Annotated in this window: 96 protein-coding genes, 1 tRNA gene and 31 pseudogenes (2 of these 128 cut by a window edge); 87 read left to right on the forward strand and 41 right to left on the reverse strand. The window is 48.1% G+C overall.

Annotated elements, in window-relative coordinates:
* The 4 genes and pseudogenes from JCM17471_RS01930 to JCM17471_RS13260 form a co-directional block, all read right to left on the reverse strand.
* Positions 1 to 70: the beginning of a sugar phosphate isomerase/epimerase family protein gene (locus tag JCM17471_RS01930; protein WP_054776603.1), read on the reverse strand. 674 nt of this gene lie to the left of the window's left edge; the window shows 70 of its 744 coding nt (coding positions 1-70); its start codon is at positions 68 to 70; its stop codon lies beyond the left edge, outside the window.
* A 224-nt stretch (positions 71 to 294) separates the two neighbouring features.
* Positions 295 to 555 carry a substrate-binding domain-containing protein gene (locus tag JCM17471_RS16350; RefSeq protein ID WP_082395160.1) on the reverse strand — a complete coding sequence of 87 codons (261 nt, stop codon included), beginning with the start codon at positions 553 to 555 and terminating at the stop codon, positions 295 to 297.
* A pseudogene (locus JCM17471_RS13830) lies at positions 494 to 1,084 on the reverse strand (substrate-binding domain-containing protein); the annotation flags it as partial. The pseudogene JCM17471_RS13830 and the gene JCM17471_RS16350, both read right to left, overlap by 62 nt.
* On the reverse strand, positions 1,027 to 1,197 hold the full coding sequence (locus JCM17471_RS13260) for a LacI family DNA-binding transcriptional regulator (RefSeq protein ID WP_082395162.1): 171 nt from the start codon (positions 1,195 to 1,197) through the stop codon (positions 1,027 to 1,029). The gene JCM17471_RS13260 and the pseudogene JCM17471_RS13830, both read right to left, overlap by 58 nt.
* 170 nt (positions 1,198 to 1,367) lie before the next feature.
* Here JCM17471_RS13260 and JCM17471_RS01940 point away from each other — a divergent pair, with 170 nt between their 5' ends.
* Positions 1,368 to 2,018, forward strand: a complete 651-nt coding sequence (locus tag JCM17471_RS01940; RefSeq protein WP_054776605.1) for an MIP/aquaporin family protein — start codon at positions 1,368 to 1,370, stop codon at positions 2,016 to 2,018.
* Between the two features lie 72 nt (positions 2,019 to 2,090).
* Here JCM17471_RS01940 and JCM17471_RS01945 read toward each other — a convergent pair whose 3' ends face one another.
* From JCM17471_RS01945 to JCM17471_RS01955, 3 genes are all read right to left on the reverse strand, one after another.
* Positions 2,091 to 2,525 (reverse strand): LPXTG cell wall anchor domain-containing protein, encoded by a 435-nt coding sequence (locus JCM17471_RS01945; RefSeq protein WP_054776606.1) that lies wholly within the window; start codon positions 2,523 to 2,525, stop codon positions 2,091 to 2,093.
* On the reverse strand, positions 2,500 to 3,342 hold the full coding sequence (locus JCM17471_RS01950; RefSeq protein WP_054776607.1) for a hypothetical protein: 843 nt from the start codon (positions 3,340 to 3,342) through the stop codon (positions 2,500 to 2,502). The genes JCM17471_RS01945 and JCM17471_RS01950 overlap by 26 nt, the downstream gene beginning before the upstream one ends.
* Positions 3,343 to 3,416: 74 nt before the next feature.
* Positions 3,417 to 3,749 (reverse strand): hypothetical protein, encoded by a 333-nt coding sequence (locus tag JCM17471_RS01955; RefSeq protein WP_054776608.1) that lies wholly within the window; start codon positions 3,747 to 3,749, stop codon positions 3,417 to 3,419.
* Positions 3,750 to 4,039: 290 nt separating this feature from the next.
* Here JCM17471_RS01955 and JCM17471_RS13835 point away from each other — a divergent pair, with 290 nt between their 5' ends.
* The 5 genes from JCM17471_RS13835 (at position 4,040) to JCM17471_RS01975 (ending at position 6,277) form a co-directional block, all read left to right on the forward strand.
* Positions 4,040 to 4,213, forward strand: a complete 174-nt coding sequence (locus JCM17471_RS13835) for a hypothetical protein (RefSeq protein ID WP_156321554.1) — start codon at positions 4,040 to 4,042, stop codon at positions 4,211 to 4,213.
* Positions 4,210 to 4,503: a hypothetical protein gene (locus tag JCM17471_RS01960; RefSeq protein WP_054776609.1), complete on the forward strand. Its 294-nt coding sequence runs from the start codon at positions 4,210 to 4,212 to the stop codon at positions 4,501 to 4,503. The genes JCM17471_RS13835 and JCM17471_RS01960 overlap by 4 nt, the downstream gene beginning before the upstream one ends.
* Before the next feature lie 44 nt (positions 4,504 to 4,547).
* The gene (locus JCM17471_RS01965; RefSeq protein ID WP_263849377.1) at positions 4,548 to 5,192 is read left to right on the forward strand and encodes an alpha/beta hydrolase; all 645 of its coding nucleotides are present in this window, start codon (positions 4,548 to 4,550) and stop codon (positions 5,190 to 5,192) included.
* 133 nt (positions 5,193 to 5,325) lie between these two features.
* Positions 5,326 to 6,051, forward strand: a complete 726-nt coding sequence (locus JCM17471_RS01970; RefSeq protein WP_054776611.1) for a hypothetical protein — start codon at positions 5,326 to 5,328, stop codon at positions 6,049 to 6,051.
* Positions 6,014 to 6,277 carry a hypothetical protein gene (locus tag JCM17471_RS01975; RefSeq protein ID WP_054776612.1) on the forward strand — a complete coding sequence of 88 codons (264 nt, stop codon included), beginning with the start codon at positions 6,014 to 6,016 and terminating at the stop codon, positions 6,275 to 6,277. The genes JCM17471_RS01970 and JCM17471_RS01975 overlap by 38 nt, the downstream gene beginning before the upstream one ends.
* Before the next feature lie 88 nt (positions 6,278 to 6,365).
* Here JCM17471_RS01975 and JCM17471_RS01980 read toward each other — a convergent pair.
* Positions 6,366 to 7,719, reverse strand: a pseudogene (locus JCM17471_RS01980) (APC family permease).
* 236 nt (positions 7,720 to 7,955) lie between these two features.
* On the opposite strand from JCM17471_RS01980, the gene JCM17471_RS01985 reads away from it, so the two are divergent.
* The 3 genes from JCM17471_RS01985 to JCM17471_RS01995 all read left to right on the forward strand — a co-directional run bounded on the left by JCM17471_RS01985 (position 7,956) and on the right by JCM17471_RS01995 (position 11,141).
* On the forward strand, positions 7,956 to 8,657 hold the full coding sequence (locus tag JCM17471_RS01985; protein WP_054776613.1) for an ABC transporter ATP-binding protein: 702 nt from the start codon (positions 7,956 to 7,958) through the stop codon (positions 8,655 to 8,657).
* Between the two features lie 85 nt (positions 8,658 to 8,742).
* Entirely contained in the window at positions 8,743 to 9,408 is a 666-nt protein-coding gene (locus tag JCM17471_RS01990) for a hypothetical protein (RefSeq protein ID WP_054776614.1), read from the forward strand.
* A complete protein-coding gene (locus JCM17471_RS01995) occupies positions 9,405 to 11,141 on the forward strand; it encodes an ABC transporter permease (RefSeq protein WP_054776615.1) in 1,737 nt (578 codons plus the stop codon). The genes JCM17471_RS01990 and JCM17471_RS01995 overlap by 4 nt, the downstream gene beginning before the upstream one ends.
* 439 nt (positions 11,142 to 11,580) lie before the next feature.
* Here JCM17471_RS01995 and JCM17471_RS02000 read toward each other — a convergent pair.
* From JCM17471_RS02000 to JCM17471_RS02010, 3 pseudogenes are all read right to left on the reverse strand, one after another.
* Positions 11,581 to 12,020, reverse strand: a pseudogene (locus JCM17471_RS02000) (OsmC family protein).
* A 72-nt stretch (positions 12,021 to 12,092) separates the two neighbouring features.
* Positions 12,093 to 13,591 (reverse strand): annotated as a pseudogene (gene abc-f / locus JCM17471_RS02005) (ribosomal protection-like ABC-F family protein).
* Between the two features lie 553 nt (positions 13,592 to 14,144).
* Positions 14,145 to 15,313, reverse strand: a pseudogene (locus tag JCM17471_RS02010) (iron-containing alcohol dehydrogenase).
* Between the two features lie 185 nt (positions 15,314 to 15,498).
* On the opposite strand from JCM17471_RS02010, the gene dhaK reads away from it, so the two are divergent.
* The 5 genes and pseudogenes from dhaK (at position 15,499) to JCM17471_RS14845 (ending at position 19,948) form a co-directional block, all read left to right on the forward strand.
* Entirely contained in the window at positions 15,499 to 16,491 is a 993-nt protein-coding gene (gene dhaK / locus JCM17471_RS02015) for a dihydroxyacetone kinase subunit DhaK (RefSeq protein ID WP_054776616.1), read from the forward strand.
* The gene (dhaL, locus tag JCM17471_RS02020; RefSeq protein WP_225354081.1) at positions 16,488 to 17,072 is read left to right on the forward strand and encodes a dihydroxyacetone kinase subunit DhaL; all 585 of its coding nucleotides are present in this window, start codon (positions 16,488 to 16,490) and stop codon (positions 17,070 to 17,072) included. Before dhaK ends, dhaL begins: the two co-directional genes overlap by 4 nt.
* Positions 17,069 to 17,436: pseudogene (gene dhaM / locus JCM17471_RS02025) on the forward strand (dihydroxyacetone kinase phosphoryl donor subunit DhaM). Before dhaL ends, dhaM begins: the two are co-directional and overlap by 4 nt.
* A 105-nt stretch (positions 17,437 to 17,541) precedes the next feature.
* Positions 17,542 to 18,693, forward strand: coding sequence for a glycerol dehydrogenase (locus JCM17471_RS02030; RefSeq protein ID WP_054776618.1), 1,152 nt, complete (start codon positions 17,542 to 17,544; stop codon positions 18,691 to 18,693).
* A 309-nt stretch (positions 18,694 to 19,002) separates the two neighbouring features.
* Positions 19,003 to 19,948, forward strand: a pseudogene (locus tag JCM17471_RS14845) (dihydroxyacetone kinase subunit DhaK).
* Here JCM17471_RS14845 and dhaS read toward each other — a convergent pair.
* The gene (gene dhaS / locus JCM17471_RS02045) at positions 19,900 to 20,550 is read right to left on the reverse strand and encodes a dihydroxyacetone kinase transcriptional activator DhaS (RefSeq protein WP_369395776.1); all 651 of its coding nucleotides are present in this window, start codon (positions 20,548 to 20,550) and stop codon (positions 19,900 to 19,902) included. The pseudogene JCM17471_RS14845 and the gene dhaS sit on opposite strands and share 49 nt — an antisense overlap.
* Positions 20,551 to 20,679: 129 nt before the next feature.
* Here dhaS and JCM17471_RS02050 point away from each other — a divergent pair, with 129 nt between their 5' ends.
* A complete protein-coding gene (locus tag JCM17471_RS02050; protein ID WP_054776622.1) occupies positions 20,680 to 21,387 on the forward strand; it encodes a TIGR00266 family protein in 708 nt (235 codons plus the stop codon).
* A 64-nt stretch (positions 21,388 to 21,451) separates the two neighbouring features.
* Here JCM17471_RS02050 and JCM17471_RS02055 read toward each other — a convergent pair whose 3' ends face one another.
* The 6 genes and pseudogenes from JCM17471_RS02055 to JCM17471_RS02080 form a co-directional block, all read right to left on the reverse strand.
* A complete protein-coding gene (locus JCM17471_RS02055) occupies positions 21,452 to 21,631 on the reverse strand; it encodes a hypothetical protein (RefSeq protein WP_054776623.1) in 180 nt (59 codons plus the stop codon).
* 27 nt (positions 21,632 to 21,658) lie between these two features.
* Positions 21,659 to 22,624 (reverse strand): ferrochelatase, encoded by a 966-nt coding sequence (hemH, locus tag JCM17471_RS02060; RefSeq protein ID WP_439646738.1) that lies wholly within the window; start codon positions 22,622 to 22,624, stop codon positions 21,659 to 21,661.
* A 163-nt stretch (positions 22,625 to 22,787) separates the two neighbouring features.
* Positions 22,788 to 24,188 (reverse strand): annotated as a pseudogene (locus tag JCM17471_RS02065) (amino acid permease).
* A gap of 83 nt (positions 24,189 to 24,271) precedes the next feature.
* Positions 24,272 to 26,246, reverse strand: a pseudogene (locus JCM17471_RS02070) (cation:proton antiporter).
* 203 nt (positions 26,247 to 26,449) lie between these two features.
* Positions 26,450 to 27,364, reverse strand: coding sequence for an NADP-dependent oxidoreductase (locus JCM17471_RS02075; protein ID WP_054776624.1), 915 nt, complete (start codon positions 27,362 to 27,364; stop codon positions 26,450 to 26,452).
* Positions 27,365 to 27,470: 106 nt separating this feature from the next.
* Positions 27,471 to 28,412, reverse strand: a complete 942-nt coding sequence (locus JCM17471_RS02080; RefSeq protein ID WP_054776625.1) for a Dyp-type peroxidase — start codon at positions 28,410 to 28,412, stop codon at positions 27,471 to 27,473.
* Between the two features lie 124 nt (positions 28,413 to 28,536).
* Between JCM17471_RS02080 and JCM17471_RS02085 the strand changes: the two are divergent.
* Positions 28,537 to 29,204: pseudogene (locus JCM17471_RS02085) on the forward strand (MgtC/SapB family protein).
* A 60-nt stretch (positions 29,205 to 29,264) separates the two neighbouring features.
* Here the strand turns inward: JCM17471_RS02085 and JCM17471_RS02090 are convergent.
* Entirely contained in the window at positions 29,265 to 30,299 is a 1,035-nt protein-coding gene (locus JCM17471_RS02090) for an NmrA family NAD(P)-binding protein (RefSeq protein ID WP_054776626.1), read from the reverse strand.
* Between the two features lie 284 nt (positions 30,300 to 30,583).
* On the opposite strand from JCM17471_RS02090, the gene JCM17471_RS02095 reads away from it, so the two are divergent.
* The 15 genes and pseudogenes from JCM17471_RS02095 (at position 30,584) to JCM17471_RS02155 (ending at position 43,091) form a co-directional block, all read left to right on the forward strand.
* Positions 30,584 to 31,477, forward strand: coding sequence for an alpha/beta hydrolase (locus JCM17471_RS02095; RefSeq protein WP_054776627.1), 894 nt, complete (start codon positions 30,584 to 30,586; stop codon positions 31,475 to 31,477).
* 12 nt (positions 31,478 to 31,489) lie between these two features.
* Positions 31,490 to 32,948: pseudogene (locus JCM17471_RS02100) on the forward strand (PTS transporter subunit EIIC).
* 9 nt (positions 32,949 to 32,957) lie between these two features.
* Entirely contained in the window at positions 32,958 to 33,302 is a 345-nt protein-coding gene (locus JCM17471_RS15770; protein ID WP_263849380.1) for a MupG family TIM beta-alpha barrel fold protein, read from the forward strand.
* A gap of 35 nt (positions 33,303 to 33,337) precedes the next feature.
* Complete coding sequence (locus JCM17471_RS15775) at positions 33,338 to 34,027, forward strand: MupG family TIM beta-alpha barrel fold protein (RefSeq protein ID WP_263849381.1); 690 nt, start codon at positions 33,338 to 33,340, stop codon at positions 34,025 to 34,027.
* Positions 34,020 to 34,918, forward strand: a pseudogene (gene murQ / locus JCM17471_RS02110) (N-acetylmuramic acid 6-phosphate etherase). Before JCM17471_RS15775 ends, murQ begins: the two are co-directional and overlap by 8 nt.
* Positions 34,919 to 34,946: 28 nt before the next feature.
* Complete coding sequence (locus JCM17471_RS02115) at positions 34,947 to 35,813, forward strand: MurR/RpiR family transcriptional regulator (protein ID WP_054776628.1); 867 nt, start codon at positions 34,947 to 34,949, stop codon at positions 35,811 to 35,813.
* Between the two features lie 12 nt (positions 35,814 to 35,825).
* Positions 35,826 to 36,218: a PTS sugar transporter subunit IIA gene (locus JCM17471_RS02120; RefSeq protein WP_225354082.1), complete on the forward strand. Its 393-nt coding sequence runs from the start codon at positions 35,826 to 35,828 to the stop codon at positions 36,216 to 36,218.
* 292 nt (positions 36,219 to 36,510) lie between these two features.
* Positions 36,511 to 37,394, forward strand: a pseudogene (locus tag JCM17471_RS02125) (metal ABC transporter solute-binding protein).
* 308 nt (positions 37,395 to 37,702) lie between these two features.
* Positions 37,703 to 39,325: pseudogene (locus JCM17471_RS02130) on the forward strand (ABC-F family ATP-binding cassette domain-containing protein).
* Positions 39,326 to 39,605: 280 nt separating this feature from the next.
* A complete protein-coding gene (locus JCM17471_RS02135; RefSeq protein WP_054776629.1) occupies positions 39,606 to 39,968 on the forward strand; it encodes a DUF805 domain-containing protein in 363 nt (120 codons plus the stop codon).
* A 137-nt stretch (positions 39,969 to 40,105) separates the two neighbouring features.
* Complete coding sequence (locus tag JCM17471_RS13840) at positions 40,106 to 40,282, forward strand: DUF805 domain-containing protein (RefSeq protein WP_156321557.1); 177 nt, start codon at positions 40,106 to 40,108, stop codon at positions 40,280 to 40,282.
* Positions 40,251 to 40,688: a DUF805 domain-containing protein gene (locus JCM17471_RS14860; protein WP_225354097.1), complete on the forward strand. Its 438-nt coding sequence runs from the start codon at positions 40,251 to 40,253 to the stop codon at positions 40,686 to 40,688. The genes JCM17471_RS13840 and JCM17471_RS14860 overlap by 32 nt, the downstream gene beginning before the upstream one ends.
* On the forward strand, positions 40,669 to 41,046 hold the full coding sequence (locus tag JCM17471_RS02145) for a DUF805 domain-containing protein (protein WP_054776631.1): 378 nt from the start codon (positions 40,669 to 40,671) through the stop codon (positions 41,044 to 41,046). The genes JCM17471_RS14860 and JCM17471_RS02145 overlap by 20 nt, the downstream gene beginning before the upstream one ends.
* Before the next feature lie 18 nt (positions 41,047 to 41,064).
* A complete protein-coding gene (locus tag JCM17471_RS02150) occupies positions 41,065 to 41,958 on the forward strand; it encodes a DUF805 domain-containing protein (protein WP_054776632.1) in 894 nt (297 codons plus the stop codon).
* 275 nt (positions 41,959 to 42,233) lie between these two features.
* Complete coding sequence (locus tag JCM17471_RS02155) at positions 42,234 to 43,091, forward strand: DMT family transporter (RefSeq protein WP_054776633.1); 858 nt, start codon at positions 42,234 to 42,236, stop codon at positions 43,089 to 43,091.
* A gap of 327 nt (positions 43,092 to 43,418) precedes the next feature.
* Here the strand turns inward: JCM17471_RS02155 and JCM17471_RS02160 are convergent, their stop codons facing one another.
* Positions 43,419 to 43,919: an HAD-IA family hydrolase gene (locus JCM17471_RS02160; RefSeq protein ID WP_225354093.1), complete on the reverse strand. Its 501-nt coding sequence runs from the start codon at positions 43,917 to 43,919 to the stop codon at positions 43,419 to 43,421.
* Between the two features lie 448 nt (positions 43,920 to 44,367).
* Between JCM17471_RS02160 and JCM17471_RS02165 the strand changes: the two are divergent.
* The 10 genes and pseudogenes from JCM17471_RS02165 to JCM17471_RS16355 all read left to right on the forward strand — a co-directional run bounded on the left by JCM17471_RS02165 (position 44,368) and on the right by JCM17471_RS16355 (position 54,153).
* Positions 44,368 to 45,480 (forward strand): annotated as a pseudogene (locus tag JCM17471_RS02165) (exonuclease SbcCD subunit D).
* Positions 45,480 to 46,252: pseudogene (locus tag JCM17471_RS02175) on the forward strand (AAA family ATPase). Before JCM17471_RS02165 ends, JCM17471_RS02175 begins: the two co-directional pseudogenes overlap by 1 nt.
* 143 nt (positions 46,253 to 46,395) lie before the next feature.
* Complete coding sequence (locus JCM17471_RS02180; protein WP_054776636.1) at positions 46,396 to 46,593, forward strand: hypothetical protein; 198 nt, start codon at positions 46,396 to 46,398, stop codon at positions 46,591 to 46,593.
* A gap of 1,421 nt (positions 46,594 to 48,014) precedes the next feature.
* Positions 48,015 to 48,581, forward strand: a pseudogene (locus JCM17471_RS16730) (SbcC/MukB-like Walker B domain-containing protein); the annotation flags it as partial.
* 86 nt (positions 48,582 to 48,667) lie between these two features.
* On the forward strand, positions 48,668 to 48,811 hold the full coding sequence (locus JCM17471_RS14535; protein ID WP_164479304.1) for a hypothetical protein: 144 nt from the start codon (positions 48,668 to 48,670) through the stop codon (positions 48,809 to 48,811).
* A 381-nt stretch (positions 48,812 to 49,192) separates the two neighbouring features.
* A complete protein-coding gene (locus JCM17471_RS02190) occupies positions 49,193 to 51,025 on the forward strand; it encodes a DNA topoisomerase (protein WP_054776638.1) in 1,833 nt (610 codons plus the stop codon).
* 12 nt (positions 51,026 to 51,037) lie between these two features.
* Positions 51,038 to 51,199 (forward strand): hypothetical protein, encoded by a 162-nt coding sequence (locus JCM17471_RS13850; protein WP_156321559.1) that lies wholly within the window; start codon positions 51,038 to 51,040, stop codon positions 51,197 to 51,199.
* Between the two features lie 718 nt (positions 51,200 to 51,917).
* Entirely contained in the window at positions 51,918 to 52,424 is a 507-nt protein-coding gene (locus tag JCM17471_RS02195; RefSeq protein ID WP_054776639.1) for a P-loop NTPase fold protein, read from the forward strand.
* 159 nt (positions 52,425 to 52,583) lie between these two features.
* On the forward strand, positions 52,584 to 53,789 hold the full coding sequence (locus tag JCM17471_RS02200) for a hypothetical protein (RefSeq protein ID WP_054776640.1): 1,206 nt from the start codon (positions 52,584 to 52,586) through the stop codon (positions 53,787 to 53,789).
* Positions 53,790 to 54,069: 280 nt separating this feature from the next.
* Positions 54,070 to 54,153, forward strand: coding sequence for a putative holin-like toxin (locus JCM17471_RS16355; RefSeq protein WP_225354094.1), 84 nt, complete (start codon positions 54,070 to 54,072; stop codon positions 54,151 to 54,153).
* A 539-nt stretch (positions 54,154 to 54,692) separates the two neighbouring features.
* Here the strand turns inward: JCM17471_RS16355 and JCM17471_RS02205 are convergent.
* The gene (locus JCM17471_RS02205) at positions 54,693 to 55,328 is read right to left on the reverse strand and encodes a hypothetical protein (protein WP_054776641.1); all 636 of its coding nucleotides are present in this window, start codon (positions 55,326 to 55,328) and stop codon (positions 54,693 to 54,695) included.
* A gap of 248 nt (positions 55,329 to 55,576) precedes the next feature.
* On the opposite strand from JCM17471_RS02205, the pseudogene mutY reads away from it, so the two are divergent.
* From mutY to JCM17471_RS02230, 5 genes and pseudogenes are all read left to right on the forward strand, one after another.
* Positions 55,577 to 56,664: pseudogene (gene mutY, locus JCM17471_RS02210) on the forward strand (A/G-specific adenine glycosylase).
* Between the two features lie 97 nt (positions 56,665 to 56,761).
* Positions 56,762 to 57,553: an alpha/beta hydrolase fold domain-containing protein gene (locus tag JCM17471_RS02215; protein WP_054776642.1), complete on the forward strand. Its 792-nt coding sequence runs from the start codon at positions 56,762 to 56,764 to the stop codon at positions 57,551 to 57,553.
* A 138-nt stretch (positions 57,554 to 57,691) separates the two neighbouring features.
* Positions 57,692 to 58,369, forward strand: coding sequence for an NAD(P)H-dependent oxidoreductase (locus JCM17471_RS02220; RefSeq protein ID WP_054776643.1), 678 nt, complete (start codon positions 57,692 to 57,694; stop codon positions 58,367 to 58,369).
* Positions 58,366 to 58,545, forward strand: coding sequence for a hypothetical protein (locus tag JCM17471_RS02225; protein ID WP_054776644.1), 180 nt, complete (start codon positions 58,366 to 58,368; stop codon positions 58,543 to 58,545). Before JCM17471_RS02220 ends, JCM17471_RS02225 begins: the two co-directional genes overlap by 4 nt.
* A gap of 93 nt (positions 58,546 to 58,638) precedes the next feature.
* Positions 58,639 to 59,151, forward strand: a complete 513-nt coding sequence (locus tag JCM17471_RS02230; protein ID WP_054776645.1) for a DUF308 domain-containing protein — start codon at positions 58,639 to 58,641, stop codon at positions 59,149 to 59,151.
* A 202-nt stretch (positions 59,152 to 59,353) separates the two neighbouring features.
* On the opposite strand, the gene thiD is transcribed toward JCM17471_RS02230, so the two are convergent.
* The 5 genes from thiD to JCM17471_RS14875 all read right to left on the reverse strand — a co-directional run bounded on the left by thiD (position 59,354) and on the right by JCM17471_RS14875 (position 62,212).
* Entirely contained in the window at positions 59,354 to 60,175 is an 822-nt protein-coding gene (gene thiD / locus JCM17471_RS02235) for a bifunctional hydroxymethylpyrimidine kinase/phosphomethylpyrimidine kinase (protein WP_054776646.1), read from the reverse strand.
* Positions 60,176 to 60,248: 73 nt separating this feature from the next.
* A complete protein-coding gene (locus JCM17471_RS02240; protein ID WP_162208331.1) occupies positions 60,249 to 60,698 on the reverse strand; it encodes a hypothetical protein in 450 nt (149 codons plus the stop codon).
* Positions 60,680 to 61,384: a hypothetical protein gene (locus JCM17471_RS02245; protein WP_054776648.1), complete on the reverse strand. Its 705-nt coding sequence runs from the start codon at positions 61,382 to 61,384 to the stop codon at positions 60,680 to 60,682. The genes JCM17471_RS02240 and JCM17471_RS02245 overlap by 19 nt, the downstream gene beginning before the upstream one ends.
* Entirely contained in the window at positions 61,377 to 61,853 is a 477-nt protein-coding gene (locus tag JCM17471_RS14870; protein ID WP_225354083.1) for a hypothetical protein, read from the reverse strand. Before JCM17471_RS14870 ends, JCM17471_RS02245 begins: the two co-directional genes overlap by 8 nt.
* 50 nt (positions 61,854 to 61,903) lie before the next feature.
* The gene (locus tag JCM17471_RS14875; protein ID WP_225354084.1) at positions 61,904 to 62,212 is read right to left on the reverse strand and encodes a hypothetical protein; all 309 of its coding nucleotides are present in this window, start codon (positions 62,210 to 62,212) and stop codon (positions 61,904 to 61,906) included.
* Between the two features lie 193 nt (positions 62,213 to 62,405).
* On the opposite strand from JCM17471_RS14875, the pseudogene JCM17471_RS02255 reads away from it, so the two are divergent.
* From JCM17471_RS02255 to JCM17471_RS02370, 26 genes and pseudogenes are all read left to right on the forward strand, one after another.
* Positions 62,406 to 63,052, forward strand: a pseudogene (locus JCM17471_RS02255) (NAD(P)H-binding protein).
* Between the two features lie 329 nt (positions 63,053 to 63,381).
* Positions 63,382 to 64,558, forward strand: a pseudogene (locus tag JCM17471_RS02260) (MDR family MFS transporter).
* Positions 64,559 to 64,677: 119 nt separating this feature from the next.
* A pseudogene (locus JCM17471_RS02265) lies at positions 64,678 to 66,656 on the forward strand (KUP/HAK/KT family potassium transporter).
* Between the two features lie 191 nt (positions 66,657 to 66,847).
* Positions 66,848 to 66,973, forward strand: coding sequence for a hypothetical protein (locus tag JCM17471_RS15780; RefSeq protein WP_263849382.1), 126 nt, complete (start codon positions 66,848 to 66,850; stop codon positions 66,971 to 66,973).
* A gap of 285 nt (positions 66,974 to 67,258) precedes the next feature.
* Positions 67,259 to 68,887, forward strand: a complete 1,629-nt coding sequence (locus tag JCM17471_RS02270; RefSeq protein WP_054776649.1) for a peptide ABC transporter substrate-binding protein — start codon at positions 67,259 to 67,261, stop codon at positions 68,885 to 68,887.
* Between the two features lie 120 nt (positions 68,888 to 69,007).
* A pseudogene (opp3b, locus tag JCM17471_RS02275) lies at positions 69,008 to 69,932 on the forward strand (oligopeptide ABC transporter permease).
* Positions 69,932 to 70,929, forward strand: a pseudogene (locus tag JCM17471_RS02280) (ABC transporter permease). Before opp3b ends, JCM17471_RS02280 begins: the two co-directional pseudogenes overlap by 1 nt.
* An 11-nt stretch (positions 70,930 to 70,940) precedes the next feature.
* The gene (locus tag JCM17471_RS02285; RefSeq protein WP_054776650.1) at positions 70,941 to 71,993 is read left to right on the forward strand and encodes an ABC transporter ATP-binding protein; all 1,053 of its coding nucleotides are present in this window, start codon (positions 70,941 to 70,943) and stop codon (positions 71,991 to 71,993) included.
* Entirely contained in the window at positions 71,990 to 72,946 is a 957-nt protein-coding gene (locus tag JCM17471_RS02290) for an ABC transporter ATP-binding protein (RefSeq protein ID WP_054776651.1), read from the forward strand. The genes JCM17471_RS02285 and JCM17471_RS02290 overlap by 4 nt, the downstream gene beginning before the upstream one ends.
* Positions 72,947 to 73,504: 558 nt before the next feature.
* Positions 73,505 to 74,803: a preprotein translocase subunit SecA gene (locus JCM17471_RS16360; protein WP_369395773.1), complete on the forward strand. Its 1,299-nt coding sequence runs from the start codon at positions 73,505 to 73,507 to the stop codon at positions 74,801 to 74,803.
* Positions 74,800 to 75,891, forward strand: coding sequence for a preprotein translocase subunit SecA (locus JCM17471_RS16365; protein ID WP_369395774.1), 1,092 nt, complete (start codon positions 74,800 to 74,802; stop codon positions 75,889 to 75,891). Before JCM17471_RS16360 ends, JCM17471_RS16365 begins: the two co-directional genes overlap by 4 nt.
* A 162-nt stretch (positions 75,892 to 76,053) precedes the next feature.
* A pseudogene (locus JCM17471_RS15785) lies at positions 76,054 to 76,608 on the forward strand (preprotein translocase subunit SecY); the annotation flags it as partial.
* Positions 76,609 to 76,663: 55 nt separating this feature from the next.
* Positions 76,664 to 77,134: a hypothetical protein gene (locus JCM17471_RS15790; protein ID WP_263849384.1), complete on the forward strand. Its 471-nt coding sequence runs from the start codon at positions 76,664 to 76,666 to the stop codon at positions 77,132 to 77,134.
* Positions 77,135 to 77,159: 25 nt separating this feature from the next.
* Complete coding sequence (gene asp1, locus JCM17471_RS15795; protein WP_054776655.1) at positions 77,160 to 77,486, forward strand: accessory Sec system glycosyltransferase Asp1; 327 nt, start codon at positions 77,160 to 77,162, stop codon at positions 77,484 to 77,486.
* A 46-nt stretch (positions 77,487 to 77,532) separates the two neighbouring features.
* Positions 77,533 to 78,390: an accessory Sec system glycosyltransferase Asp1 gene (gene asp1, locus JCM17471_RS02320; RefSeq protein ID WP_054776656.1), complete on the forward strand. Its 858-nt coding sequence runs from the start codon at positions 77,533 to 77,535 to the stop codon at positions 78,388 to 78,390.
* Positions 78,387 to 78,704, forward strand: a complete 318-nt coding sequence (gene asp1, locus JCM17471_RS02325) for an accessory Sec system glycosyltransferase Asp1 (RefSeq protein ID WP_263849386.1) — start codon at positions 78,387 to 78,389, stop codon at positions 78,702 to 78,704. The genes asp1 (JCM17471_RS02320) and asp1 (JCM17471_RS02325) overlap by 4 nt, the downstream gene beginning before the upstream one ends.
* On the forward strand, positions 78,704 to 80,266 hold the full coding sequence (gene asp2 / locus JCM17471_RS02330) for an accessory Sec system protein Asp2 (protein ID WP_054776658.1): 1,563 nt from the start codon (positions 78,704 to 78,706) through the stop codon (positions 80,264 to 80,266). Before asp1 (JCM17471_RS02325) ends, asp2 begins: the two co-directional genes overlap by 1 nt.
* 2 nt (positions 80,267 to 80,268) lie before the next feature.
* Positions 80,269 to 81,000, forward strand: coding sequence for an accessory Sec system protein Asp3 (asp3, locus tag JCM17471_RS02335; protein WP_054776659.1), 732 nt, complete (start codon positions 80,269 to 80,271; stop codon positions 80,998 to 81,000).
* 234 nt (positions 81,001 to 81,234) lie between these two features.
* Complete coding sequence (locus JCM17471_RS02340) at positions 81,235 to 82,536, forward strand: glycosyltransferase (protein ID WP_369395775.1); 1,302 nt, start codon at positions 81,235 to 81,237, stop codon at positions 82,534 to 82,536.
* On the forward strand, positions 82,526 to 83,146 hold the full coding sequence (locus JCM17471_RS02345; RefSeq protein WP_156321561.1) for a hypothetical protein: 621 nt from the start codon (positions 82,526 to 82,528) through the stop codon (positions 83,144 to 83,146). The genes JCM17471_RS02340 and JCM17471_RS02345 overlap by 11 nt, the downstream gene beginning before the upstream one ends.
* Positions 83,119 to 83,379: a hypothetical protein gene (locus JCM17471_RS13855; RefSeq protein ID WP_156321562.1), complete on the forward strand. Its 261-nt coding sequence runs from the start codon at positions 83,119 to 83,121 to the stop codon at positions 83,377 to 83,379. The genes JCM17471_RS02345 and JCM17471_RS13855 overlap by 28 nt, the downstream gene beginning before the upstream one ends.
* Positions 83,380 to 83,711: 332 nt before the next feature.
* The gene (locus tag JCM17471_RS02355) at positions 83,712 to 84,512 is read left to right on the forward strand and encodes a KxYKxGKxW signal peptide domain-containing protein (RefSeq protein WP_054776662.1); all 801 of its coding nucleotides are present in this window, start codon (positions 83,712 to 83,714) and stop codon (positions 84,510 to 84,512) included.
* The gene (locus JCM17471_RS13860) at positions 84,464 to 84,640 is read left to right on the forward strand and encodes a hypothetical protein (RefSeq protein ID WP_156321563.1); all 177 of its coding nucleotides are present in this window, start codon (positions 84,464 to 84,466) and stop codon (positions 84,638 to 84,640) included. The genes JCM17471_RS02355 and JCM17471_RS13860 overlap by 49 nt, the downstream gene beginning before the upstream one ends.
* Before the next feature lie 157 nt (positions 84,641 to 84,797).
* Positions 84,798 to 85,247: a hypothetical protein gene (locus JCM17471_RS02360; protein WP_054776663.1), complete on the forward strand. Its 450-nt coding sequence runs from the start codon at positions 84,798 to 84,800 to the stop codon at positions 85,245 to 85,247.
* A complete protein-coding gene (locus JCM17471_RS02365; protein WP_162208333.1) occupies positions 85,247 to 86,071 on the forward strand; it encodes a hypothetical protein in 825 nt (274 codons plus the stop codon). Before JCM17471_RS02360 ends, JCM17471_RS02365 begins: the two co-directional genes overlap by 1 nt.
* A complete protein-coding gene (locus tag JCM17471_RS02370; protein ID WP_082395170.1) occupies positions 85,984 to 90,732 on the forward strand; it encodes a beta strand repeat-containing protein in 4,749 nt (1,582 codons plus the stop codon). The genes JCM17471_RS02365 and JCM17471_RS02370 overlap by 88 nt, the downstream gene beginning before the upstream one ends.
* Positions 90,733 to 90,867: 135 nt before the next feature.
* Here JCM17471_RS02370 and JCM17471_RS02375 read toward each other — a convergent pair whose 3' ends face one another.
* The 5 genes and pseudogenes from JCM17471_RS02375 to JCM17471_RS02395 form a co-directional block, all read right to left on the reverse strand.
* Positions 90,868 to 91,491 (reverse strand): glycosyltransferase, encoded by a 624-nt coding sequence (locus JCM17471_RS02375; protein ID WP_162208334.1) that lies wholly within the window; start codon positions 91,489 to 91,491, stop codon positions 90,868 to 90,870.
* The gene (locus JCM17471_RS02380; protein WP_054776667.1) at positions 91,401 to 91,925 is read right to left on the reverse strand and encodes a glycosyltransferase; all 525 of its coding nucleotides are present in this window, start codon (positions 91,923 to 91,925) and stop codon (positions 91,401 to 91,403) included. Before JCM17471_RS02380 ends, JCM17471_RS02375 begins: the two co-directional genes overlap by 91 nt.
* A gap of 31 nt (positions 91,926 to 91,956) precedes the next feature.
* Positions 91,957 to 93,027 carry a glycosyltransferase gene (locus JCM17471_RS02385; protein WP_500778358.1) on the reverse strand — a complete coding sequence of 357 codons (1,071 nt, stop codon included), beginning with the start codon at positions 93,025 to 93,027 and terminating at the stop codon, positions 91,957 to 91,959.
* Positions 93,028 to 93,210: 183 nt separating this feature from the next.
* Positions 93,211 to 93,707: pseudogene (locus JCM17471_RS02390) on the reverse strand (GNAT family N-acetyltransferase).
* A gap of 502 nt (positions 93,708 to 94,209) precedes the next feature.
* A tRNA-Ala gene (locus JCM17471_RS02395) sits at positions 94,210 to 94,282 on the reverse strand.
* Between the two features lie 550 nt (positions 94,283 to 94,832).
* Between JCM17471_RS02395 and JCM17471_RS02400 the strand changes: the two genes are divergently transcribed.
* From JCM17471_RS02400 to JCM17471_RS02410, 3 genes are all read left to right on the forward strand, one after another.
* Positions 94,833 to 95,213, forward strand: a complete 381-nt coding sequence (locus tag JCM17471_RS02400; protein ID WP_054776668.1) for an iron-sulfur cluster biosynthesis family protein — start codon at positions 94,833 to 94,835, stop codon at positions 95,211 to 95,213.
* A gap of 46 nt (positions 95,214 to 95,259) precedes the next feature.
* Positions 95,260 to 95,916, forward strand: a complete 657-nt coding sequence (locus tag JCM17471_RS02405; protein ID WP_054776669.1) for a TatD family hydrolase — start codon at positions 95,260 to 95,262, stop codon at positions 95,914 to 95,916.
* Positions 95,917 to 96,004: 88 nt separating this feature from the next.
* A complete protein-coding gene (locus JCM17471_RS02410; protein WP_054776670.1) occupies positions 96,005 to 96,430 on the forward strand; it encodes a GNAT family N-acetyltransferase in 426 nt (141 codons plus the stop codon).
* 64 nt (positions 96,431 to 96,494) lie between these two features.
* Here JCM17471_RS02410 and JCM17471_RS14885 read toward each other — a convergent pair whose 3' ends face one another.
* The 3 genes from JCM17471_RS14885 to JCM17471_RS02420 are packed head-to-tail and all read right to left on the reverse strand — an operon-like array spanning position 96,495 to position 98,474.
* Positions 96,495 to 97,229 (reverse strand): sensor histidine kinase, encoded by a 735-nt coding sequence (locus JCM17471_RS14885; RefSeq protein ID WP_225354087.1) that lies wholly within the window; start codon positions 97,227 to 97,229, stop codon positions 96,495 to 96,497.
* Positions 97,220 to 97,786, reverse strand: coding sequence for a hypothetical protein (locus JCM17471_RS14890; RefSeq protein ID WP_225354088.1), 567 nt, complete (start codon positions 97,784 to 97,786; stop codon positions 97,220 to 97,222). Before JCM17471_RS14890 ends, JCM17471_RS14885 begins: the two co-directional genes overlap by 10 nt.
* A 1-nt stretch (position 97,787) precedes the next feature.
* Entirely contained in the window at positions 97,788 to 98,474 is a 687-nt protein-coding gene (locus tag JCM17471_RS02420; RefSeq protein ID WP_082395175.1) for a response regulator transcription factor, read from the reverse strand.
* A gap of 187 nt (positions 98,475 to 98,661) precedes the next feature.
* On the opposite strand from JCM17471_RS02420, the pseudogene JCM17471_RS13865 reads away from it, so the two are divergent.
* The 7 genes and pseudogenes from JCM17471_RS13865 to JCM17471_RS02455 form a co-directional block, all read left to right on the forward strand.
* Positions 98,662 to 99,026 (forward strand): annotated as a pseudogene (locus tag JCM17471_RS13865) (GtrA family protein); the annotation flags it as partial.
* Positions 99,015 to 101,150: pseudogene (locus JCM17471_RS02430) on the forward strand (ArnT family glycosyltransferase). The pseudogenes JCM17471_RS13865 and JCM17471_RS02430, both read left to right, overlap by 12 nt.
* Before the next feature lie 17 nt (positions 101,151 to 101,167).
* Positions 101,168 to 102,136, forward strand: a complete 969-nt coding sequence (locus tag JCM17471_RS02435; protein WP_054776672.1) for a glycosyltransferase family 2 protein — start codon at positions 101,168 to 101,170, stop codon at positions 102,134 to 102,136.
* Positions 102,137 to 102,558: 422 nt separating this feature from the next.
* Positions 102,559 to 102,852: a hypothetical protein gene (locus JCM17471_RS02440; RefSeq protein WP_054776673.1), complete on the forward strand. Its 294-nt coding sequence runs from the start codon at positions 102,559 to 102,561 to the stop codon at positions 102,850 to 102,852.
* Between the two features lie 8 nt (positions 102,853 to 102,860).
* A complete protein-coding gene (locus tag JCM17471_RS02445) occupies positions 102,861 to 103,244 on the forward strand; it encodes a hypothetical protein (RefSeq protein WP_054776674.1) in 384 nt (127 codons plus the stop codon).
* Positions 103,245 to 103,274: 30 nt separating this feature from the next.
* Positions 103,275 to 103,541 carry a hypothetical protein gene (locus JCM17471_RS02450; RefSeq protein WP_054776675.1) on the forward strand — a complete coding sequence of 89 codons (267 nt, stop codon included), beginning with the start codon at positions 103,275 to 103,277 and terminating at the stop codon, positions 103,539 to 103,541.
* 253 nt (positions 103,542 to 103,794) lie between these two features.
* Positions 103,795 to 104,208 (forward strand): helix-turn-helix domain-containing protein, encoded by a 414-nt coding sequence (locus JCM17471_RS02455; protein WP_054776676.1) that lies wholly within the window; start codon positions 103,795 to 103,797, stop codon positions 104,206 to 104,208.
* 370 nt (positions 104,209 to 104,578) lie between these two features.
* Here the strand turns inward: JCM17471_RS02455 and JCM17471_RS02460 are convergent, their stop codons facing one another.
* Entirely contained in the window at positions 104,579 to 105,049 is a 471-nt protein-coding gene (locus JCM17471_RS02460) for a hypothetical protein (RefSeq protein WP_054776691.1), read from the reverse strand.
* 8 nt (positions 105,050 to 105,057) lie between these two features.
* Complete coding sequence (locus JCM17471_RS02465; protein ID WP_054776692.1) at positions 105,058 to 106,170, reverse strand: AI-2E family transporter; 1,113 nt, start codon at positions 106,168 to 106,170, stop codon at positions 105,058 to 105,060.
* Positions 106,171 to 106,328: 158 nt separating this feature from the next.
* Here JCM17471_RS02465 and JCM17471_RS02470 point away from each other — a divergent pair.
* A pseudogene (locus JCM17471_RS02470) lies at positions 106,329 to 106,723 on the forward strand (hypothetical protein).
* 138 nt (positions 106,724 to 106,861) lie between these two features.
* Positions 106,862 to 107,047: a hypothetical protein gene (locus JCM17471_RS02475; protein WP_162208335.1), complete on the forward strand. Its 186-nt coding sequence runs from the start codon at positions 106,862 to 106,864 to the stop codon at positions 107,045 to 107,047.
* Positions 107,048 to 107,413: 366 nt separating this feature from the next.
* Here JCM17471_RS02475 and JCM17471_RS02480 read toward each other — a convergent pair.
* From JCM17471_RS02480 to JCM17471_RS02490, 3 genes and pseudogenes are all read right to left on the reverse strand, one after another.
* Positions 107,414 to 108,444, reverse strand: a pseudogene (locus JCM17471_RS02480) (PTS sugar transporter subunit IIC).
* 18 nt (positions 108,445 to 108,462) lie between these two features.
* The gene (locus JCM17471_RS02485) at positions 108,463 to 109,458 is read right to left on the reverse strand and encodes a D-2-hydroxyacid dehydrogenase (RefSeq protein WP_054776693.1); all 996 of its coding nucleotides are present in this window, start codon (positions 109,456 to 109,458) and stop codon (positions 108,463 to 108,465) included.
* A 10-nt stretch (positions 109,459 to 109,468) separates the two neighbouring features.
* Complete coding sequence (locus JCM17471_RS02490) at positions 109,469 to 110,644, reverse strand: aminotransferase class I/II-fold pyridoxal phosphate-dependent enzyme (RefSeq protein ID WP_054776678.1); 1,176 nt, start codon at positions 110,642 to 110,644, stop codon at positions 109,469 to 109,471.
* 376 nt (positions 110,645 to 111,020) lie between these two features.
* Between JCM17471_RS02490 and lexA the strand changes: the two genes are divergently transcribed.
* The 3 genes and pseudogenes from lexA to JCM17471_RS02505 all read left to right on the forward strand — a co-directional run bounded on the left by lexA (position 111,021) and on the right by JCM17471_RS02505 (position 114,160).
* The gene (gene lexA, locus JCM17471_RS02495; RefSeq protein ID WP_054776679.1) at positions 111,021 to 111,650 is read left to right on the forward strand and encodes a transcriptional repressor LexA; all 630 of its coding nucleotides are present in this window, start codon (positions 111,021 to 111,023) and stop codon (positions 111,648 to 111,650) included.
* Between the two features lie 80 nt (positions 111,651 to 111,730).
* Positions 111,731 to 112,387 (forward strand): thermonuclease family protein, encoded by a 657-nt coding sequence (locus tag JCM17471_RS02500; RefSeq protein WP_054776680.1) that lies wholly within the window; start codon positions 111,731 to 111,733, stop codon positions 112,385 to 112,387.
* Positions 112,388 to 112,802: 415 nt separating this feature from the next.
* Positions 112,803 to 114,160 (forward strand): annotated as a pseudogene (locus JCM17471_RS02505) (MFS transporter).
* Between the two features lie 73 nt (positions 114,161 to 114,233).
* Here the strand turns inward: JCM17471_RS02505 and JCM17471_RS02510 are convergent.
* Positions 114,234 to 115,180 (reverse strand): annotated as a pseudogene (locus JCM17471_RS02510) (AEC family transporter).
* 24 nt (positions 115,181 to 115,204) lie between these two features.
* A protein-coding gene (locus tag JCM17471_RS02515) for a flavin reductase family protein (protein ID WP_054776682.1) crosses the window boundary here: on the reverse strand, positions 115,205 to 115,343 show its 3' end. Its footprint extends 482 nt past the window's final position; the window shows 139 of its 621 coding nt (coding positions 483-621); its start codon lies beyond the right edge, outside the window — the gene reads right to left on this strand; its stop codon occupies positions 115,205 to 115,207.

Genomic DNA, 115,343 nt, shown 5'->3' on the forward strand with positions numbered 1-115,343 from the left:
GTTCAGCCTGAGACTTACCTGCTTGCCATTCATCTGCCAATAATAATAAGTTTGCCGCTAATTGAACCATGAGAACTCCTCCTTAAGTTAAAAAGCTGTACCGGTTGCTCACAGTTGGGAAACCGGTTTCCTTAATTGGTACTATAAAACCGCTTCCACAAAATGTCAAGCGGTTTCTTTTCGAAATATTAAAATTTTGATTGCCGGGTTTTGACTATAAGGAGTGCCGAATGTTAACAGTAGCGGGTACTTGTTGGTCTAAAGCAGGAAGTGTTTCACCGTCGATTTGTGCCATCATTGGTGCATTGCCACAGCCCCAATGGCGGTGGGGTGTTGCGCGACACTACTGATACCGGGACCGGCTAGGCTCGCCCAGTCCCAGTCATCGTATCCACAGATACCGACTTGCTTTGGGTATTGAATCGCATTGTCTTGTAACCACTGCAGCACCGCCATGAGTAAGCGCCCGTTGGTTGAAAAAAATGGCGGGGTGTTGTTCTTTGTGCGTGCGCCAATAATCAGCCAGTGGTGCCATCCGCGTGCCTGTGGTCTCAACCAAAATTACATGGGCGCCTTTTTCGGCAGCGGCATCTACAAAGGCTTGATAACGCAGGGAACGCGGAGAAGCCAATTGAATCGGATTAGAAAAAACTGCGATTTCGTTGTACTTGGCAACGACATGTTGCGCGAGTTCGAAGCTCGAGCGATAGTCAGTCGATGTCACCGTCGGCCATGATAAGGGCTGTGTCAGGCGATCGACCATGACCATGGGGGTGTTTGCCGCCGTGATGAATTGGTAAGCGGCGGGATCAGCACTCTGCGGTTGCAGAATGATGCCATCCACATTTTGGCTGAGGAGCAACTGCAGCACTTCGCGTTCCTGTTCCAATCGGTCACCGGCGTCACCAATCATAATCTGATTGTGATCGGTGCGTGCCACTTCATTAATCCCTTTGATCAGAAGTGTCGAGTAGATATTTGAAATATCGGCGGCCACGACACCGATCAGATGGGTGCGACTGGATTTCAGCGAGCTGGCTTGGCGATTAGGATAATAATCGAATTGCTTGATGACCGCGGCAATTTTTGCTTGGTCTCACTGGACATGCGTTCAAAATGGCCATTCAGATAGCGCGATACCGTGGCTTTGGAGACCCCGGCCGCGTCGGCGATGGTAGATATGGTGACTTTTGGCATACTTATTCACTCTCTTTTAAATAGATAGTTATAGCATAACAGAATAATGGTAGAGAAGCCTACTGGATTTAATGTCATTACCGGTGAAAAGCCCTAGATAAAAGGCTTTAAAAAGAACATCAAAACAGGTATTATTAATTCTTAGATTTGAATATTTTGGAGGGTTTATGATGCGTAAATTTTTAGCTGAGTTCATGGGGACATTTATGCTTGTCTTCTTAGGGACCGGTGCTGTGACAGTTGCCAAGGGCGACACGTTGACAATTGGGTTAGCCTTTGGGTTGGCCATTACGGTTTCTGCCTATGCCTTTGGTGGTATTTCTGGTGGCCACTTCAATCCGGCTGTTTCAACCGCAATGTTGATCAATCGGCGGATGTCCGTCAGTGATTACGTGAGCTACGTGATTGCCCAAATCTTGGGTGCTATCGTTGCCAGTGCTTTTGTCCGGTTGTTCGTGGGTGCCTTGGGCTTACCAACTGGTTCATTGGGTCAAACCGACTTCAGTAAGATCAATGCTGGTATGGCATTCTTAGTTGAAGTTGTGGTGACCTTCTTATTCTTGATGGTGATCTTAAACGTAACCAGCAAGGATCATGACAATGGCGACTTCGCTGGTATCACAATCGGTGTTACCTTGGCCTTCTTGATTATCGTTGCGTTGAACTTGACCGGTGGTTCCTTGAACCCCGCACGTTCAATCGGGCCAGCATTGTTTGCTGGTGGCACTGCATTATCACACTTATGGGTTTACATTGTGGCCCCACTTGTTGGTGCTGCATTGGCCGCATTCACTGCACGTTTGATGGGTAGCGAAGATTAATTATTGATAGAAAAAGGGCTGTGACAAACTTCGGTTTGTCACAGCCCTTTTTATTAACAGTTAACGATGCTTTTAATTTGATTGTTTGCGACGATGAATACCAAGTAATCCAGCTAGGCTCATCAATGCGATACCGAGTGCGGTCAGCCAAGATTGTTGCTGATCACTGGTCGCTGGGAAAACGGTTTGGTTCTCATGCGTCAATGTGATGTGGGGTTTCTGTGCGGATGGCTGATTAGTAGTTGGAACACGGCCACCACCAGTTGTGTTGTTGCCATTATGGTTAATATTGCCGGTGTTCCCACCATTATTATTACCATTGTTACCTGTATTGCCGCCGTTGCCATTATCCCGCGCTTTGACTGTCACTGATACAGAACTACTATCCTTGGTGAAGGCGCCATTCGTCGCGGTCACCATCAGTTGATAGTTTTGCCCGAGTTGTGCAGCATCAATTGGGAATGAAAAATTGCCATTGGCATCAGGAACGACGGTCTTTTGTGCCATCGGGCAGCGTCAGGGTGACAACAAAAGTGGTGTTAGCCGGGGCGCCAGTTGTATCGATGCGACCAGTAACGGTGGTATCGCTAACGAAGACATCGTTCACGGTTGGTGGTGCCACAGTATAATTGGCCAGTGGGTTCTCTGCTTCAGTTTCCGTGATAGAGCCTTGCTGACCGGTCTTTGTGAAGCCGTCATTGGTTGCCGTTGTGATACCGGTGAATGTCTGGCCGGCTTGAACCGGTTGATTCAATGCGACCGTGAAGTGGCCCGTGGCATCAGGAGTGACGGTGGTCGTCGTGCCATCTGGTAGGGTGACGGTCACTGTGAATGTTGTGTTGGCGGGTGCTTGACTGAGATCAATGGTGCCATTCAACGTGGTATCACCGACTTTGAGTGGGGAAAAGACAGGTGTTGGCACCGTATAATCTGCCAAAGGATTCTCTTCAGGGGGTGTGACTGATTGTGGAACAACAGAGGTGTAACTGCTGTATTTGTAAAAAGGATTGGGATCACCATCGGCCTGACGCTGCACAACGGCGGTGAAGTGATAGGTTTCGCCGGCCTTGAAAGACGCACCATTAGTCAGGGTCCCGGAGAAATTACCCGATCCATCGACGTTATTTGCTTGTGCAATTGGGGTGCCGGAACTGTCGACCACAAAAACAATGAATGATGTACCTGCTGGTGCGCCAGCAATATTCACATTACCAGAGAATGACGTGTCGCCATCCTGAAGGGAGCTAATCGTGGGCGCAGGCACGGTGTAGCCTAAGAGGGGATCAACAGTGCCTGCCGCGCGCACGGCAGCTGTTGCAGGCAAGCTAGTCAGGGTCCCGGTGGGCGTTGTTGCAGTAATAGTTGCTGAGTACGCAGCATTGGCTCCGGCGGGATTAGTTAATTGAAAACGGAACGTGCCATCCGCATCGACATTGACCGTCTGTTGTCCCTCAGGTCCGTTGAGTGTCGCTGTAAAGGCAGTGCCTGCCGGTGCGTTACTGATATCAACTGAGCCGGCGACAACTGTGTCACCTTCGCAATCATTTCTAGATTGGGTGGATTAATCGCATAAGCGGCTTGCGTGCTGGCGTCACGTGTCACGGTTGACTGTGCGGCATGCGTTGTCGTCACTGGCAGACTTGGCCCGACCAGCAAGAGACCGGATAACACCACGCTGCTCGCTAATAACGTGCTGAATTTGAATGAGTTTGAATGATGCGAACGAGTCATGAGCTTTTCCCCCTAAAAACGTAACTATCTCTCCCCAGTCTAAAGCGTTGAATGGACATAATGCAAGCTCTTTATTATGTTTCTAGTATTTATTCGTGGAATCTTCCATCATTAAATAATCATTACTTAGAATACTAGAGGTGTTTACGTGAGTTTATTTACATAAAGAAGCGTGAATAGTTGCTTTACCCGATTTCGATTAGAATAATAAGGGTGAGAAATCAAAGGAGGAATTTGATGAAAAATGGGTAAAACTATCAACACTAAGCTTAGTTGCCTTGGGTCTATTGGTGGGTGTTAATCACCAACAACCAACCACGGTCCAAGCGAGTGACACCCAATCGGTTTTGGCACAACCAGCAACATCAACGTTTACTGACCAAGATGTCTCAGCCTTAGTGGGTAATGTTCAAAAATTGATCCTGAACAATTTCCAATTATTCGGCGTCAGTTGGCAAATGTGATTTATAGTTTCCTTTTTGAGCGTCAGACGGTACAACAACTCACCGCGAGTCTTAATCAGTTAGGATTGGGATCACTCAGTTCATTATTTGCTAGCGGCGATACGCAAAAGAATGTGTCACCTCAATACGTGAAACCCAATGCAGCACTTGAGGCTTTTGTAAAGACGGTGCCTGCTTGGTTCAATAATGTTCAAAAAGAAGACTGGTACATGCCGTTTGATGATGCTTCTGGTAGTGGGAAGTTGCACGCTTATTACATCGCTAATCCGGTGAAAACAAATAAACGGTGATTGCGGTCCATGGCTATGATAATTCAGGCGAAGGTTTCGCCTATATGGCCAAAATGTTCTACGAAATGGGCTACAATGTGCTGTTGCCCGATCAACGTGATCACGGCTTGAGTGATGGCAAGGAAGTAGACTTTGGGTATCGCGCACCAGAGGACCTGTCTAATTGGGCAAAGCGTGTTGACCAAACTGTGGGTACCGATAGTCAGATTACACTCTATGGGTTATCGATGGGTGCCGGTAGTGTGACGCAAGCGGCCGGTGCTAGCCAACTGCCATCTTCGGTCAAGGGTGTCATTGACGACTGCAGTTATTCGAGCATGTCAGATCTCCTTAGCGACAAAGTCAACCAACTTGTAGCAAGCGTTGAGTCGGCGCCTATTGGTCAAGATGCGATTAAGCAAGTGGTAAACTTGTTGAATCCAACAGCACTGTTGCATGATGTGGATTTACAATTACAGGCCAAGCAACAAGTGACCCTAGCAGAAATTTCACCTCAGGCGCAATTAGCCAAGAGCAAGTTACCACTCCTTGTGATTCACACGTTGGATGACCAACTGATTCCTTATGAAGAGAGTGTCGCAAACTATAATGCGAGTGATGCAATCAATAAGCAGTTCTGGTTGCTTGATGGCAAGTTAGATGGTCATGCCAGCGCTTCACGGGATTTCTTTGATTATCAAACAAGTTAAAGCAATTCACAACTGAAGTATTTAGTGGTCAATCCATCGATACTAATGTTCAGACGTTCCGTGATCAATTAGCACAGGCGCAGATGATTAACCGCAGTTATATGATGATCAAACACTGACACAGTACGATGCATTGCTTTTTGATCTCAACTCAAAAGCAGCGCAAGCCAATCTCAGTGATGCTGATTATCAAGCTATGCAGACAGAACTGGCTTCGGCCAAGCAATTGCTCAAGGTCAACCCACTCACGATGGGCACCGATGGGATTGCTTTAACTTCTGCTAACCGATTGAATCAGAACACAGTATCTGGATTCGATACCAGCAATAAGAACACGGCGACCAACTATTGGGTCAATGTACCGATGGGGAATTATTACGATGTGACCATCGATTACACTGCGGGCAATGGCATTGTATTACCCGGGACAACTTACACAGACGCGTTACAGTTGAATCAGTTACGCACGAGTTATGGTAGTGTCACTGGTCAAACGCTAAAAACATTTGGTGTGCCGGCAACATTTGGTAAAACGCTAACGATTCATGATCGGGTTTACCTCAAAGGCGGCCCACAAGTCTTGCAGTTCAAGCAATTGACAGATCAAGTTCGTCTAAAGGGATTGAAGCTGCAGATGGCATCAGCTCCACGGCATTTAAGTCACCAGATAGGCCAAGTGACCGTGATTAATGCGGATCAATTTGATCAAGCATCGGATAACGGGTACTATGCGATCGAGAATCACACCATCAGTTATACGAATCGTGCCAATGGCCAATATCTCTACGGCTTTGATCAAGTTCAGCCGGGGGACCTATCAGGTGCAGTTGAATTATGCGACACCAAATTGGTTTGCTAACGCCCAATTTGACCTGGTGAAGAACCCAACGACGATGACCAATATTGGTCAAATCAGTTTGGATAAGAATAATATTTTGGCACAGTACAGCAACGTGACATTGAGTAAGGCACTCCGCTTTACTGTGACGCAAAATGATATCGATGGTGGTCGGATTGCCTTGCGGATGACGCTGACAGGAACCGCCGCCAATGTACAGTCACTTGCGATTAGCCGCGTCAGTTAAACATGAGTTGATAAAGTGACTTTCAAGCATGTAAAAAGAGCAGTCATGATCTCATTCGAGGTCATGACTGCTCTTTTTACGTCTTGAGTTAAGCATCCACTTTGCGGCGCCAACCGTAACCAAAGTAAATGATGATACCGATTAAGAACCAGATACCAGAACCAATTTTGGCGTTGTTATCTAGGCCCAAGAAAACCATCAGTGATCCAAGGAAAGCTAACGCGGGCATCACAGGGTACAGTGGCATTTTGAAGCCAGGTTCTGTGATATCGTGACCTTCACGAGGACGCAGGCGATAGATACCTAATGAGACAAACATAAAGGCAATCAACGTGCCAGCTGAAATCAGCTGCGCAAGAAAGGCAAAGGGGAAGAAGGCGCCGATAACAACACCGATGATGGTCAGAACCATCAAGGCGTTTGTTCGGCAGTTGGCGGTGATTGAGTTTACCCAAACCAGCAGGTAACATCCCATCGCGACCGAAACTGTAGAGCAAACGTGATCCGGCCATCATCATTCCAATCAGGGCGGTGAACATCCCAAGCACGGCAATGGCTTGAACGACGGCAGCGACAATTGGATGTCCCGCTTGGCGCAACGCCCAGCCAACGGGTTCCGCATTATTCGCGTAATCGGAATAGTGGAACATGCCGACAAGCACTAAGGCAACGGCCACAAACAACAGCACGGCAATCACTAATGAGCCCAAAATACCACGTGGCATTGTCTTTTGTGGGTCTTTGGCTTCAGCTGAGTTGGCGGCGATGGAATCAAAGCCAATGTAGGCTAAGAAGATCATCGATACCCCGGCATAAATGCCTTGCCAGCCACCGAATGCTGTACCGTCCGCATTCGCATGATACTGCGGGATGAATGGCACATAATTTTTAGCGTGAATCGCGGTGAGCCCAACAATGATGAAGAGCAAGATCGCAAGCACTTTCAAAATCACGAGTAGGTTTTCGATGCGCGCTGCCGCGGACATACCGCGACTGAGTAACAGCGCGACACCGACAATGACAACGACCGCAACGATATCCACGATTCCGCCATCCGTTCCCATCGGATTGGCGAGTTGCTTGGGTAGCGTGAAGATTGGTGCCAAAAGGCCGCGGAAGTTCGCGGAGAGTCCCGAGGCGACAAACGCGACGGCAATAAAGTATTCCGCTAGTAGTGCCCACCCGGCAATCCAACCGAAGATTTCACCGAAGACAACGTTGATCCAAGAATAGGCGGAACCCGCAATAGGTAGTGCGCTGGCCATCTCGGCATAGGCAAAAGCGACTAGCCCGGCGACAAAAGCGGCGAGAATGAACGAGAGTGCTACCGCGGGTCCGGCGTGTTTTGCGGCCACAACCCCTGGCAACGTGAAGATGGAGGTGGAAACAATGGTTCCGACTCCCAGTGCAATGAAATCCTTGACCCCGAGGACACGGGGCATCTCAGCGTCTTTATCCGCGTAAACCGCGGGATCTTGTTTTCGAGTTAAATGTTTAAAAAAAATTGCGCATAGGCTACCTCCAAAGAATGAATTTTAGATTAACACATTTTAATACAATTGTCATTTAAAAATAACACCTTTTCTGAAAATGGCCACGCAACCGTTTTCGCATATTGCATGCACTTTGCTAGTCATCAGTGCATAATATAAGAAACGCAATATTTGAGGAGGTAACTATGGCATATATTGAAGTGCAACATGTCACCAAACGGTATCAGATGGGCGAAACAGAAATTCTGGCGAATCGCGACTTATCATTTGAAGTGGAGAAGGGCGGTTTAACCGTGATTTTGGGCCCCAGTGGGGCTGGAAAGTCGACAATTTTGAATATTTTGGGTGGTATGGATTCCCCAAGCGAAGGCGCCGTGATTGTGGATGGCACGGACATCGCCAATTTTAACCAGCGCCAACTCACGCAGTATCGTCGATCAGATGTCGGATTTGTGTTTCAATTCTATAACCTGATTCCGAACCTGACCACCCGAGAAAACGTTGAACTGGCGGCATCGATTGTGCCTGATGCCTTGGATGCGGCGGATGTACTCAAGCAGGTGGGCTTGGGGCAGCGGCTGAACAACTTCCCCTCACAGCTTTCGGGCGGGGAACAACAGCGGGTGGCGATTGCGCGGGCATTAGCCAAGAACCCCAAGCTCTTGTTGTGTGATGAACCAACGGGCGCGCTTGACTACAAAACCGGTAAGCAGGTGCTCACGTTGCTTGAACAGGCGAGCCGTCGCGACCACAAAACGGTGATTATCATCACGCATAATGCGGAACTGGCCAAAATGGCCGATCGGGTGATTCAGATCAACGATGCGCAGGTGCGCTCAGTGGTCGATCAAGAGCAACCAGTACCTGTCAGTGAGATTGAGTGGTGATGACCATGTCTATCTTAACGCGAAAATTATGGCGAGATATCTATCAACGCTTGGGCCGCTTCGTTGCCATTGTGCTCATCATCTTTTGGGTGTCTTACTGTTCGTCGGAGTGCGCGGTATTGGGCCGGCGCTCAAAGACAGTGCCATCACGGCTTCCAATCAGCAACGCTTGAGCGATCTGCAAGTGATCAGTTCAGCGGGATTCACCAAAGCGGACCAGCGCCAACTTGAAGCGGCAGGGGATGTGGCTGTGTCGCGTGTGAAGTATCGCCAAGTCCAGACCAAATCTGGCCAAGTGGTGAATCTGTACGCACAACCGACCCAACAAAATTGCCCGATGTTAGTCAGCGGCCGATTAGCGAAGTCGGACAAGGAGATTGTACTGGACCAACGCGCCCGCACCAAGTTCAAGTATCGTTTGGGCCAGACCGTGCAGCTAGCCAAAACCAGTGGCTTCAAGGCACAACAATTGAAGATTGTCGGTTTTGCGCATTCACCGCAATACATTGATAGCACGATGCGTGGGGCGGCCACCATGGGCGACGGCACAGTTGCGTTCTTCGCCTATGCCAAGTCGGCGGTGTTGCAGCTTCCCGTTGCGACCATGTTGGCGATTCGTGGCACGCATATCGATCATCAAGCGCTCTTTGACCAGCGGTACACCGATCAGGTCGACCGATTGAAGCAAAAGCTCACACCGATTTTGAACCGTCAGTTAGCGGCTAAGCAAAAAAGCAGCAGCAACAAGTGAGTCAATTGACACAGGCTTTGGCACAGTTACCCGCGTCACAAGTGGCACCACGCGCACAATTGACAGCCAATCTGGCCCAACTCAAGGCGCAATCGTTTCAATTGCAGGTACAGACGCACGATGACTTACCTGGGTTCAGTGCCTATGGCGATACCGCCGACCGCATCTCGGCAATTGCTAACGTCTTTCCGGTCTTCTTCTTCCTGATTGCGGCATTGATCACGTTTACTACGATCACGCGGATGGTAGAAGAAGCCCGCGGTCAACTAGGAATTTTGAAAGCCTTGGGTTATACCAACGGTGCGATTGCGCGGAATTACTGGTTATATGCCTTGCTGACGGCCGTTCTTGGGACAACGCTTGGGGTCGTGGTCGGGAGTGAATTTCTGCCACGCTTTGTGCTCAATCTGTACACAATGATGTATATTTTCAGCAAACCCGTCATCAATTATCAGTGGGGCACGATTGCCTTGGCGGTCATTTTCGCATTGATTTCGACGCTGGGAGCGGCCATCATTGTGATCTGGCAACAGTTGCGGGTCGGACCGGCGGCATTGATGCTGCCAAAAGCCCCACGATCGGCCAAGCGGATTTTGATGGAACGCTGGTCCTGGTTGTGGCGCCAACTCAGTTTTAACCAAAAGGTCAGCTATCGTAACCTGGTCCGGTTCAAGTCGCGCCTGATTATGACCGTCATCGGTATTGCCGGTGGTTTGGGATTGTTATTAACCGGATTTGGGATTCGCGATTCAATTACAGCCACGGGTACGCGCCAAATCAATGATATTTTGACCTATCAGGCCAGTGTGCGGACCACGAATCAAGCCGATACCGCGGCTGTTGCCCGTGACTTGCGGCGTGATCGGGATGTGACTCAGGTTCTGCCCATGAGCAGCTCACTGGTGACCGTTCGGGCCAATAAAAAGCAGGTCAATAATGTGAATCTGAATCAGGTTCAAAACAGCACTCAGTTGGGGCGGTTTGTGCACATGACCACGACGAGAGGGGACACCTTACATCTGCCGCAGACGGGTGTCATCATGAGTCAAAAGATGGCCGGATTGTTACACGTGAAACAGGGGGACACAGTGCAATGCAAGGTTGGCAGTCAGACCAAACGTATTAAGGTGGCCGGCGTCATGGCAAATTATGTCGGTGATGTCATGTACATGCGCGGCACATCCGCCATTAACACCTATTTGGTCAAGCAGCCCAAGTTATCGAGTGCGGCGCAACAACGATTCTCTAAGCGTGCAATGAAAATTCCTGGGGTGCTCAACGTCAGTTTGAAGACGGAACAATTGAGCAGTATTTCGGCGATGACCAAACAATTGAATCCCGTGATTTTGATTTTTATCTTATTGTCAGGCACCTTGTCACTGGTCGTGTTGTACAATCTGACGAACATCAACATCTCGGAACGGTTGCGGGAATTATCCACCATCAAAGTGCTGGGTTTCTTCGATCGCGAGGTGACCGCTTATATCATTCGCGAAAATATCGTGTTGACGGTTGTCGGCATTATCTTGGGATATGGCGTTGGGAATGCACTGACAGCGTATATTCTGCAACAGGCGGAAACGCCACAAGTCGTCTTCCCACTGGCGATGACTTGGAGCGGATACGCGTGGTCAACCGGTTTGATGCTCGGTTTCACCGCAATTGTGATGTGGATGACGCATCGCAAGCTGCAACATATCGATATGTTGGATGCGCTGAAAGCCAACGAATAAGTTGGGTTTGATACGCGCCACGCAAAAAGGACCACGGCAATGATGTCGTGGCCCTTTTTTGATTTGGTTAGGTGAGTTTGTCGCGCTCAAAACGCGCTCCACGCCCCAACAATCTCCGTCTAACTCGCTTTTCGCCCATGGCGCAGAGCACCATGTTCATCAAAGCCCGTTAGTACTCGATTGCTAACCGAGGCCTGTCGCGCTCTAAATGCGTTCACCCACACTGCCTGTTCCGCCTAACAAAACTAGTGGCGATTGCACAAATCGCAATTTACCACTAGTTCCGTTAGTGCTCACAGCCAAACGTGTGGGTTCTCGCTCTAAACGCGCTCCAAAAGGCAAAACACTCCGGTTAGCTCATCTTAGCCGAAGCCACAAACCGGTTTCTGGCCAAGATTTTGCTAATCCTCATGTTTTAAGCGCCTTTTGTCACGCTCTATTATTCGCCTAATTCAGGTTCGTCCGTAAAGGCATCGACCAAGCGGAAGGTCACAGTATCATTGTCCTTGAGCAGCTTGGCAACTGGGCATTCGTCAAGCGCGGTATCGATGACGTGTTGCGCTGTTTCGGTATCGAGTGATGGCATCAAAATCTGTGCTTCCACGATGAATTTGTAACCGGGATTGTCCTTCACGATATCAACCCGCGTCCGGACCTGGGCATCTTCTGCCATTTTTCGCGGTGTTCCACAATCCGCAAGGTGGCATTGAAACAGGTGGACAAGGCAAAGCCGATGAATTGTTCAGGATTTGCGCCTGGTGCATCAATCAGAGAGCTGCTGACACCAAGAGCGAGGCCTTGATTGCCTTCGACATAGCTTTCGCCGACAAGCCCCGCTTCATTTTTGACATACGTGTGATACAAAGAACCGTCAACCATAATAATCGCTCCTTCTTTGAATTTACGCCTCAAGGATAACACGAAAGCGATTACTTTGCGATGATAATTGCCTTAGCGCGGGTTAATCGGTTGGAGCGTAATCACCTTCGTGGCGACCGATTCAATGAAGTGTTGATCGTGCTCAATAAAAATCATTGTGGGTGCTTCTTGATTGAGCAACTGGACGAGTTGATCTTGATTGTAGGTGTCCAAATAGTTGAGTGGTTCATCCCAGAAGTAGAGGTTGGCAGGCTGGCTCAGTGAGGCTGCGAGTTCCACCTTCTTCTGTTGGCCCATACTGAGTGATTCAATCGGCGTGGTAAAGGCATTGCGTGCCATGCCGAGTTTACGCAGATTATTGAGAAACTGAGAGTAGTCGAGTCCACGAGCAGTCGCAAAATCGGCGAGTGTCCCGCGATTATCGGGGTATTGTTGCCGCACGAGGCTTTGGATCACCTTGGCCTGTGTCAATGTGCCACTCGTGATTGGCGCTGCTTGCCCCAGCAGATGCTTGAACAGCGTCGACTTGCCGACACCATTGATTCCCGTCAGTGCGACACGGTCACCGCGATTGACGTCTAAATCAATGGGTTCAAAGAGGGAGTGCGTGTAGCCCAAGGTGAACTGATCCAGATGAATCAGATTGTGATGGTGATCAGGAATGTAATTGAGGGTTAAATCGGCCGGTGTTTCGATGTTTTTGAGCAATTGTGACTTGGATTCGATATCCTTATCCATCCGGTGTTCCAGATTCTTGCGCTTTTGCATCACGCGAGCGGCTCGTGCACCGATGAACCCAGTGTTATTGATCGCACCGCTGCCCTTGACGTGGCGGTCGCCGTACTTATCGCCCTCGCGCGCCGTAGACCATTTGGCCTTTTTCAGCAGCGGTGTGTTTGAGCCGGCCAATTTCTTTTTGAGCTTGCCATTTTCAGCGATTTCATACTGATCTTGGCGTTCCTTGTCATCGCGATAGGTGCTGTAATTACCCTGGTAGAGGCTGATTTTGCCCGGTCGATGGCCAAAATATGGTCGGTGACTTGATCCAAGAAGCCTTGGTCATGACTGATGACGATGAAGCCAGATTTGCGCTTGAGGTAATCGGCAACCTGCTGACGGCCCGCGATATCCAGGTGCGTTGTGGGCTCATCAATGAGGGCGAAGTCGTCCGCATTGGTGAAAAGGAGTGCCAAAAGCACCTTGGTTTGTTCACCACCGGATAATTCCTCAAATGGGCGCCAGACAACATCCAGATCGACGTGGAGCAGCGAGAGTTCGCGCTCGAGCTCCCATTGCTCAATATCGCTGATGCTTTGGGCAACGTACAGCGTGAGTTGTGTTGGATCGCTCACAACCTGTGGAAAGTATTGCGTGCTCATCGGCATGTCGATGCTGCCTTGATAATCGAGCTGATTTTGTAGCAACTTGAGAAAAGTGGTTTTACCGCGACCGTTGCGGCCCACTAAGCCGAGGTGCCAGCTGCTATCGAGATAGAGCTGAACGTGGTCGAAGAGTAATTCGTTTTGGGCATCATAACCGAATGTGAGATTTTGAATGTTGATTGTTGACATCAAAGGGCCTCCTTGTGAGTGAGAACCCCAAAAATCGGGTGCGTGGCATCGATTGTGGCACATAAAAAGGTCGACTCATATTCAAGTCGACCTCAAGTCACGACAATGCTAAAAAGCCTGTAGCCGTGACATTATTGAGCAGCGTTACCGCTGAAGTCGGCACTTGAACCATCGCAAACTAATCCCGTTGTTTTTGGGGCAGTTAATTTCGATTGTGTCCAAGAGCTTACTTCAATGGCAGTTCACCGCTTTCGTTATTTGATGTGTAAAACTTATCATGAATATTTAGAGGCGTCAAGTGAGGAGGGGAGAATGCGCTCTAAACGCGCTCCCAGTCCCAACAATCTCCGCCTAACAAAAACTAGCGTCAATTGCACAATTCGCAATTTGACGCCAGTTCCGTTAGTGCTCACAGCCAAACCGTGTGGGTTCACGCTCTAAACGTGCTCCAAAAGGCAAAACACTCCAGTTAGCTCATCTTTGCCGAAGCCATAAACCGCTTCTGGCCAAGATATTGCTAATCCTCATGTTTTAACCGCCTTTTGTCGCACTCTTATTCTGCGTCATACGCCTTTTGGAATAACTCAACAATTTGTGCCTTAGTGGCTTTGCGCGGATTGGAGAAGGCATTACCATCCTTCAATGCATTTTCGGCCATCAATTCGAAATCTTCTGGCTTTGCCCCGATGGCCTTGATGTGCGTGGAATACCAACATCATCGGCCATTTGGCGCATCGCTTTGATGGCAAGTTCTGCGGCGTCTCGTGTGGAGAGGCCGTCAACATTTTCACCCATGGCAACGGCGAGTTCCTTGAAGCGTTCTGGATCGGAGATGATATTGAATTCTTCGACAACTGGTAACAGCAGGGCACAGCAGACACCATGCGGCGCATCATATTGACCACCCAATTGATGAGCCATCGCGTGCACGTAGCCCAGATCGGCATTGTTGAACGCCATGCCGGCCAACATTTCGGCTTCGACCATGGCGGTCCGAGCCTCAACATTGTGGCCATTAGCGACGGCTTCGCGCAGGCTACCTTCGATTAGCTTGATGGCTTGGAGACATTGCCCATCCGTGATGGGATTGCGGTTGGTGGACACATAAGGTTCAATTGCCTGAACAAACGCATCCATCCCGGTCGCTGCGGTTAGCTTAGCGGGGACGTCCAACATCAACAAGGGATCATTGAAGGAAACCAGTGGGATATTGCGCCATGAGACCACGACAAACTTCAAATGGGTTTCTTCATTGGTGATGACACAGTGGCGTGTCAATTCAGAACCGGTCCCAGCGGTTGTGTTCACTGCCATCAATGGGGGAAGTGGGTTCTCAAGCGTTTCGATACCGGCGAGGGTGGTGATATCGTCGCCGTTGGTTAAAATAATGCCGGTTCCTTTACCTGTATCGTGCGCGGAACCACCACCGACCGTGATGATACTGTCGCAACCGGATTCGAGATAAAGTTTTTTAGCTGCTTGAATATTACGCACTTTAGGATTTGGTTCCACACCATTGAAGACAACATAGTCGACACCAGCTGCTTCTAAAGAAGTTAATGTTTGAGCAACCGGACCATTTTCTACCTTTTCTAGGAAAGCGTCTGTCACGATTAATGGCTTTTTCATATTTAACATTTTTGCGCGATCACCGATCTTTTCGATCACGCCAGGACCGAAGAAATTAACACTTGGCATCAAAAAATCAAAATTTGTTTTCATGCGTTGTCGCCTCCAGATTTAAGTTACAAGCATCATTTTAACCGCTTTCAAGCATTTGTGAACGGACAAACAATAACGAATGTCCGGGGACAAAGCCCAACACTTGTCCATTGCATGTAATGTAAGCGCTGTTATAGTATGTAAACGTAGTCAAAAACAGAAAGGACCTTGAAAATGAAAAAATAATGAATGAACCCGGGAATGTTGTTCCCGAGATGGTAGCCGGGTTGACCCGTAGCTACCCACAATATGTGCAACTGATTCCAGACACGACGGCGGTCTTGCGTTCAGATGCTGCATTTAAGGCAGGCAAGCACGTTGGGGTTGTCAGCGGTGGCGGTAGCGGTCACGAACCCTTGCATGCCGGTTTTGTCGGTCAGGGGATGTTAACGGCAGCGGTGAATGGACAGATTTTCACCTCACCAACGCCCGACCAGATTTATGCGGCAATTAAGGCAGCCGATCAAGGCCTCGGTGTCTTACTGATTGTTAAGAATTACTCAGGCGATGTGATGAACTTCGACATGGCTAAGGATATGGCTGACCTCGATGACATCGAAGTTGAAAGCATCATTGTCGATGACGATATTGCGGTTGAAGACAGTCTGTACACCCAAGGCCGGCGCGGTGTTGCCGGGACGGTATTGGTTGAAAAGATTGTCGGTGCGGCAGCTGAAGCCGGAATGGCTCTCGGCGACCTCGCGACATTAGGCCAAGCGGTCATCAAAAAAGTGAAGACACTGGGCGTTGCTTTGCGCGCTGCTACTGTGCCAGAAGTCGGCAAGTTAGGCTTTGATCTCGGTGAAGACCAGATGGAATACGGTGTTGGGATTCACAACGAACCCGGTTATAAGACCGAAAAACTGGTTCCTTCCAAAGAACTGGCCAAAGAATTACTCGGTAAAATTGAAACGGAACAATCCGTTAAGGGGCAAGCGGTCGCTGTTTTGATTAATGGCATGGGCGCAACACCACTCAACGAACAATATATTTTCATGAATGATGTGTTGGATGAACTCGACGCCATGGGGGCTCAGGTGCAATTCACAAAGGTCGGCAATTATGTCACCTCACTGGATATGGCCGGCATCTCACTGACAGTATTGAATCTGGAAGGTAAGTGGCTGGACTACTTGAAGGCACCAGCACACACCATTGGATGGGGGGATACACTATGACAGTTGAAGAATTAATTGCATGGTTAGACAAGTATCAAGCGACCATCGAAGCCAACAAGGCGAATCTCAGCGAAATGGATACCGTGATTGGCGATGGTGACCACGGCAATAACATGGCGCGGGGGATGGATGCGGTCAAAGAGAGCTTGGCCCAGAACCCACCTGCTGATCTGGTTGCCGGTTTGAAGGCCGTGGCAATGAGCCTGATCAGTAAGGTCGGTGGTGCATCCGGGCCACTGTACGGCACAGCGTTTCTTGAGATGGGTAAGGCCGCTAAGAACGATGCCACCTTCCCCGAGATGATTCAGGCTGGTGCTGACGGCATTGCGAAGCGCGGCGGTGCGGCCATTGGCAACAAGACCATGCTCGACGTGTGGATTCCGGTGGCCAAGGATTTGGCAGCCAACACACTGACGGCCGATAAAATCGATCGTTACGTCGAGGCCACTAAGCCACTGCAAGCAACCAAGGGCCGGGCATCCTACTTGGGCGAACGTTCCATCGGGCATATCGATCCCGGTGCCGCAAGCTCTGGCATGTTGTTCAAGGATTTACTCACAGTCTGGGGGTCTAACGCATGACGACAGGGATGTTATTGATTTCGCATGTGCCTAAGATTGCGGCCGGTGTGGCCGAATTGATTCGACAAGTCGCACCAGACATCAATCTGACGACTGCGGCGGGACCAGTTCGGGGGAAATTGGGACCGATATGGATCATATTTTGGCAGCCATCGATGAGAACAAGGCCGATGAATTGATGGTGTTCTACGACCTGGGCAGTGCCAAGATGAATCTGGATTTGGCGACTGACTTCAGTGAAAAGCCACTCATTCGCTATGACGTGGCCTTCCTAGAGGGGGCGTACTCGGCGGCGGCACTGTTACAGAGTGGGGTGCCAAGAAGCGAGATTGAAAAACAATTGGCACCGCTAAAGATTAAGTAGCGCGACTTGTTTGACCGTCAGATGTGGGGGCATTTGATGAAGATGAATGATTACTGTTGATGTGTATCAATGTGTCAAAACAACTTTATTGGGAGGAATTGTATTATGGCTAAAGATTTGATGTTTGTGAGTCCAGATAAGTATATTCAAGGTGCAGGGTTACTCGAACATTCCGCAGATTACATCAAGCAACTCGGATCACATCTGTTGATTATGGCTGACGAATTGATTTGGGAAATTGTCGGCAACGAATTCGCCAGTTATCTCGAGGACAATGATTTTACCGTGACTAAGGTAACCTTCAACGGGGAAGCCTCCGTTCAAGAAATCGATCGTATCACCACCATTGGTCAAGAGAACCATAATGATGTGGTGATTGGTTTAGGCGGCGGGAAGACACTTGATACCAGCAAGGGTATCGCCAAGGCACTTGATGCTAAGTTGGTGATTGCACCGACAGCGGCTTCCGCGGATGCCCCAACAGCAGGCTTATCCGTGCTCTACACTGAAGATGGGACCTTCGATCAATACGAATTCTATCCACGTCACAGTGACTTGGTGTTGATGGATACGCAAGTGATTGCCAATGCGCCAGTTCGGACATTGATTTCTGGGATATCTGATGCCATGGCAACTAACATCGAAGCCAAGGCCACAAGCCAAAAGCACGGTGTGACAATGGGCAACGGTGCCGCAACATTCGCTGGCCGTGCGATTGCCGCCGAATGTGAACGCGTGCTCTGGGATTATGCCTTTGAAGCGGTTGAATCCAACAAGCATCATCTGGTGACCCCAGCGCTCGAAGCAATTGTTGAAGCCAACACACTGTTGTCTGGGCTTGGCTTTGAAAATGCCGGGTTGGCTGCTGCCCATGCGATTCACAATGGCTTCACAGCGGTTAAGGGTGACATTCACCACTTGACCCACGGTGAAAAGGTGGCCTTTGGCGCGATGGTTGAATTGGTCTTACAAGGCACACCGCACGATGAACTCGATAAGTACATCAACTTCTATCTCACTTTGGGTCTGCCTATCACGATGGAAGCCACGCACTTAGATGAATTGTCTGACGACGAACTGCATCAAATCGGTGTTTTGGCGACACAACCGGATGAAACAATGAAGAATATGCCATTTGCGGTGACCCCAGAGATGGTGGTCAATGCAATGAAGGCTGCTTCCGCTTATGCCCATGCCTATGAAGAAAGTCATGAGCTTCACCCGATTTTTGTTAACAAAGCACTTGTAAACGCTTAATTTAGGCGCTAAGCTGAAAGTGTTTACTGCTCTTTGACTAAGAGATTGAGAAGCTGTGACACAAGGCGTTTGAGAATGAGGATTAACAGGGATTGGTGATAAATCCCGAACTTAGGATTTGAAACAACCCAAGTTAACCGGAATTCTCAGCCTTTTGGAACGCGATTAATTTATTGTTTGGAAATCTAAGGGAAGGCTGTGAACAAAACGCTTGTTTTGTCACAGCCTTTTTCTGTATAACGCTATTGATAGGAACGAGGCCTTATCGTGAAGAAATTAATCAATGCACCAGAACAAGTGGTGGAACAGATGCTAGCAGGGTTATTGCTGGCCCACCCAACCCTGCATCAAATCGGCCGCCAACTCGCGATTGCAAACGGCAATCTCAAACGCAAGGTCTGGTTAGTCAGTGGCGGCGGAAGTGGCCATGAGCCCCTCGATGTCGGGTATGTGGGTGATGGCTTGCTCGATGCCGCGATATTGGGGCCGGTATTCACGCCACCAAGTGTTGAAAGCATTGTGGCGACCATGAAGGTGTTGGGCCCCAAACGTCCTTACCTGTTTATCGTGAAGAACTTTGCCAGTGATATGCGCCATTTCACTTTGGCACGTGAACAACTGGTGGCGGAGGGCTACCAAATCGGGTTGGTGTCTGTTGCTGATGATCAGTCCGTTGATCCCGACACGCTGACGGCGCGCCATCGCGGGGTGGCTGGGACAGTGTTGATGATCAAACTGCTAGGTGCTGCCGCTGATGCCGGCATGGCATTGGCTGATCTGCAGACCCTGGCCACAGAGGTGAATCACCAGCTGGTAACCTTGGGTGTGGCATTATCGAGCACGGAAGCACCGGGACAAAAAGCCGGCCTTTGATTTGGGCGCGGCAGAAATTGCGTATGGGATTGGGATTCACGGTGAACCGGGTTATCGCAGTGAACCGATGGTGTCGTCCGAGTTGTTGGCCCGCGAGCTGGTCAATAAGCTCACCCAGATTAACGACTGGCCGGAGAAGGCACCGATGGCGGTGATGATTAACGGCTTGGGTGGGTTGCCACTCATGGACCAATTCGTGTTCACCCATGATGCGGTCGAGCTGATTAGGTTACATGGTTTTGATATGCAGTTTGTCAAGACGGGAACCTTGCTGACGTCGTACTCGATGCAAGGTGTTTCACTCACCTTACTCGGTTTAACCGAACAGTGGCGTCACTGGTTAGGAAAACCCGTGGGAGGATTCGCGTGGGGAAATGGCTGATGGAGGTAACGCGGATCGTGTTGATGCCGCAATACCACTCCATTGGTCATATCCTCGAGGAACGTCTGGAGATACTTGGTTTCTAGATCCAGTGGGCGCGGTGTTGGGCTCATAATCCATTGTCTGAGCTCACTGACCAGACTTGCCGTGAGAATCTTTTGCAAGAAATCACGATAGGCTGGGGATAGCTTGACATTTTCCTTATGGCTGAACTCGGTCAACACGCGCTCGATGAGTTGCGTGATGTGTTCCGAAATCGCCTGTTCCGGGGCATTCTGGTCGTGAATCGCGAGTGCCTTTTGATAGAATGCTTGATTCGCTTGGAAGTAGTGCAGCATATGGTGCAGCACCACAGTCCAATGTTCATAATCCAGGTTGTCCTTGATGATGGCTTGAATATCATCGTTATAGATCCACGCTAAAACAGCGTATTTATCTTCAAAATAATCATAGAATGTCTGGCGGCGCAGATGCGCTTCGGCCATGATGGTGGTCACGGAAAGCTGACTGAAGGGTTTAACGCTCATGAGTTCCTTGGTTGCAGTCGCAATCTTTTTTTGACAATGTAAGACATCAACCCAGCTCCTTTCCGTGATATGAATCGCTTACAATAATACTATACACTGAATACTGGACCAATTCCATGCAGGACGAGTGAAATCGTGGGCGTCTGGAAGAATGGATGCGGTACAATGAAGTGAGTGAAGACAAAAATAGAGGGGTGTTTTGGCATGAACTATCAAATTTCAACGGATACCGCATTTCCAGTTGTGACGTTAACCTTGGATCAAGATGAACAGGTTCAAATTGAATCAGGCTCGATGATCTACCACGATGGGCAGATCAAGCTCGAAGGTAAAATGAACAATAATGGCAAAAAGGGACTGGGCGGTTTGATGAGTGCCATCGGCCGCAGCATGACATCTGGTGAATCATTTTTCATCACCACCGCAACCGGGACAGCACCACAGAGTGAATTGGTGATTGCGCCCGGTAATCCTGGTGCGATTCGTGCACTGCCTCTGGATAGTACCCATCAATGGCGCTTGAATACGGGCGCTTTCTTAGCTGCGGATGCGACAGCCGGCTACACCATGGTGCGTCAAAAGACCAGTAACGCGCTTCTTGGTGGCACGGGTGGCTTCTTCGTGATGGAGAGCCAAGGTAGTGGGGCTATGCTTGTGAGCGCTTATGGAGACATTCTCGAGGTCACACTGGATGGTTCACGCGACTATATCATCGACAACGACCATGTGGTGGCGTGGTCACAGAGTTTGGACTACAACATCGCACCCGCCAGCGGTTTTGTTGGCTTCAAGACTGGGGAAGGCTTAGTCAATCAGTTCCATGGTCAGGGGACCGTTTATATTCAAACACGTAATCTGAATGCATTGGCGGATCTTGTCGCACCGTTCTTACCTGAAAAGAGCGGCGATTAATCTTCATTATCCAGAAAAAAGGAAGCTGTGACGACCCGATTGGGTGATGCCACAGCTTCCTTTTTTAGTGCTTATACTTATGTCTGTGTTGCCGGCGAATAACGAGATAGCTACCAATAAAAGCTCCCGTTGGCACGGCAATGTCAATCCACCACTTGAATTCACGGTGCAGAACGAGCGACAAAACAAAAGAAATTGATAGATAGAGCGCAACGGTTAACAGGTAGGATTGCCAACTTTTCATTGTGTATGCCTTCTTTCTCCAGAGCAATCAAAGTCTTTCGTCACCTAAAGCTTGATTAGTGTGTGGTTGCCAATTTAGCGAGGAGATCAATGAAGGCTGCATCATCATTGAATGGTGGCACAAACGTGAACTGCTCGCCACCAGCGGCCATGAAGTACTCGCGATTTTCGATGTCGATTTCGTAGACTGTTTCCAGACAATCCGCGACGAAACTAGGTGCAATGACTGCATTTTGATGCCTTGGGTCGGCAGCTTCTTCAGTGTGGTGTCTGTTGCGGGCAGTAACCAGGGGTCGCGGCCAAAGCGTGATTGATAGGTGAGCTTGGTTGAGACCGTGGTCGTCATCTGAGCAACAATCGCTTCAGTTGAGGTCATGCAGCGCGCCGCATAGGGATCACCTTGATCGACATAGCTTTGAGGAATGCCGTGATAGGAGAACACCACTTGGTCGGGATGTATGTCGTTGACGACCGCATCGATTTTGGCGGCCATGGCGGCGGTGTAATCAGGGTCCATACTGAAGTCGCTGATCATGCGAATCTCTGGAATGTAAATCTGTTTTTGATAATACTGACTGACTTGATCAAAGACGGAGGCGGTTGTGGTGCTTGAGTACTGTGGATAGAGTGGCAGCACAGTGAGTTTAGTGATTTCTAATTCTCTGAGCTCATTCAATACGCTCTCAATTGATGGTGAACCATAAACCATGGCGTGTCGCACGATGTGGTTTGGCAGCCGTTCTTGCAACAGCTGTGCCTGTGTTTCTGTATAGTACGCCAGTGGTGAACCCTGTTCGGTCCAAATCTGCTGGTAAAGGGCGGCAGATTTGGCCGGCCGCTTGGGCAGAATCATGGTGCGCAGAATCGGCTGCCACTTAATCGGATTCATTTGAATCACACGTTGGTCACTTAAGAATTGTTTCAAATAACGCCGAACGCTCTCTTCATCGGGAGCGTCTGGTGTGCCGAGATTAACGAGTAGGATTGCATGCATTGGTGTATTCCTTTCATCAGGCATAATTTTTGACTATGCATAGCATAACAGATAAAGCGCTTAATTACGCATTCAATGAGAACACGATTAAGCAAATATGTTTGCAGACTAAAAGCGTCTGAGACAAGACCAATCGGTTTTGTTTCAGACGCTTTAGTATGAGTTACTCTTCAAATTTTTCGGTTGTATGGTCAATAATCGGTTGCTTGTTGTGCTTCACAAAGTAAATCGTGGTCATGATGGCTAAGAAAACGACCCCAACCAATAATGAAATATTGGTTTCTGGATTCAATATCATGAAGAACAGGGTTAAGGCCAAGAACGCCAGCGTCAGATAATTGGAATAAGGCGCAAAAGGCATTTTGAACGGATGCTCGGCCATCTTGTCGGCATGCACCTTCCGAAACTTGATTTCGCTGATGAGAATCACGACCCATGGCACCATGCCGGGCAGCACACTCGAACTGTAGACCAGCACGAACACATTGCTTGCGGCGGGATAAATCAGTGGCAGTAGGGCATTGAGAACGACACCTAACAGAATACCGAAGCCAATCGAAACCACAGGATAGAATGGGACGCCATGCCGATTCAACTTGGTGAAGGCTTTTGGCAGTTGGCGGGCATTAGCCAGCGTGTAAACCATTCGGCTCGCTGAGTAGATTCCCGAGTTGGCCCCTGATAACGCCGCCGTGATGACCACGAAGTTGACCAAGCCGGCCGCAAAATGTGATTCCGACCTTGGAGAAGGTTTGCACAAAAGGTGAGCCGATATTGCTGAGCTGGTTCCAAGGATAGATGGTGACAATCACGAAGATGGCGCGACGTAGAAAATCAAGATGCGGCCCACGGTATCCTTGACCGCTTTGACAATGGTTGGTCGTGGGTCTTCAGCCTCACCCGCGGTAATCCCGAGCAATTCAACCCCTTGATAGGAGCCGAGGACGATCGATAAGGCGAAGAAGAAGCCCATCCACCCATTAGGGAAGAAGCCGCCGTGAGACCACAGATTGCTCAAGCCTAACGCGTGGCCGCCGTTACCGAGGCCAAAGAAGATGACACCAAAGCCGGCGACAATCATCAAGATAATGGTGACGACCTTGATCAGGGCGAACCAGAATTCGAGTTCACCGAACATCTTAACGGAAATCAGATTGGCTAAGACCAGGATGGTGATGGCCACGGCACCCGGCACCCAACCGGGCAGTGTCGGCCACCAATATTTGAAATACTCACCGATGGCAATCATTTCAGACATCCCGACGACCACGAATTGGAAAATATTACTCCAGGCGGTCAGGTAACCGAATACGGGATGCATATACTCGGTGGCAAATTTGGCAAAGGAGCCGGTATCGGGATCGACGTAAAGCATTTCCCCTAGTGCTCGCATAATCATGTAGAGGAAGAACCCAGCGATAGCATAGGCGAATAGGACTGAAGGACCGGTCCACTTGATGGTGGCGGTCGCACCCATGAATAGTCCTACCCCAATCGTGCCACCCAAGGCGATCATTTGCATATGTCGCGCACTTAATTTTCGCTGCATTGTTCTCAATCCCATCTGTTATTTTTTCGATAGATGCTATTTTAACGGAAGTGTCTAAAAATCGCAAACACTTGACTGCGAAATGAGAACATTTTTGATTAAACTTGGAAGGACTCACGGTTTTGAAGGTAGGTGAGTTCGTCGAAGGTAATGCGTTGTTGCAGGCGTTCTGCGAGGTCGGATGGAATCTGACCCTGGCTCAGGGCGTTCTGGACAAAAGTGTATTCCGCGTGGAAAGCATCGAGGAATAATTGATAGATGATGTCACCATCCACGGCGTCCACCTTGATCCGACGGTGCCGATCGCGGTAGAAACGGCGAATGTTATTGATTTCAGAGCGGTTCGCGTTTGATTCGAGCTTGTTGAGTTGATCCATGACGGCATCGAAGCCGGCCTGTTCAATCGGAATAATGTCTTCATTGTGTGCCTTGAACTGGCGCTTCCAAAAGATGGGTTCGAGATTGATTGGCGTGGTCAAAAACGCGTTTTGCGCTTCGCTAAATCCTTGTACATGGAGCCCATGTGAAAGGTGAAGCGAGTGCGCAACCAGAGATTCTTCCAGATGCGTTGATCCGCGGTGAAGTCATTGAGGTCGATGAACCGATTGTAGTAATAGGCTTCATCATCGGTAATGGTTTTGGCCTTGCGCATGGCTTCAATCGTGGCTTTTTCGACATCGATGGTCTGCCTGAACAGCACACGTTGATGCCGGCGACTCGGTGCGTCATCGAGAATCAGTTGTTGGCTCAAGGTATCGGCAACCACCTGTGCCTCGGCCCGATTGGTCGTGTTGGCACGCACCGCGTCAATTCCGGCGGAGAGCATGCGCCGCACCCAAACGTGCTGCCCGTTCTTTTGGACGGGTGGTTTTGGCAGGAGCAGCGGCATCAACAGCGGTGGTAGGACCAGACTGATGATGATGACAACAGCCGCAATCAAGATGAGTGCTTGGCGCAGTGAGCTGTTCATGCTGGTGGGCATCGAAAAAGCCAAAGACAGCGTGATGGTCCCACTGGCACCGCTCAAAGCGATGATGGCGGCATCGTTGAGCCGATTCTTGGTATTTGGCACGCGCACCAAGAAACGACTCCAGACAAACCGCAACAAGAATTTGAGTGCATAGATGACGACCCCAATGAGGACTAAGGTGCCAAAACCAGTCGCGCTTTTCAGGCTGCTGGTGATGACATTAGGCAGCGCAATCCCTAAGAGCACGAACACAAGCCCAGAGAGAATGCCGGATAGCATTTCCCAGACGTTGGTAGTCACCATCTGCATGCGTGCACTGGTGAGACGTAAGCGATCGCGCTCAACGCCTTGCGCAATCCCGGCTGCAACAACGGCTAAGATCCCGGATAATTCGAGTTCATCGGCGATAAAGTAAACCAGCAGTGGAGTGACTAATTGCAACGTCACCATAATGATGGGTTCATCATCGCCCATGCGAATCAACCAGGCACGCAGACTGACAATGAGTGTTCCCAAGACGGCACCAACCAGAATGCCACCGAAGAACACGTAGAGAAAGTCGACGGCGGCACCGGTAGCCGAGAAGCTACCTGAGATATACGCGGTCAACGCGAGATCAAAGGCGACAATTCCGGCCGCATCGTTGAACAGCGATTCGTTACTGAGAATCAACATCTGCTCAGGCGCGAGTGGTGTCGATTCATTCACGGCATTGACCGCGGAAGCATCAGTTGGCGATACAATGGCAATGACCGCAAACGCCAAGGCGAGCGGGATGATGGGAAAGAGCCAATGGACCGTAATCCCTAGCGCAATAATGGTGACCAACACAAGCCCAATGGCAAGTGAGACAATGTTGCCGAGTGTTCGCCCAATCCATAGTCGTGACGCATTTTGGCCTTCATTGAACAGCAGTGGCGCAATGATCGCGAATGAGAAAACAGACGGATCAAAGGCGAAGTTCCGGTAGCTCGGCACAATGGTGAGCACGATACCGAGTCCAATGAGGAAAATGGTAACGGGATGAATTTGATGTGGCGATTCAACACGTTTGCGAGCACCACAGCAAAGAGAATAATAGTAAAGAAGAAAACTTGATTCACGCGGGTACCCTCCTCCAAAAATATTGCCTTAAGTGTAGCACTGAATGCTAAAGTGAGCACGTCTCGCGCGCGCTGGCGACAGCGCGTGGCGGCGATAAGAATCAACTTGAGTCAATAGGGTTCATAAGACGAAAAGCCTGCGACAAAACCGATTGGCTTTATCACAGGCTCTTCATTTAATTACTTGAGAATTCACGCAGGAATCAGCCCTTTAAGGCACGACTGATGACAATTCGACCGGTATGAGAAACATCGAGTTGTTGATGCCCAGCAACGAAACCATCACGCGTGAACGGGAGCGTCATGTCAATCGGCATGTGCAACTTGTGATCCGCCATCAGCGCGATGATGGCCGTTAATGCCTGGGCATCCGTTGGTGTATTGGTTGGCCGAATATTGATAAAATCGAATTTCTTATTGCTGGAAGGGACGCCGTGTGCGACCGAAACAATCGTGCCACCAGGCTTCACCATCGCAATATCATCATCGGTGCCCACACCATCCATTGCCGCATTCATCACGATATCGCCGCGGTCAGCGAGTGCTGTGGCAATCGCCACTTGGTCGTAAGCAACGAACTGGCTGACACCCAGTGAATCAACGAAATCAGCGTTGCGTGCCGCGCCGATCCCAATCACGGTAGCTTGTTTGGCCACGGCGAGTTGGGCGGCAATGGCACCAACCGCACCGGTGACACCTTTGATAATCAGGGTCTGACCGGGATTAACCGTTGTAAAGGCATTGAGCGTCTTATAAGCGGTGATGGCAGGTGTCACAATGGCCGCCGCATCCTCAAATGAAATGGCATCGGGCAGCGCAACTACGGCATCGAGATTCGCCACAGCCGTTTCGGCATAACCGTGTTCAACGTGAGCCACGACGCGGTCACCAACGGCAAAAGATGATGCAGTGGCGCCAACTTTGGTGACCACACCGGCCACATCGCGACCAGTCACCATTGGGCCTGGCGCGTTTTGACGTTCCGCCCGTTCCCGGTTATTCAAACCAATCGCTTCAACCCGAATTTGAACTTGTTGCGCAGTGGGTTCAGGTGTTGGCAGAGTGACTGCCTCAATGACTTCAGGACCACCGGCATGGGTATAACCAAATGCTTGCATAAGATATCCTCCTCTGACACGCTACGAAATACGCTTAGTGTAGTTTGCCGCGGCGATTTCTGCAATCATTTAGCTCTGCGTGAGTTGACGATGACTGCCGAATCGGTTACAATTCGCCATCTGCAATCCGGCCCAGTAATGAGCGGGATGGGATGAAGAAGAGTTCACCGCTGACAGGGGTGGAGAAGTCGAGCAAACGATCGGATTGGCCGAACATGTTTTCAAGCATCCGGCGGGTCACGCTGTAGTAACGTGAATAGCCGATGAAGTAGGTCCCGTTCAATCCTTCAGCAGGGTTACTGAATGGCACGTTCATCCGCACGATTTTGTGTTCGACGCCGCCATCGTTATCTTGTGAGACCACGTTGTGCGCGTTCTTCGCCTTTTCTTCGTCCTTCAGCTCAATATCATTGAACTTGTGACGCCCAATGGCTTGTTCTTGATGTTCTGTCTTGAGTGCGTTCCACGCTTCGAGATCATGCGTGTATTTTTGGGCAAAGGCATAGGAACCATTGATGAACTCGGGATCTTCATCGCCAATGACCGCATACTCAGGTGTGTCCAATGCACTTGGATTCTCGGTGCCGTCAACGAAGCCGATGATGGCACGGCCTTCAAAGTAGCGGAAGCCATGGGTTTCATCAAGCACGGTGACATTGTCTTTGATCAATGTCATGACTTCAGACATCAATTCAAATGGCACAGCGGAATTCGTTGAGCGGATGTGGAAAAATAGATCCGCCGGTGTGGCAACCGCGGTGTACTTGGGACCAACAACGGGTTCGAATTCAACTAATTCCTTTGGTGCATCAGCGTTAGGGAATAAGTAGTGCCAAGCATTGGCAGAGAAACCAAAGGCAACAGCTAAGTGGCTTTCGGGGTAGCGAATATTGAGACTATTCGTGAACGCAGGTAAGTGTTCTGCGAGGTCTTGAACAGCTTCCAAATCCGCAGCTTGATCCTCGCGCTTGAGATTCATAGTCGCGAAGATAATATCGTCGCCGGCATCTTTATAAACATCTTGGGTATCGCGTAAACTAATTGGCATGTGAGTCCCTCCAGATTGTAATAATTATAATCAAGAATAGTCTAGCATAGATTAACGCCTTTGTCAGGAACGCATACCTCAAATTTGAGATGTGTTAAGCTAATACAAGAAAGAAGTGATACAAATGGCATTACAAACACAAGCAGAGTTAATTCTGCGCCTTTTCGTCGCTGCCTTCTGTGGTTTTGCGATTGGGTATGAACGTAAGAACCGCCAAAAAGAAGCGGGGATTCGCACACATATGATCGTGGCCTTGGGGGCTGCGCTTGTGATGATTGTTTCCAAATATGGTTTCTTTGATATCTATCAGTTGAAGGGTATGTCGCTCGATCCTTCCCGTGTGGCGGCGCAGGTCGTCAGTGGGGTCAGTTTCTTAGGTGCCGGTGCGATTCTGGTTCGGCGCAACAACGTCAATGGGTTGACCACCGCGGCTGGGGTTTGGACGACGGCCGCTGTCGGCATGGCAATTGGGGCTAAACTCTACCTCATCGGTCTGGCGACAACCTTATTGGTGCTTGCCATCCAAATCCTGTTGCACCGCAATTTCTCATGGCTGCCATCCGGTGATACGGGGACATTAACCCTGATTGTGAACGGCGGCGGTGACGAGATGAAGGCCATCCAAAAACATTGGGCCGCTACCACATCAAAGTGCACAATGTTCGCATCAAACAGGAAACGCCAGAACAGCTCCGCGTGGCACTCGAAATCGAGGCCAATGAGAGTGGTGATGTTCGCCGGCTACTGAGTGTGTTTGCGGACAACCCGGCGATTGTGTCGGTGGAATACTAGAATATAAAACGCCTGTGATACCCCAAACGAGGTATCACAGGCGTTTTTGTGTACAGATGGTTATAAACTCGCATTTGAAGTGAGCAATTGGCGTGCGGCTAAGCGTAAGCCGTCGAGCGTGGATTGGACAAAGTCGGTGTACTGATAACGATAGAGTTGAGGGTACAGACTTTGATAAGTATATTGGCCGCCGACATGGCGTGCGAGGTTCTTAGTCACGACAGCGTAACTGTAGGAGAGATTGAGTACAGGCATGAGGACTTTCGCATCGAGGACGGTGGCGATGCCATTCGGGAACAGCACTTGTTGTTCACTGAGTGGTAATTGCTTAGCGAGCTCGGCAACAGTGCTGACCCGCGCTACCAAGTTGTTCATCAAGACACGCTTGTCGACTGCTTCAGGATTCTCATACAAGGCAATGTGTTGAGCGGCAACATCGCGCACATCACTCGCATAGAATTTGAAGTCGGGGACAGATGGACCGCTCAAGAATGAGAGTGGTGAACTGTGGTGAATACTCCAAGGTGTGAGCGCGGGGCCAACAATCCCCGAAACCAAGCTGACACTCAACTGAAATTGGTTCACATTCTTACTTGGATCATGCGCAAAGTCCCAAGCTAGTTTTTCTTCAACGGCTTTGAGAATGATATAGGCGTCGTACTGATGTGGATCGTCTACCTTGGACCAGTCGTCTTCATTGTAGACGGCCTTGTCATTATCACCCCAACCCATGGCGGATTCGGAACCGGTCATGACCACGCGCTTGATGGTGGGTTGAGCGGCAATGGCAGTGAACCAAGTCTCGATTTCTTTAGCCATATCTGCCCGCCAAGTTGCGGCATCCTGCGCATTGGGATCAACGGCTGTTGCGACGCTGAAGACACCATCCACACCATCGAGTGCGGGCTTGACCGAAGCCGGGTCCATGATATTACCGACATACATCTCAACTTCTGGAATCAACTGTTTGAGCACATCTGCTTTTTCCTGACTCCGGCTGAGCCCGCGAACGTGATAGCCACGATGTACGAGATCTTGAACCAACCAAGCACCGATATAACCGGTGGCACCCGTGACGAGAACTGTATCTGACATATAAAAACCCCCTTAGCATTATGAAACTAATTACATCAGACAATAGCACGATTAACTTCATGAGAATACTGGTACATACCTATATTTATAAAAATGGATAGAAGTTTAAGTTTTGAAGGAAAAAGTTAATCTGCAACTAATATAGCACTGAAAGCGGATAAATGCTGAATTGGTGTTTGAAATAAAATTTCTCAATTTCGCAAAAACAAAATTGGTATTGAAATTAAATTTCTTTAGCCCTATAATTGGCGCTGAAAGCGATAACAAATATGGAGGGGATTCACATGAAGTTTAGAGCGAAGCAGTTATTCGTATTAGCTTGCAGTGTGGTTGGGTTATTGGTTTTGGCGGGCTGTTCATCGGGTAAAGCAAAGGCAACAGCTGCTGCACCGACGAGCAAAGTTGTCACAACAACGGTTTATTCGAAGCAAATGCATTTGGATTGGAACTATGATGTCTATTTGCCAGCACATTATGATCCCGCTGGTAGCAAGCGCTATCCAGTTGTTTATATGCTGCATGGATTGTACGGTAATCATAGAAATTTACTGGAACGGTTCAACTCACAACAGATGCTTGATGGGTCAATGCATCGGTTAAATTCTGATGCGATTGTTGTTTTTGTTGATGGGTTTAACAGTTTTTATGTCAATCAGAAAAATGGCTTAAAAATGGAATCGGCTATTATGAAGGACTTAGTACCGACTATCGATAAGACATATAAAGTGTCCAAATCCGCACAGGACCATGCGATTGGCGGTATTTCAATGGGTGGTTATGGTGCAGCTCGGTTGGCACTAAAGTATCCTGAATACTTCTCAAAGGCATTATTAATCTCACCATCTGTCTGGACAAAGTTGGCAAAAACGAATCCAATCAGGATGAACATGCACGCATTCACGGATGGTAAGACAAATTGGTCAGACAAAGTTTATGATCAACTTTTCCCAACTCAGTATATCGACGCAAAGTCACAAAATACGAAATTCTATATTGAAACGACAGCGGATGATACAACGGTTCCCATCAAAGACGTCAATAAATTTGTGACTGATTTGAAACAGAAAGGGATCACACCCAAGTATGTCAAGGACACGGGCGATAATCATAATTGGACCTATTGGACAAAAGCAACGCCTAATGCATACAACTGGGTTTTGAATGAGTTTAAAAAGTAGGAGGGGTAAATCATGAAAAATGAGGAAATGGCCAAAGCAATTCTCGATCACGTAGGTGGTAAAGAGAATATCGAATCAAATGTGTCTTGTATGACACGACTTCGTTTGGGTGTTAAAGATAAGAGCAAAGTTGATACAGATGCTTTAAAAACCTTAGATGGTGTTCTTGCTGTAGTCGATGCCGACACATTACAGGTTGTGCTGGGTCCGGGGAAAGTCAATAAGGTTGCTGAACCTTTTGCAGAAATGACTGGTGTGCCACTGGGATCAGGTGAAGAAGATCCAGCCGATGTTGCGGCTGATACGACAGCGAGCCAAAGCACGGATGTCAAATCAATTGCAAAGGAAAATAAAACGGCAAATAAGGCAAAGCACGACAAGCCTCTACAACGCGGTTTACAGCATATTGCTAATGTCTTTATTCCATTGCTACCAGGGATTATTGCAGCGGGATTGATTAACGGACTGACCAACGTTATCGACTATCAAACAGGACAAGCGTTCGTGACTGATTGGTGGTACATGACAATCAAAACAATTGGTTGGGGTCTCTTTACCTTCCTGCCAATCTTTGTCGGAATGAATGCTTCAAGAGAATTCAAAGGGAGCGCCATTCTCGGTGGTATCGGTGGCACCCTGTGTTTAGGGGTTATTGTGCCAGGTTTCCCACTGGGGTCACAAGCAATTGCAATGCCGTTTACGAATACTAACTATGTTGTTGGTGTCGGTGGTTTGATTACAGCGCTCTTTATGGGGATTTTCTTCGCCTGGTTGGAACGGAATATTCGTCGTTTTATGCCAAGTGTGCTGGACACGTTCTTCACGCCATTATTGACAGTTATTATCGGTTCATGCTAGCGGTGGTCTTCCTACAACCCGCAGGTGCATGGTTAACTAACGCAATCTATCTGGTGATGGACTTTGTCTACTCCAAGATGAGTGTGTTTGGTGGGTTTATCCTTTCTTCAACATTCCTGGGCTTAGTTTCTGTCGGCTTGCACCAGGCACTGACACCTATTCATGTTTTGCTCAATGATCCAACAGGACCTACAAAAGGGATCAATTACTTGTTGCCAATTTTGATGATGGCCGGTGGTGGTCAAGTTGCGCCGGGCTCGCGTTATATCTCAAAACAACAAATAAGCGGTTCAAGAAAATGGTAATGAGCTCTATCCCAGTTGCCATTCTAGGTGTGGGTGAACCATTAATGTATGCCGTAACATTGCCATTAGGTCGTTCCTTTATTACAGCATGTATTGGTGCCGGATTTGGTGGTATCGCGGCTTCATTGTTCCATCTAGGGGCAGTTTCACAAGGGGTATCAGGGTTATTCGGCTTACTGATTATGGAGCCAGGGCAACAGCTGACTTATCTTGCTGCATTGTTAGTTGCCTATCTCGGTGGATTCATTGTGACATGGTTCTTTGGATTTGACGAAAGTCGGATTAACGAAATTTATCCAGAGAAGTAGGTGATTAGGATGCTCGGATTTTCTGTTTATTTACATGAAGCGCTAACGCAACATGAAATTGACCGAATTCAACGATACGCAGATGTTGGTTTTGAAGGTGTTTTTACCTCAATTAATCTGCCAGAGGATGATCCAAGTCAATTAATCAGCAACTTGGCGGCATTAGGTGATATTTGTAAAGCTAATCATTTGCAAATGACGTTGGATGTTTCAACCAACGCATTGGACCGGTTAGATATTTCACGTGCCCATCTAGACACTTTTGAAAAACTAGGTGTCTCAACGCTCCGTATTGATGATGGCTTTGATATGACAGAAATTGCGCAACTCTCACAAAATTCCAAATTGCATTAAATGCCAGCACAATTACGTCTGCAGATATCGATGTATTGACGGCCAATCAAGCCGATTTTACGCATCTCGAAGCCTGGCATAACTATTATCCACGAGAGTTTACAGGGTTAGACGAAGAATGGTTTGCCAATCGTAATCGCTGGTTACAGGCGAATGGTTTCACTGTGATGGCTTTTGTTCCTGGTGATGGAGAACGGCGCGGCCCTGTATTTGCTGGTTTGCCAACACTAGAAAAACAACGTTACATGCATCCGTTAGCCGCGATGATTGAGATGAAACGTTTGGCAGTCACTCACGTCTTTATCGGTGATCCTGAGCTTAAGGCAACGACTTTAGCTCAGATTGAAGCTTATACGCAGCAAAATATTCTGGAAATTCACGCGATGTTGTCAGCACAAGCACCAAACTATTTTGATCGAGTGTTACACCAGCGCGCGGATGTTGCGCGTGATGTTGTCCGTATTGTGGAGGGGCGCTTGCTACTTCAAAACAAGATTGCAGCAATCAATACAATTTCACGCAATCACGGCGCAATTACATTAGACAACCATCGTTCTGGTAGATATGAAGGCGAATTAGAACTGATTAAGTGTTCATTGCCCGCAGATCCTTCTGTTAATGTGATCGGACAAATTGTTCCTGCTGATCTGGACTTGTTGAATTTTATTGATGCCAATCAGGCCATTCAAATTGTTAATGTAGAAAGCGAGACTTACAATGGATGATATTAAAAAGTTAGCAACTGAGGCGAGAAACCCTGAAACAACAGACTTAGACTTGATGACGCCATTACAGATGGTCACGGTAATGAATCAACAAGATCAAGGAGTCGCCAAAGCGGTTGAAAAAGTGTTACCGCAAATTGCTGCAAGTGTTGAAGTAATCACCAAAGCGTTAAAGGAAAATGGCCGATTATTTTATATTGGTGCCGGGACAAGCGGTCGGTTGGGTGTGTTAGATGCTGCAGAATGTGTGCCGACATTTGGGACTGACCCGGAAACGGTTCAAGGCCTGATTGCTGGCGGTGCTTCTGCCATGACTGTGGCAGTTGAAGGGGCTGAGGACGACTTACAATTGGCTAAAACTGATCTGTCAGCGCGGCATTTGACGCAACAAGACGTTGTGGTTGGTATCGCAGCAAGTGGAAGAACGCCTTATGTGATTGGTGGCTTGGATTACGCTAGAACATTAGGCACACCAACAATCGCACTGGCATGCAATGCTGATTCTGTCATTGGCAAGCATGCCGACATCGCCATCGATGTTGTTACTGGGCCTGAAGTGTTATCTGGTTCCACACGACTTAAAGCGGGTACCGCACAAAAATGGTCCTGAATATGCTGTCAACGGCTTCGATGGTCGGTATTGGTAAAACCTATGGCAACTTGATGGTCGATGTTAAACCAACGAATGAGAAATTGGTTGAACGTGCTAAGAATATTATCATGACAATTGCCGAAGTGGATCGAGAGACCGCAACTCGTGCTTTTGAAGCCACAAATGGTTCCGTCAAGTTAGCGATTGTGATGCTATTGAATCATGATGATAGCGTTGCAATAGCACAGCAGCAGCTGAGTGACGCTGATGATTTTGTCCGGCGAGCGACGAACAGGTAATGATTTTACCGTCTAGGAGAGATGATTAATGAGTAATACAATCCTACTTTCAATTCATGAGCATTTACCAAAGATGAGTACGACAGAGCAACGACTCGGTCAGTTTATGCTTGATCATTTGGAACAAGTACCGCAGCTAAGTGTGAGTGAACTTGCTCAACAAAGTAGGGTGAGCCAGGCGACGGTGGTCCGTTTTGCCAAGCATTTGGGCCTCGACGGCTATAAGACATTAAAGGTTGAGTTGGCGCGAGCAAGTAATGGCAATGCAGCTTTATATGACGAGGTTTCACCCAAAGACAGCCTCAATGTGATTAAAGCTAAAATGGCATTAAGGATTCAGCGCACAATCGAGACGACGAATGAACAATTAACGACACACCGGATTTCATCAGCTGTGCGTTTATTGAGGGATGCACAAATTCTGCATGTTTATGGCTTGGGCGCGTCTGATTTAGTAGCGCAGGATATTACACAGAAATTCCTACGGGTCGGCAAGGTAGTAATTAATACCTCAGATACCCATCAAATGGCGGTTAATTTGTTAATTAAAAATAGTGAACAAGTTTTATTTTTAGTCTCACATTCTGGTCGGACGGTTGAAACTGTCAAACTAGCTGAATTAGCTGTTTCGCAGGGGATTCCAGTGATTGCGTTAACAACAGATATTCGCAGCCCATTAGCAAAATACGCTCAAGTCGTATTGATTTCAGATGGTAGTGAGAATCGCCTGCAGGTCCGATCCGCTGCGACGACTTCCTTGGTGAGTCAGTTGTATGTGGTTGATTTGGTTTATTATCACTACCTGCAGAAGGATTACCAAGTGAATGCGAAAAAATTGACTGATTCGTCTGAAACAATCGATCAACTCTTTCACTCACACAATAGGAGGGATTAAGATGTTTAATTTTTGAAGAAGCATAAGGTGAATTGGCAACCAAAGACATTTCTTGCACCAACTGATGGTGAGGTAGTTACAATTGATGCTGTTCCAGATCCCGTCTTTTCACAGAAAGCGATGGGTGATGGTTTTGGGATCAAGCCAGCGCAGGATAAAATTTATAGCCCTGTCTCAGGCACTGTGACAATGATTGCAGACACATTGCATGGTATTGGTCTCAGAACCGACGATGGTGAAGATATTCTGGTTCATATGGGAATTGATACCGTTGAATTAAAAGGTGAACCATTTAAGGTCCACGTTTCAACTGGAGATAAAATTACTGCCGGTCAGGAACTGGCAACGATGAATCGTCAGCTAGTTCAGGAAAAGGGAAAGACACGACAATTATTATCGTTGTGACAAATTCTCTAGATACTGGTCAGCATGTCACCTTGGACCAAACTGGTCATGTTGCGGTGAATGATGTTGTTGCGCATCTAACAAATTAACTAAAGAAAAGCTGAGCCGATAGCAAACGGCTCAGCTTTTCTTGTTTGATAGTGCTGTGAGAAGATTGGCGATAAATTAAATACGTTCTGTTATTTATTATTTTGCTTGCATTCTCGTCATTTCACGGTATCCTTAAACGTAACGGTTACGATTTGAGGCCGAACATAGAAAGGATGACCAACATGCACAAACGTTTTGGGGGATTGGGGCCGCATTATTGATTCTTGTGACCTTTTTGGGCGCGTGCCAGCAGGCCAAGCCCGCAAGTGAAGTGAAGAAAGACGGGATTACAGTCGTCGCGAGTGTGGACTTCTATGGTGAAGTCGCAAAAGCGGTACTGGGTGATCACGGCAAAGTGACATCCATTATCAATCGACCAGAAGTTGACCCACACGATTATGAACCAACTACAGCGGTCGGTAAGGACGTCGCTAAGGCCAATGTCGTGTTAGCTAACGGGATTGGTTACGATGGCTGGATGGATAAGTTGGTGAAGGCCAACAGTAATGGTGCGACTTATATCCGTGTTGGTGAAGACGTGCTACATAAAAAAGAGGGCGACAACGAGCACCTCTGGTATCAACCAACAACGATGAAGCAATTAGCCACGCAATTAGCCAAAGAATTTGGCAAAATTGACAAGGCAAACGCCAAAGCTTTTGATGCCAACGCCAAGAAGTATATTGCGACCTTGACGCCAATGACAGACTTGGTGGCGAAGCTCAAAGCAGAACGCAAGCAATCGTTAGTGGATGTGTCAGAACCTGTTTTTGATTATGCGCTGGATAGTCTGGGCTACAAGGTCAACAACGAACACTTCTCCAAGGCAACGGAAGATGGCACCGATCCGAGCCCAGCTGATATTGAAGCCATGAAGAAGGACATTCGCGATAAGAAAATTGCATTCTTCGTTCAGAACACACAAGCCGACAGCAAAATCGTCGATCAATTGACGGCAGAGGCCAAGAAGGCCGGTGTGCCTGCCTCAAGGTGACGGAAACATTACCAAAGGACAAGACATACCTGTCATGGATGATGTCGCAGTACCAGGCACTGGAAAAGATTCAAGATAACGAAAAGAAATAACGAGAGAAGCTGTGACAAAAGGCGCTATGAGAATGAGGATTAACAGGGATTGGTGATAAATCCCGCACTTAGGATTTGAAACAATCCAAGTTAACCGGAATTCTCAGCCTTTTGGAGCGCGATTAAGTTATTGATTTGGAATCTAAGAAGAAGCTGTGACAATCCGCAAGGGTGAAGTCACAGCTTTTTTATGAACATGTGGTGAGTGAGATTAAGGTTTCCCTATCTTTTGGCCCACAGTCGATTGTGACTGGTGTGAATCTTTGATACCATAAGGCATACGATTAATTAAAATCAGGAGGACAGCTTTGTTAACTGTAAATAATGTTTCAATGACCTTTGACGATCGCAAACTTTATGAAGACGTCAATCTCAAATTCACACCCGGCAACTGTTATGGGATTATCGGCGCAAATGGTGCTGGTAAATCCACATTTTGCGGATTTTGGAAGGCCAAATCACACCCACAACGGGGGACGGTGACCTTATCACCAAACGAACGGATGAGCAGCCTCAAGCAGGATCACTTCGCCTTTGACGATCAAACCGTCATGAACACTGTTTTACAGGGTTGGACGCGTTTATATGAAGTGATGAGTGAAAAAGATGCGCTCTACGCCAAAGCCGATTTCTCTGAAGAAGACGGAATCAAGGCCGCTGAACTCGAAGGTGAGTTCGCTGAAATGGACGGCTGGAACGCTGAAAGTGACGCAGCACAATTACTGCAATCCTTGGACATTCCCGAATCTGTTCACCAACAATTGATGGCCGATTTGCCGGAATCAGAAAAGGTGAAGGTCTTGTTGGCCCAAGCCTTATTCGGTAAGCCCGATGTCTTGTTACTGGACGAACCAACTAACGGGCTCGACCCACAAGCCATCAGTTGGTTAGAAAACTGGTTGGCCGACTACGAGAACACCGTTTTGGTTGTCAGCCATGACCGGCACTTCTTGAACACAGTATGTACCATGATGTGTGACGTCGATTTCGGTAAGATTGAACTCTTTGTCGGGAACTACGACTCTGGTTGCAATCCAGCCAATTGGCTCAAGAATTGCGCTCTAATGCCAATGCGAAGAAGGAAGAACAGATCAAACAGCTGCAAGAATTCGTGGCACGTTTCTCTGCGAATGCTTCTAAGTCTAAGCAAGCGACATCACGGAAGAAGCAACTCGAAAAATCACCTTGGATGACATCAAACCAAGTAGCCGCAAGTATCCATTCATCAAGTTTGAACCTGAACGCGAAATCGGGAACGACTTGTTGCGGGTGGATAATGTATCTAAGACCATTGATGGTCGCCAAGTGTTGAGCAACGTAAGCTTCACGCTGCGTCCCGGCGATAAGACGGCCATCATCAGCCGCGATGATGTGACATCAACAGTATTGATGCAATTGCTCGCGGGGGATCTCGAACCCGACACGGGCGAAATCACATGGGGTGTGACGACCAGTCAGGCCTACATGCCAAAAGATTTGGGCCCAGCTTTTAGTGAAGACCAAATCAGTATTTGGATTGGTTGCGTCAATTTGCCAGCAAGGAAGAGAGTGACAACACATTCCTGCGCGGGTTCTTAGGGCGGATGTTGTTCTCAGGCGATGAAGTCTTGAAGAACGTTGACGTGCTCTCCGGGGGCGAAAAGGTGCGGAGTTACCTCTCCAAGCTGATGTTGAGTAAGGCCAACGTGCTCTTACTGGACGATCCAACTAATCACTTGGATCTGGAAAGTATCACAGCATTGAATGATGCGTTGATCGACTTCAAGGGTTCACTTGTCTTCACCAGTCATGACCACGAGTTCATTCAGACGATTGCCAATCACATCGTGGAAGTGGGCCACAACGGCGTCATTGACCGTGCGGACACCACTTATGATGAATTCATGGCTCATGATGTGGTCAAGCAACAACAAACCGAAATTTATAAGTAGGCCAGTATCTTCGACCGATGACAACTAAGAGGTTGCGGCAAGCGCTGCAACCTCTTTTTATTGTGAGATAGCAATTCATCAATATTGGGTAGACCAATTATAAAAAATAAGCATTTATACTCGCTTATTATAGAAACTGCGCGTATATTATGAGCAACGAGATTCGGGAAAAATCCGTGTCCGCATCGGGTAATCAGCCGCTGCAGCTAACAGAGTGTCATGCTGGCTATGGGAACAGCATGACTGATTATTTTCAAACAGCATTTAGGGGGAAACTAAAATGAAAAATAAACGTATGAGTTGGGGAAGTGCAATTAAGGAATATGTGACGCGGGCGTTTGACTTCAAGGGGCGAAGTAGCCGCGCCGCGTATTGGTGGGCACTATTTACATTCGCCATTGTTGTTAGTCCCATCATAATTCTAACCGATGTATTTAATTATTCTTGGAATGGTTGGTTAGAAATGGTTAGATTTTTCATTAGTCTCATAGTGTTGGTGCCGACATTTAGTTTGACAGTTCGCCGTTATCGTGATGTTGGCATGCGTCCTGGCTATGCGTATGTTATTCACGGAGGTCAGGTGGTGATTTCGCTAACAACTAATGTCATGTCCGCATCAATGTTTCATCGTTTCGTTTTTTGAATTGGATTGTAGCTGTTTTAGCAATTATTGAATTTATCATTGTCTTGCGGCCAAGTGCCCAAGTAGACCAATCATAACGAATCAAAAATAGCCGTGCTGGTTATGGGAACAGCGTGGCGACCTAGGGGGAAACTAAAATGAAAAATAAACGTATGAGTTGGGGAAGTGCAATTAAAGAATATGTGACGCGGGCGTTTGACTTCAAGGGGCGCAGTAGCCGCGCCGCGTATTGGTGGGTCGCGTTGACCATCGGCATTATCATCATACCGCTGACGTTCTGGGTTGGCTTTTCAACAGGCTGGTGGTTTGGATAGTGCCCGATACAATCAGATTCGCATTGTCAGTTTGATTCCCGGATTAATTTTTCTGATTCCGTCGTTCAGTTTAGCGGTTCGACGTTATCGTGATGCGGGGTTGCGAGCAATCTATGCCTATGTGATTCACGGTGGCTCATTGGTTGCCTCGTTAGCATTTGACGCCCTGCCGTTTGAGATGATGCGAAGTTATTTCGCGTTGAGTTTCATCGCGATGATTCTGAGCCTGATTGAATTTGTGATTGTGTTGCGGCCAAGTTACGATGCAGAAAAAAGTCGCGGCCGACACGGGTGCTGTGGGTCCTGGACACGCGTTCAAGCTTTTCTGGAAACAATATGTGCAGTTCAAGGGCCGCAGCAGTCGCTCCGCATATTGGTGGATGGTAATGTGGCAAGTGGTTATTGAGCTCGGCTTGTATGGGTTGTCGTTTGGAACTGTCAGCGTGTTGTTGCGCAATGATCCAGCGGGCACCGGTGTCCTGATGGGCCTTCTCTTCACGGGCATGTTGCTGTGGGTAATCAACTTAGCCATGTTGATTCCATCACTCAGCCTGGCCGCACGGCGTTACCGTGATGCCGGCGTCAGTCCTTGGTGGCTCCTTGCGACTCGCGGTGGCATGCTGATTTTTGTTGTGACGATGAGCACGACAACAACCCAAATGGGTGTTTATATCAGTGCCGGCATTGTGGTGGCGTTGTTCTTAATCGATTTGATTATTGTGCTGTGGCCAAGCCATCAACAGCACAGTGTTGCGGCGGCATAGCGGGAGGAGGGATTGACGATGATGCACTTTGGCACAGCGGTTAAACAATATTTCACTCGAGCATTTGATTTTGCTGGTCGCAGCACTCGAGCGGCCTATTGGTGGGCGGTGCTCTTCATCGGCATCGCACTGGGTATTATTGGCGGGGTGGTGGCGAGCTTCGCCAGTCTTGAAGTTGGTCGCATTGCCAATATTATCATCGGACTACTGGTCTTAATTCCAACGTTTAGTCTGACAATTCGCCGGTATCGCGATGCGGGGATTCCCGTTATTTATGGGTATGTGATTCACGGACTGATTGCAGTAGGCGGCCTGGTGCCGGCATTTAATACCCTCGCTCTTGTTCAGCACGCTTGGGTAACAGTCATTATGTTCTTACTGGCACTGGTAGAGTTTGTGCTCACAATCTTGCCGAGCTTTGACCGCGTCCGAATCACATCGGATTCATCAGGCAAGGTGGGACCATTTGCTGCTCTGCGGCTGTTTTTCCAACAATACGCGCAGTTCAGTGGTCGTAGTGGTCGTTCTGCTTATTGGTGGATGGTGATGTGGCAGGTCATTCTTGAAGTGCTGACAATTACAATAGGTGTGTTCATCGTAACCAGCTTTACTTTCGGTGATTCTGTCTTGAATCCAATATTTCCCGTTGTTATTTTGGGAATCTTGTTGGTTATCCTGGCGAATGTTGCCATCATTATTCCGAGCATCAGTTTAGCGGCACGGCGGTATCGTGATGCCGGTGTGAATCCGTGGTGGCTGATTTTCACGCGCGGATTGGCCGTTATTGCCGGTCCCATCACCTCAACGAACAATACTACCATTCAAATTCTGGCCGGTATCGTTCTGACTGGGCTGTGGCTCGCGGACGTGGTCATCGCACTTCTGCCATCAAAGCAAATATCAGCATCATAATACGTGAAAAGGCGATTCGGTAATCGAACCGAGTCGCCTTTTCTGTTGGCTTAAATTAGATTTTGTCGCAGATTTCGATTAATTTTGGCTGCACGCAATTAATCTGTTTTTAGGCCAATTTTCATCAAAGCTTGCTACACTGAAAAATTAGAAATTAAATTCGTTGTTTAATCAAAGGAGAACCACATGGATAATCAACAACCAGTCACCAAGTCACTGGGTAAGGGTATCTTTTTGCCTGTCTTGCCTCAACCTTATGGGGTATTTCGGGAACGATGTTGCAGTATGTGTCACAAAATCAGGCCATTCCGGCACCGTGGTTTATCGGCGCGCGGACGTTGGGGGCTGGCGTTATCTTGCTAGTGGTCAGTCTGATCATGTATCGCGGGCAGACTTTTGAAATCTTCAAACATCCCAAAGATCTGTTGCGCTTGGTTGCCTACGCTGCTTTTGGATTGGCGGCTAACCTCTATACTTTTTACATCAGTATTGAACAGGGCAATGCCTCTTCAGCAACCATCTTGCAGTACCTCTCGCCATTGTTCATCGTGCTGTGGGCCACAATTGCGCATCACGAACGACCGGTGCGTGGCGACCTCATCGCATTTGCGCTGGCGTTAATCGGGGTGGTGCTCGCGATTACGCGGGGGAACCTCTCGAGTTTGGCGGTGCCTGTGAGTGCCATCATCTGGGGGATTCTTTCCGGGGTGACGGCTGCGATGTATGTGACGATTCCCAAGCCGTTAGTTGCTAAGTACCCACCATTTGTTGTGCTGGGCTGGGGGACATTCATTGCTTCGATTGGGTTCAATATCTGGCGGCCAGTATGGATCAACCACCCTCCGCTGACGCCACAACTGTGGATTGGGCTGGGTACCGTGATTCTCGTCGGCACAGTGGGTGCGTTTAGCCTGCTGCTCATCAGTCTGACCTATGCGCCCGAATCTGTTGTCAGCATTCTCGATGCCTTACAACCCGTGGTGACCTTCGTGCTCAGCATCATTGTTTTCCACTCAAAGGTGACTGTCGTTGAAGTCATCGGTGTGATTACGGTGTTAGTTGCCATCTATGTGCTCCAGCGCAGTCGACTCAAGGTTGCGCAGGATGTGGACGAAATGCATCAACTGAAATAAATCTGTACATATAAAGAGGCGAGCTGTGACAAAGGTGCTTTGAGAATGAGGATTAAAAGGGATTGGTGATAAATCCCTAACTTAGGATTTGAATCAATCCATTAACGTGTTTGAACTCGCAACAACTTGCGCCCAGCTTGGTTCGTTATTGGCGCGAATCGCCAATTAAACGAACCTATGCTGGTGCTCAGTTGCTAAGCACGAGTTCGCACACTTCTTTGTTAACCGGAATTCTCAACCTTTTGGAACGCGATTATTCATTATAAGTTGGAAATTGAAAGAGGCAGTGACACCCAGCGGGATTGTCACTGCCTCTTTCTTCCTAAATTATAGTGTCAGTAGATCTTCCGGTGTTTTGAGGGCGTAAGCCACTGGTTCGAGTTCAGGGCTTACCGGATTGGTCCAAGTGGCGAGTGCAAAAGGCACATCGGCTGCTTTGGAAGCCTGTGAATCCGCCGGTGTATCGCCAACGAACACAGTACTGCCGCGATCGGCGTCGAGCCGTTCCATCGCCAATTCAATCGGGTCGCTAAATGGCTTGTTGCGTTTGGCATCACCAGCGACGACAATAGTATCAACGTACTGTGAAAAATTAAATCGGGCATCGTCTTCGGCGAATTGGCCCTGATCTTTTGAGGTCACGATGCCTAATTTGGCGCGACCGTGTAACTTTTCGAGGATTTCAATCACACCCGGGAAATAATCCACGGTATCGGCGAATGTTGCTGAATCTTTGGCCCATTGGTCGAAAATTTCTGGAATCTCTTCGTCTGTGAAGCCCAGTTGCGGTAAACTTTCAGTAGCAGGGATACCGTTAGTAAAAGCCAGCTCCTCACGGGTGTATTCTTTGCCATAACGGCGTAATGTTTTTGTAGGCCGGAAATGTACATACCGACCGAGTCGATGAGTGTCCCATCGATATCAAAAATAAATGTATTCACGATTGAATTCCTCCTCATTATGTAACCACTTTCAATTATAGCATAGCGAAACGAAGGCGGTGGCTCAACATAAACGCGTTCCAATCCCCAACAATCTCCGCCTAACAAAAACTAGCGGCAATTGCATAACCCGCAATTTACCGCTAGTTCCGTTAGTGCTCGATTGCTACCCGGGGGATTGTCACGCTCTAAACGCGCTCCAAAAGGCAAAACACTCCGGTTAGCTCATCTTTGCCGAATCCACAACCCGGATTCTGGCCAAGATATTGCTAATCCTCATGTTCTACCCGCCTTTTGTCACGCTCTAAAGGCTCTCAAACAAGAAAGGTGATAATATGCGATTCCTTCATACCGCCGATTGGCATATCGGTAAGAAACTGGCGGGCTTTGATCTGATTGAAGATCAACGGGCCGTTTTTGAACAAGTCAAGCAGATTGCCCGCGACCAAGCCGTCGATGCCATTGTGGTGGCCGGTGATCTATACGACCGCGCGCTGCCCAGCGAGGCGGCTGTGACCACCGTCAATGAGATGCTGGTTGAACTGAATCGCGATTTGGCATTACCCGTCCTAGCGATTTCTGGAAATCACGATAGCGCCGTCCGTTTGGCAACCGGTCGCGAGTGGTATCAAGCCACCCAACTCTATCTGAATACGCAATTATCCGAAGCGTTCACGAGTGTCACGATTGATGACACGCAATTTTCCTGCTGCCTTATTTTGAACCATTCGCGGCACGCCAATATTTTGATGATGATAGCTGACCAATATCAATGGCGCCATGCCCCGCGTGGTGGCGGAAATGGTGGCGCAGTTTGAACCCGATAAGCGGCATGTCCTCGTCGCACACTTTTTGCGGCGGGGAGCAGCCACTCGGATTCCGAAACGCTGGTGAATGTTGGTGGCCTGGATTCAGTGGCTGTTGATGATCTGGCACCGTTTGATTATGTCGCGCTGGGGCATCTGCACAATCGGCACGCCCTCAATATGGACCGCATTCAGTATGCGGGATCGCTGCTCAAGTACAGCGTCAGTGAGGCCAATCAGGACAAGGGTGTCTACATCGTGGATACCGAGACGATGACACGTGAATTCATCCCGGTGGTACCGGAACACGATGTCAAAACGGTAACGGCGAGCTTTGAAACCTTGCTCTCCTCGGACTACCGCCAGACAATGAACACTGATGATTATCTGGCGGTGACCTTGACCGATGTGCAGGTGATTCCGAATGTGATGCAAAAATTACGCGAGGTGTATCCACGCATTATCGGCTTAGGGCGCAAACAACAGGTCGCCATTGCCAGTCAGTTGACCGTCACCAAACGACATCTGGCACCGATGACATTACTGGCTGAACTCTTTGAAGAACAGATGGATCAACCGCTATCCGCCCAACAACAGAAATGGGCAGAACGAGCGCTGCGTGCGGCCAAGGAGGCAGACTGATGCGATTTACGAAGCTACACTTACAATATTTTGGCCCCTACCGCGATACGACCATTGATTTCACTGAGTTCAGTGAAGCACCGGTTTTCTTGATCAGTGGCCAAACCGGGAGTGGGAAAACCACAATTTTGATGCGCTGGTCTATGCGCTGTATGGCAAAACGGCCGGTGAAGAACGTGATGGGAGCGAGATGCGCTCCAAGTTTGCGACAGCCTCTGACCATACGGCGGTAACCCTGATGTTCGACCATCAGGAACTGACTTATCAATTGACGCGGCAGCCTGAGCAGTGGGTCGCCAAAAAGCGTGGGGATGGGCTCACCAAGCGGCCCGCAAAGGTTGAACTCAGTGTGATGCGCGATGGTCAAGAAATCGATGCATTTACCAAAGCTAACACAGTGGCCAAAGAAATCAGCGATATTTTGCCACTCGATGATACCCAGTTTCGGCAAATTGTCTTGTTGCCACAGGGTGATTTTCGCAAGTTCTTAGATGCCAACAGTAATGATAAAGAAAAATTGTTGCGTGACCTCTTCGGGACCGGCATCTATGACCAGTGGACCCAAGCACTGAAGCAGCAGGCGAAGAATCAACAGGCTGCTTCGGCCAAGCAATTGACGCGGGCCGAGCTCTTGCGCGATCAGTTCAATTGGGCTGAAGCGCCTGATCAAACCGTGCCTCTGGCTGATGTCGCACCTTTGATGACGGATGAGCTTGAACAACAGCAGCAAACAGTGACCACATTAACCGCCACTGCGACGGCCAAGCGCTGACTCTCAAAAATGCCCAGCATGCGCTGCAAGATGGTCAGCAGTTACAAGCCGCGTTTGTTGAGCGTGATCAGGCCAAGCACCAATTAGCCGAACTCGATGCACAGGCTGAGACGATTCAAGCCCAACAGGCACGTGTCGATCAATTGCTGGCGGTGGAACGGCATCGCGGTCAGTATGAACAGCGGCAACAAGCACAACAAGAACAAACTAGTCTCACGCAAGCAATCGCGCAAACACAAGCCACATATGAACAAGCACAGAAACGGCAAGCTGAGTTGCAAGCGACGCAACAACAATTGGCTGATCAAGCGACGCGCGCCAGGCACAAGAAACCCGACTGACACAGTTACAGCAGACGCAACAGGCCTATCAGGCGGTGCAAACGGAAACGGCGCATGTCGCCGAATTAACCCAACATCGAACAACACTGCAACAGCAGGCAACACAGAATGCTGACCAGCAACAAGCCACCCAACAAGCGATTGAAGCCACGCAAGCAGCACTGACAGCGTTACAGTTACCAAATCAAGAGGCCACATTGCAGGCGCAGACCTTGTTTGTGGCGCAGTGGCAGCAACAGTACCGTGACTTGGCAGCCGGGGTCGATCAACTCGATACCCTGGCACAACGTCAAGCAACCACGATCACCGCACTTGAAGCAGCCAAGTCGGCACTGAAAAAGGCTGACCAGCACTATCAAGAGTTGCGTGATATCCAGTTGCGAGCCCAAATCGCTTCACTTGTCGATCAGCTCAGTCCCAACAGCCCATGTCCCGTGTGTGGGAGCTTGGACCATCCGCATCCAGCCGTTGTGGCCGAAGCAGCCGTTACGCAAGCGGAAGTGGATGCAGCAGACCACGAGCGCCAGGCAGCGCAGACACAAGTGACGACCATGACGACGAGCTTGGATAGCATTGCCCAGGAGATGGCCACGCTGCAGGAGTCACAGACGGCACGTGAACGAGCGCTGACGACAGCGCAAGATGAGCAGGCGGACTTGTTCGCCTTCACGTCAGACCTGCAGCTGGCCCCTCTCAATCGCCAGTTGAAGGCAACCGAGAAAACAGTTAGTGATGTGCGGCAGCAGCACACCGAACTGACTGCGACACTCGCCGATTTGACCAGTAAGCTGAACGGGCTACAGACAGACGCGGCGCAATTACAGACCAAACTGGCCACGCTTGACCGCGATTTGGCCGAGGCAACGACCACACTCACGATGCATCGCGAGAATCTGCCCGATCTGGGGCGGACACTGCCAGAAATCGAAAGTGAGCTCGACCAAGTCAGCCAAGATGTGACGGCCGCAAAGCTTGCTGTGACCACGAATCAAAATGACCTCGCAGATGTTTCGGTGACGTTAGCCGAAACTAAGGCGACATTGGCCCAGCAGCAAGAACGACACACCGCACTGCAGACACAAATCGCGCAGTTAACGGCTGACTTTGACCGGGCCCTAGCCGACGCGCAGATTGATTCAGACGATTTCGTTGCCTTACTTGCGCAGTTACCTGAATTACCAACCATGCAACAGCAACTGCAGGCTTATCACGATCAGCAGGTGCAACTGACAACCCAACTCGAACAAGCCGTGAAGCGCATTGCCGACCGTGAACCGGTCGACTTGGCAAGCATGCAACAAGCGCTAGATGACGCGGATGCCGCACAACAAAGTGCCCAGCAGGCCCTGTATCAGGCCCAAGAACAATTGCGGCATGATACGCAAACAGCCAAGGAACTGGCCGCGTTGATGGCGGAACAACAGAGTGCCATGGCGGCTGCCGCGGAGTTGCAAGGTCTCATCGATGTGATGGCGGGGACGGGACAACAGAAGATCAGTTTGGAACGCTATGTGTTACAAACCTACTTGCAACAAGTGCTGACGGTGGCCAATCAACGGCTCTCTGTGTTGACGCAATCGCGGTATCAATTCGTTCTGCACACTGAAGCGGGCAGTCTGCGCAATCACTCAGGACTGGAAATCGATGTCTATGATGATCAGATTGGCGAAACACGTTCCGTACACACCTTATCCGGTGGTGAGAGCTTCATCGCCGCACTGAGCCTGGCGCTGGCCTTGGGCGAAGTGATTCAGGAAGAGAGCGGTGGCATCCATATCGATGCGTTATTCGTGGATGAAGGCTTTGGCTCACTCGATACCGATAGCTTGGCGATTGCACTTGAAGCCCTCGAGACCATCGAGGGTCAGGACCGCTTGATTGGTATCATTAGCCACGTGAATGAGCTCCGCACGGGGATTCGTGATCAGCTGAATGTGGAACCGGTCGGCGACGGTACCAGCCGGGTTCGGGTGCGTCATTTGATTTGATTGGCACTTTAATAAAAGAGTGTTATAACAGATAGTGAAGAGTTAATCACTGCCCTTTAAGTTCAATTCAAAAGAGGCGAGATCTAATGGCAGGCAAACTCAGTAAGGAAGAGCGCAAGGCAATGGCCAAGAAGGCTGAAGCCGATGCTGCTAAGCACCCAAAGAAGACTGGCATGTCCGGATTCGCAACAATTGATGCCGAAGCAGACCGCTTAGAAAAAGAAAACTAGACATATGAGAATGTGCATGTAGACGTTCTCAAAATAAAGCGCGAGCCACAACCAGTGATGGTGTTGGCTCGCGCTTTATTTTTGTGCTACCTACATCATGAGTATTCTGATGCCGGCACCGAGTAAGATAATTCCGAAAATCAAACCTGACCACAGTCCCCAACCGATGAATGGTGACGTTGAGGCGTTACCTTCTGTCCGAACTTGATGGAAAGCGCGATAGGCAGCAAAAAATTGCCAACCAGCTATCACAAAAACAAAATACCAATGAGAATGTTCATAATACCCCTCCAATAACCTTGTTGACGCATGCATTATACCTTTGTGAGATGAATATCAACGCCGATAGCTATAGATGGAATCGCTGGTAAATTTAAGAGTGTGATCCGCGGCGGAACCGCAGGGCAACAGTTCAAGCACGTCAAAGCTGTTTTTGATCAAGCAAACAGCATCATTATCGCGACTGACGCGGACCGTGAAGGCGAAAATATCGCTTATTCCATCATCAAGGCAGCTGGTGCTACCGACAAAATCACTAAACGTTTGTGGATCAACTCTAATCTCCCCTCAGCCGTCCAAGCTGGGTTTAAGTCTTTAAGAGACGCTGCAGAGACTTATAGCTACTACCAAGAAGCCCGAATACGTCAAATCTCTGATTGGTTGGTTGGCATGAATTTCACCCGTTTATTTACATTAAAGGCAACGCATGCGGGTCTGAATCACGAAGTTTATAGTGCCGGTCGTGTCCAAACGCCGGTCCTGGCATTAGTGGCCAAGAACCGACTTGATCGAAACAATTTTAAGCCAGTGCCTTACTGGCTATTACAAGCCAAAACAGAAAAAAGTGGGATTAAGGTGACGTTTAAAACCAAGGAAAAGTTTCCATCAAAGACCGAGTTAGAGCGTGTGATGGCAGAAAACAAGCTGCACACACCTTACACTGCCGAAATTGGAGACGTATTGAAGGAACATAAAACACAGTCAGCGCCGCAATTATTTGATTTAGCGGGTATCCAGTCGTTTGCAAATGCTAATTGGGGATACACCAACGACAAGACTTTAGAGCTTGTGCAGGCGCTATATGACGCGAATTTTGTTACTTATCCTCGAACGGAAGAAAGCCTAATATCGGCCGAGGAATTTAACGAGATGTTAAAGCGTGCACCAGAATTGATGACTCTTTTGGGCCTAGATGTCGAGTTGAAAAATTCGGAACCACGAAAGAAATATGTTGGTGACTATAAGGCCCATTCGGCCTTATTACCTACCACTTTGTTGCCTAAGTTGGATCAGTTACCAGAAGACCAACTCAATATTTATATCGCTATTGCGCAACGCTCGCTTATGATGTTTGCCCCAGATCGTGAATACGATCGAACTGAGGTCAAAATCAATGCAGATGCTCTTGAATTCAGTGCGACAGGGAATGTTGAAACTAATCTAGGTTGGAAAAAGGTCCAAATAGATGATCAGGACGAAAATGAAACAGACATGGATAAAGGCAAGCTACCGGAATTTGAAAAAGGAGAGACAGTTTACCTTGAGTTTGATCAGTTAGAAAAGCAGACTCAACCACAAAAGGCTTATACACCAAGCTCATTGGGTGGTAAAAATTCAATCATGGAAAAACTGAATTTGGGAACGCCAGCGACACGGGCAAATATCATCAAAACTCTGGTGGATCGGCAATACATGAAGTTGACTAAAAATAAGTATGAGCCGACAGACAAAGGCTTGCTAATGTATCAGCTGATTAAAGACTCAAAGCTTGGTAGCGCAGAAATGACTGCCAGCTGGGAGAATCAACTGAAAGAGATTGAGGAAAACCGTGAAAAGCCGGAGAGCTTCTTGACAGATATTAAGGCATTTGTCCGCGAAGAATTGGTAACAGAACAGAAGCGTCCACTTGATGATGAATTACTGCAGAAGAATCTGGCCGCATCGATGATTGGCAAATGTCCTAAATGTCACCAGGGCGATATTGTTTTCTCACGAGCGTATCACTGCACTAATCCAGATTGTGACTTCATGCTATGGCCAGAAGTCGCACATAAGAAGTTGACCGACACGCAGGTAAAGCAGTTGATTGATAACGGGCGTACAACAAAGCTTGTTACGGGTTTAAAGAGCAGCAAAGGTAGCACGTTCAAGGCATTTATCGTGCTAAATTCAGAATTCAAAACCGCGTTTGAATTTGAAAAGAAAGGGAAATAATGGTGATTGATAATGGTTGACCATATTTTAAAGCGCCCAGAGCGTGATATTGCAATGACTAAGGAAAGACGAGACCGAGCTGCACGCACAAGAAAGCAGGAGCAACAACGATTACAACGTTTAGAACAACAACGACGTATTATTCGTCGTGATGGCATGGAAAGAACCGATTAATTAAGAAGCGCACCCTGGTCAGCATTGTTTGCTGACCAAGGTGCGCTTTTTGTGTGTCCGTGTTAATTATTATTGGACGTAGTATCAAGAAGATGACCACTTTTGTGCTGATTGTGACACACTCAGTTCAATAGATTTTTCGTGCTATACTCATGCCTGAAGGAGGAAAGCACTAATTATAAGTAAGCTACAAGAAGTGAAACTTTTGGGAAGCAACTCTTATTTTGCGTTAATGGATCAAGGTGATACGGTTAGTTTGTTGAGAGGGGGTGGCACATGTGAGCATATCTAATGCATTGTTGTTAATGGTCAGTTTTGCCGAGCTTGTGATTGAAATATTAACATTTCGGGCAAAAAATAACCGTAACCCGCAAACATATGCAGGTTACAGTCGGGTATAGGGACTGGAAAAATTGAAAGAAGCAACGTGAGTCAGCACGTTGCTTTTTTATGTGCCCAATTATAAATTTTTAACACATTGCTATGTTTTAAGATGTTTCTTCTAATAGTGAAGGTGACAACTGAGACTTAATGATGGATATACAGCAGAAAAGATCACGAAAGTCTAAATAAAGCTGCGGGGGAAGAGAGAGTTTAGAAGTAATACATGCTCGATTCAATATACCATATTTGATAACTTATTGTGATATTAAAGCTTTAGTATGATGTATACTTGTCTTAGGAAGAATGATTTCTTAAAATTAAAGGAGAATATATTTTGGAAAGCGCAGACAGGGAAAGCAAGGTAATACAAGACAATAGTTTGTATATTAATCCGGATAATGTTTTGGGTTATGAGGGCAATGTGCAGGTGCCAGGGATAGACACGACATACAATGGCAAACTGATGCAACAACAAATCCAAGACAAAAGAACATATTTTTTAAATGGGCCTTGGGGGTCAGGCAAAACCAGTCTTTTAAATGAAACCCGGAAAGCATTCCAGAATAAGAAGTTTATAATGGTTAATCTATGGGAAGAAACAGATAATCAAACTGTATTAGAACTAATAGCAAAGAAATTACATCCCGTCTTGTATCGAATTGGTTGGATTGTTGCGTTAATAGTGGTGGGTGGATACGCCTGGGCTGCACAATACTACGTCGCAAAACCCAAACAGAATCTTTTCATTACTTGGGGAGTAATCGGACTACTAGTCGCGGGAACGGTGCTGAATCGATTTCAAATAAAAAAGACAGTCTGTATTTTGGCTTGTGAAACTTAGATGCGGACAAGAAAATAAAATTTTGATTTTCGATGACTTTGATCGAGTTAGTCCGGAACAGCAAAAAGATGCCTATAAGGTGTTCAATAATTTAAAGGGAAAATTCCCCATAGTTTTGTCGGAGATAAAAATAAAATAGATCTGGGTAATGACACTTACATGCAAAAGATTATAGATGTAACTCTCGAAATGCCTTACTCAATGCAACCCACATCGATCTGGCACGAATATTATGCGGTATTGGGCACTGTTCTACCAAATTGGACACCAGCTGCACAAAACCTTGAAACCATATGTATAGAAGAATTTAGAACTTTGAGAGATCGAGAAAGATTTAACGACGAGGTGAATTTTGTTTTCTTTCACAATGCCAAAGTGGGTAAGGTTAGAACGGACACTCAACTGTATATCATCTACGTATTTCTATTTCACCCAGATGTGTACCAATTATTATTGAGTGGATTTGATTTCAACAAAGATAATAAAAAGTTAAGCGATCTTAATCCCACTTTAAGACAAAATTTCCGCAAAGTTCTGGCCCAAAATGGTGACATGGCTCCAAAACCGTACCATCAAGATCCTCAAGCATACCTTATTTTCGAGAAGTCAGGTTCACTTTCGCAACTTGAATATCTGAACAAATTAGGCAAGGAAATTCCGATTGAATCGATATTTGAGCAAAGCACACTTGAATCTAGACCTTACTTCCAAGCATATATTGTTGAAGGCTACGTTGATTTACCCTCGGAAATACAGACTAAACTTATTAAAACTGTGGTTGAACTGTGGCCACAAGAAAATAAATATCCTGGGATATATAATCTGATTTTGCGACAGAGCAGTATTTTTGAAAAGAATAGCCAAGAATCAGCTCGATCATGGTTTAACAAATTAGCAGAAACAGGATTGGAAGTCTCAAAATACGGTCAGTTTCTGTTGGAAGGGAAAATTGTTAAATTCGAGACATTATATGAGTATGTTATGCAAGCTAAACTGATGCCTAAAAACTTCGATAAGAAAACCATTCAAGCATTTGAAGAACCTCAAGTAATGATATTGATGTTCATTGCGCACTGGTCACAAAAGGGTTCACCGAAAAAATCCATTACTTACTGGAATGAGCGTGAATGGGATGTTGTGAAGGAGCTTGACTCTAAACGGTACCTGGAACTTTTTGAACAAGATGGGCTAATAGACATTGGTCGTCCAGGATTTAGAGCGGATCAGCGAATTGAAGACATTGTAACTATCAGAATTATTGATATGACAAAGACGGCAAAGAATCGTATTGAGCCGAGATTGAAACAAATTGCAAAAGAAATGAATGCCGAATATATAGAAGCACCGGACTATGAGTTCAGTTAGAATGTCCCAATGTTACACGTTCGCATAAGCTGACGTAAACGGAAAAACGAGCGTATCAGCTGCGTTGTAGCAGTTGTTGTATAGGAAACAGATGTAATATCATAAAAATGAAGTATACAGGCGATCTGCTGCAAGTCAGAGCAGGTCTGAAATCCTCGATGATTTTTAGTTGAATGTTTGGTAAAATTATCATAGCAAATTGGACGGTGGCTAGTTTCAACGTGGAAACGCATTGAGGTGATGCCTATGGAAAATTTTTTGAAAGTCGGTTTTTCAGCGAATGGATACCTATCAGGTATTAACGTTGATGATTATGTTCGGAACCCTCGTGGCCACGATCATGAAAAACGACGAAAAAAAATAACCGTTCGGCAGCTAACTGACACGGTTATTGCTTAAAGTATAATTGTTGAAGCTAGTCGCCACAAAGCGATTTGCTAGGGCATCGTGGACCAACACGGTGTCTTTTTCTATGTCTTCATTTTAGCACGGGTTAAAAAAGATGTACAGTCCCCGCTGCTTGATCGTAGCACATAGGATAGTAAAAACAAAATATAGTCGACATTCTAGCGTTGTGAGGCATTTGAGTACACTCAATCATCTTTATTTTGACTGCAAATTACATTTGATAAATCGCTAAGTCATTTAAATGAGTCCTTTATACATTAGAAATGAGACTAATAAGTTGAGAGTGAGGATACGTAGGAGTCAGCACTTGATCTCAAAATTTGGATTAACAAGTATAGCTTAAAAAGATGCAAGGGTTGATAAACCATTTGATAGGCTAGGTATATTGCAGACTTATTCGTTTGGCTGTGCCAGGTTATGACAGTCCCTTAGAGAGTAGAGCTCTTCGTATAGTTGAATTAAAGGGAAAATTTCGAATAATTAAGAAGGCTACAATTATTTACGTTCACCTGCTAAATCCTGGACAGCGTTGGCTGGGAATCGCCATTTTTTAACAAGATCAGTATTAGACGGCAGGTAGGCAAAGTGATCATACATAATCTGCAGCGAACCCTGCCATGTCTTAGAAAATCGTGTTAGATTGGGATTCATCGTTTTGGGATCAGGATAGATGTAGTAGGCTTGGGAACCCAAACCCATATCTAAATTTGTCATATCAGGTTTTGAGTTGGCAATTGATTGCTCCGACTCGTAGTTGATTTCACAATGCTTAATATTCTTAACGAATGCTTTTAAATTTGATGGTTCGGTACCATCAGGTAATAAATGATCACTCGATAATAGCTGGCCATGCTGTAGCACGAGCTTTTTCCAGAGTTCGTAGTCCTTTTGTGTTGTGACGGTGGTGACATAGGTATCTGGCGGTGTGAGGTCAAGCATGCCGCCAGGATGGGACCGAGTTTCGATAATAATTTGCTTCTCTTTAGGTACGAGCTGGCTAATCACTTGCGTTGCCTTAGTTTGACTGATGTGCAATTGAATCTTTTCGGTTATTGAGAGGCCAATCAAAAATAGTACAGGGATCAGTAGGATGGTCATACAGCCGATGCCAATCTTAGTTCGTCGTTTCATCAGAAGTCTCCTATTCGCCAAGTGTGGCCATGAGTTTTGTCTAGCCAAGAACGCTAATAAGCTTCACATAGATACTGTATAGTGTCAAAAGAACATTAACCATTTCTAATATATTAATAATATTATATAGGTATTTTTTGGCTGCATTGGTTATTAGAAAGCGGCTCGAAAACTTTCTCACCGCGCATCACCAACGTCGGCCACTCATGTATAATGGAAAGCACGATATCAGAGAAAAGGTGGCAGACATGATTACATGGTCGCAAGCAAAAATTAAAGCATTTCAGAAGGCATTACTTGATTGGTATGACCAAGAGGGCCGGGACTTGCCATGGCGGCAGGATCACGATCCCTATCATGTGATGGTCAGCGAGCTGATGTTGCAACAAACGCAAGTACAGACGGTGATTCCCTATTATCAGCGATTCATTGGTCAATTTCCGACCGTTCAGGCGCTAGCTGAAGCGGATGAGGCGGATGTTCTCAAAGCGTGGGAGGGCCTTGGCTACTATTCACGAGCGAAGAACTTGCAAGGTGCAGCCAAACAATTGATGGCCGATTACAATGGTGAGTGGCCGCACACGGCTAAGGAATTGCAAGAATTGCGCGGTATTGGACCATATACTGCGGGGGCGATTGCTAGCATTGCCTTTAACCAAGTGGAACCGGCTATCGATGGCAATGCCTTTCGTGTCTTTGCGCGTCTGTTCAAAATCGATGCGGATATTGCTAAGCCACAGAGCCGTGAGATTTTTGATGAGGTGATTCGCGCCGTTTTGCCACAGGACCGACCAGGCGACTTCAACCAAGCGGTCATGGATCTGGGTTCCACATACATGAGTGCCAAGGATCCCGATCCCGCACACTCGCCGGTGGCACAGTTTGACCAGAGCTACTTGGATGATGAGGTGCTAGCCTATCCGGTGAAAAGTAAAAAGCAAAGCCGGTTGTGAAACGTTACTTCGCCTTGGCGATTCATAGTGAGGCCGGGTGGCTACTCGAGCAGCGGCCTAGCGCGGGCTTGTTGGCCGACCTGTGGATGATGCCATTGATTAATCGCGACGAGCTGGCGGAGACCACACTGATGACCGATGAGATTCAGTTAGCCGCTGACCAATTCGCGGCGAGCACAGGGTTAAACGTGGCCTTCGCCGATGCGGGGGTCAAAATGGTGAAGCACACCTTCACACATCAACAATGGCAACTGACAATTTTGGCCGCTGACAGTGAGCCAGTCGCGCTCAATTACCTGCCAGCACAATGGGTCAATGATTTTGATCGCGTGGCACTGCCGACGGTTCAAAAGAAGCTGAATGCTGCACTGGGGATTCAGTGAGCATATCTGATACCACTTGAACCATTTAGCGCTATACTCGAGGTATTGAAAACGTGCTCACGTGATGTGCAACGCGTTAACCTTGGGAGGGATTATCATGGCAGTAACTGTGACAAACGATGTGGTCTATTCACCAGATTTGAATTTGACGTTGGATGTGTTCGTACCGGACAACCCAAATCATGCGGCAATTTTGGACATTCATGGTGGCGGTTGGTTCCGTGGCGATAAGTCCAAGGAAGCGCCAATGGCTGAACGGTTTGCAGAAGCGGGGTTTGTTGTCTTTGTACCAAACTATCGCTTAGCACCGAAGACCTTCTTCCCTGCTGCTCGTGAAGATGTTCTCCAAGCTTATTCGTGGTTGAAGGAATCCGATTATGACTTTGATCGCGATAAGATTGCGGTCTTTGGCTCCAGTGCCGGTGGGTCTTTGTCCGTTGATGTCGGCTTGGCAACAGGCATTCCAACCGTGTCATGGTCCGGGATTTTTGATATCAAGAATTGGTTTGAATCCCACCCAGATGTTGTGGCGCAACCTGACACCCACACTGACTTTGTCAAAACAGCGAGTGCCCAAATTGACCAAGGCGGCCGCAACGATCCATTCTATAAGTGGTTCATCTTGAACTATGTCGATAGCGACGAGACCAAGTTCGATGATGTGGAACCATTCAAGCGGGTGACCGAGAAGGCTGGCCCAATGTACCTGGCTAACTCCCTGCAAGAAATCATTCCAACAAGTGGTGTGACCAGCTTAGCGGATGCCTTGGCGAAGGCAAACGTCCCAGTGATGACGCAGTTTGTCACCGGCGGCAAGCACGCTGAAGGCTACGTGGACAAGGCTTGGGATTACACCTTGGCATTCTACAAGCAATATCTTGAAGTCTAACTTGGCTCTCTAATAAGATGAAAAAATGAGGCTGTGATGACCCAGATGGGTGACTCACAACCTCATTTTTATTGTTCAAACTCATTGATGCCGTCAAGTGGGCGCACTCTGGTAAAATAACAGCAGGAGGGTATGTCTATGCGAACGTTAATTATTGTCAGTCACCCCAAGCTCGAGCAATCCAATACGCAACAATTCTTAAAAGAGAGCGCGGCACCTTTAGACGATGTCACGTGGTATCATCTCGATGCCCAGACGCATTTTGACGTCCAGACCGAAGCCACTCGCATTCAGGCGGCTGATCGTTTGATCTTTCAATTCCCATTGTACTGGTACAGTGCCCCGGCCTCACTCAAGCTGTGGTTGGACACCGTGTGGCTCAAGCAAGTGGCCTATAACGAATCCGGTGGTTTGCTGCAGGGCAAAGAGCTGGGTTTTGTGATTAGCTTCAGTCAGCCGTTAGCAGCGTATCAAATTGGTGGGGCGGAAGGCTTTAGTGTGAGTGAATTGTTGACGCCGTATCGCGCTCTTGCCCACAAAACGGGATTAACGTTGATGCCACCGCTGACCATTCCTCAATTTGATTATCAAACGGAAGCGGAACATCAAGCCTTGCTGGTCCGCTATCAACAGTATCTGACGGTGGCCCATCCGCAGCGCTTTAACGAACGCGCGGAATGGTTTTTGACGCAGCTCCAATCACGTGTGAATAGCGATAGTGGGCAGTTGCTGGTGGATCAATTGATGGAACGACAAGAGCAACTGGAGCGGCTACAGATGACGCTAGGTGAATTAAAAACGGGGGAATCGGAATGAATGACCTTGAAAACTGGCTCCACGAACAGGTGGCTGATTTGGAGAAGCAGGCCAAGAGTTATCCCGATCAGGCCTTTTATCATGAGTTGAATCGCTTCATTCAGGAACAGCAAAAGCGCCTTGAACAGGCGGAAGGTGAAATCGATGGTCGCACTTGGAATCATGAGCAGTGGTGAGGCCGATGTGAAAATCACACTTTTGACCGAGGGCGAATGCGCTTGACTGTGCTATTCTTAGGTTATTAAGTGAGACAAAAAGGGGTTATGAATATGCAATCTTTCTATGAACAATTGCAACGGTCCGCGTGGATTCGCTCATTGTTGATGTTGGGTGTTGGGGCGTGGATTGTGATCGCACCACACAGTGTCTTCAGTGTTGTGGTGTGGCTGATTGCCGGCGCGTTGATTCTTGGCGCTATTACGGCTTTTGCTAACGGCCGCCGCAGTGGCTATGGCACGATGAGCGGTACCGGTTTGTTGGTCGCCGCGGTGTTAGTGCTATTGCTCTCGCGACCAGTTGTGGCGGCATTGCCATGGATTCTGGGCATCATGCTGGTTGTCTATGGCATCAATCATGTCGTCAGTGCGCGACGTGACCAGCAGTTCGTCAATGTGTCACCGATTCCGGCTATTCTCTATGGTATCTTGGTGATTATCGCAGGCGTCCTGTTGTTCTTCCACCCATTCGGCGCCGCTATCCTGGCTTTCCGGATCTTTGGTGGGTTCCTGGTTGTCATGGCCATTACTGAGCTATTCGGCTGGTTGACGTATCGGAACAAATAATCACTCAGAATTAAAACGAAAAGGAGTTAGTCACAACATCATTGGTGTTGTGACTAACTCCTTTTTGTATGATGAAACGTGCTCACATTCCCAACAATCTCCGTCTAGCTACTTTTCGCTCGTGCCATGACTGGCACTACGTTCAAAGCTCGCTAGTACTCGATTGCTAATCCTCGTGTTTTGAGCGCCTTTTGTCGCACTCTTAATATTCTGGATTGACCAATGGGTTTGCCCAATGGTTGATTGGCCCATACTTGTGACCAACTTGAATTTCGTGTCCGATAGCTTGATTGACAAACCGCTTAGCGATGCGGATGGCATCTTCCACTGTGTTGCCCTTAGCAAGTTCAGCCGCGATGGTGGCGGACAGTGAGTCACCTGTGCCGTTGACCCGATCCGTTTCATGATAAGGCTCGGCTAACCAGAAGGATTTGCCGGATTCCAATAAGACAAAATCGCGTACTTCGGTCTGTTCACCTGGCACGTGCTTGCCCTTGAGCATCACGTTCTTGGCACCCATGTCTTGCATGGCCTTAGCTGCCGCAACAATCTTCTCGTCCGTATCCAAGGTTTCGCCGATGATGTGTTCCGCTTCATAGAAGTTTGGGGTGAGCACAGTCGTCAATGGCACGAGTTCATTCTTCAACGTTTCGAAGGCTTCTTCTTCCAACAACATTGCACCATGCTTGGTGATGATGACGGGATCGAGAACGAGTGGACCGAAATCATACTTCTTAAGGTTTTTGACAACGGTTCTGATCATTTCAGAATTGGCCAACATACCAGTTTTTGCTGCGCGAATCTGAAGATCATCCGCCAATGCATCGAATTCGTGATCGATGAAATCGAGCGGAATCAAGGTACTGTCGTGAATCCCATAGGAATTACCAGCAACAGCGGTGGTTAACACCACTGTGCCATAAGTGCCGCGCATGAAGAAGCTGTGCAGATCGGCTTGGATACCGGCGCTGCCATCGCTATCTGAGCCACCAATTGTGACCACTTGTGGAAATTCGTTTGCCATAGACGTTCCTCCTAGGCTATTGCCGATTAATAAGAAGAGGTTGCGACAAAGCTGAATGGGTTTGTCACAACCTCTATGTTTGTCCATTAACCCTGAGTGGGCGAGTCGGACGTTGATTTAATTGTAAGGGCTGATTGGTCAAATTGCACGTGTTTTCAGTTAAAAGCTGGTTTTTTGGCAAGACTTGCTTCAACCAGTCACCAATAAACGGATATTGTTTATTCAATTCGATGATTTGAATCGTGTTTTCTGGATAGCCGAGCTTCAAAGTATCGCTCTTAGGATCGACTTGAACCGTTAATGGCTGCTTGTTTGGTAAGACCAATTCATAGTGACCGTTGCCAGGCAATTGCCGCATCAAAATGGCATTGTTGGAGGCAGTGACGAAGAGTTCGTCGAGTGCTGGTGAATTGTTTGAGGAGCGCAAGTTGAGTTGTAAGGTCAAATTGTGATCCACTAATTCGTCCGGGATAGTTGTTGATGCCCAGCTGAACGTGGTCTTAGTCAAATCTTCAGTACCCAAGTCCATCCAGTCGTGACCGGCGTCATCGAGAATTTGATAGCGACAACAACGGCGTTAGGATCGATGTCCATACTGAGTTGCACGTTGCCGGGTTCGTCGACGTGAACTGTCGTTGTGAGGGGTTGGGTGTTGTCATACTTGGTCTTGAAGCTGAGTTGATCGATAGGTTGTAAGACCGTGTCATCGATACTCAAGAAGCGATAGTCAGCGGTGTAGAGCACCTTGATAATGGTACTGAGTTGATCGAGTTCCGCTTGTGTAAAGACTAATTCAGCATCCTTAGCCGTGATTTGCAGGAGTGTTGGCAAGTTTTCAGAGACCAAGTGGCCATCGTCACTCAATGGGTTCATTACGCTGAAGAGACCCAGTGTGCCGGTCTTTGTTTCGAGATTGAACTTCAGACCGGATTGTTCGGGTGTATTAGCGGCGCTCTCAATCCAGATGCGATCGAGAAAATCAGCGCTGACTCCACTGACTTCAGTGAGTGCCTGATAGAGTTTGTCACCCAACAGATCGGTGTAGCTCGCCAGCAAGCTTGTTTCGGCTGCCTGGCTGTTAACGAGTGGGGAAGACTTGAAACTCTTTTGCGCATTTTGCCAGTGGTTCGTCACTTGTTCACGAGCCTCACTCGCTGTTAACAATGATGTCAAAATTGATTTGAGTTTAGAATCGCGTAAGTTAAGCATGTTGATTGTCCCCCTCTACTTCTAAAGCGCGCATGAAGTCTTCCTTCAAATTGCCCAGGATGTTTTCAAATTGCGCGATAGAGCTGTAGGTAGACATCACGGCTTGATATTCATATCGGGTGATGGCGGCTGAAACCTGTAACTGGCGCTTGTTGGCGTCAAAGGTGCGGTCCGCATCCGCCTTGATATGATCGAATTGTTGGCGCAATTGTTGATTCTCATGGTGTTCAGGTGCTTCAACTTGTTCTTCTTCCTCTTCAGTGGGGTCGATGAACGTCTTGAGCAGACTGCGGAAGCCGCCACCGTTTGGCGTGCTGCTATCGCTGTCTTGTGCTTGTGTCGTAGCGGTATCGCTCTCTAACTGGTTCTGAAGGTGGTTGACCTCGCTATAAACACTCTTGCGCATGGCTTCGATTTGGTTATCGAGATAATTATCAGGATCGCTTGCGAAGGCTTGCAATTGTGGCAAAATAGCTTGTTCTTCATCGGTGACTTGAACAATCGAGCGGCTGAAGACACTCAGTTCACCGAATTCGCGCCGGTGGTACCAGTCACCAAAGTAAACATGACCATCATCACTGACTTCAAAAAAGGCACGTGACTACGCAGAAACTTAACGAATCGGGCTTGAAGAAAATCGTGCAGTTCTTCTTGCGCGCCCTTATCGTAAGCTAACACATATCCAGGTGCTTCAGTAATTGGTAAACGCAAATTATCTGCGGTCGTATCGAGGCCGCGGTAAAGTTGGAAGCTTGATTGTGCTTCCCACGCCTTATTAAAACGTTCAAAGAATTGTTGCTGGTAATGTAAACTGGATTCTACTGACATATAATCAACCTCTCGAATTGATAGAAATACTATTCCTAGTGTACCGCACTGAACCGCTGCCGGAAACCTTTGAGACAACTTATTCGCTCAAAACGTGAATCTGGTAGATAATAGTAGGAAAGCGTGAACAATGAAAACATCCCATAATTGTGATGCTTTCAAACAACGCCCAAGAAGATAAGGGGACGATGAGATGAAGATTGCAGTATTTGGCGGTAGTGGCCGTGCGGGTCATGTGATTGTTGAAGAAGCCATTGCGCGGGGCCATCAAGTCACCGCAATTGTGCGGGATGAAGCGGCTGCGCGCCGGCGTTTGGCACCCGATGTACCATTGTTGGTGAAGGCGCCACAAGATGTCACAACAGCGGATCTGGCGGGTTTTGATGCGTGGTGGATGCCTTGAGTGTGCCATGGGGATCCGGTTTAGGTTATCTGCATCTCGATTTTGCCAAGCACATCATTGAGATTCTTGCCAACACACCAACACTGGCTGTCTTTATTTTGGGGAGTGCGAGTCTCAAGATGCCTGGCGATTCACAGCCAATGTTTGAGGAGTTCCCACCAGAAGCCTCACAGGCACCGTGGTATGATGGCGCGAATTTCCAGTACCAAGAATGGCAATTCCTGGAAACTGTCACAAACGTGAACTGGATTGGTGTTTCACCGAGTGAAGCCTTCCCAACGGGGCCCAAGACAGGGTATGTGATGGGCACTGACACCTTATTAGCGGATGATCAGGGGCAATCCCAGATTTCAACCGGTAACATGGCCGCAGCCATTCTTGACGAACTCGAGCACCCACAACACATTAAGCAACGCTTCACAGTCCGTGATAAGTAAGAGAATAAAAAAGAGGCCACGCTTACCGACGTGGCCTCTTTTACTTGATTTGGGTGTGTTAACACCGAATTGTATTTACTTAGGAGGAGTAAAATGAAGAAATCAAGTTTGTTTGGATTGCTTATCTCTACGGTATTTAGATTATCGAATAAATGTGAAAATTCTATGACGATTTCACCATGACTTCGTGAAACAAAACAATTTGTTTGCTGAGAGTGGTTGAACTCTCTGTGCGAATTGGTTAGAGTGAGACTATTCGAAAGCACGATGAAAAGCTGAGCCCCAACCAGGCCCGGCTTTTAATATGACGCAATAGTGGAGGCGATTAGTTGCAGCAAAAGGAATTAAAGTTGAAATGGTTGTTTTTGGGATCCTTGGTCACCAATACTGGGGTAAGCTTCATCTGGCCACTCACTACAATTTACATGCATGAATATCTGCATGAATCACTGACGGTGTCCGGGATTGTCTTATTCCTCTATTCCATGTTCATGGTGGTTGGTAATTACGCGGGTGGTTACTTATTTGATAAGTGGCGCCCGTATCCAACGATTCTAATGGGGATTGCCATCAATACATTGGCATCAGCAGCGTTGATTTTTGGCACGGTTGGCCGACCTATGCGCTGCTGCTCATCGGCTTGGGCTTCGGGAACGGTATCGTAGTGACGGCGCTGAATTCGTATGCGACCATCGTGACGAGTCGCAAACCCAGCTATATTTTCAACGTCTTGTACTTCATGTCAAACCTCGGCTTAGTTATCGGGACGTTGGTGGTTGGCTACATTTTGCCGCTCGGAATTACGTATCTCTTCATGTTGGCCTTTGCGCTCTTTGCGCTGTTCTTTGTGGTTGCCTTACTTTTTTATCGGATTGCACCACGACCAAACGGGAAACGGTGGTCAAGGCAGCTGGGGCACCAGAGGTCAATCCTTATCGGACACGGATTATTTTGTTATTGATCACATTGCTCATCACCTGGATTACCTATGAACAGTGGCAGAGCAACATTTCAACTTACATGCTACATCTGGGCATGACCGTTAAGGATTATAGCTTCCTGTGGACCTTTAATGCCGTGATTATTGTCATCTTCCAGCCTGTCTTGACGCACTTTGATGACTGGTTGCTCGAGCACATCAATCTTCGGCTCAATTTGGGCTTTGTCTTGTTTGCCTCGGCCTTCTTGGTGTTAATCTGGGCCAAGCAGTATTGGTTGTTCTTGACCTCGATGGGTGTGCTAACATTGGGAGAAATCCTTGCACTGCCGGCAGTGTCGACATTTGTCGAAATGTACTCACCGGCCAATCAAAAAGGACGCTATCAGGGTTTTGTTCAAGTGTTTGCGTCCATTGGGCGCGCACTTGGCCCACTGATTGGGGCGTTAGTGATTGAAGGATTTAGTTACCAAACGCTCTTCATCGGTTCAACGCTTGCAATTTTGATTTCGGTGGCAATCTTTGCGATGAATTACCGCAAAGCACGCGCCATTCGTCGGCGAATGTAAGTGTCGGAAGATGATTGCTATTTTGTGTCATTAGCCGTATAACAAAAGGCGTTAATCCTGAAAGGTGGTGCCAATTTGAAGACGATTAAAGCAGCGGGCAATCGCAAAAGAGATTGACGATGGCTGGCCTGCTGATTTCGATGGGTGTTGTTTACGGGGATATCGGAACTTCCCCGCTGTATGTCATGAAATCCATTGTCGGTAATAACGGTGGCATGAATCAGATTGATCAGCACTTCTTGTTGGGTTCAGTCTCATTGATTTTTGGACATTGACGCTGATTACAACGGTCAAATACGTCCTGATTGCTCTTCGCGCCGATAACAATGGTGAAGGTGGGATCTTTGCGTTATACACCTTGGTCAGAAAGCGTGCCAAGTGGCTGGTTTTCCCCGCGATGATTGGTGGGGCGGCGCTGCTGGCAGATGGCATGTTGACGCCAGCTGTGACCGTGACCACCGCAATTGAGGGGCTCAAGAATCTCAAGATTGGCGATGTCACGCTGATTAGCTCGCAGGATACGGTGATTGTGGTGACGGTCATCATTATCAGTATCTTGTTCCTGATTCAACGTTTCGGGACGGAGTTGATTGGGAAGGCATTTGGGCCAATCATGCTGGTCTGGTTCACCTTCTTGGGCGTGATTGGCCTCAGTTATTTGGTCCAAGATCTCTCCGTGCTCAAAGCACTCAATCCGTATTACGCGATTGAAGTCTTGTTTAATCCCGACAATCATGCCGGTATCTTCATTTTGGGCAGTGTCTTCCTGGCGACGACTGGTGCGGAAGCGCTGTATTCAGACATGGGCCACGTGGGCCGCGATAACATCTATGGTAGTTGGCCCTACATCAACTTGTGTTTGGTCCTGAATTATTTTGGCCAGATTGTCTGGTTGAATCAGCAACAAGGTAGTCACGCGCAATACGGTGCCGACTTCAATCCTTTCTTTGAAATGATGCCTGGTAACGTGCGGTTATTTGGGATTGCCATTGCGACACTTGCCGCGATTATCGCGTCACAAGCGTTGATCTCTGGCTCGTACACGCTGGTTGCTGAAGCGATGAAGCTGAAATTCTTACCACGTTTACATATCGTGTATCCCACTAATATGAAGGGGCAACTCTACATTCCCGTTGTAAACATGATTCTGTGGGGCATGTGTTTAGTGATTATCTGGCATTTCCAAACCTCTACCGCAATGGAAGGGGCATATGGATTGGCCATCACTGTCACGATGTTGATGACAACAATTCTGTTGTATCAATACCTGCGCTTCAGAAAAGTACCGCTCCTGATTTCGCACCTGGTGTTACTTTTCTTCGGTGCCATCGAAACGGTCTTCTTCATTTCAAGTGCGGCCAAGTTCATGCACGGTGGCTACATGACCGCGTTGATCGCCACGGCCATCTTACTTGTCATGTTCATCTGGCAATACGGCAGTCAGGTTCAAGAGGCGAACAGTTTCCGCTCCGAGAAGGTTTCAATCCTTTCGTATAAGAAACAACTCGAAGAACTTTGCTACGACAATGATTTCCCAACATACGCCACTAATCTGGTGTATATGACACAGGTAGAAGAAGATCACTTTGTGCCTAAAACCATCTTCTATTCTATTCTCGATAAGCGGCCAAAACGGGCCCACACTTATTGGTTTGTCACTGTGAACGTGACGGATGAACCCTACACGGCAACATACACCACAGATACCTATGGCACGAAGAACGTGGTGAATGTACAGCTGTACTTGGGCTTCCGGGTTGAGCAGCGCATCAATGTGTTCCTGCGCCAGATTGTGGCCGACATGATGCGCAATGGTGAACTGGAAGAGCAACCGCAAAAGTACACCACGATGCCTGATCGCAACGTTGGCGACTGGTCATTTGTTCTCTTGAACGAGGAACTCTCACCAGAAACGCGCATCAGACCCATGGATAAGGCGCTCATTCAAGCGCGTTTATTCTTGAAGCACATCACCGAAAGTCCAGCCAAGTGGTTCGGTCTTGAATATGCGGATGTGGTTGAAGAGAATGTCCCACTGATTCTGGGTAAGGAACCGCAAGTGCGACTGACTCGCAGAGAGACAAATCAAGATAGCTAATGGTAGCGATATCAAAAAAGAGGTTGTGACGAGACTAAATAGTTGCGTTACGACTTCTTTTTTTCGTATATTCTTTACATGGCCAAACAAAGCGCGGAGCGAAACTTGACATACTAACAAAAAGTGAGTATAGTTAATGAATCGCTACCGAGAGACCATCGCAAGTATTTTAAGGATGGAGGTTGATATCTATGACCTATCGGATTCAATTAGATATGCAAACACAACAGTTCCTCGCAATTGACGTCAAGAACCAGAACCATATTGGGACTGGCCGGACGATTGAGCAGGCTGTTGCGCAATTACAGCATAAATAAGCAAACAAACGCGTCATCTCACTTATCGGAGATGACGCGTTTTTGGTTTTCAGGGGTTTTGTCGACACAACTGATCAAAAGCAAAAATTTTTAAAAACGATACTGCTAATTTGGTGAGTAATTGAGAAGAGATGCGAAGCCCTATGTAACGGCATTTGTGACCTTTCTGTGACTTTTTAAACATGAAAACTTTGAAATAAAACGCGTCATTTCTAAGAAAAAGCTATTTACTTTAATCCATCTCTAATGTATTATCATTTAAAACATCGATGGAGGGGAAAGTAAATGCGAGTAAAAAAACAACTTGGACTGATCGCGAGTGTTGTCGCCGTTGCTTTGATTTTGGTAGCGTGTGGCGGTAAGAGTGATTCCAGTTCTTCAACAAAGACATGGAGCCGAATGGAAGGCGACGTTATTTCCAGTATGGACTCTTCAGTTGTCACAGACGCCATTTCTGGGCAAGCATTAGTTGATACAATGGATGGTCTCTATCGATATGCAGGTTCTGACTTAGAACCAGCAATGGCAAAGTCCATTGTTGAACCAACTGCTAACGGGACTGTTTATACTTTCAAATTGCGGAATGCGAAGTGGAGCAATGGTGATCCTGTCACCGCGCAAGATTTCGTCTTCGCCTGGAAACGGTCAATCGATCCAAAGACCAAGTCACAATACGCATACTTATACAGCGGCATTAAGAACGCTGACGACATCATTGCCGGCAAGAAGTCACCTGATACATTAGGTGTGAAGGCTGTCGATGACAAGACCTTTGAAGTTACCCTCGATAAGCCAATGCCTTACTTCGGTACGATGATGGTCAACCCAGTCTTCTTCCCACAAAACGAAAAAGTGGTTAAGAAGGAAGGCAAGAAGTTCGGGACATCTTCAGACGCCATCGTTTCTAACGGCCCATTCATCTTAAAGAACTGGAACGGGACCGGCAATTCCTGGAACGAAGTGCGCAACAAGAACTACTGGAATGCTAAGAACGTAAAGCTCGATAAGATCAACGTTCAAGTGATCAAGGATCCATCAACTGCCATGAACTTGTTCCAATCCGGCAAGTTGGATGATGCCGCCTTGACTGGTGCCCAAGCCACTCAAGCTAAGAGCATGAAGGAAGCACAAGCATTGAAGCAAGCTACAACTTTCTACTTAGAAATGAACGAGAAGAAAGTGCCAGCTTTGAAGAATGCTAAGTTGCGTCAAGCATTATCAATGACCCTCAACCGTAAGGAATTCATCGACAAGGTGCTGAACGATTCCTCAATTCCAGCAGCCGGCTTTGTGCCACAAGGTCTTGCTAAGGATCCTAAGACTGGTAAGGACTTCAACAAGGAAGCCGCTGAATCAACTGCCAAGTACACCAAGTACGATGACAAAGAAGCTAAGAAGTTATGGGCTGAAGGCTTGAAGGAAACCAACACCAAGTCACTGAGCCTCGAACTCTTAACAGATGATACTGATGTTGCCAAGAAGTCTGCTGAATACATGCAGAGTGCCTTTGAAGAATTACCAGACCTGAAGATTAATATCAGCACAGTGCCATTCAAGACACGTCTGACACGTTCACAAAATGGTCAATTCGACTTAGTTATCTCCGCATGGGGTGCTGACTTCCCAGATCCAATCACATTCCTCGACTTATTCACTTCCAACAATAGTTACAACAATGGTAAGTGGGGCAGCGCGGAATACGACAAGCTGATCCAAGACAGCAAGACAACTTACGCCACCGATCCTGAAAAGCGTTGGGATGCCTTACTGAAGGCGCAAGAAATCTTAACAGAACAACAAGGGATTATCCCAATCTATCAACGGGCCCAAACACACTTGGTCAACTCTAAGATCAAGGACCTGCAATACAGCCCAGCTAACATGTACAACTTTGTAAATGCTTATCTGAAGTAATCGCCTCAACAAAAAGCGGGACTCTGATTCTGATGAGTTTCGCTTTTTGTTTTAACAACAGAGAAGCTGCGGATATCGGACCTTGGAACGGTCTACTCTTGACTGAGAATGGAGCTAGCTATGATAAAGTACATCTTAAAGAGATTGGGTTACCTGATCTTGACGCTATTCTTGGTGGCAAGTATTACTTTCTTCTTAATGAAGTTACTGCCAGGGACACCATTTAATAATCCCAAATTGCCACCTGAACAAATTGTGGCCTTGAAGGCCCAATATGGGTTGGACAAACCCGTTTGGCAACAATACCTGAACTACATGGTCGGGCTGTTGCATGGTGACATGGGAACCTCTTTCCAATTTGCTGGGCAGTCCGTGACCTACCTCATCGCGTCACGGATCGGACCTTCCTTACAATTAGGGGCACAAGCTATGATTGTTGGGACCTTGCTTGGGATCTTGCTGGGTGCGATTGCGGCCATCCGGAAGAACACATGGGTTGATGCCGTGGCAACGATTTTGCCATCCTTGGCCGCTCGATTCCTAACTTCGTGTTTGCAGCACTGCTGCAGTTCTTCTTGGCTTACAAACTCAAGTTGTTCCCAATTGCACTGTGGGATGGGTTCCAATCCAGTATCCTACCAACAATTGCCCTGGCCATGGCGCCACTGGCAAACACCGCGCGTTCATGCGGACCGAGATGATCGATGTGTTGAGCTCAGATTATATCGAACTCGCCCGGTCTAAGGGTGAAACGCGTTGGCAAACGGTCGCAAGCCACGCCCTGCGGAACTCAATGATTCCCATCGTGACAATTATTGGACCCATGGCCGTCGATTTGATGGTCGGTTCACTGGTTGTTGAAAATGTCTTTGCGATTCCTGGTATTGGGGAACAATTCGTTAAGTCGATTACCACAAACGACTATCCTGTCATCATGGGACTGACGATTCTGTACTCATTGATGTTGACGGTTATTATTCTGATTGTTGATATCTTGTACGGCATTATCGATCCACGAATTCGTCTGAACGAGGAGGCAAACTAATGGCTGATGAAAAACTTTCGCCGAACTTGTTTAAGCGAGTAACGGTCGACTCATCTGAAAAAGAAAAGATTAATACGCCGGCATTGACCTTCACTCAGGACGCGATGCGGCGCTTGCGGCAAAATAAGGCCGCAACGATTTCAATGTGGATCATCATTGCAATCGCAGTGATTTCGATTATCACAATTTTGTTTCACCGGCAAACCCTAACAAACAAAATCTGGCGTACGCGAACTTGCCACCCAAGATTGCTAACTGGGGGATTCCTGGTTTCAATGGCTATCAAGACGGGGCCAATCGCTATGCCGGCTTGGGCAAGAATGTTTGGTTCGTTCTCGGGACGGACTATCTGGGTCGTGACTTGTTATCACGGATCTTCGTTGGGACGCGGGTGTCATTGTTTATCGCGTTCATCGCCACCCTGTTTGATTTGACCATTGGGGTGACTTACGGGATTATCTCTGGTTGGATCGGTGGCCGTGTCGATACCGTGATGCAACGGATTATCGAAATCGTGTCCTCTGTGCCTAACTTGGTTGTTGCAATCCTGATGTTATTGGTGTTCAAGCCCGGTTTGACCTCCATCATTTTGGCGATTGCCTTAACGGGATGGATTACCATGGCCCGACTGATTCGGGCGCAAACCTTGCAACTGCGTGACCAAGAATTCGTGTTGGCCGCGAAGACGGTCGGCGAATCCGGGCCTCGCATTGCATGGCGGCATCTGGTGCCTAACTTGAGTTCCATCATTATTATTCAAACGATGTTCACCATTCCTTCCGCGATTTTCTTTGAAGCCTTCCTGAGTTATATCGGGATTGGCTTGCCAGCACCAACCGCGAGTCTGGGGACACTGTTATCTGATGGTCAAAAAGTACTTCAGGTGCAACCATATCAATTGATTTATCCAGCGATTGTCATTGTGGTCTTGATGCTCGCCTTTAACCTGTTAGCCGATGGGTTGCGCGATGCCTTTGATCCTAAGAGTCAGCGATAGAGGTGCAAGTTATGGAAAGAATATTAGACGTCAAAAATTTAGAAATTGATTTCAAAACTTACGCCGGTACGGTTCATGCGATTCGGGATGTGGACTTCCACCTGAACAAGGGAGAAACACTCGCCATTGTTGGTGAATCTGGTTCTGGTAAATCCGTGACAGTGCGGACATTGATGGGCCTGCTCGCTAGCAACGCCCAGATTGTGAAGGGCAGTGTTGAGTTTGGTGGTAAGGACATTGTTCATATGACCGAACGCGAACTCACACATCTGCGTGGGAACGATATCGCGATGATCTTCCAAGATCCGATGACTTCCCTCGATCCCACGATGCCGATTGGTCGCCAAGTGGCGGAACCATTGTTGCTGCACACCAAGGTCAGCAAGAAACAGGCATTAGCCGAAGCGGTACGGGTCTTAGAATTAGTCGGGATTCCCAATGCGGAAGGCCGACTCAAGGATTATCCGCACCAATTCTCCGGTGGGCAGCGGCAGCGGATCGTGATTGCGATTGCGATCATCAACAATCCTAAGATTCTGATTGCGGATGAACCAACAACCGCGCTCGATGTGACGATTCAGGCACAGATCCTGTCGTTACTGAAGGAAATTCAAACCAAAATCGATACCTCAATTATTTTTATCACCCATGACCTGGGCGTTGTGGCGGGGATTGCGGATCGCGTGGCGGTAATGTACGCCGGCAAGATCATTGAGTATGGTCAAGTCGATGAAATCTTCTACAATGCGCAACATCCCTATACATGGGGCTTGCTAGAAGCGATGCCAACACTTGAAACCAAGAGCAAGCGGCTCTACGCCATTCCCGGGACACCGCCAAACTTAATCGCGCCACCAAAGGGCGATGCGTTTGCGGCGCGGAATGAATTCGCGCTAGAAATCGATTTGGAACAACAACCACCGTTCTTTGCGGTATCGCCAACACATTCAGCGGCGACATGGTTGCTCGATCCACAGGCACCAAAAGTGACATTGCCACCAGAAATTCAACGGCGCCATCAGATATGGGAAGAGAAATTTGCCCACAAGGGGGTTCACGCATGAGCGATAAAGAAGTCTTAATGAGCATTCGTAACCTGGTGCAAACATTCAACCCAGGTAAGCGTAATGAAGTGCGGGCCATTCAAGATATCAGTTTTGATATCTACAAGGGTGAAACGCTTGGTTTAGTGGGTGAATCTGGGTCAGGTAAAACGACAACGGGTCGCAGCCTGATTCGGTTGTACCAACCAACGAGTGGTTCTATTATGTATTCGGGGCAGGACATCGCTAAGCTCAAGCATGGTTCTAAAGACATGTTGTCGTTTCGGCGCAAGGCACAGATGATCTTCCAAGATCCCTATGCCTCCCTCGATCCCCGGATGAAGGTCAAAGACATCATTGCCGAGGGGATTGATGTCCATCATCTGGCCAAAGATGATGCCGATCGGGACCGCCAAGTGGCCGAACTGCTCAGTGAGGTTGGTCTGAACGCCAGCCATGCAACGCGGTACCCACATGAGTTCTCCGGTGGACAACGGCAGCGGATTGGGATTGCGCGCGCATTGGCCGTGCAACCCGAATTCATCATCGCTGATGAACCAATCTCAGCGCTCGACGTGTCGATTCAAGCGCAGGTGGTCAATCTGTTGAAGGATATTCAAGACCGTCAAGGCTTGACCTATCTGTTCATCGCGCATGATTTGTCGATGGTGAAGTATATCAGTGATCGCATCGCCGTGATGCATTACGGCCGCTTGGTTGAACTGGCCTCTGCGGATGAGGTCTACAACCATCCACTGCATCCCTACACCAAGAGCTTGTTGTCAGCGATTCCGGTGCCCGATCCAAGCTTGGAACGGCGCCGCGAACCGATTGCTTACTCGGCAAAGGAAGCTGAAGAGGACGGCAAGGAACGCGATCTGATTGAAGTCTATCCCGGTCACTTTGTATTTGCGGCGGCTGATGAAGTTGAGGCCTACAAGAAAGCAGCCGAAGCGAATCATCAACCAGCTTAGTTGTTGAATGACTCATAATTTTAAACTTTATTTAGTTTTTAATAAGCGTGAAAAAGAAGTTGTGACAAAAGACGCTTTGAGAATGAGGATTAACAGGGATTTATGCTAAAGCCCGAATTTAGGCTTTGAATCAATCCTAGTTAACCGGAATTCTCAGTCTTTTGGAACACGATTAATCTATTTGTTCGGAAATTGAAAAAAGGCTACGACATTGTGTCGTAGCCTTTTTTGCCTAAAAAAACTGATGCGTGCCAATGTCGCTGTTAAAGCTGAAAAAGTGGGTAGATGATGCCAGAGAGCACAATGATGGCTAAGATAATGGAGATTGTCACCATTGTCGCCTTGCCGTGATTCTTCTGCTTGTGTGCGTTCGTCACCAGTTTTTTCTCTTCGTCAAAGCGCGCCCGGATGTCTTGCTCCAGGAGGGTGCTTGACTGACCATTTTTCTTATTCATGCTATAATTATATCATGTATTTTAAACATCATTACATGAATGGCTTGTGAAGAAATGATAATATTCTTCCTTAACACGCCAATTATATCGATAGAAGGTGAGCATGATTTTGCATATTCGTCGTCATGCTGGTGCGCTGAGACGATATCAGCGCCTTGTGGATCGCGTCATTGCTACGGCAAAAGACTATCGCGAGTTGAGTGATAAAGACCTTCAGCACAAAACAATTGAATTTAGAGAAGCACTAGCGAGCGGTCAAACGCTGGAACAACTCATCGTGCCCGCTTATGCGACGGTGGTTGAAGCCGATCGCCGCATCTTGGGACTGACCCCGTTTCCCGTTCAAATTCTCGGGGCAATCGTGATGCAATATGGCAACATTGCCGAAATGAAAACCGGTGAAGGTAAGACGCTCACGGCAACCATGCCGATGTACCTCAACGGCCTGACAGGACCGGGTAACTTCTTGATTACCGCTAACAGTTATTTGGCGAATCGTGATGCCGAGAACCTGGGTCGTGTGTATCGCTTCTTGGGGCTCACTGTCATGGCGGGTTCCGCTAAGGCGGGGCAAGACGACAAGGACCTCGACAAGGATGCCATCTATGCCAGCGACATTGTGTATACCACCAACAGCACGTTGGGGTTTGATTATCTGATCGATAACTTGGCCGCCAGTCAGGATGAGCAACATATGCGCGGGTTCAAATTCGCGTTAATTGACGAGATCGACGCGGTTTTACTCGATATGGCGCAGACCCCCTTGATTATTTCCGGGGCACCGCGCGTGCAATCCAACCTATTCGAGTCGGCTGATCAAATGATCACGCTGCTCCAAAAAGATGAAGACTTGAAACTCTCAGATGACACCAAGAAAGTCTGGTTTACGGAACAGGGTATGGCCAAAATGACCGCGTTCTTTGACGTGGGTGACCTGTTGAGCGAAGCCAATCGTGATCTCTATCGGCACCTGGTCATGGCCTTGCAGGCGCACTATTTGTACCGGCGCAATCGAGATTACGTGATTGAAGATGGTGAGGTTGCACTGCTCGATGTTGCTAACGGTCGCACGCTCGATGGCATGCGCCTTGAAGCGGGACTGCATCAGGCCATTGAAGCCAAAGAAGGTGTCAAGCTAACCAATCAGACCCGCGCGATGGCGTCTGTGACCTATCAGAATCTGTTTCGCATGTTTCCTAAGCTCGCCGGGATGACCGGTACGGCACTAACGGATGCGGATGAATTGCGCGAGACCTACAATGTCAGCGTGATTCCTATTCCAACGAATAAACCATCCATCCGTATCGACCAACCCGACAAGCTATTTGTGACCAATGAGCAAAAATCTATGCGTCAGTTGAAGCGGTTGAAGCCGCGCACAAAATCGGTCGGCCCGTATTGATAGAAACGGGCTCGGTATCGATGTCGAATTTGTATTCGCGCGTGCTCTTACAGCGCGGCATTGTGCACACCTTACTCAACGCGCGTTCGGCACCAAAGGAAGCCTGGATTGTCCGTGAAGCGGGGCAGCCCGGTGCCGTGACGGTCGCAACCTCGATGGCTGGCCGTGGGACGGATATCGCATTGGGTGAAGGTGTCGAGGCCATGGGCGGGTTACTGGTGATTGGGACCGAACGCATGACCAGTGCCCGCATCGATAATCAACTGCGGGGGCGTGCGGGTCGCCAGGGTGAGCCCGGTGAGACAGCGTTTTTTGTGTCACTCGAAGATAAAGTGGTGCTCGAAAATGCCCCTAAGCGTATCGGACGCTTTCGGCAACGCTATGAAGCGACGCATGAGGATACAGCCATGACTGAACCGTTGACCAAGCGGCGTTACCGCCGGGTGATTCAAAAGTCGCAGGCGACCGCGGAAAAGAATGAACGCGGTCAGCGATTCCAAACACTGCAATTTGATGAGGTCTTTCGTCTGCAGCGGGATGCGATTTATCGCACCCGTGATGAGCTGATGGATGCGACTGACCTGTCGTCGCTCATCGAAAGCCTATTCGAGCGCGTGGCCGCTGCACAAGCCCCCAAAGCACCTCGTGAACACACGGCGGCTTTGATTGACTTTGTGGTTAATCACATCGATTACGAATACACAGCGGATGCCTTGTTGGCCCAAATCGATCGCAACGCAACCAAAAAGAGCGTTCAGAGCTTGCTCGTGACGTTGATGCAAAAACAGCTGACCAAGCAGCACCAGCAACTACCCGATGAGAGTCAATTTTTGTATTTTCAAAAGCTGGTTATTCTCAAAGCGATTGATGTGGCCTGGGTGGAACAGGTGGATAACCTGCAACAACTGCGCAACATTACCAGCAACCGGTCAAAGGCACAACGTGATCCGGTCTATGAGTATCAAAAGGAAGCACAACGCTCATTTGATCTGATGAAGGCTGATATTGCCGATAAAGCAGTACGAAATTTGATGCTATCTCAGATGGTCAACAACATTGATGGCACAGTCGAGGTGACATACCCATAGGGGACTAATAATGAATAAAAACATGATTTACTCAGTCGATTCGCATGGACATGTTTCCTTCTATTAATTGTTCTCGTCGGACAACAAATTTTAATTCCCGGGATTGACCCGTTGACGGCTGGTCGGTCGTTAGATCAGGTCAACTTTTTGCAGTTCATCAGTATGACAACCGGGGGCCAAACGGCAGTGCCATCATTACTGACACTGGGCATGCGACCGTACATGACCATGATGATTATTTGGCAAGTGATTACGGCGCTCGACTTGGATGTGGTGAAGCAACTCTCACAGCGGCGGGTCGGAATTATCCAACGCTTTCTCACGTTGTTTTTCTCACTGATTCAAGGATTTGAAATGATCTACTTCATTCGCGATGCGTTTGATAGCAACGATCCTTGGCAGATCGGGATTAACCTGAACGTGGCCATAGCGTGGATTGTACTGGTCGGTGGGGCCATGTTCATGACCTGGTTGGGGGACCTTAATGCTGTTCACGGGATCGGCGGCACCATTGCCTTGATTATCCCGGGCATCATTGCAAGCATTCCAACGGGGTTGAGCAGTGGGGTTGGTTCCGCGATTACAACGTCATATAGCTTGACCACCCAACACATTATTATCGCGGTGTTAATCGGGCTCTTGTTCATCATCGTGATGTATTACCTCTATCAAGGGGAATTGCATCTCCACGTTGAGCGCCCACTGACGCCGAGTGTCTATGCGAGCTCATATTTCCCCCATGCGTTTCTTAACGGCTGGGGCGATGCCGTTCATGTTCTCAAGCTCCTTGTTCAGTGTGCCGCGCTTATTGGTCAATCAGACGGTCGGTCCAACCGATGCGTTTCAACGCTGGGTGGCGACCTGGTTCTCATTCCAAACCTGGCAGGGCATTCTGATGTACGGGATTTTGATTGTGCTACTGGGGTATGCATTCGGCTACCTCAATGTACAGCCGACCAATGTGGCTAAGGAAATGAAAGAAAACGGGGAGTACTTCTTGAACGTGATGCCGGGGGACCCGACAGAGATGTTTTTGAGTGGGCACTTTGGGCGCTTATCACTCTTAGGGAACCTTATCCTGGCATTAATCGGGGTTGGCCCTTTGATTGTCGGCCTCTATATCCCCGGTGCCGCGAACTTCTCGGTGCTCTTCAGCAGTTTGTTTATTTTGATTACATTGACAGATACCATCATTCAACAGGTACGGGCGCTACGGACAAAAGACCGTTACTCCGTCTTTTAACAATTCGTCAGGAAGGAAATGGCTCATGATTAACTTGATTCCAGCGTGGCCACAAGAAGCGAGTCGCGCACAAGAAGATGCCACCGTGAATTTGGTCCAACTGTTAGCGACAACGGCACAACCAACGCGCCTCATTGTGACTGATTATCGACCAACGCTGCGCTATTTCTTGGCGGCCAATGACCTCCTTGAAACCGAGTGGCTGAACGTGTTTGACGTTATCCAGCAGGTTCATCACAATACGGGACTGCCATTGGGCGTTGAAGATATCGTTTGGCCAAAGATGTGCAAGCCATTTATGGGGTCAATGAGGTGTATCTGTACCGTGAAGAACAATTGGTTGGGACGGTGACCATGGCCCAACCTGGTTTGTTGAAACCGTTGAATGGCAGACAGAGATGGGTACGCGGACGGAATTTTATGATGATCGCGGATTTTTGAGCGCGAGCTTTGACGCGGATGAAGATGCCAACGTCACACGGCGGACTTGGTGGACACCTCAAGGGCAGCAGGCCATGATTCAGGACCAAAGCGGCTATCACTGGTCACTTGCGCCGGATGACTTACCCAAGGACTATGCAACTTTTGAAGCCTTACTCGGCGCGGTGTTGACACCAGCAGTCGCAACCGAAGATCATTTTGTGGTGCGCTTAACCCGCGATAACCACGCGCTGGCACAGTTCATCAGTGAGCACTGGCAGACGACACTGCAGGTGGCTTCACAAATGGATCTGCCTGATGCTGCGGATGCGGCGTTGATCAGTGCGAGTCACGCGGTGATTTTGCCGACCGAACAGATGAAGCAACGCCTACAACGGCGGCTACCGGATCAAGACGCCACACATTGGCGCGTAATTGCGCCATTTGCGACTGATTTGGCATTGGGCCACTCGAATGAAGCCGAGAACCTGTTAATTTATTGGCACTTGAATAATCTCACGGCGGCTCGCACTGAAGCGGTCTACGTGAAGTTATTGGCCGCCCTTGCACGGCACACAGATTATGCCCTAAAGATTAATGTTCACAATCAGGCTGAGGCCGAAACAATGAGTCAGCGTGCCTTGGACGTCATCACCCAGTTTTATGGGATTGGTGGCGACTCCGCGGAGTTTGTTCAGATACAACAGGCACTCACGAAAAAGAAACGCCATTTATGCAGAATGTCGATGAAAGCGTGCTGGATGGTTCCGGTAAAACAAAAGTGGATCGACTGTCACAGATCAAACACTTTATGGCGCGGGTCACATTTCGTGTGAACAGCGATTTTGCGACGATTCGCCGTGATTTCAATGAGGCCCGAGTTTTACTCGATCTGGGTGATGAGCCGAATCTCTTCATGCAGATTCGGGCTATTTCGGCTGGCATTCCGCAAGTCAATCGAACGGCGACGGGATATGTGCAACAGGATGGCAACGGGACCGTTGTGGTGAGTGATGCCGCGGCACCCGTGGCCGTGCGGACGTATCTCGATCAACTCACGCGTTGGGGCCAGTCACTAGTGATCGATGCCCAATTGATCGATCAGCATGCGCAACCACAGCTGTTGGCACAATGGGAGGAGGAACTGTAATGGCCAAACATCATTTCTTTCAGCTAGGACCAGTGGCACTCGATTTGCCACAGGAACTCGCCCATCAACACCAATTCGAGTGGGTCGATAATGATGCGACATATATGCCCGATTCAGAGCAATATCTGTTTGTCGACGGCCAGCTCAACGCGCGCTATCGCAACAATTGGTATTTGATCAGTGCCGGTGCGGCGATTCTCGATGATCCAGCGCGATTGACCACCTTGCCGGCTAATCTCATCTTATTGGATACTGCCGCTGATTATTCCAGTGAAGTGGCGCGGATTTTGGCGCTCAAGCAAGCCCATTCCGTGGCCTTTGCCGATCGCGCGCGATTACGCGACGTGCTCGATCATGATTGCTTTGATGGACAACAGGGGGGCGGCCTAGATGCCGATAATATCGCGGTGAATGCGAACTTCACAGGCGCCGTGAGCCAAGATGGTCACGTCAAACTCACAGTTGAAGGTGACTTCGACGAGGTCACGGGACCACTGTTGAATTGGCGCAATGTGAGCTGGGGCTTGTATGATTCTTATTTTGACGTGCAACCTGAACTGAGTGTGACCGGTGACGTTGACGTGTGGTTTCAAGTCGCACTCATCCACAGCAAGACTAAGGAACTGACCAAACGCTACACGTTGCGTGGCGCGGAGATCAAAAATGGCTTGCGGCTCTATACCCAAAACGCCGATCAAATGATTCAAGTCAGCCTCTATGCGACAGGTTCGGGTGCCATTTCAGTCGGCAAGATTCACGTCCGACTATCTCGTGATGGCCTCGGCGAGCTGTTCCCAGGTGGTCAGCGATTAGTGGACGAGACCGCACGTCACACAGAAATCCTGACGTATTTTGATGCGGGCGACCTGAAACCACCACTGATGGTTTACTTCTCCGGCTATCGGACGGCGGAAGGGTTTGAAGCGAATTTCTTGATGCAACACTTCAAGAATCCCTTCATGATTATCGGTGATCCCCGACTCGAAGGGGGCGCGTTCTACGTCGGTAGTGATGCACTCGAGCAACAGATTGTTGATGCGATTGAGGCAAAGCTCGATGCGCTAGGCTTTTCGCGCGATCAACTCTTGATGTCAGGCCTTTCAATGGGCACGACTGGTGCGATTTATTACAGTGCCAAGCTGCATCCACATGCGGTGATTGTCGGGAAACCACTGGTTAACTTGGGCAACATTGCCGGCAATGAACGTATCAACCGGCCCAATGGCTTTCCCACTAGTTTTGATTTGCTATTGAATAATCAGGCCCCGGTTTCACCCGATGGCGTGGCGCAGATGAATGCGCGCTTTTGGGATTGCTTCAAGCAAGCGGATGTCTCTAATGTGTTATACGTGCTCGCCTATATGGAAAATGATGATTATGACGGCACCGCTTTTGCGGACATTTTCCATTATCTGACCACACACTTTCAAGGCGCACGGTTGTGGCATAAAGGCTTGGTTGGTCGACACAATGACGATACCCCAGGCATTACTTCCTGGTTCATTCGCCAAATCGAGCGCATCTTGACCACTGATTTTAATCGCGTGTTTAAGGAGGGATAGCCATGTTTGATCTTGTCTTTTGGCCACGCGCCACAACCGCGAGCTATAACTACGGGGCGACGATTCGCTTTGCGTCAAATGGCGCTGTGCAATACAGTAATCAGCTGATGCCACCAGGAGAGGCCATTCACACGTGGTCATCGGTGACCAACTATGATGATGTGCGAACGGCGCCCACTTTGCCGTTATTGCAACATGGCGTGACTTATTACTGGGAAAGTGTGATTTCTGACTTAATCGGCCGCATCCAAACCCAGGTGCTCTTTTGGGATGAGGACGGTGCCGAGGTCGATCGTGTCATTCTTGATGAGCAGCACGGGACGTTTCTTTTCCCAGAGATGGCGAAAAGTTATACCATTGAACTAGTGAATATTCATCACGAGCAATTCACTTTTGACTATGGCGTCTTGACGGAGGCCGATACGGCACTGCACGCTGACTGGCATGTCGATCTCGATCAACAATCAGTCATGGTTGTGCCAGATGGGCAGCGAGGCGATACCGCTGAAACCACGGTGGCCTTATCCGCGCGGAACATGGGCACGCAGCCTTTTGTGTTACCAGAGCGGGGTGCTTTTTATGGTATTTATGGAACGACCGGCCAGTTTATGAGCCCCGCTTGGCAGCACAAGCAACAAGCGGGCGTACGGCAAGCAATCAAGCACCTCAGCTTACCGGTGATGTCGACCAGCCCCAGTACGCTGGCCCTCAGTCAAATGTTATCAGCACAGTGATGAATGAACTTCGCAAGCAACCCAAAATAGTTTCGTTCACGAGACTTTATCAGGGAGGAGAGGCAGAGACGCTGGATCTGCCAACAGATAATATGAATTTTTGTTAATGGCGCAATCGGAATTGGAAATTCAGGTGTTGAACACGCTGAATTTTATCGTGCGAAACGATTCGACCAAGCGGGACTGCCTTATCGGTTTGTCTTCTCAGATTTTGCCCCTGAATTGCGTGAGGCAATGGAAGTTTGGGGCCTGACCAATGAACAGGTACTCAATGTTTTTGAATATTTCACGCTCGGTGACGACTATCTCACACAGGGTGTGACACAGCTATTCGACGCGAAAAAGGAAACAACGATTGATAGCACGAATACCCATCGCTTACGGCACAATTACACCAAGAGCGGGTTACACATTGTGGAAACACTGGTGAAGTATCCCAATAAGCACAAAGATGACGGTGTCTTGCTGGTTAGCACGGGCCATACCGAAATCTTCGATCGTAACACCGGACTCAAGAAGATGAGCTGGGAAACGGTGGACGATCCACATCGCCAATTCCTGATGCGAAACATTCATGTCTATCATCAGGCTGGCCATGAGCATCTGTTTTTCCCTAATGAAGTGCTGATGTTGCGGTATTTCTATCACAAGGTCAATGCGGCGTTTGATGAGGCCAATGTCTTCATCATTGATCGCGGCGAAAAGAATGAACACGCGTTGTTCGATGCCCCAATGCCACACGCCAAGTTCATCGATGTCGTGCACGCCGATCATTTGGGTGAACGTGACGATCCCAAGAATCCACTGTGGAATAACTACTATGAATATATGTTGACGCACATGGATAAACCCGATCGCGTGATTGTTGCCACCAAGGGCCAACGCGATGACTTCCTGATTGATTTTCCTGATCGGGGGGACCAGATTGTGACGATTCCTGTCGGTGGGGTCAGTGACACTCCTGCTGCAATCACGCCACATCAGCTTGAGGAACCATTGAAGCTGATCTCTGTGCAACGGCTCGCACCGGAGAAGCACGTCGATGAAGTCATCAAAGCTGTGGTGGCATTACATGATGCCGGCACACCTGTGATTTTGGATATCTACGGCCAAGGCGTGGAAAAGGATAAATTAGCTAAGATTATCACAGATGCGAATGCGGATGACTACATCGTATTGAAGGGTAATTCCAACAAATTAGCTGAAATCTATCCCCAATATGATGCATATCTCTCCGCATCGTACTCAGAAGGATTTGGTCTGACCTACATTGAAGCCTTGAATGCAGCATTGCCTATCATTGCGTACAAGGCCCGCTTTGGCGCAGTCGATCTGGTGACCGATGGGGTGAATGGCTTTTTGGCCGACTTCAAGCGTGATGACATCGACTACAACGTGCAGCAGTTGGTCGATGCGGTGCACAAATTGCTCGCATCGGACTACACGACACTACAACGGAATACACAAAAGACAGTCGTCGATTATCAAAATCACGTGATTGCGAAGAAATGGGAGGACTTGCTTCATGCGCTATGAACTACTCAACTCAATTCCAGATAACACGCCGCTTTGGGATGACATCACCAAACGGGCGAAGAAAAATCACGCGACGATTATGACGTTAGCCCCTTCTCCCGGTCTCTACGGCATGGTGAAGGACCACTCACTGCCAGCAACGAATTTGATTGATCACATCACGGGGCGCGCCTATCATCCCGGCCGTTATCTCTTCTTTGATCATGCGCCAGTACCTGAAGATACCGCAATTCAAATGCAAGAGGATGGTTTCATTAGTCTGGTCAATAACGGTGAAAGTATTGGTTACATGACCATCTATGCGAATACCCACCGTGCGGTTAAAGAAATCCATTACACGAATCCCGATGGCACCAACGACACGATTGAAGAGTATACGTTTGATGGCTCTCACTATAGTAATCTGATCTATTACAATAATGAGTTGCAGCAGATTCAATTTCTGAATGAAGCGGGTGCCGTGGTGATTCGCTACTTCTTCTTTGATGGCCTGATTAATCTGATTACAATTGAGACCCGGCGACACAAGAAGTGCTGCGGCGTTATGACACGCTCGATAGCTTCAATCAAAACGAATTGGCAATGCAATTACAGCCCGAAGACACGGTGACCATCAGCTATTTGGCCACGGAACTTAACGCGTTGATTAAGGCGCCATCGCGCAATGTATTGCATCTGTCAGAACCTGCCATTGATGAAACGGGTGCTGTGCGCGGTAACTTGTTGATGATTTTAAATGATCAGATTCCTTATATTCACGAGGTTGAAATGCCAGCGAGTGATTATAATGAGTTGGCGATGCGCAATATCCCACTCACAAAAGCGAAAATTATAGATGCATAATACGATAAAATAAGTTATCCATTTTGGATATAAAATAAGACCCGCAACTGATATCAAGTTGCGGGTCTATTTTTTTGATTTCGTGTTTATCTATGATTACTTCTTTTGAATTAGCCTTGACTAAGTTACTGATAATAAAAAAGCCCTTGTTAATGTCCTTAAAAGAAGCTTTAAAATTAAATAAGTAGAAATATTTTGACAAATTAATAACGGCTGGTATATTAGAGTCATTGCAGATTTAAAAATGTTTTTTATAAATATTGAACAACGGACGGCGCATTTGTTGCTCGATATGTCGCAATAGTTCGTATTAAGCTTGGGAGGTAAGAAGCATGGGAAGATTGAATCCTGAAAAAAAGTCAGAGATTTTCAACTCCAATAGTAAAACTCGTTTCCGGATGTATAAGGCCGGTAAGCGCTGGTTAGTTGCCGGAACAGCAACATTAGCCGGTTTATTTGGTGCGAGCATCGCACAAGGTAGTTCAGTAAAGGCTGATACATCAGCGGGCGTCGCCAAGGAAGCTAGCCAAGAAACGTTGGCGACTGCCAAGACGGGTACTATTCCGGCGGCCTCGACCACAGCAAGTACGAGCGCTAGTCAGAGCACTAGTACCAGTCTGAGCCAAAGTACAAGTGCTGTGGCTAGTGCCAGTGCGGCATCTAGTTTGAGTCAGAGCACAAGTGCTGTGGCTAGTGCCAGTGCGGCATCTAGTTTGAGCCAAAGTACAAGTGCTGTGGCGAGTGCCAGTGCACAAGCCAGCACGAGCCTCAGTCAAAGCGCAAGTGCAGTTAACAGTGCAGTAGCTAGCACTAGTCTGAGCCAAAGCACGAGTGCAGCTAACAGCGCACAGGCGAGTCAAAGCGCCAACACGGATCAGCAAGCAAACAGTCACGTCGCAATTCAATTATTCGCGGCCAGTGCCCCATCAACGGCTGCTTCTTCGACTGTCGCTAATTCGCAAGCCACCACATCAACAGTCGTCGCTTCGACGACTAGTGCCTCCACGACCAATAGTGAAGGTTCTTTGGCATCCAACCAAGTGGCCGCAACAATGGCTTTTGATGCTGACACCTTGAAGGCTGTTTGGCCCAATTACCAACGGGGACAACAGCAGAAGTGCTCAATGGTGTGACAGTCTTTACACTGCCTGTTGATACAACGGCAGCCGTCATCAAGCAGGCGCAAGATACCATCATCGCGGCTAAGCCAGCGGGTCCAGTTCAGGTTAAGGCAATGGCGGCAACAGCTACCACGACTTAACTGCATCTGAGCAAATAGCTCACGATGTTATGCATGATGCGGTTGGAACCTTAACGACACAGACCACTTTTGGACTGTTGAACTCGTTTAGTCAAATTGCTGATTTGATCAACATGTACGATCCAACCACCAAACTTTCAAATTTGACGCTGCTGCAATGGCCACTCTGCAGAATGATAAGCTCATTAGTGGTAATGGTGGTGAAGACACTACTGGCCTGTTTGGTCAGACAAATCACTGGGACATCCCACCGATTAATACGACCTCACAGGTTTGGCTTGATCCAAACGGGAAGTTCTATTCTTCCGACCAGAAGGATTGGTTAGGACGACCTACCGGATATCGGACATTACTCACTGCACAACAAGTTCAAGATCTTTGGAACGTTGGGGTCGCAAGCTTCTTGCAACCATATGTTCAAGGCCTTATTGATTATCAACAACAGATTGCCAATGCGCTGGATCCTACCAAGACACCAGATGCTGCTAAGAATCAAGCAGCGTTGATGGCGATGAGTGATTATCGTGCAGGTGATATGACTTCAGATGGTTCTAATTTTGCATCAATCATCTCTGGGGTTTGGGTGGGTCAACAGTTGATCAGTTAGTGCCTGCGGTTTTTGGCAACAACAATCTCGTTACTGGTGACGCAGCGACAGCCTTTAATAATACATGGTCTGGTTTAAACAAATTGTTAAAGGTCATTATCAGTACTATCCAGAATTCTATTGTTCACCAAGCCTTGGGCGATATTCGTTCCTTAGGTCTTGCTGATGGATACATGACCAATGGATTGAGTAACTATGTGCCTGCCTCCTTGCAAGGTGCTATTAATCAAAATAATACATTACGAACTATTGTTAACACCATTGGGATGGGGAGTGCGACAACGGCGAGTTACACCAATTCCGTTTATCAGGCTTTAGCGAATGGGATTACTTCTGCAGTTTTGCGTAACGCTAATTACGGGATTGAAACAGCGCTTGCTGCCATGGATATCACACCTGTTAACCAATTAAAGGCTGACGGCGACACGATTTATACACCTACTCAGATGGGTCAATTAGCTACCTTCAATCCAACAGATCCAACGAGCGCAATGGGACACAATCAGACGGCTGCTAACTGGTCCTTACTGATGCAATCAGCTGGCTATTCATGGATGAACAAGATTGCAGCTCCATTGGCCCAATTGGCCATGAGTGATGTCGTCGGTGACGGCGCAGGTCATAGCACCATTGAAACATCCACTGCTGCGATTTTGAAGACATTGGTAGCAAATGGGACAATTAAGCAGTCCGATGCTGATTTGATTAATAACAGTCTGGGGACAACAGCAGATTCATGGGCCAAAATGCAGATATGGCCAATTACCAACGGCCCGGTCAAGGTGCATCAGACTTTATTCTTGGCTTATATAATGCTGAAGTGAAGGCTTACCAAACCGCCGCTACTGATTATATCAAGGCGCCTAATGCCACAACATTGAATACACCGATCTTTATCAATCCTGGTGATCCTAATGCCATTGGTAAGGGTACAGCAACGGCGTCTAACTCAGTCAACTATCAAATTCTTGCATATAACAAGGTTTACAAGTGGTTACAAGATTCAGATGCTGCTTTCAAGGCTTCTGAAGCGGCAGATACTGCTGCTAACACACAAATTAAGACGGTTGCTAAGGGCAGTGCGATTAGTATTACACCGGCCGATAGTATGCCTAATACTATTACTGGTGGCACCAGTTTATTTGGTGCCGCTGGCCTAGATGCAACAAAAGCTGATTTCAAGCCTTTAACTGATCCATCTTCTGTCTTAGGTAAGAATGGGGTTAACTGGTTGAACAACCAGTTAACTGCAGCATATATTGCTTCATACAACAGCGAAGCAACCCGTGCCACTGATGCCTTTGCAGCCGGTCAACAAGCAGCTAAAGATGCTGCAACGGCAGCAAATGGGTATGCAATCCCTGATCCTGCTAAGCGAGATAACGTACCATCTTCGACTAATTATTCAGTTAGCGATGATACGACCGCTCAAGTTACCAGTATGAAGGGCGGCACTATCTCGCATACAACTGGGGATATCTATTACGCTGGGTATCAAAATCAAGCAACAACCTTCCGTGTTAACTATACAGTTGCGAAGGGGACCTCAAAGCAGTTATTAGCAACTGACTTCCCAACGAGTGCTGGTTATATCGCTTATACTGATGCAAATGGGAATCCTGCCTTTTACAAACTCTTCAATACTGCAATTGGTACAAATGTTGTGGAAGATCCAGTATCAAGCAATGGGTTGACCGCTGGTGATTCGCAATCATTAGTTGCCACCAACGTTGATAGCAGTAATGTGATTAATTTTGTTTACAGTAATAACCTTGTGAGCCAAGGTGCTGTTTTGAATGGCCAACCAATTACTACACCGTATGATGGCCAAACGGCAAGCTCACACGCTTCTGGTAAGTTGTCAGTCACCTTGAACTTTAAGGATTCACAAACAGGCAGCGCAGCTAACTATGGACCTTATGACTTGGTTGAAGGTGATTATGTTGTCACCGGTGATAGTTCCAAGGTTGGCAAATATACCGTTACCTTAACGGATCAGGGTCGTCAAAAGATTGAAGCAGCGTTGACAGCCGCAGGTGCGTCTGTTCAAAATGTGGATGATCAGTTGAAGGGCTTAACTGGTACAATTACTATTCAAGACAGCGTTACCGGTTTATCACAAGTAACTTCAGCTAACCAGACCATCAACGTTGGTGATGCTGTACCTAGTCAGAGTGCTTTCTTCCCAACAATTTTGGACTCAAAGGGCAACTCAATTTCAATCGATGATGTGACGATTAGTGGCTTACCAACTGGTTCACCACAGGCTGGAATGTACATTGTGACATTGACTGTTACAGATCCTATTAGTGGTCAAGTAACGACCAAGCAAGCTATTTTGAATGTTTTGGATCCAATCAACTCACAATTGAACTCACAAATTCAAGCCTCCACATCGGCTGCGGCTTCTGTTGCAGCAAGTGAAGCCGCATCAACTGCTGCATCAATGAGCACCGCATTGTCTCAAGCAAACTCCACGGCAAGTGCTGCAAACAGCGCAACTTCTGACGCTAATTCTACGGCATCGACCGCTAATTCAGCTGCTTCAGAACTAGCTTCTCAAGCGAGTGCTCGTGAATCAGCTTCAACATCAGCAATGATGTCGGAACACAACTCACAGTATATTTCTGAACAAACAAGTGCTGATATGTCTAACTTTATTAGCCAAGAAATATCTAATGCTACCTCTGCAGGAACGAGTGCCGCTGTTTCAGACGGCTACAATGCGTCAGATGCTTCAAACGCTGGTAGTGCTGTAGGTAGCCAGGTTGGTAGTGTCGCAGACTCACTGATTAGTAGTCAAAGTACTAGCATTAGTGAATCAGCAAGAGAAAGTAATATCGGGAGTATTGCCGCATCACAAGCCGTTTCTGATGGCATTAGTGATGAAAGCTCATTGACCTCTATTTATAATAGTGCTGCAAATTCGGCACAATCTCAGTACAATTCGGTTATTGAATCAAATAGTGCAAGTACGCAACTCAGCAATTCTATTTCACAAAGTAATAGTGCTGCCGCAAGTGCTGTAGTCTCTCAAGCATCAGCTGCTAATAGTGCCTTGAGTCAATTGAGTGAAATCGCAAGTCGGAGCGATAGCGCTGTAGCATCAGCATCAAGCCAAGCTTCAGCAGCTAACTCCGTAGCAAGCGCCGCTTCTGAATTACAATCAGCAGCCAGTGCATCAAACTCAGCCGCTGTCAGTGAAGCTATCAGTAACGCAGAAAGCCAAGCAAGTGCTGCAGGTTCAACAAGTGAACAGATTTCTGCCGCAGGCAGTACTGCAGCAAGTGAGAAGACGAGTGAAATCGCATCTAATGCAAGTTCAACCGCTGCATCACAAACTGCAAGTCAAGCAGGATCCGTTGCCGAGAGCCAAGCCGTATCAGCTGGTTCAACAGATAGTCAAGCAAGTGCAGCAGGTTCAATTGCCGCATCACAAGCTGCTTCTGTCACAGCAAGTCAATTAGCTAGTGCCAGTGTTGCCGCAAGTGACGCAGCAAGTGCATTGAACTCACAAAACTCAGCTGCTAATAGTGCCTTGAGTCAATTGAGTGAAATCGCAAGTCGGAGCGATAGCGCCGTAGCATCAGCATCAAGCCAAGCTTCAGCAGCTAACTCCGTAGCAAGTGCCGCTTCTGAATTACAATCAGCAGCCAGCGCATCAAACTCAGCCGCTGTCAGTGAAGCTATCAGTAACGCAGAAAGCCAAGCAAGTGCCGCAGGTTCAACAAGTGAACAGATTTCTGCCGCAGGCAGTACTGCAGCAAGTGAAAAGACGAGTGAAATTGCATCTAATGCAAGTTCAACCGCTGCATCACAAACTGCAAGTCAGGCAGGATCCGTTGCCGCTAGTCAAGCAATCTCTGCAGGATCAACTTCAGAAGAAGCCAACTCCGCAGCAAGCACAGCGGCATCACAAGCTGCTTCTGCCACAGCAAGTCAATTAGCAAGTGCCAGTGTTGCCGCAAGTGAAGTGACAAGTGCATTGAACTCACAGAATTCTGCTATTGCTAGTCAAAACAGTCAATTGAGTGCTGCTAACTCTGCAACGAGTCATGCAATTTCAGTTGCTAATAGTCAGGCTGCTTCTGTTGCAAGTGATAACTCAACCTTGTTGAGCCAAGCTAGCTCTACAGTTAACTCAGCCTCTACAGATGCAAGCCAGACTGGATCAATTGCAAGCGAAAACTCAGTGATTGCAAGTCAGGCGGTATCAACAGCGTTAAGTCAAGCTGCTTCAACAGGGTACGACAGCTCAGTTGCAGCTAGCCAAGCTGTATCAACAGCAGTGAGTGACGCCGCATCGACTGCAAGCCAAAACTCTACCTTATTGAGTCAAGCTAACTCGACAACTAGTGCTGCTTCAACGGCCGCAAGCCAGATGGCATCAACGGCAAGTCAGAATTCAACATTAGCGAGTGAAGCTGTATCAACAGCAATGAGTCAGGCTGCTTCCGCAGCACAATCCACTTCAAACGGGAATGGTGGCGGATCTAACCCAGGGAACGGTGGTAATGGTACCGGATCTAACCCAGGTAATGGCAATAATGGTGGCGGCAACGGCACGGGGAACTTACCTGGTACAGGTGGTAGTCAATTACCTGGCAGTGAACTTCTGCATGACGCTGTCGCAACTATTGTGCAACACTCCACTGATGTTGAAGTTTATGACAAGCCAAATGGCACAGGTACTGGCAAGATGTTACCAGAAAGTACCGATTGGAAGGCCTATGAGAAGTACACCGATGCTAACGGCGTTGTTTGGTACAACTTAGGTGGTAACCAATGGGTCAAAGGCACTGGGATTATTCTCGATGCTAAGCCAGGCAGCTATAAGGAACTGAAGACGATTGGGGTTGTGACCCAAGGCTCAGGCGTTCCTGTTTACACCTTGCCTGGTGTGAGTGGTAAGGCTACCGGCCAAATCTTGAAGCCAGGTACGGCATGGAAGATTAGCGCATCGGTAATCACAAGCGATGGCCAACTCTGGTATCGTGTTGGGACGAACCAATGGGTCAAGGCGACGGACATCACAATTGGCAATATCCAAGCGATGAATGATGTTGCCGTGATCAACTATGTACCAGGTTATGGTATCAATGTTTGGGCCGATGCTAATGGCACCAAGTTTACTGGCAAGCGACTCCAGACGGGCTCCGCTTGGAAGGTCTTTGCTAAGGCAACTGCTGCCAATGGTCATGTCTTCTACAATGTCGGTGGTAACCAATGGATTGATAGTGCCAATGTCATCCTCGGTTCTAAACCAGCATCGAAGCCGGTTCAAAAGAACACCACGACCATCAAGTACGTTCCAGGTTACAGCATCAAAACTTGGCAATCACCAACTTCTAAGGTGAGTGGCAAGAGCTTAGCAAACGGCGCAACAGTGACCGTTTCAGCAAGCGAAATCGTGAATAATGAACTCTGGTACCAAGTTGGTCCAAACCAATGGATTAATGCGAAGTACACTAATGAGCTTCGTTAGTCACAAGTCATAGGCAACGCAATGAAACCCCCGAGGGATACCCTCGGGGGTTTTGTTGTGGTTGAGAATATTGGATGAAAAAAGCGTTGCGACAGCTGATTCGAGCTTGTCACAACGCTTTTTTGTGTTAGATGGCTAAAGTGCGAGTCCACCATCATTGAAATCGGACATTAAGAGCTGTCGTTCCGCTTGCAGGAGTGCATTCGCTGTGAACCAGCCTTCCCGCAGTAGACGACCAATTCGAGCGGTCTGAGCGAGTGTTTCTGCCAAGGTGTCATCGGGAATCTCTTGGACAATCGCATCAGCCTCATGAATATCATTGATAGTGAATCCCAGGTGGTTGGCCTCGATAAATGGGGCCACCGCACTGGCTTTAGAAATGATGACTGGCATGCCATGTGAGAGATAGAGGGAGACTTTGTGTGGGTGATTGTAGTGGGTGTAATCACCATAGGGGCGGCCATCCAGATTGTTATCCCAGGCTAAGCCAAATGCTCGCGGCATTTTTTCAATGAGATCCCACTGGAATAGCCCACCGCCGTACGTCACTTTTGAGTTAGCATTCAGGTAATCGGCTAATTCATCGTCGGTAACACCAAAAGTAGTAATCGGTGTGTCGAGATCCCAGTGCACCAAAAACTGTGACTTAAACAGATTGCCCGCCATTACTAGCTTGCGCTCAAAAGTCTCTGGTTTGATTTCATATTTGTCCCACTGATGTTCGTCATCGAGGTAATCCAAAAGCAGGTGGTCAACCATGGGTGCGGTGACACCTTCTTCATGCAACGTTCCGCCATGGGTTGTCCGTGGACGATGAGACCGTCCGCTTTGTTGAAGTACGCCATCTCATCGAATTGATCGCGAATATAAGGGAAACGCCAAGTATCGACATCATGGATAAAAATGATGACCGAGATACCTCTGAGGTGCATTTGATCGATGAAATGATTCTCGAATCGATAACTGTTCAGACTGGGATACTGATGGACAATTAAGTCCCCCGGATTGACCCCTGCTGTAATCCCGTCGATGCGGGCAATCTGGGACTCGTCTGACTCTCCATTATCGTCATAACGAAATAAGTCGAGTGGGAGGTAGTCATGGCGCATCGCAATTGTAGAGACATCAACCTTGGCTTTGCTTGTTGCATCAAAAGAGAAACCTTGGTTCATTTGTGTAATCCATTTTTTCAAGATTGGTCCTCCATAACATCAAAATAAGGCATTATTTGGGTTGTGATTGATCATAAAGTTTACCCAGCACGTCAAACATGGCTTTTTTCAGGAAGAAGCCATTGCGAATCAACGGTCCCATCGCTTGGACACGCGCAATCATTGCATGATAGTCCTCTTCAGAGACTGCTGCTAATGTATCTGGCAGCTGAGATAAGTCGTCAATAACAAGTCCGAGGTGATTAGCTTCAATAAAAGGTGCAAAAGAGGCTTCTCGCCAAACAATGACGGGTTCATCGGCAGCCAGATACATGCTCAATTTGGCTGAGGAGTTGTAATGCATATAGTCTGCAATCACGCCGGTGGCTTCTGGGTAAGAATCGGAACTCCACACGAGTCCGAAAGATCCGTGAAGTAGCTGGTTAATCGCTTCAGGATCGACACGGGGCGTCAGCGAGATGTTAGGATGCTGCGCGAGGTCCAATTCATCTGGAGAAGCGCCATAGACGTTGATTTTGAAGTCCTGGGGTAGTTCATAAAGGAATTTGGCATAAATCAAATTGCCTGCATAGTCGACACCGTGTCCGAGCGTTCGTGGGGGTTGGAAGTAGGTGCTGGCGTTCCCACCCGGTCCGTAAATCGCAATATTATCGGTAATCTCACGGCCCTTAATGGCCATCTGTTCGCGTAGGTGCTCGGCCATTGCAGTAGAATGTGTGATAATCCCGTCTACTTGTGGGATGAAGTTCATTTCAATTTGGACGGATGGATTATTCAGCCAAGTCTCCCGTTTCTGCGTATCAGGTGCGGGAAAGACAGGTTGATCGCGCCAAGTGAGCATATCATCGATAATTAAAACGATATAGGCACCGAATGCACGAGTATGTGAGAACAGCTTTTGAAGCCAGCGTTGATCAACAACGGGCAATGGCCACTGCATAAAGACAGTATCATAGCGTTTGAGTCCCGCTAAGATACCGTCCATGCGAGCGTTGATGACATCTTCTGGCTCGTCTTCCCAAGTATACATATAAGCATCCATGCGCTGAACGCCAATTTCGGCAGCAAATTTTTCTCGGTCGTAATGATATTTACCGGCCGCGCCATAATCCCAAAAATATATCCGTGTTCGGGTGAATCGCTAAAATGTAAAATGAAAGCCGCCATGTTGACCTCCAGTAAATAATTATTTAATCTGAAATAATCATAGCATAAATGACTTTAAAAGGTGGTTTTGCGGCCTTTTATAGAAGTGGAAAAAGCCTGGTCCATAGAAAAAGTCCGTGTTAATTTATCACGGACTTTTTTAGTTGAAATGCTTGCCTAAAATATCCAAATCACGTAACTGGCCATCCATATCGGCAACTTGTGCAGATGCCCCCAACGCGTGAAGCCGTTCTTCAAAAAGAGGCCCTGACTCGCTTGGTTGTGGTGGAAGATAAAGGCAACGATGGTGTTTAAGCCCAACGTTTGGAGTTGTGGGAAAACATAATCCAGCGCTTGTTGCCCTAACCCCTGATGATGAAAGCGTGAATCGATGTAGATACTGATTTCCGCGGTTTTACTGTACGCGGGCCGGCCGTAGAACGCTTCAAGACTGACCCATCCCGCTGTTTGGCCATCGACTTGTATCAACCAGATGGGATAGTGATCCGGTGTGAACTGCGCAAACCAGTCTTCTTTTGAAGCGACGGTCACGGGCGTGAGGTCCGCTGTGGCAAGACGCGTGGGAATGCTCTGATTATAGATGTCGACAATGGTGGGCAGATCGGTGTGTTGGGCGAGTGTGAAAGTGGTCGTCATGAAAGGAGCTCCTTAGAAAATAGTTTATGCTCTTATCATGGCAGTTAATTGGGGGATTTGACTAGTGCCCGTCGCTCAGCATCTATTTACCTAGGGTTTTACGGTAAGCGGCGAGATGTTACACACTTGATTCTGGAAAGTGCCACGTGTGAACCAGTTCAGTAGGAGATGGCAAATAGGCAAATCGTTGATACATCGGTTTTAATGCATCATCCCAAGCCTTAGCGGGATGAACCAAATTGCTTCAGCGAGCGAGATACCACCAAAAATAAGAACGGGAATTAGAATAGGGGAGAGACAGCCAATAGTGAGTTTCTGGTGTTTTGTCATTATCCTACTATTCAAATGAATTAAATATATCACCTCATAGGATGTAGGTATTGTCAAAATGATTGAAATTATAGCTATTGGCTGAAGGGCAAAAGATTTAATTGCGTATGAATCCTTTCCAAACCAAAAACTCCCTCAATACAGAGAGAGTAAAATGACGGCAAACAAAAAATGGATCATAACGGACTTGAACCGTCGACCTCCTACATGCGAAGCAGGCGCTCTCCCAACTGAGCTAATGACCCATAACACTTCATAGTTTAGCACAATAAATCAGGCTGTAAAGCACAAAAAAGCCGCCGTGGGTAGCGGCGACTTAGGAGTTTGGGCGATTGGCTGGGTGACCAATTACCGATTTTACTTTGGAGGAGTAAAATGAAAAAGTTATGTTTGGGATAGGAATGAGTGGGTAGCTCATTTCTATGTTTCTAACTATAACCAGAAGTTGTGACTAATTTGTGAACGAAGCGTGCCGCTTTATTGAAACTGTGAGCACAAAAAGAAGATCAAAAAAGTCGCCGTGGGTAGGCGGCGACTAAAGGAGTTTGGGTGATTGGCTGGGTGACCAATCACCGATTTTACTTTGGAGGAGTAAAATGAAAGTTGGGTTTGGGATAGGAATGAGTGGGTAGCTCATTTCTATGTTTCTAACTATAACCAGAAGTTGTGACAAAACTGTGACGAAATATTTGCATTAAGGTAAAGTAATATTGAAAGAATGTTAAGTTTGCGAGACGAAATAGTTGCCATTTGAGCTGATAACGCTTATTCTAGTCGCAAAAAGAGGGTGTAGATATGGAAATTAAATTTGATGATGCAGCTGTAGAACGGATTCAGAGCCACTTGGCACCAGACAAGCAATTATTATTGACCTTTGAAGATGGCGTTGGCCCATATTCACAGCATGCAATGATTCACATGCAGATTCAATTCAGTATTAATGTCGTTGCTGATACCGATCCTGCGACAGATTACAATGCCACAATCGATAGCAACCTCGGCCCCATCAAAGTGAAGGGATATTCATTAGATGACCTCGAGGAACACATGGTCGTTCACTACCACAAATCCATGAATACTTTGGTATTGAGCGGTGATGGTGGCGATATCGACACCAATATGGGCTTCATTGATTTCACTGAAAAAGACGGCATTAAGGATAATCCAGCACGATGATAGGTCTCATTGATGCGCACAGCCATGCGACTGATGCGCATTTTGTGTGGCAACAAAAGAATTGAGTATCCGCAGTGTGATTAACGCGGAGAATCCAACGCACTTGGCGGAATTAACCCGATGGCAGACGCCACTGATCAGCGGTGGCATCCATCCGTGGCATACAGATACAGCGACAACAGCAATGATGACCCAACTCATTGCGCAAACACCGGTGACCGGTGAAATCGGATTGGATACCGTGTGGACCAAAGTGCCGCTGGCCACGCAATTGCCTTGGTTCAAACGCCAACTCGATATGGCGGATGCCTTACAGCATCCAGTCATTATACATACAAAGGGTGCCGAGTTGTTAACCGCACATCTCTTACAGCAACATCCGGGCCCATTCCTGATTCATTGGTATTCCGCGTTGACGGGACTCGATCAGTTTTTGGCATTGCCGACGTATTTTTCCATTGGACCGGATCTGATGACTGATGTCGCGGTGCAACAAGTTCTGCGTAAGGTGCCGTTATCGCGGTTGCTTGTGGAGTCGGATGGGTTAGAGAGCATTTACTGGGCTACAGGCCAACATCAGGACTATCACGAGACGCTGCTGGCGTTATACCAACAAGTTGCGGCCGTTAAACACGTTTCTGTAAGCGTTGTGATGAAACAACTCGCGATTAACTTTGAAAAATTTCTTCATCCTGTCGATTAATTTGAAAATTTGCTTCATATTAGTTGGCATTTGCGTTAGGATTAGTCTAGCAACGATAACTGGTGATATTAAATAAGGGGGATTTGTAGTGATTCACTACACGTTTGAATCGGGTTTGACGATTCATGAAATAAAAGCATTATATGGTAGCGTAGGTATGACGGACTATCTCAAGGATCCAGCAGGCACCGCAATGGGGTTAGCTAACTCCACGATGATTACGGCGCGTGACGACGATCAACAGTTGGTGGGCTTGATTCGCGGGTTAAGCGACATGCACACCATCGCGATGATTCAAGATCTTCTGGTGATGCCAGACTATCAACATCAAGGGATTGGCCATGAACTGTTGAAGACATTCACGGACTATTTCAAGCAGGTGTCACGGATTGTGATTGTTTGCAACCGGCCCGAGTTGGCTAGTTTATATGAAAAAGCGGGCTTTGTTCCCGAGTCCGATACCGCGCTGACCACCTTTGTTCATCCCCGGCGCTTATTAGAACCACGCTATTAATCACGTCAGCTTCGGCTGTTAAAAAAGTCATCACACTTCTCAAAAAGTGTGATGACTTTTTGTTTTATAGATTCTTTAGCCGCACATCGAACTGCACGCCACGCGGCTCGACATCCACCACGCGGATGTGGCCGTGGTGACTGTCCACAATCCACTGGGCGATGGCGAGACCCAGGCCACTGCCACCGGTTTGGCGATTGCGGGAGGCATCGGTGCGGTAGAAACGCTTGAAGATTTTGGCCTTGTCCGCATCCGCAATCGGTGCGCCCGAGTTACCCACGTGCAGTAGCCAATCGCGCTTGTCGAATTCCACATTGACCCAAATCGAATCACCCGGTGCGGTGTACTTGAGCGCGTTGTCCAACAAAATAATCAGGAGCTGGCGAATCCGATCGAGGTCAAAGGAGGCGCGGCTATCGGCCGGCACGTGCCAGGTCAGGGCCTTGTCCTGACTGTTGGCGATATCGGCATACGGTGCCAGCGTCTGTTCAAAGAATGGCACAAGGTCAATGGTCACCGGATTGAGCGCTGTCGCGTTACTGTCGGCCTTGGCAATGGTGAGCAGGTCGTTTGTCAGTGTTTTGAGCCGCGTTGTTTCATTGAGTGAGGTCGCAATGGCTTCACTCTGATCGATGATTTTGGCTTGCGGCTTAGTCAGCAGTTGTTCCTGCTGGCTCTGAATCACCGCTAAGGGTGCGCGCAGCTCATGTGCAGCATCGGCGACAAAGTCCTGCTGTCGTTGCCAAGAGCGGATGATGGGCCGCATAGCACGCCGTGAGAGCCAATAGGCTAAACCCAAGGCCAACAACCAAAGATGACGATGGTGATAATCAAGACTTGGCGGAAGGTATTCATCGCCCGCACTTGGCCATCTACACTCTGCAAGATGAGCACATAATGGCCCGCGTACTCAGGATTAACATTTGTCTTTGCGACCTTGAGCAGCAAGGTTCGGAAGACGCCGTGATTGGTCTCTAAAGTTTGTTTTTGGTTCAGAACTGACTTATCGAGCGCGATATTTTTGAAGTAGGTGTAGTTGCGCTGGCCCAGACTGGCCTGATTCGTGATTTGCCCGGCGGTGTTATAAACCAGTGTGGTTGACTGCAGCGGCATATCAGCGTGAATCGGCTGTTGCTGTCGTGGCATCAAAGGGGTGAGCGGTTGCGCGTTCATCTTGGGCCCATCGATCAAGGCCTGGCGTTGATGGTCGAGACTCTGGTCGATATCGCGATAGACTGATTGGCGATAGAGCACAAACACGATGACCCCCAGCAAAAAGAAGAGCCCCGCGAAACTGAGTAATTCCGTGATGAAGAGTTTAGCTTGTTGGCGTTTGATGCCACGATTGGAGTCCATATTAATTTTCCTCCGTCAAAATATAACCGACATTTCGAATTGTTTTGATTAAGCCATCCGCCGCGGTGGCTTTTAGTTTGCGCCGAAGATTGGACATATAAACTTCAACCACGGTGAGCGCGGTGTCAGAATCAAAGCCCCACAGGCGATCGAAAATTTGATTCTTGGTGATGATGGTGCCTTGATTCTGCATCAAATACATCAACAAATCGAATTCCTTCCCATTGAGGGTCACCAGTTCTTCAGCGATGTGCACCTGATGCGCTGCCAAATCCAGGTGAATCGGGCCCGCCACTAGCTCTTGATCACTGAAGAAACTGCCCGTGCGTTTGAGCAAAGCCTTCACGCGCATGATGAGTTCTTCGCGGTGGAAGGGTTTGGTGAGGTAGTCATCACCGCCCAGCTCAAACCCGTGCAGTTTGTCTGAGAGTTCAGCTTTGGCTGTCAAAATCAGAACAGGTGTATCGATTTGATGTTGGCGCAAGTGGGTCAAGAGATCAAAGCCGTTGATCTCGGGCAACATGATATCCAAGATGATCAGATCATAGATATCTTGTTCGGCCATGAACTGACCGGTAAAGCCATCGGTGGCTGCTTCGACATCAGCGAATGGCTCTAGGAAATCTTGGATACTCTGTTGCAGATTCGGATCATCTTCAATAATCAAAATGCGTGGCAGCATTGTTATCACCTCATATGTATTATCGCATGCCGACCTTAAATAGAACTAAAGGCGCCAAGTAATTGTGATGTGCTTTAAGTTTATTTTATGGTGGCCCCGCTATATTAAAGGCAACGTCAACTGAGGCGTCGTGAATAAGCGGAAAGGAGTGCCACAATTGCAGAAATTATTCAAGCAAGCCATCGCCTTTGGATTGGTCGGGGCACTGAATACCATCATCACCTATGCCTTGTATCTCATGCTGTATCGGCATATCAATCCAACTGCTGCGATGGGTATCGGCTACGGGCTCACCTCGATCATGGGGTTACTGCTGAATGAGAACTGGGTCTTCAAGGCCAAACATCAGTCGCAGCTCACCAGTGTCGCACCTCGCTATTATCTCACTTATGCGTTGAGTTTGGTGCTAAGTCTCTTGCTCACGACAATCTGGAATGACTGGTGGCAATTCAACAAGACCTTGGCGCCACTCTTTAGCCTTATGGTGACCGTGCCGACCAACTTCTTGTTGAGCAAATTTGGGTGTTTAAACGAAAGGACGTGACAATCAGTGAAAAAAAACGTCGCATTGATTGGTGGCTCGTTGCTATCTTGATTCTGGCTGCCTTCTTATACGGTTGGAATATCTGGGAGGCAACGAGTGCCAATGATTATTACACGGCCGCCATTACCAGTATGATTCAAAGTTTCCACAATTTCTGGTACGGGGCTTTTGATCCGGCGGGATTTATCACCGTGGATAAACCGCCTGTCGCCTTGTGGTTCATGGCCATCTCCGCCAAATTTTGGTGTGCATGGCTGGTCAGTCGTGTTACCGTCCATTCTCTTTGGGATCGGGTCGGTTGCACTACTCTATGCCATGATCAAGCCGTACTTTGGCCCTTGGTCGGCACGATTGGCTGCGCTAGTGATGACCTTAACGCCAATTGTGGTGGCCGATTCACGGACCAACAACATGGATGCCACCTTGGTCTTCTTCCTCCTGCTCGCGGGTTATCTGCTGCTCAAAGCGGTTGACCGCCAGAAAGCGTGGATGGTGGTCGTCAGTTTCGGTCTCATCGGGGTCGCCTTCAACATCAAAATGTTACAGGCCTTCATGATTTTGCCTGCGATGTTCTTCTTCTATTGGATTGCATCACGGCAGAATTGGAAGAAAAAATCCTGACGCTGGTTATGGCCTCGGCGGCTTTAGCCGGCCTCACGTTGGCTTGGCCAGTAGCCGTGGATTCAACGGCTGCCAGTGAACGACCTTATGTCGGTAGCTCACAGACCAATTCAATGATGGAACTGGCTTTTGGCTATAACGGGACTGAACGCCTGTTAGGTCAAACAACCGGGACTGGTGGGGCCTTCCCAGGCATGGGCTCCAAATCCAAGGAAAGCACGACTGGTGGCATGCCCGCAGCCGGTGGTACCGGCGCTGAAGCAACTGCTAAGCCACAGATGGGCGGCACGCCACCGAGCGGCTTTAAGGGCAGCGGTAAGGCACCGACAAATGGTCAGGGGCCAACTGGCCAGAAGCCACCGAGCGGCACACGCCCTAGTGGTACGCCAATGAATGGCGCAACGGAAAGCACAGCAAACAAAGCAAAAGCGGGCACCCCACCGAGTGGCGCAGCTGGCATGAAGAAACCATCCGGCAAAATGGGTGGTGGTATGGGCGGTGGCAATAACGCCTTTTCAATCGGGACAGCGGGGCCATTGCGGATTCTGCAATCTGACTTAGGCCCACAAATTAGTTGGCTGTTACCGGCGGCATTGATTGGGATCATCAGTGCGTATGCGTACTTCTATGACCGCAAGCGTAAGTGGTATCAAACCAATCGCCAGCAGCAACACATCTGGTATTGGGTGGCGTGGTTGGTGCCTGTTGCTGGGTTCTTCTCAGTCGCTGGCTTCTTCCATCCTTATTACACCATCATGTTGGCACCACCAATCGCGGCCTTGGTCGGGATTGGCTTAGTCACCATGTTCAAACAATTCAAACAACAACTCACACGTTGGACAGCCTGGTTGTTACCGATTACCCTCGTAGTGACAGTCGGCTTGCAGGCTTGGTATGTCAGCATGAGTTACACCTGGCAGATGTGGCTCGTCATCGTGGCTGAGATTGTGGCACTTGGCATTCTGTTCGCCGGGCGCAAAGGTAAGGGCAAACTCGGTGTGATTGCGGCACTTGTTGCGATGCTCGCCGCACCCGCATGGTGGTCGCTGACCCCAACCCTGGCCGGTGAGTCCGCTGGGATTCCATACGCGGGACCAGCCTTGCTCCAACAAGGTGGTCAAAGTGGTGGCATTGGTAGTGGCACTGTCGATAGTGGCTTATTGAGCTACGTGACTAAGCATCAAGGCAACGCCAAGTATCTCTTTGCCACAAGTGATGCCAGCACTGCCGCTCCATATATCATCAAAACCGGTAAAGCGGTGATGGCCATCGGTGGGTTCAATGGGACCGACCCTGCCATCACGCTCAAGCAGTTCAAGGCACTGGTCAAGGCTGGTAAATTGAAGTACTTCTATGATTCCGGTAAATCCGGCAATTCAGCCATTGTGAAGTGGGTTGAAAAGAACGGTAAGAAGATCAGCAGTAGCAAGTATTCAAGCACTAAGCAGACGCAAGCAAACGGGATGCAAGGTGGATTTGGTGGTATGAGCCAAGGCACCTTGTATCAACTCAAATAAGCGAAAGGAGTCCCATTATGACAACAGATCCCTTAGTATCGATTGTGCTACCTGTCTTTAATGAAAGTGAAGGTATCGATAATACGTTAGCCGTGCTCTCAAACTATGTCCGCATTCGCCCAGAACGCTATGAGCTCATCTTCGTGGATGACGGGTCACAGGATGACACAGTCGCAAAGATTCAAGCGGCAATGGCAAAGAATAGCGCCATCCGCTTGGTTCGCTTCTCACGTAACTTCGGTCATCAACTCGCCATCACAGCGGGTATTCGGTATACGACTGGCGATGCCGTCGTGGTGATGGATGCTGATTTGCAGGACCCACCGAGTGTAATCCCAGCCATGCTCGATCAGTGGCAAAAAGGATTCTCGGTGGTTTACGGCAAGCGACGCCACCGCAGCGGTGAAACCTGGTTCAAGAAGGTGACCGCGACGACGTTCTATCGCTTGTTAGCGGCGATGACCAAGGTCGACATTCCAGTGGATACAGGTGATTTTCGCTTAATGGATCGTCAGGTGGTCGATATCTTGATGACCATGAATGAGACTGACCCTTATGTCCGCGGGATGGTGTCATGGGTGGGTTTCAAGCAGACCGCTGTACTCTATGACCGGCAGGAACGCACGGCAGGCGAATCCAAGTACCCATTGCGCAAAATGCTGAATCTCGCGATGAATGGGCTCATGAGCTTCTCAACGGCACCGCTTGCCTTGGCGAGCTGGTTGAGCGGAATTGCTTTGGGCATCAGTGTTCTGATTGTGGCTATCTCAGCATTGCTAGGTGATTTGGCGCTTGATACCTGGATTTTGAGCAGCCTGTTCTTTCTTGGCAGTGGTGGCTTCTTAATCCTAGGTATCATCGGCACTTACATCGGCCGCTTATTCAATCAATCCCGTCAGCGCCCGTTGTATATCGTGGAAGCCACGTATGGCTTTGCGCAGGCTAAGGCGACACCACAATATGTGCAGCAACGGGCAAGGATGTGAGTAAAAGAGCGTGAACCCACACGTTGGCTGTGAGCACTAACGGGACTAGCGTGATAATTGCGGGTTGTGCAATTAGCGCTAGTCTTGTTAGGCGGAACAGGCAGTGTGGGTGAACGCGTCTAGAGCGCGACAAAAGGCGGTTAAAACACGAGGATTAGCAAAATCTTTGGTGGCATCCGGTCTGTGGATTCGACAAAGATGAGCTAACCGGAGTGTTTTGCCTTTTGGAGCGCGGTTATCTCCCTGCATCTACAATAATATCGAAGAAGCTGTTGCCCGATTGTGGCACAGCTTCTTTTGTGTTTTCACTGAGTTTATGAGGTGCGTGTGATACATTTCTAAAGGAATCGTTTGGAACAGGTATTGAACCTTGCTATTTAGCGATAAACTGGGTACATTATTTTTAGAAGAGAGGGATCAATATGGCACCAAATGATGAGATTACGCGCTATCACAAGACTGAAGGCGCAAACGAAATTATGGATAAGGGTTACCTCACTGAACGGGATATGCCCGAGATGATGGCACTTCCTTGGTCAGAGCATTTGTTAGAGCAGGTCAATGATGAGTTGCGGTTGCGGAGTCTCACAGACCGTGCTGTATTGAAGAAGTTCAACTACTATATGGGAAGCGGCATTATTATTTACAATCCCAACCAGCTCACAGAAGACCAAGCCAAGCAGACATTGCAAAAGGCGCTTGGGTATCGAAAGTAGGGTAGCGTATGGCAGCAACAGTATTTGATTTACTCCGGATTGCAACAACGGATGCGGACACGTATTTCGATCGCATTGTGATCGAGAATCGAGAATTTCCAGTTAGTCATCAGGCATTTATTGAAATTACGGAAGCAGAAACATTGAGTGACGTTGAGGACTTGGGGAGTGTCGATATTCCTAACAATACGGCACACTATCTCAACATTCCGGCCAGTTTCTTTGAGGAAGAGGATCTGCTCGAATATGGCGATGAACTCACCGAGTATCACAATCTGGTAGAAGAACTCGAACAGTTATTGGAATCTGGCGTGTTGAGCGATCCGGTGCATGTTTTCAAAGTGACACAAGATGAAACATTGGTTATTAACGGCGACTTATTTGGTGAATAGACGCTGCAATTGAGGAAAAGGAGCAATGATATGACAAAAAAGCAGCGCAGTTTGCAATGGATTTTGATGGTAATTGGCGTTATTGGATTCACAATTGGGGCATGGTTGGTGCGCACCCCCACAGCTCTGGGCGAGCAAGCGATGACGGTGGGGTTCGGTATCATCACGACCCTATTATTGTGGGCATTAACGTCCGCTGACAGCTATGCCGAAACACGATTTGGCCGATTTATGCTCGATGTGTTATTTGGCATTGTGATTGTTGGGCTCTTTTATGTTTTAATTTTGGTTTGGTGATGAATGAATTTGTCTTCTGGGCACTGGCAATCATTGTTGGGCTCAGTCTGGTTCTCAGTTTCCGGCAACCATGGGGCAAAGCGCAGCACAAATTAGTGCCGAATAACAAGCGTTTTTAGTTGCGGAAAATTGTGGAAGATGTTATAAATATAAAGTAAACACGACGTAAACAACATTAGTCCGGTAGAATAGTTAATAGTGTAAGTTTTTAATCGTTCACCGAATGTACTGCTAAGCAAGGGGGGATTTACCGATGACTAATCAGTTACGACCTTTAGATTTGGCATTTGGTCAATATCTGCGAACGGTACGCAAGGAGAAAGCCTTGACGATCGTTCAAGTGGCCAGCCAATCAGGAATCACACCAGCGAGCTTGTCCCATTGGGAGAATGGCTTGTGCAAACCACAGAAACGCTCAATCAAGCGGTTGAGCCAGTTGTATGACATTGACTTGAATGCAAAGTTCAAGGAATTACAACATCAAGCACAACATCCCGATCACACTGAGGCAAATGTCGCTCAAAGTGATAAAACGAAACGAATTATTGATATCGATCAGCTGATCCACTCGGATACCGCGTTATTACACAACGGCAAACCGATCTCAACGGCAGATCGCAATGTCATCATGGCGTTCATCAGCGGCATGACTGTGAGTGCGCTGTAAACGAGCCGCACGTTTCGGCTATAAAACGAAAATAAGCAGTGACAATTCTCGAAGAGAATTGTCACTGCTTATTTTTTTGGACTTTTGTTGTAATAAACATATAAATAAAGTACAGAATGACGCCAGCAATCGCAATCACGACAAGGCGAGAGATGAAGTTGGCGACTTGCGGCATTAACCAATCGAGTATGAGAAAAAAGGCAAAGCTAGCGATGAAGAGCCATAATTTTGTTCTTTCATTTTTGGCATGTGACCATCTCCTGCAGTCCAGTAGGGTACTGAGTTGCACTGATTGTAAGCGTTAACTTAAAAAATGTCAACAAAAATACTGTGGTACCCTTCTTGTGGGGCGCCACAGCATTTTTTTCACCTATTGGACTTCTTGCACAGTGATTTTGACACTGTCTGGCACCACTTCATGTAAGGCGTTCATCATGCCGTCGAGATTACTCTTGAAGGTCAAACGCACGAAGCGGCGTGGTGACATCGTGAACAGCGCAACCACCATGTCGTTGCCATTGGGCAGACTCAGTGGGGTCAATGTGATTTCGTTGATGGCCGTGTATGGAATCACGCGCTGGAACATTCCTGTTGCGATTAGCCGTTTGCTGCCCAAGCCACCAAAGCCGGCTAGAATGGACATCAGGATGAAGATGGAAACAAAAATAATGTAGGACCAGTTGCTAATGTCCGTGGTGACAAACCATAAGACTAAGACAATGCCCCAAACCAGTTGGCTAAAGCTGTATCGCGATTGATACATGATTTGGCTCTGCCAATAGATGTAGTAGCTTGCCATGGCCATTAATACGATATCTAATGTGATTAAGAAAACACTCATCAATTTAGTCAGTCCTTTTGTGTGGGTACGGGTGGTGTGGCGTCATCATCGGGCTCAGGGTCATCATATAAGCCCGAGATGGTTTGGTACCACGCGAAGAAACGAGAAACAATAATTTTGATAACAGCAAAGCCTGGAATACCCAAGATGACGCCGAGCAGCCCGAAGAGATTGCCCGCTGTGAGCAGCACCACCACAATCGTGATTGGATGCATCTCAAGCTTACTCCCCATGACAAGGGGTGAAATCAGTTGGGTTTCAAGCAGCCATTCGATGAAGAAGACGATGATGACCGCGATGAGCATCTTCGGTGAGGTTAAAAGCCCCATGATTAGCGATGGCACCATTGCGAGTGCGGAGCCAAAATAGGGAATCAGATTCAGCGGTCCGGCAATCAAGCCGAGCACCAACGCATACTTCAAACCGATGACACTATAACCGATCATGAAGATAATCGCAACCGCCAGTGCGACGGTGAGTTGGCCTTGCACGTAAGACCCCACCTTGGTGTTCATTTCGGTGAGCATATCCCCGATAGAGGCCCGAGCTTTAGTCGGAAAAATTGGTAAGAGATTCGGCACGAACTGATCACCATCTTTTAACATGAAGAATAAGATGATGGGTGCCGTCGAAATCGTGACGACAACATTGCCGACAATTCCAATGACATTTTGAATCTGAGAGACGGTTCCGGAGAGAATTGAGGATTGCTTCCCCGAAAAGGCACTCATGATCTCTTGGCCGATGTGGTTGAGATCTTTTTGCGAGATCAGGTTTTGTTTGCTGTTGAGTTCTGTGAGCCAATCAGTGAATTGCTTCCATAGTGTTGGCCACGATTGAATGATGCTTGTGGCTTGTTGTTGGACGGCAGGCACGAATTTGAAGATTCCCCAAGCCAACAATCCAATCAAGACAATGAATAGAAGTAAAATGGCTAGCCCGCGTTTGAAGTTGAGCTTTGCTTCCATCCAATTAATAATCGGTACGGTCAGGTAAAAGAGAATTCCTGCCAGCAAGAATGGTGGTGCGACGACGCCTAAGAAGGTGACGACGGGTTCGAACACCCAAGCAATTTTTGTGAATAACAAAATCGCCAGTAGCACTAAAATCAGGTCGAACATCACGACGGCAAACTTGTTGTTCAAGAAGCGTCGATAGAACCAGGTTTTTGTTTTCCATAAATATCACCTTTCGAAGCGAATTGTGTGCGTTTCCGGTGAAGGAATACTATAATCATACCCGACTTAGGTCAAATACGCGACTTTATGAGGTGAATCAAATGGCTGATTTAGGAAGTTATGCATATGTACAACGTGTTTACAATGACAACATGCGCTTAGCAGCGTACAAGTTGCCAAAGGAATTAGCGGATGGCACACAAACACCGATTGATGATGGTTTGATCAAGCTGACATTGGTGATTGAGAATCAACGTGTGACAAAAGTGACCATCGTAACCACCAATCCACGCGCAACAGAATATATGCAGGTGTTTGAAGGCTTTGAATTCGGCTTTAACGCTGTCTCTACCTGGATTCAGAACTATGAGGAATCCACATCAACACACGGGCCTCAAAGGGCATTGTAAAGGGCATGTTGGCCGATTACAATACCACAGCCGATAATGTGTTGACCGTTTCATTGACACGTGTCTCAGGCGAACCTGCAGAATAATTTACAAATTCGTAAAAATCCCTAAAGCTACCCTTCAATTGTAAATGTTGACGATACAAAAACTTTACAATTCTCCAAAAGCGTGTATGATAGTAATCAACACCTAGTAAGAGGACAACGAAGGGAGTGACAGCAAAGATGTTACGGATTATGAAATGGTTTGTGATTACAATGGCAGTCGTGACTGCGGCGCTGTTGATGACAAACTTCGCAACCGTCGGGATTTTATTCTTGGCAGTTGATGCACTTGTAGCCGGTGTCTACACCATGCTCAAGAGTGCTTGCGACCGTCGCCAACTGCACAAGATGTCAATGATTCGCTAAGATTTACAATCGATACAAAGAGAAGCCGAAATCAAACGCATGCGTTTGGTTTCGGCTTCTTTTTGTTTGTGTGCTTGGGGATGGTGGGGTCGAAACGCGTCCAAAGGGCAAAACACTCCGGTTAGCTCATCTTTGCTGAACCCATAAACCGGCTTCTAGCAAAGATTTTGCTAATTCTCATATTTTAAACACCTTTTGTCACGCTCTAGGCTCGTTAGCGCTCGATTGCTGACCGGGAATGATCGCATTCTAAACGCGTTCGTTCGCACTGCCTGTTCCGCCTAACATGACTCACGACAATCGTCAAAAACACGATTGTTTCGCGAGTCCCGTTAGTGCTCACAGTCACCCGTGCGAACTCGCGCTCTATTGCATTTCCGGGAGTTTCACATCTGTTGCATCAATCAAATGAGTGATGTGCATGGCAACGTAACTCACACTGGCCGCAATGATTACGGGGATGACGACGAAAGCGATGATGACCGTGAAGAGGGTCGCTCCGCCGCTCAATGCGGCGAGTGGGCCGATTAAGCCGGAGATACCAAACCCGGCGCTGGCCGGTGTGCCTGTGATGCCGAATAGCGCACCCACACCACCGGACAAACCCGCTGCGATGAGAATTGGAATGAAGAGTTTGGGCTTAGACAACATATTGGCCATCTGAATTTTGGGTGAACCGATAAAATGCGCTAATGTGCCACCCACCGGATTGACGCGCGCACCCATCATAGCCAATGTGAAGCTGGCCGCCACGATGCCAAGATTGGCTGAACCGGCGCCGATACCGCCAAGACTGATCGCTGTGGCAATCCCGACGGATGAAATCGGTGAGACCACCAAGCAGCGAATGCCATACCAACAATGATGCCCATCAGAAGCGGTTGTAGCGTGGTGGCCGTGTTGATCAGCTGCCCAATCCACTGTGAAACGAGGCGGCTGTATGGTAGCGTCAAAAACCCAATTCCGCCCCCGATAACCAAAACGATGGCGGGTAGCAACAGCATTTTGAACTGGCCCAAACGATTAGCCAATAACAGGGTCAAAGCGGCACTGATGGCCAAGGTGATGCCAAGATTGATGATGTCACCGGATCCGTTGAGCAGAAAGCCCTTGGGGGTGAATGTGGCCACGCCGGCACCGACTGCACCGGCGCCAGCCATTGCGGCCGCTTCGATGAAACCGAGCTTGAAGAGGGAGGCGACAGCGAATCCAGCGAACACGGGCAGAAAGCTAGGCATCAGATTCAACATGTGGCTGATTTCGACAGCAGCCGGTGCCGTACCGAAGAGTTTGACGATGGCGCTGAAGACAGCCCCGGGAATCAATGCCACAACAATGGCTAAGCTGAGACCGTTCAAGATATTGAGGGTGAAGTTGGTCTTTGGCTTGGTGGACATGGCAGTTTTCCTTTCTGATTAGACGGTGTGCGGCGAGTCTTGTCCCTTGATGATGGCAATAGCATCATCAAGGGCAATCTGGATCATATTTTCAACAGCAATATTGGTGTAAAAAGCAATGTGTGGCGTCAATAAGACATTGGGCCGTGCCAGTGCTTCTTTGACAATCGGATCGGTGATGGTCTGGTCACTCAGATCTTTGGCAAAGAGTGGGCCTTCACCTTCTATCGTGTCCAGAGCCACAGCGGCAACGGTGTCGGCATCCATGGCCGCATAGAGTGCTGGTGTATCGATGACCGGGCCACGAGAAGCATTCACCAGCAACATACCTGGCTTCATTTGGTTGAAAACGGCTTGGTTGAGCAGATGGGTGGAACTGGCATTGAGGTCCACGTGGAGTGAGATGACATCACTTTGCGCCAGTAACTCTGGCAGGCTCACATACTCGGCCACATAGCTGACCTCGACACGTGGTGCGACATCATATACCAATACTTTGGCACCTAAGCTATGTAATAAACCGGCAAGTGTGCCTCCGATGCGCCCGGCGCCGATAATCCCGACCGTGACGGAGTGGATTTCACGTGAAACCAGGCCGTTCCATGAGAAGTCTTGGTGAGCGACTTGGCGATCAAAGTCGACGGTGTGGCGCAGTAAGCGGAAAATCTGCATGAGCGCAAATTCGGCGACCGATCGTGGTGAATAGGCGGGCACGTTGGTGACGGCCAGATCAGCATCGTTTGCAAGTGACACATCGATCACATCATAGCCGGCCGTGCGCGTGCTGATCTGCTTGAGGCCATTGTCGTGTAACTGTTGATAAAAGCTGGCGTCACCACCGATGGGTGAACGCTGTTGAATCACGATGCCGTCAACGCCTTGCGCCTCTGTGACGGTATCCGGGTGTAGCTCAGCTGTTGTGGTGAGCAGTTCAACGTCGGGGTGTGCTTCTTGATAGGCCTTGATAGCAGGTTGTTCATCGGGACGAACTGAAAATAGTTTGATTTGCATGATGATTTCTCCTTTAGTGTTTGAAGTAGGCAATGAGTTGTGTGCTTGCGGCAACAATGTTCTCATAGCTGGTCGCGTAAGAGGCGCGTAACCAACCGCGGCCGTCTTCGCCAAAAGCAATACCGGGGATGAGGCCAACTTTGGCCTTCTGGGCGATGTCGCGGACCAGATTCCAATCTTGTAAGTCGCCGACTGGGGCTTTGAACCAGAGATAGAAGGCACCACCTGGATAAGCGTAGGTGAGTCCGGCTTCTTCGATTGCCTGTAGCAAGTGATCACGGCGCTTTTTGTATTCTGCCTTCATGCCGGTGTCAATCATGTCGTTGGCGCCGGGTCCAAAGGCTTCGGTGGCTGCTGCGACGGCAGCGTTGGTTGGTGCGGTGACCAATAATTGGTGGATGACGGCCAATTGGTCGATGAGGGCTTGTGGCGCGGCGATAATCCCGATTCGGTAGCCGGTCATCGCGTGACTCTTTGACACACCATTGAACAAAATAGTTTGTTCCGGCAACAGCTTGCCCAGTGAGATGTGGGGTTGATCAAAAACCAATTCGGAATAAATCTCGTCCGCAATCACGAACAGCTCAGTCGTTTTGAGAATGGCAACCAATGCGTCCAATTCATCTTGGCTGTAAACGATACCGGTGGGATTGCCAGGTGCCGTGAGCACGATTGCTTTGGCTTGCGGATGTGTCGCAATCGCTGCCGTGAGTTGTTTTGGCGTGAGTTTGAAGTCCGACTCCGAGATATTGATGGTGACCACTCGGCCGCCCACAAACGTCACGGCCGCCGCATACAGTGGGAATGTTGGTGTGGGAATCAAGACCTCATCGCCGGGTTCCAAGATTGTTTGGAAGGTCGCATAGATAGCCTCGGTGACGCCGACTGTCGCGATGATCTCATTGGGTGTGTAGTGCGTGCCATAGCGTGTATTCAGAAATTGGCTGGCATTCGTACGCAAAGCCAGTGTCCCGTTTGAGGGGCCGTAATGGGAGTCATCTATTTCGATATCGTGCATGGCAGCCCGCTTGATGTGGTCGGGCGTATTGAAATCGGGTTCGCCGACGGTCAAATTGATGATGCCGCCGAGCTGCTTGAGTTCTTGATTGAAGGCCAGAATAGCATTGGGCTTAGCGTGGTGGAGCAAGTGATTGGTGCGAGTATCGAGCGTTGCTTTGAGTTGGGTCATGGGAGTTCCTTCTTTCTGAATTTTGGATGAGAATACAAAATACCCGTGGGCGATGGAGATAGCCCACGGGTACGCTTGACAAGCTGTGCGCGTGGGCTGGTTTTAAACCCACACGTAAACGTTCCTTACGCATAGGTTCACGTAAAGAAGAAAAACCAGATTTGTGCTGAACGATATACTTGGCTTGTCATAAGAATTACCTGCTTTCATGTAATGCTCATTATGATACAGCTTCTCATTTTATTGTCAACAACTTTTAATTAATTCCGTGAAATTGTGCGTAAAAGTCCATGAAAAACAGTGAAAACATTTGCAAAACGCTTGTTCGGTTTGGTATGCTTAGGCTAATTTAGAAATAGAAGGGGCGGTTAGTGCCATGCCGACACAAGCAAGCCAGAAACGCTGGAAAGATATCTTGGTCACGATTCATGACTCCATCGAGAATCGCGGCTATCCGCCAACCGTTCGTGAAATTGGTAAAGCGGTTGGATTGAGTTCATCGAGCACGGTTGCGGCCTATCTCGAGAAGTTAAACAACGAAGGGTTGATTGCGAAGGACCCTTCTAAGCCACGGACCTTAGAAATCACCAGTACGGGGCTCGAGTACATCGGCGTCTCAGAAGCATTGGGGATTCCAATCGTGGGGACAGTTGCTGCTGGTGTGCCAATCACAGCGATTGAGAATGTGGAAGATTACTTCCCATTACCTGATGATTTGAACTACGCGGCAGATGACTTGTTCATGCTGCGGGTTCAAGGGGAGTCCATGATCAAGATCGGGATTCTCAATGGCGATCAGATTATTGTGAAGAAGCAGTCTGAAGCAGAGAATGGTCAGATTGTGGTCGCAATGACGGAAGAGAACGAAGCTACCGTCAAGCGCTTCTTCAAGGAAGATCACCGGATTCGCTTGCATCCAGAAAACGATACAATGGCAGATATGTACTTTGATTCCGTCACCGTCTTGGGTGTCGTGGTCAGCTTGTATCGACCTGCCTTAGTCTAAACACAACAGGGTGATTGCGGTTAAACGCGGTCAGTCTGTTTTTGTATGGTATACATAATAGTGAAAGTTGGACGAGAAAAATGAAACGGATTTGGTTAGCTTTAGCAGTTGTTGTTTTGGGGTTAGCGGGTTGTGGGCAAACGCAGCAGTCGACGAATCATTCTTCACAACAGTCGCAGTCAAGTGAGCAGCAAGCGACAACAAGCAGCACTTCAACCAGTGCTGATGTGGCGGATGCGGTCAAACAGTTTACTGGCCGCAATTTTAACGTCTTACCGCGGTTGAAACAGATTCCCGTGACCTTTGTGCGGCACGTCGACGGGGATACCTCAGTTTTCCGGTTGAATGGGCATCAATTGAAGGCGCGTTATTTGTTGATTGATACGCCTGAAACCGTTAAGGCGAACACACCTGTGATGCCTTATGGGATGCAGGCCAGTAATTACACGCACAATGCATTGAACAACGCCAAACAGGTCACGATTATGTTTGATCGCGGCGATTACGCCGATAAGTATGACCGGATATTGGTCTATGTGTTTGTGGATGGCCAGCTACTACAAAAGCAGTTGGTCGAAAAGGGTCTCGCACGTGTCGCTTATGTCTTCGCACCAAGCACGACTTATCTGCAAGAGCTGAATCGTGCCCAGGCACAAGCCAAGGCCAAGCGGCTCAACATTTGGTCCAAGGATGGCTATGTCACCAATCGTGGATTTAATACGAGTCTGTATCGATAGAGTGCGACAAAAGGCGTTCAAAACATGAGGATTAGCAATATCTCGGCCAGAAGCCGGTTTGTGGCTTCGGCAAAGATGAGCTAACCGGAATGTTTTGCCTTTTGGAGCACGTCTATGGCGGAACAGACAGTGTGGTTGAGCGCGTTTAGAGCATGACCATTCCCGTTTAGCAATCGAGCACTAACAAACTTTGAGTCACATACCGGGTTTTGGTATGGACGAAAGTAGGTTAGGCGGAGATTGCTGGGGATGGGTGCGCGTTTCAACTCCCATACTAAAAAATCACGCCACTTTTCATGAAACGGGCGTGATTTTTTGTGTCGCATTGAAATTTTCAATGAATTCGATTACATGAGAGTTCCTTCTTTCATTCTTAATTAGAACCGTTATAATTAAAATGATGAGGAGGAGAACAATGACAGAAAAAGAATTTAATCATCCAGCATTTATTGCCACATTATTAACCGGGACATTCTCGATGTCGATTTCTCAGTCCGCATTGAGTACGGCTTATCCCGCATTCATGCGCAGTTTCCATTTGGGTGCGGGCACCGTTTCATGGCTGACAACAGGGTTTATGTTGGTCATGAGTCTGATGATTCCGGTCAGCCCATGGCTACTTGAAAATATTCGCTTCGATCGGCTGTTTCAACTGGTTGTTGCGACATTTGGGATTGGGACGTTATTGTGCGTGTGGGCACCCAGCTTCAGTGTGCTTATGGTCGGCCGCTTACTGGAGGCACTCGCCGTCGGGATTATTTTCCCTAGCTTTCAAACAGTACTACTGACGATTACACCTGAAACAGAGCGCGGCCACATTATGGGAATTGCGGGCCTGGTGATGGGATCGGCGTTAGCGGTCGGGCCCATCATTTCAGGGGTGTTACTGACCTGGTTCCACTGGCAGGCACTCTTTATTTTGTTCCTCATTATCAGTGTTGTGGTATTGAGCGTGTCGTTTGCGACAATCAAACCTGTGATGACCTTACATAAGAGTCAATTCGATTGGTTATCCGTGATTCTGGCCGCAAGCTTTCCCGCCTTACTCTATGTGCTGACAAGCTTAACCAAAGGCGTCACGCTCGCGCTAGGTATCATTAGCATCATTGCGATTGTGGCTGCTGTTTGGTTTGTCTATCGGCAACTGCACCAAGACAAACCGCTTTTGCAGTTACGTGTGTTTGCGACCAAAGCATTCACGCAGGCCGTCTTCTTGACCGGGATCTCTTATATCGCGTTGATTGTGACGACTATCGTGATGCCGCTGTTTTTCCAAACGCGCCTGCATGTCAGTCCACTGGTGTCGGGGTTATCCCTCGTGCCCGCTGCGGTTGGCCTCAGTTTGTTGAACCCCTATACGGGTAAAATGCTCGACAAGTTTGGCCCACGGCGCGTGGTGCTCATCGGGATGGGGCTGATTGTTGGCGGCTTTACGCTGCTGGCTATTTTGGCACCATACCTGAACCTCCTGGGTGCCATTTTGCTCGCGATGGTGACGGAAGCTGGTAATGCCTTTGTCATGATGCCAGCTGTCACGACGGGTGCCAATGCACTGCCTGAAAACTTGTTAGCGGATGGGACGGCGGTGACCACCACAATGCGTCAATTGTTGGGTTCAGCTGGGGTCGTACTGGCGACATTCAGCTTACAGCAGTGGCAATCACTCACCCAGAATCAAGCACTCAGTTTTCAGCTCACGTTCGCGATTTTGCAGTGATTGGGCTGATTGGATTGATTCTCGGATTGCGGCTCCCCCTGAAGGCAAAAGCATAATTGGACGACAACTAAAATAGCGTCTGTGACAAAGCCGATTGAGGTTTGTCGCAGGCGCTATTTGTGTGGTGAATTAGTGGATGAATTGTAGCATTGTCATTACGACTGGAATCATAACCATGGCGGCTAAGGTGGTTTCTGTCACGGTGATCGCAGCTGTATCGGCATCCGCCCCGTATAACTTGGCCACAACGGGCGCGTTGGTCATCACGGGCATGGCGGATTGCAGAATGAAGACTTGTTTCATCAGGAGTGGCACATCGGCAAAGTAGACCAGTGCGACCATGACCAGGGGTGCGAGCACGAACCGACCCAGCAGAATGGCCCAGGTTTCCTTGTTGAGTTTCAAGTGGCTGAGGCCGGCTTGGTACATTGCGATTCCGATGAAGAACATCGAACCAGGAATGGTCAGACCACCAATATAGTTAAGGTCAGCCATCAAGAAGTTGGGAAGTTGGATGTGTAATAACACCAGCACGACCCCAACCATGAAGCCTAGTAGTGGCGGTGAGAAGATTTTGCCCAGCGCTTGTTTGAAATCAAAGTGTGCCGGCTTAGGGCCGTCACCTTGAATCAGATACACACCGATTGTCCAAAAAATAGTCGTGTTGGCCATGTAATAGACCAGCACATAGGGCAGGCTCTTGGCGCCGAACAAGGCGAGATTGACGGGCAGACCAATGAAGACGGTGTTTGAATTGAAAAACATCGATTTGAACAACCCGCGACGGCCTTTTGGCACCGCTAATGCCGCACAGACACCAAACGAAATCCCAAATAGAATCGCCATTGAGAGCACGGGAAACCGTAAATCAGGTAGCAGTTGCATCAATTCTTTTGCGGTGAATTTCTGGGTGATGGTCACTACCATGTAAGCGGGTAGGGCAATCTGGGTGACGATTTTGGCAATCAAGGTGCCGCTGTGGTCGTTAAACCAGCCCTTGGCACTCAGCCAGTAACCCAGAATAATCAGAATGAGAATTTCACAAACACCAAAACACTTGCAATAAAAGCAGTCAAAACAATACTTCTTTCTAATTTGAATTAGCGCGGCCGAGCCAACTTGAAACTCGTTCCAAGTGGCGCATAAGTAGGCCCGCTGAGTCGTGCAATCGGATCTAACGCGGTGGCATTGACATAGAGGTGTTCCGAGTCGAGCACCTCATCTGCAAAATGAAACGTT

The sequence above is a fragment of the Lacticaseibacillus saniviri JCM 17471 = DSM 24301 genome (assembly GCF_001311785.1).
Taxonomy (GTDB): domain Bacteria; phylum Bacillota; class Bacilli; order Lactobacillales; family Lactobacillaceae; genus Lacticaseibacillus; species Lacticaseibacillus saniviri.

Bases quoted from the DNA above. Each gene is read 5' to 3' on its own strand.
- JCM17471_RS13260 (WP_082395162.1), bottom strand. From the start codon at position 1,197: ATGCCAAAAGTCACCATATCTACCATCGCCGACGCGGCCGGGGTCTCC.
- JCM17471_RS01940 (WP_054776605.1), top strand. From the start codon at position 1,368: ATGCGTAAATTTTTAGCTGAGTTCATGGGGACATTTATGCTTGTCTTC.
- JCM17471_RS01945 (WP_054776606.1), bottom strand. From the start codon at position 2,525: ATGGCACAAAAGACCGTCGTTCCTGATGCCAATGGCAATTTTTCATTC.
- JCM17471_RS01955 (WP_054776608.1), bottom strand. From the start codon at position 3,749: ATGACTCGTTCGCATCATTCAAACTCATTCAAATTCAGCACGTTATTA.
- JCM17471_RS01965 (WP_263849377.1), top strand. From the start codon at position 4,548: ATGGCCAAAATGTTCTACGAAATGGGCTACAATGTGCTGTTGCCCGAT.
- JCM17471_RS01985 (WP_054776613.1), top strand. From the start codon at position 7,956: ATGGCATATATTGAAGTGCAACATGTCACCAAACGGTATCAGATGGGC.
- dhaK (WP_054776616.1), top strand. From the start codon at position 15,499: ATGAATGAACCCGGGAATGTTGTTCCCGAGATGGTAGCCGGGTTGACC.
- dhaL (WP_225354081.1), top strand. From the start codon at position 16,488: ATGACAGTTGAAGAATTAATTGCATGGTTAGACAAGTATCAAGCGACC.
- JCM17471_RS02030 (WP_054776618.1), top strand. From the start codon at position 17,542: ATGGCTAAAGATTTGATGTTTGTGAGTCCAGATAAGTATATTCAAGGT.
- JCM17471_RS02050 (WP_054776622.1), top strand. From the start codon at position 20,680: ATGAACTATCAAATTTCAACGGATACCGCATTTCCAGTTGTGACGTTA.
- JCM17471_RS02055 (WP_054776623.1), bottom strand. From the start codon at position 21,631: ATGAAAAGTTGGCAATCCTACCTGTTAACCGTTGCGCTCTATCTATCA.
- hemH (WP_439646738.1), bottom strand. From the start codon at position 22,624: ATGCATGCAATCCTACTCGTTAATCTCGGCACACCAGACGCTCCCGAT.
- JCM17471_RS02075 (WP_054776624.1), bottom strand. From the start codon at position 27,364: ATGCAAGCATTTGGTTATACCCATGCCGGTGGTCCTGAAGTCATTGAG.
- JCM17471_RS02080 (WP_054776625.1), bottom strand. From the start codon at position 28,412: ATGCCAATTAGTTTACGCGATACCCAAGATGTTTATAAAGATGCCGGC.
- JCM17471_RS02090 (WP_054776626.1), bottom strand. From the start codon at position 30,299: ATGTCAGATACAGTTCTCGTCACGGGTGCCACCGGTTATATCGGTGCT.
- JCM17471_RS02095 (WP_054776627.1), top strand. From the start codon at position 30,584: ATGAAGTTTAGAGCGAAGCAGTTATTCGTATTAGCTTGCAGTGTGGTT.
- JCM17471_RS15770 (WP_263849380.1), top strand. From the start codon at position 32,958: ATGCTCGGATTTTCTGTTTATTTACATGAAGCGCTAACGCAACATGAA.
- JCM17471_RS02115 (WP_054776628.1), top strand. From the start codon at position 34,947: ATGAGTAATACAATCCTACTTTCAATTCATGAGCATTTACCAAAGATG.
- JCM17471_RS02135 (WP_054776629.1), top strand. From the start codon at position 39,606: ATGAAAAATAAACGTATGAGTTGGGGAAGTGCAATTAAGGAATATGTG.
- JCM17471_RS13840 (WP_156321557.1), top strand. From the start codon at position 40,106: ATGAAAAATAAACGTATGAGTTGGGGAAGTGCAATTAAAGAATATGTG.
- JCM17471_RS02145 (WP_054776631.1), top strand. From the start codon at position 40,669: ATGTGGCAAGTGGTTATTGAGCTCGGCTTGTATGGGTTGTCGTTTGGA.
- JCM17471_RS02150 (WP_054776632.1), top strand. From the start codon at position 41,065: ATGATGCACTTTGGCACAGCGGTTAAACAATATTTCACTCGAGCATTT.
- JCM17471_RS02155 (WP_054776633.1), top strand. From the start codon at position 42,234: ATGTTGCAGTATGTGTCACAAAATCAGGCCATTCCGGCACCGTGGTTT.
- JCM17471_RS14535 (WP_164479304.1), top strand. From the start codon at position 48,668: ATGGCAGGCAAACTCAGTAAGGAAGAGCGCAAGGCAATGGCCAAGAAG.
- JCM17471_RS13850 (WP_156321559.1), top strand. From the start codon at position 51,038: ATGGTTGACCATATTTTAAAGCGCCCAGAGCGTGATATTGCAATGACT.
- JCM17471_RS02200 (WP_054776640.1), top strand. From the start codon at position 52,584: ATGCAAAAGATTATAGATGTAACTCTCGAAATGCCTTACTCAATGCAA.
- JCM17471_RS16355 (WP_225354094.1), top strand. From the start codon at position 54,070: ATGGATACCTATCAGGTATTAACGTTGATGATTATGTTCGGAACCCTC.
- JCM17471_RS02205 (WP_054776641.1), bottom strand. From the start codon at position 55,328: ATGAAACGACGAACTAAGATTGGCATCGGCTGTATGACCATCCTACTG.
- JCM17471_RS02215 (WP_054776642.1), top strand. From the start codon at position 56,762: ATGGCAGTAACTGTGACAAACGATGTGGTCTATTCACCAGATTTGAAT.
- JCM17471_RS02220 (WP_054776643.1), top strand. From the start codon at position 57,692: ATGCGAACGTTAATTATTGTCAGTCACCCCAAGCTCGAGCAATCCAAT.
- JCM17471_RS02225 (WP_054776644.1), top strand. From the start codon at position 58,366: ATGAATGACCTTGAAAACTGGCTCCACGAACAGGTGGCTGATTTGGAG.
- JCM17471_RS02230 (WP_054776645.1), top strand. From the start codon at position 58,639: ATGCAATCTTTCTATGAACAATTGCAACGGTCCGCGTGGATTCGCTCA.
- thiD (WP_054776646.1), bottom strand. From the start codon at position 60,175: ATGGCAAACGAATTTCCACAAGTGGTCACAATTGGTGGCTCAGATAGC.
- JCM17471_RS02245 (WP_054776648.1), bottom strand. From the start codon at position 61,384: ATGCTTAACTTACGCGATTCTAAACTCAAATCAATTTTGACATCATTG.
- JCM17471_RS14875 (WP_225354084.1), bottom strand. From the start codon at position 62,212: ATGTCAGTAGAATCCAGTTTACATTACCAGCAACAATTCTTTGAACGT.
- JCM17471_RS15780 (WP_263849382.1), top strand. From the start codon at position 66,848: ATGACCTATCGGATTCAATTAGATATGCAAACACAACAGTTCCTCGCA.
- JCM17471_RS02270 (WP_054776649.1), top strand. From the start codon at position 67,259: ATGCGAGTAAAAAAACAACTTGGACTGATCGCGAGTGTTGTCGCCGTT.
- JCM17471_RS02285 (WP_054776650.1), top strand. From the start codon at position 70,941: ATGGAAAGAATATTAGACGTCAAAAATTTAGAAATTGATTTCAAAACT.
- JCM17471_RS02290 (WP_054776651.1), top strand. From the start codon at position 71,990: ATGAGCGATAAAGAAGTCTTAATGAGCATTCGTAACCTGGTGCAAACA.
- JCM17471_RS16360 (WP_369395773.1), top strand. From the start codon at position 73,505: ATGATTTTGCATATTCGTCGTCATGCTGGTGCGCTGAGACGATATCAG.
- JCM17471_RS15790 (WP_263849384.1), top strand. From the start codon at position 76,664: ATGTTCTCAAGCTCCTTGTTCAGTGTGCCGCGCTTATTGGTCAATCAG.
- asp1 (WP_054776655.1), top strand. From the start codon at position 77,160: ATGATTAACTTGATTCCAGCGTGGCCACAAGAAGCGAGTCGCGCACAA.
- asp1 (WP_054776656.1), top strand. From the start codon at position 77,533: ATGGGTACGCGGACGGAATTTTATGATGATCGCGGATTTTTGAGCGCG.
- asp2 (WP_054776658.1), top strand. From the start codon at position 78,704: ATGGCCAAACATCATTTCTTTCAGCTAGGACCAGTGGCACTCGATTTG.
- asp3 (WP_054776659.1), top strand. From the start codon at position 80,269: ATGTTTGATCTTGTCTTTTGGCCACGCGCCACAACCGCGAGCTATAAC.
- JCM17471_RS02340 (WP_369395775.1), top strand. From the start codon at position 81,235: ATGGAAGTTTGGGGCCTGACCAATGAACAGGTACTCAATGTTTTTGAA.
- JCM17471_RS02345 (WP_156321561.1), top strand. From the start codon at position 82,526: ATGCGCTATGAACTACTCAACTCAATTCCAGATAACACGCCGCTTTGG.
- JCM17471_RS13855 (WP_156321562.1), top strand. From the start codon at position 83,119: ATGCAATTACAGCCCGAAGACACGGTGACCATCAGCTATTTGGCCACG.
- JCM17471_RS02355 (WP_054776662.1), top strand. From the start codon at position 83,712: ATGGGAAGATTGAATCCTGAAAAAAAGTCAGAGATTTTCAACTCCAAT.
- JCM17471_RS02360 (WP_054776663.1), top strand. From the start codon at position 84,798: ATGGCCACTCTGCAGAATGATAAGCTCATTAGTGGTAATGGTGGTGAA.
- JCM17471_RS02370 (WP_082395170.1), top strand. From the start codon at position 85,984: ATGGGCCAAAATGCAGATATGGCCAATTACCAACGGCCCGGTCAAGGT.
- JCM17471_RS02375 (WP_162208334.1), bottom strand. From the start codon at position 91,491: ATGGTTGACCACCTGCTTTTGGATTACCTCGATGACGAACATCAGTGG.
- JCM17471_RS02400 (WP_054776668.1), top strand. From the start codon at position 94,833: ATGGAAATTAAATTTGATGATGCAGCTGTAGAACGGATTCAGAGCCAC.
- JCM17471_RS14890 (WP_225354088.1), bottom strand. From the start codon at position 97,786: ATGGACTCCAATCGTGGCATCAAACGCCAACAAGCTAAACTCTTCATC.
- JCM17471_RS02435 (WP_054776672.1), top strand. From the start codon at position 101,168: ATGACAACAGATCCCTTAGTATCGATTGTGCTACCTGTCTTTAATGAA.
- JCM17471_RS02440 (WP_054776673.1), top strand. From the start codon at position 102,559: ATGGCACCAAATGATGAGATTACGCGCTATCACAAGACTGAAGGCGCA.
- JCM17471_RS02445 (WP_054776674.1), top strand. From the start codon at position 102,861: ATGGCAGCAACAGTATTTGATTTACTCCGGATTGCAACAACGGATGCG.
- JCM17471_RS02450 (WP_054776675.1), top strand. From the start codon at position 103,275: ATGACAAAAAAGCAGCGCAGTTTGCAATGGATTTTGATGGTAATTGGC.
- JCM17471_RS02455 (WP_054776676.1), top strand. From the start codon at position 103,795: ATGACTAATCAGTTACGACCTTTAGATTTGGCATTTGGTCAATATCTG.
- JCM17471_RS02460 (WP_054776691.1), bottom strand. From the start codon at position 105,049: ATGAGTGTTTTCTTAATCACATTAGATATCGTATTAATGGCCATGGCA.
- JCM17471_RS02465 (WP_054776692.1), bottom strand. From the start codon at position 106,170: ATGTTCGACCTGATTTTAGTGCTACTGGCGATTTTGTTATTCACAAAA.
- JCM17471_RS02475 (WP_162208335.1), top strand. From the start codon at position 106,862: ATGTTACGGATTATGAAATGGTTTGTGATTACAATGGCAGTCGTGACT.
- JCM17471_RS02490 (WP_054776678.1), bottom strand. From the start codon at position 110,644: ATGACCCAACTCAAAGCAACGCTCGATACTCGCACCAATCACTTGCTC.
- lexA (WP_054776679.1), top strand. From the start codon at position 111,021: ATGCCGACACAAGCAAGCCAGAAACGCTGGAAAGATATCTTGGTCACG.
- JCM17471_RS02500 (WP_054776680.1), top strand. From the start codon at position 111,731: ATGAAACGGATTTGGTTAGCTTTAGCAGTTGTTGTTTTGGGGTTAGCG.